This is a genomic window from Klebsiella sp. R390 (assembly GCF_051131745.1).
In the GTDB taxonomy this organism is placed as follows: domain Bacteria; phylum Pseudomonadota; class Gammaproteobacteria; order Enterobacterales; family Enterobacteriaceae; genus Klebsiella.
Genome location: NZ_CP180445.1, coordinates 3,777,606 through 3,889,947, shown reverse-complemented (window position 1 = coordinate 3,889,947; position 112,342 = coordinate 3,777,606). Strand labels below are relative to the sequence as shown.

Below are 112,342 nucleotides of genomic sequence, written 5' to 3'. Positions count from 1 at the left end.
TGCCTTGAAAAGGAACTGCCGCTTCTGAGCGCTGGCGAGATTATTTATCTCTTCCCAATAAATGCCGTCATACGGATGATCAAATTGTCGAGAGAAGATATTCCATGCTTCGGTATCGGCCTGCGGTCCCGTCTCGGAGCACACACTTTCGATCTCCTCTAAGACCACCGTTCTGTAGTTTTCTTCTTCGGTTTCTAATCCACCTAAACCCTTCAGTGCATCAAAAATCATGGAATTCATAAACACGCCCAATTTGTCCATGGAGTCCTCAAGCGCCGCGATCATCTTTGCTTTTACGGCATCATCCACATTTCTCAAGTGTACACAAAAGTCCAGCGTGTCTAGCTGAAGGTGGTAGGGCAAGCTCTGCAGTCTCTCAAGAAGATTCAGCACACATGGCGCTGCCCACGGAGCGTACTTCGTGAACTTGGTGATTCCGAGAAGGACGTAGAATTCGCTATGTGTGCTCGCTTCCTTCCATGATTTTTTCAGAGCTTCACCAAATTCGCTCCCTGGACTATGGCGAAAACTTAGGCCACCACTATGGACGAAGGACACAAGCTGCGAAAGCGCGATCTTACGATTGAACACATAGGCTTGGCTAAATGTCTCGTGCAGAAGTGGGACCTTTTTGGCCCTTGCTTCCTTATAAAGCTCCCGATTGGCTTCGGCAATTTTTCCTTCCATGACGCGACATGCCGTCATGATTTGTTCTAAATGGACCCCCTGCATTAGAAGCCAGCCAATAGCAGGAAGAAAAACTTCAAACTTCGAGAGGGTTGGCCGATGATAGGCAGTTTCAATCGAACAGCTATGCCATCCCTCGCCATTGATCAGGAAGCGCAGTTCAGAAGTCTCTGCGACCATTTCGGCGAATAGCACGTCAAACTTTGCTTTGACGGTACGTCTTGCGGCTTCTCCACACTCTCCTCGGACGCAAGACTCCAGGATGCCCTTATCAGTGGTTTTTTCCAAAATATCCTTTAGTGTCGAATCGTCCTCCACCGCACCGAGAATAAGAGCCTTAGAGCCATGAAACCGTGGAGATCGCAGAATAGCTTGTATTCGCTCAGAATCTTTACGCGCTACCCGGATTACAGATTCCGCCATGAAGAAATAGAAAAACATTTCATGAGAGAAGCTAAGTCTGTCACCACGCTGTGACACAAGCCGCGACTCAAGGATCGCGTACCGTGCCGCGTCAGTCACACTTGCCGCATCGCAAAATCTGTCAAACTCTCGAATGGACACACTAAATGCAGTTTGAGAGATCAGTTCTTCTGCAAACCCGGAAAGAGCGCGAATTCCCGCCGTTGCGAAGTTGCCGAGGCGCATGCGAGTAACCGTGTCGAATAGAACGAACGTACTTGCCCCAGCGGGCAGTGAAGCTGCTGCCTGCCCAATGAGTTCAGCTTCAAGCCCAGAGAGTGCTATTTCAAGGAGAGACTGGCAGTTTGTGAAGTTTTCATCTTCTTTGCTAAGTTTTGCGAGCTGTGACTTCAATGCGGATTGCGGCGGGCTGACAAGAGCCTCTTTTACTGACAGAAGCTCTTGCCTGGCCATGATGCCTTGTGAGGTAATCACAAGGCCTGCACCATAGCGTAGTGAAAATACTTGAAGGCTTCGCGTTAAAGTAATTCGCAAATGCTCTGGGCATTCGTTATAGCCGTCGAGAAACAGTACAATATGCCTTAAAAGGAGACGACTTGCTCTTAATATATCGCGCACGGAAGCACCGAGTAGTCTAAGCTCGGCATCAATTATTTTCTGAAGCTTACCCTCGAAGTCTTTGCCTTGGATGTGGATAGGCAGCACACCAGCCTGCATACATTCTGTGGCGATACGCGCACTTAGCAAGGACTTTCCACATCCTGACGGTCCCCTGATCAGAAGTGCAGATTGCGACGACAGAGCCATCTCAAGAATCTTAGATGCCGAGATCAGTTTGTCATCAAGGAGGTATTGGTCCTCTACCAGTCGTGCACCAGTTGGCCCATGATACTCCAAGAAAGCGGATTTATAACTCGACACTGTTTGCTCCGATATGAGCACAGTTTCATGAATTGCTGCATCTCTTTCCGATATGCGTTCAAGGCTCAAATGGGCTGCGAGCGCTTGGCATTGCACTTCATTTAGTAAGGCTCCTGACCTTGAACTGAGAGAAATCTTGATCGCATCCAGTCCGCCAGTGACTACCTTGAAATCACTCGGTGGCAATGAGGAGCCTGACGGAATCACAGGTGTAATGGCCAGCAAAGCATTGGGATAGCCGGTAAGATCGCTGAATAGCGCGGCCATCGCGTCACGCAACGCATTCTTGGCGCCTAGGGCTTGAGTGTACCCGTTGCGTAGCTGTCGACTGCCATACGCTCCGGCCTGGGTCCAACGGCCGTTGACACTGCCTTTGATGGGTTGTGTATATCCCTTGGCTTCAATAACAAGCGTAGTTGTGGCGGAAAAGACCGCAACATCAACCTGACGGCCGTTAACGTTGAAATTGGCGAATATGTAGGCCCACTCGGAGCCCTTTTCTAAAGCATCGCAAACGGTGACCAAAACATCGCGATCCGAGGCGTGTTCTATACGCTCTCCGATAAATAGCCGAACTCTGTTCCCATTGCGACGTGCTGTGCTCATCAGGTTGAATTATCCTTACGACGCGCCAAATATCAACACAGCACCCCACTCACCCCGACCATTAATTCCGCTTCTTTAAATTCAGGTGGCATTCTTTCCATTAGAAGCCTGCCGAAGTTGGAGAGGGGCGCATACCTTAGCGTTCCAAGCTACCATATTCCCTCTCAAATTTCTCAGTTGCTGAATCTGGCCGCCATTAAGTTAACTGATAATCATCCTTTTCACAGAACTACCACGTTCTAGACAGCTTGTGCCTCGGCCTGATTTTCGCGAGGCGCTGTTCGGTACAGAATCCTGGTGCCCGGGCAACAAAGTGGCCAAACTGCTGCCATGGAACGTGGTTCTCATCGATAAATGACCGCCAATACGGTGCTCACGTTACGCTTACTTTTGATAATTACTCCAAATAATTTCAGATAGATATCATCACTGTGAATCCTCCCGCATCCTTACCGGATTGCGGGGCTTTATGTTTTTTTACAGAGATCACCGTATGAATGAATCTGAAGGTCTTCAGGCCATCGAAAAGCCGCTTGTACCTCTACACTACCTTACGCTTTCCGTAGCCACGTTTTTGAACACCGACTTAAATCCAACACATTATGAACCAATGCTGGCCATTATGAAAACTCACAGGCGAGATAAGAACTTTTAACTTAACCCACTGTTTCAAAAGTATTTTAAACGATGAACAATGTCAGGTTCTGAATCTTAGCCGAGGGGAAAAGTTTCTAAATGTAACAATTTATGTACTCTATCGAAGGTATGAATTTTTTTCTTCACCTGATAAAATCACTTAAAATGAAGTTTAGGAATTTCTATGACTAGCAAAACCATGAAAAAACAAGTATTTGAAAACATTATTGATACGTTGGGTCAACCATTTTATAGGGATGATCGAACAGCACTTTATCACGGTGACTGTATTGATATTATGTCTCAAATTCCCCATAACTCAGTGGATTTGACCATTACTTCACCCCCTTACAATATCGGCAAGGCGTATGAAGAAATACAAGATGTTCATAAATACGTTGAATGGTGCATTACATGGTTGAAAAATATTTATGATATTACTGCCTCTAACGGTGCTCTTGCATTAAATGTGGGTTATCTAGAGGTGCCAAACAAAGGCTACGCTGTACCAATACCATATTTATTATGGGATAAAACGCCATTTTATTTACATCAAGAAATTGTATGGAATTATGGTGCTGGCGTTGCTTCTCGCAAACGTCTGTCGCCAAGGAACGAAAAAGTTCTTTGGTTTTTGAAAGATCCTAAGAACTATACATTTAATTTAGATCCAATCAGAGACCCAAATGTAAAGTATCCAAATCAAAAGAAAAATGGAAAGCTTAAGTGTAATCCCTTAGGAAAAAATCCGTCTGATGTCTGGCAGATCGCCAAAGTTACGTCTGGGAAAAATAGGTCATCTCAGGAAAGGGCCCCTCATCCAGCACAGTTTCCTCTGGAGTTAATTAACAGACTGATGAATGGTTTTTCGAACGAAGAGGAAATTGTTCTCGATCCGTTTTTAGGATCAGGAACAACAGCAGAAAGTTCAATGATAAATGGTCGCTATGTTATTGGCATAGAAATAAATAAAGAATATTTACTCTATGCCAAAAATAGACTACAGCGTAAAAAAGAAGATATTTCTCTAACATTGGCTCAACAACCATTGTTAGTTTAGCCATAGAGAGTAATAAACTTATTCTGGTAAGTATGAGAGGCTAAACGAGCCTGCTGACCGGTGCTTGATGACTGCGCAATCCAGTCCGTATGTGCAAGCCACCCAAATCGAATTTTTAAAATTTGTGGGGTGGCACTTGCTTGAGAAAATGGTTGAAAATTAACTGCAAGATAAAACCCATCTTTAATTTTACCTTCTCCATTTTGAGGCTGTGCATAACTCCTATTGCCAAAAATTTGACCGGGATTAGACGAAGTTTTCAGTTCAATAGAAAGAGAGTTGTCATACTTACAAACAATATCCTTATCATTCTTAGTTTCTTCTTTTCTCCATTGCTGAGGAAACTGAGCCTCAATAGCCGCTGGAATTAATTCATGCAGTATAGCACCCGTAATTTGAGGTTTAGGAAAAATATCCACACCAATTTTTAGCCCATGCGTACCAAAAGAGGTATTAAATAAGCCTCTCCATGAGTCCATAACCAAATCAACCAAATGCGGAGTCAGAGGATGATTATTAACTAATCGTGAGGTGAGTTCTTGCCATTGAGATTCTGGGACATTTAAGTAGGGATTAACATTCATTTTTCTTTCCTTGATATAAGATAAACCTGACTGTTTTAACATATTTCTGATGGAAAATCAATTGGTTATGACAAATTCTAATTTTAACAATTATTTAAATACACTTGCTGCATTATTCTCTAATCAAACATAATTATATTCACTTATCACAATCTAAATGCTGAATCCACTATACCATACTACCCATTGACCAATATGTATTAGTCAAGTGATGACAGGACACATATGACAAAGTGTAACGTAGCAAAACAGAGAAAACACTCCAGTCCTTTTTTCAACAGGTTTTCCCGAAGCAAAATACTATTTAGCACAGTTATCTATGTTAGAAGCATACTTATATGCTAAAGAATTTCAAACACATATTATCTCCGTGAATCGCCCCCGCAATCTACATGGATTGCGGGGCTTTATCTTTTTTCACAGAGATCACCTTATGAATCAATCTGAAGGCCTTCAGGCCATCGAAAAACCACTGGCGTCACTCCCCCACGCCATTGGCAAACATATTTTTGACCATATTCAAAAGCTCACTCACTACGAACCGATCATCGGCATTTTGGGAAAAACAGGTTCTGGCAAGTCTAGTCTGTGCAATGCCCTGTTCCAGGGAGAAGTCACGTCGGTCAGCGATGTGGAGGCTTGTACCCGCGATGTACTTCGCTTCCGGCTCAGCAATGGCTCCCACAGTCTGATGATGGTTGATTTACCGGGCGTGGGTGAAAGCGAGCAACGCGATAATGAATACACCGCATTGTACCGCCGTATCTTACCCGAACTCGATTTGGTACTGTGGGTCATTAAAGCCGATGACCGTGCTCTGTCAGTGGATGAGCACTTTTATCAAAAGGTCATGCAGGCATATCAGCAAAGGGTACTGTTCGTGGTGAATCAGGCAGACAAGGTCGAACCCTGCCACGAATGGAAAATCGTAGATAACATACCTTCTCCGGACCAGCAGTTAACGATTGAAGCTAAGCGTAGTGCTGTCCAGCAGTTATTTTTGCCACATCATCCTGTCTGCGTAGTGTCGGCCAGAACCGGATGGGGAATGGAAGCGATGGTGGAAACCATGATGTATAGCCTGCCTGTCCGGGCCACCAGCCCGGTGGCGACACAACTGCACGGGAGGCTCTGCACAGAACCGGTAAAGTCGCAAGCCCGTGACGGCTTCGGTGAGGCGGTAGGCCATGTGTTCGATATGGCTGAATCATCGTCGTTCCTGCCTGCGCCGCTAAAAACGGTGATTCGAACCGTGCGGGAAGCCGTGGTGTCAGTCGCCCGCACCGTCTGGGACTGGATTTTCTTCTGAATGAATAAAACATCCTTAAAACAGTAGTGGATTATTTCGTTTATTCGTTACTGAACCGATGATTTCCATATAGCAGACACAACCTGTCTGCGCCAACAGAAGATACTACCAGCCATACCTGTGTCATTGCTGCCTGCAATGCATCCACACTGCCTTTCCGCGTCTGGCATTTCGCCACATGTCATGGACACAACCTGTCAACCTAGTCCATTACCATAATACCTTCTTTATTAATCACTTACCCAATACGGAGATAACGCATGTCTCAGGCTGGGCGTCGTTATGACCGGCTGTCTGTCCGGCTGTCGCTAATCATCAGCCGTCTGATCGCAGGTGAAACGCTGAATGTACGCAAGCTGGCGGCGGAGTTTGGTGTCTCAGAGCGCACCCTGCACCGTGATTTTCGGGAGCGGCTGATTTACCTCGATCTCGAATACCGGGGCGGCTACTGTCGCCTGCTGACCGGAGGCCGTCATGAGCTCAGGGAAGAGGCGGCAATGCAGTTTGCACGTCAGTCCGGGATTGGCGCACTGTTTCCCGATATGGATATCCATCTGGTCAGTTCACTTCTGAGCGGTCAGGGGGTATCACCGTGCTTTATCTGGCATCAGGATCTGCCAGTGCCACCTTCCCGTCCGGGGATCTTCACGCGACTGGTCAGGGCAGTATCAGAACAGCGGAGGGTAACTCTGCTGGCCGACGGGTGCCGCTGTGGCAGCCTTGCCCCCTACCGGTTGATTTTCAGCGCCGGTGAGTGGTTTCTGGCAGGTGAACATATCGGGCAGATAACTGTTTTTGCACTGAGCACCGTTCACTCCGTTACGTTTCACCCGGAAACGTTCAAACCAGACGGATATTTCACCAGCATGCTGTCCCGCCCGAATTTTCTTCAGGCGTTGCCTCATTTCCGGTTCATCGGAGAAGTGATATCCACTTTTCGGACTGAACCACATCAACCAGCAACAGGAGGATAACATTATGAAAATCAGGAGTATCACACCCCGTAACCCCACTTCCGGTAAACGCTGCCCGGATTGTGGCTCGCACGACACCATCCCCTGGTCCGATGGCTGGATGTGTCGCGATTGCGGGTGTGAGTGGGGCAAGGATAACGGCTATCTGTAGAGGAGAAGCACATGGGATTCTGGAATGCAGCCGGGAAACTGGCTAAAGAGGTTGCAAAAGACGCTCTCGACAGTGCGCGGGAGGTAAGAGTGGTTCATGACCGACTGGAAACAAAGAGTAGCGCGGAGTTGAAAAGAATTGTCACTGAAAACGGCATTTTCAGCAGCGCAACCGAGACGGAAAGACGTATGGCGCGAAAACTCCTGCGTGACCGGGGCGAGCTTTAATCCCCGTCTGGCTTGTTGCAGGTCCCTCGTAGAGTCCATGAATAAGGTAACGGAAAATCGCCTCTCTCAATGAGAAAGAGGTTGCGGGCCGGAACGCGATTTCCACCCTGTAAGCATTTTTACTTTAACAATAAATAAGGATAAACAGATGAAAGCATTCATATTGCCTTTCATTATTTCAGGTCTTTTATTGAGCTTACCCGTCAATGCAGCAGTTAAATTACCCCAAAAAGTGATTGATGTTGAAGATGGCAGTGAACAAGTTTGCGGAAGCGATGATGTTAAAAACGGGACCTGTAACCTCATTGGCGTATCTGATGATGGTCACTATGCGTTGTTAAGCAGCCCGGGTGGCATGGCCTGTTATGACCCCTATCTGATCGTAGTTAATCTTACCACCAGCAAGGGAAAGATGATGGACTATAACCGCCATGCAACGTGTAGCGGAGAGGCCACAGCTAAGTTTGTTCGCTCACCGGCGAAAGGGCAACTTACCGTTGTTATCTACGATCCCATCATCAAAAAGAATGTTGGACTTAATACTATCGACTTTTAAGTCTCTTACAGGGCTCTTCACGGAGCCCGTTTATTTTGCATAAACAGAATGGAGCCGGGCTGATAATGTCTGTGACTTTACGTAAATTAAAACACGCAATATTAATCTCCACGCTTTGCCTTATTACCACTCAGGTCTGCGCAGCAGGCATTGCCAGAACCGCAGCAGACGCAATGACCTGCCAGCCTGATGCGGGGGGTAATGAAAACGGATACGGGACATGCCCTTTTCTGGGCAACGTTTACGATGCTGACCCGGCTTTCAAAAAAGACATTGATGACGCCCTGAACTCAGCAGGAATTAAGGGGTTACTGGGACAAGATGGCTTAATGAACGGCCCGGACAGGGGGTTGGTCCCGGTGGATATTGGTGGCGAGAAATGGTTACAGGGCTCGGTCTGTGAGCGGGGTAACTGTGGTGACCATTATCTGAAGATTCTGTATATCCCCTCAGAACATGTTGTTGCGGGTTTTTATTACAACGGAGGCGAGGAAAAAATGTTTGGCGACGTCGGGAGCGCAGAACAAAAAGTCCTGCGCAGTGACTTACAGGAAGAGGCCCCACAACAACAGACTCCGGCGGTGGCAGCAGCGGCATCCCCTGATGGTGCACCGGCTAACACTATCTGGACCTTCACTGGCGATGACGGAAAGTCACTATGGCATGTCTGTGGCGGCCAGAACAGCAGTTGTACCATTATCGCCAACACCAAATATTACGTTGCCATTCTGAACAGAAAATCCGTGCACAGCTGCGTCTTTGGTGATTTTTACGTGGCTGACAGGGACGCAGCGTCATGGCACCAGTATGACACTGGCACCTGCAGCCCGGATGCATGGATACGCAAAGGCTCAATCAATAACGGACAATATCTGTCGGTTGATATCGGCGTAAACAACCAGCTTGTACAGCAGTATCCCATTGGCTACTGGTCAATGCGAAAAGAGTTCTCCGGCAAGCGACGCCCTTCCTGGGATAAAGTAAAAGCCAAAAATCAGCAGCACTGATAAACCACGCAGAAAATCCAGCGCAACTGTACTACCAGCGCACCATCAGTATCACCGTTATAAACAGAATCAGGCCACACCTCCTTCGGGAAGTGTGGCCTTTTGTATTTTTATCGACTGCATAAGGAGTTACCCATGCGATTAGCCAGCCGCTTTGGCCGTATTAACCAGATACGCCGTGACCGGCCTCTGACCCATGAAGAACTGATGAGTCATGTCCCCAGCGTGTTCGGGAGTGACAAGCATGAATCACGCTCAGAACGTTACACCTACATACCCACTATCAGCATCCTCGAAAGCCTCCAGCGTGAAGGCTTTGAGCCGTTCTTTGCCTGCCAGACGAAGGTTCGGGACCAAAGTAAGCGAGAGCACACCAAACACATGCTGCGCCTGCGTCGTACCGGACAACTGACCGGACATCAGGTCCCGGAAATCATTCTGCTCAACAGTCATGATGGTTCATCAAGTTACCAGATGCTGCCGGGGCTGTTTCGTGGTGTTTGTACCAACGGCCTGGTCTGCGGTCAGTCATTCGGAGAAGTGCGGGTGCCCCATAAAGGTAATGTCGTCGAGAAGGTGATTGAAGGGGCTTACGAAGTGCTCGGCGTGTTTGACCGGGTGGAAGAGAAACGCGATGCGATGCAGTCGCTGATACTACCGCCACCAGCGCGTCACGCGCTGGCGAATGCCGCACTGGATTATCGTTTCGGTGAGGAGCATCAGCCGATTACGGCATCGCAATTACTAGCTCCGCGTCGCCGGGAGGATTACAGCGATGACCTGTGGACCGTCTACCAGCGTGTGCAGGAAAACCTGATGAAAGGGGGATTATCGGGACGTACCGCGCAGGGGAAAAACAGCCGCACCCGTGCAGTTACCGGTATCGATGGTGATGTGAAACTCAATCGTGCCCTCTGGGTTATGGCAGAAAATATGCTCGATTTTTTCGGGCCTTCAACAACACCTTCAGCTTAAGGAGATAGTTTAATGGATGCACAACACCTTCAGGTCGCTGAGCAGACAGCAATCACTGCCTCAGTGGTACCTGACGAATTACGCATTAGCTTCTGGCCGAAGCACTTTGGCACCATCCCGCAATGGATAACCCTTGAACCTCGCATTTTCGCCTGGATGGATCGGCTGTGTGTCGATTACCACGGCGGTATCTGGCGCTTTTCGACGCTCAGCAACGGCGGTGCTTTTATGGCTCCTGAGTCAGAGAGCGATGAGACGTGGACATTGCTCAACAGCATGAACGGCAACGTTGCAGAGCTTACCAGTGAAGCGGCAGGGATTGTCGTCTGCCTGATGGCATACAGCCACCAGGCGTGCCACACCGAATGCGATGCCATGACGGAACACTATTATCGCTTACGTGATTTCGCGCTGAGCCATCCTGAATGTAGCGCCATTATGCACATTATTGACTGAGGTATGTCGCTATGGAGTCACAGTTACCGCTGTTTGTTACCACATTGCCAGCGTCAGCACAGCAAACCATCAGTAAAGCCTTAACCCTGCTGGAACGCCAGTTACGCGAACCCGGCGCATCATTCACCTCCAGCCATACCGTCCGGAACTGGCTGCGCCTGCAACTCGCCACGCTGGATCGGGAAGCCTTCATCGTGTTTTTCCTCGACAACCAGCATTGTCTGATCGCCCACGACACGCTGTTTCTAGGAACAATCAACAGTATCACCGAGCATCCGCGTGAGGTCGTTAAGGCCGGTCTGAAACACAATGCCGCTGCGGCGGTTCTGGCTCATAACCACCCGTCAACCCATGCCGAACCCAGCAAGGCCGACAGACTGATTACAGAACGCCTGAAACAGACACTGGAGCTGGTTGATATCCGCCTGCTGGATCACCTAGTGATCGGCGGCATGGATATTGTCTCGTTTGCTGAACGTGGCTGGTTATAGAGAGAAAACAGCAATGAAAATAATCAGTAAACGCCAGACGATGGCGATATACCGCAAGTATCCGGGGTCATGTCTGCTTCGCTTCTGTTCCGGGAAATACAGGTGGTCCGGCAGCATCTGCCACTACGCTGGTCGGGAGGTACACAACATCAACGGTGTTCTGGCCGTCTTCGCTGAACGTCGTCAGGACCGCAATGGTCCCTATGTGATTCTTCGTAGCGTCACTCTCAATTAATCCTTCCCTTTTATCAGGAACAATAATGAACAATCACTCCGAATCCGGTACTAAGCCGGAGAGTCCCGCCTGCCAGCTGTGGGGACTTAAACGTGCTATTACCCCCTGTTTTGGGGCTCGTCTGGTACAGGAAGGCAATCGGGTACATTTTCTCGCTGACCGCGCCGGGTTTAACGGTGCTTTCAGTGACAACGATGCATTGCGCCTCGACCAGGCCTTTCCGTTGATGCTCAAACAACTGGAGTTGATGCTGATTAGCAGCGAGCTCAATCCCCGCTATCAGCACTGCGTCACGCTTTACCACAACGGACTCACCTGCGAAGCCGACACACTCGGCTCCTGTGGCTATGTCTACATTGCTATCTATCCTGAGCAGACTGAGCCGCATTAACTCACCACTTATTCCCTAAACATCATAGAGTAAACATCATGCAAACCTTATCATCACACCCGACGCAGGCGGCTCAGCCCTGCCTGTCACCCATTGAAATCTGGCAGTGCCTGCTAACTCATCTATTGTCGCAGCACTATGGCCTGACGCTGAATGACACACCGTTCAGTAATGAAACCACCATACGAGAACATATTGATGCTGGAGTATCGCTCAGCGATGCGGTGAACTTTCTGGTAGAAAGATACGGGCTTGTCCGTATCGACCGGAAGGGATTTTCGTGGCAAGAACAAACCCCGTATATTTCCGTAGTGGATATTCTGCGAGCAAGGCGCTCTACCGGCTTGCTAAAAACTAACGTGAAATAAACGCTTAAATACAGAGCAGACTAAAGGAAAGCAAAATGCTAATCTCACAGACGAAGAGACTCCTGCTGTAACCTCCCCTGCAAAAAACCTGACATTTTCTTTTAGGACCAACAATGGGACCAAAATGAAAATTGAATTGATTATTAGCACATATAAAACAAATAGTTATAAAACCAATTCAGACTCCGCCAGCCCACCAAAATTCTCCATCGGTGATTACCAGAGTCATCCGATGAAGTCCTGAGAGCCCGCACGGCGCAAGCCCTGTGGGCTTTTTTGTGCCCGCAGTTTGTCCCCGCAACCTGATGTTTAGCCCCATGACGGCCCGCGGGAAATATCTGTTACCTGCGTGAGCCCTAAGAATATCACTTTCGCTTTTCTTAACCCTGCGCCCTTCCCCACCCGGCACCGGAAATCATTTCGTCGATGTATGAATAAAAACATGGCGTATCACAACAGCGCAGAAGTACGAAATTAATATGACAACGATAAAGAAAAAAACCGCACTAAAAAACAAAAAGTACGATTAGCGTCACAACTACAACGCCATAGCGTTCCCCTCAGTACTTCTCAGGCAACTCTTTGAGAATCGATTCCAGTTTTCCGTTACGCACGTCAATATAGCCACCATCTTTCAGGTCAGCGAGAATCTGAAATAAATAGCTACGGGATATTTTTGTGCGTTTCAAAATAAAACCCGCCAGGCTATCGTCATGTAAAATGCCTTCATCCTGCTGGACTTTATAGCGGTAGATCATTGAGCGAATCACATTATAACGATTACCAAAATTACGCTCATTATAAGAATCAAGAAGCATCGCCAGCGTAAATGCAGTCATTTTAATCAGGTACTTGAACTGCTCTTTTTGGGTAAATATCTCGACAAAATCATCATAGCGCAGGGTCGCAATTTTGCTGTCCTGCTTCGCGACGTACTGCAGGGAGATTGAGGAACCAAACGACTCGACCAGGCCAAAAACCATGCCCCGAACACCTTTACCAACGCGAAAAGGCTCTTCATGAGCAACCGTGATGCTCTCATGTTCCGGGAACGTAGACTGTTGCATATTAATCGCCAGCACCCCGCTCAGCACTAAAATAATCTCGCCGTCCTCAATTCTGAAAATTTCGCCGCTTTTAATTATGCGGGTGTTGTCAGGCATCGCCACGGATTTAATGATCGATTCATCCTGAGTAATGATTTTTTTATACTCAGATATAATCGTAGAGTACTTTATTTTCATTGTGCGACGCCTCTTATATACACTCTCCGCAGGTTAACATCACTTTTCTTCGATTGAAAGCGCAGCGCTGGCGCGTTCGCTGTGGTCCAAAATAAATACTGAATCCGTAAACGGACTGCCGTCTGGTTAACATCCGCCCTTCACATTAGAGTCAGCGTCACACTTTCATGTTCTGATCCCATTTATATAACGTGGAAAACTACACCATCACCACTAAAACGCAGAATGCGCATCACTTTGTAAAAAAGCAGGGTCAGTACGTGGTGAGTAACCCATTGATGACCTATATGTAATGTAGCTAAATAATTACATTTGCAACATTAAATGCAACAAGTCGTTTCAATACTTCACTGGCTTTACCGTCGAAGGAACCTTGCCAATGCCCAAAAATGTCCCGTTTAAACGCACGATGCTGGCCAGCATGCTCACGCTGGCTTCAGGTGCCGTCACGTCTGCCTATGCAGCACCGGAAGCCGCCCCCCAGAAACAAGATAACACCAAGCCCAACATCGTCGTGATTTTTGGCGATGATATTGGTTATTGGAACATCAGTACCTATAACGGCGGCACGATGGGGTATCAAACCCCGAATATCGATAAACTGGCCTCTGAAGGGGCAAAATTCACCTCTTACTACGCTGAGCAGAGTTCTACTGCTGGCCGTTCTTCCTTCATTACCGGGCAGATGCCGTTCCGTACCGGGATGAGTAAAGTCGGCATGCCTGGCGCACCACAGGGCCTGCAGAAAGAAGACCCAACTATCGCCAACATCCTCAAACAACTGGGTTATGCAACCGGACAGTTTGGTAAAAACCACCTCGGCGACCGCGATGAATTCCTGCCAACCGCCCACGGTTTTGATGAGTTCCTCGGCAACCTGTATCACCTGAATGCGGAAGAAGAACCAGAAAACCCAGATTACCCGAAAGATCCGGCCTTCCGTAAACAGTTTGGTCCACGCGGCGTGATTAAGAGCACCGCGGACGGCAAGATTGAAGATACCGGTCCACTGACTATTAAGCGTATGGGCACCGTCGACGAAGAGACCCTGGCGGCCAACAACGACTTTATGGAACGTCAGGTGAAAGCGGGTAAACCGTTCTTTACCTGGTTCAACACCACCCGTATGCACAACAAAACCCACCTGAAAGACGCCAGCATCGGCGTGACCGGTCTGGGGACATACGCTGACGGCATGGTTGAGCACGATAAGATGGTTGGCGAAGTGCTGCAGAAGATTAAAGATCTGGGCATCGAAGACAACACCATCGTGCTCTACACCACCGATAACGGCCCGATGACCGCCACCTGGCCTGATGCCGGTGAAACACCATTCCGCGGCGAGAAGAACACCGGCTGGGAAGGCGGCTTCCGCGTACCGGCAATGGTTCGCTGGCCGGGCCACATCAAGCCGGGCACCGTGATTAACGGCATGTTCGGTTCCAATGACTGGTTCCCAACGTTGATTGCTGCAGCGGGCGAGCCGAACATCAAGCAGGAACTGCTGAAAGGCTACAAAACACCGTCCATCACCTACAAGGTTCATCTGGATGGTTACAACCAGCTCGATTACCTGATGGGTAAAGCCAAAGATCAGCGTAACGAATTCTTCTACTGGAGTGATGACGGCGATCTGCTGGCGATGCGTATGGGTCGCTGGAAAATCCACTTCATGATCCAGGAACATGAAGGTCTGGATCTGTGGCGTTATCCGTTCACCAAACTGCGTGCGCCGTTGATTTTCGATCTGGATGTTGATCCACTCGAGAAAGCCGACAAAGGGATGGGCTACCAGTCCTGGTTCTACGATCGTATGTTCCTGATGGGCGGCGCAGCTGCTGAAGCGAAGAAAATGCTGGAAACCTTCAAAGAGTTCCCACCGCGCCAGAAACCAGGTTCATTCACCGTGTCTGACGCTTCAGCCATGCTGGAGAACAGTGCAAGCGGCAACAAATAATTTGTCGTTAACATGAGGCGCTGACCTCAACAACAGAGCGGGTTGCATCAGCAATCCGCTCTGCATTACAAAAAATATAATTAATGTGCGCTTTGTCAGCCATTTAGCCTAGAGGTTTGCTATGAAGTACAGCACCACATTGCCCGCAAAAGCATTACCGTCTGCTGAAAAATATGACGGCAAAGGGCCAGAATATAAACGCCGCTTCCACGTGATGGCCAAGCCATCCGGCTCCACCTGTAACCTCGACTGCACCTACTGTTTCTACCTGTCAAAAGAGCAATTACTCCATCAGGACCGACACACCGGGATGAGCGACGAGGTTCTCGAACAGTTTATTCGTCAGTACATCGACGGCCAGGATGGTGAGCAGGTGGTCTTCTCCTGGCAGGGCGGCGAACCGACCCTGATGGGGCTCGAATTTTTCCAGAAAGTCGTGAAATTCCAGCAGCAATATAAAAAGCCGGATCAGCGCATCGAAAACGATCTGCAGACCAACGGCGTATTGCTCAACGACAAATGGGCGGAATTTCTTAAAAAGCACAAGTTTCTGGTGGGTATCTCTATTGACGGCCCACGAGAACTGCACGACCGCTATCGTGTTACCCGCAGCGGCAAGCCCACCTTCGATAAAGTGATGGAAGGTGTCGCGGCCCTCAAACGCCACGGCGTACCGTTTAACGCGCTGGTGACCGTCAACCGCACCAACGCCCGCTTCCCGCTGGAAGTCTATCGCTTTATGACCCGCGAACTGGGTGCCACCTATATCCAGTACAACCCTTGTGTTGAAGCCGTGGATTTTAAAAGCACCGCGCCGCAATTCTGGCAGGATGATTCGATCCCGGTGACAGGCAGTCGCCGCGCGCGTCCGGGGGATCTTGACTCTATCGTTACCGACTGGTCCGTCGACCCGGAAGACTGGGGCAAATTCCTGATTGCCACTTTTGAAGAGTGGGTTAACAACGATTTAGGCCGCGTACAGGTCAATCTGTTCGAGACCGCCGTTGCCCAGACCATGGGGATGCCGGCGCAAATCTGCACCGCCTCCGAGTTCTGCGGCAAGGGGCTGGCGATTGAGAAGAATGGCGACATCTTCTCCTGTGACCACTACGTCTACCCGGAATACCAGATTGGCAATATCGAAAACAGCAAGCTGGCGCACCTGGCGTTTTCAGAGCGTCAACAAGCCTTCGGTATGGGGAAAAAAGACACCTTGCCGCAATACTGCAAAGCGTGCCCTTATCTCAAGCTGTGCTGGGGAGAATGCCCGAAAAACCGCCTGGTCCGCACCCCGGACGGCGAGCTGGGACTGAACTATCTCTGCCCAGGCATCAAAGCCTTCTTTAACTACGCAGAGCCGATTCTGGTCGGCATCGCCACCCTGCTGAAACGTGATTTTACGGGAGTGAAAAAATGACCAGCAGAGAGAAACTGCTTCAGCTTGAACAGCGCATGAACACGCAGGTCCTGGGCCAGGAAGAGCTGGTACGCATGCTGCTGATCGCCCTGCTCTGTGACGGACATGTCCTGCTGGAAGGGTTGCCCGGCCTCGCAAAAACCCGAGCAGTACGTGAGCTGGCCCGCCACGTAGAAGGTGAGTTTCGCCGCATTCAGTTCACCCCGGACCTGCTGCCGTCGGACATCACCGGCAGTGAGATCTACCAGCAAAATGCCACCCGCGAAGAAGACCAGTTCCGCTTCCGCCCCGGCCCGGTGTTTGGCAACATCATCCTCGCTGATGAGATCAACCGCGCCTCCGCCCGCGTCCAGTCAGCCCTGCTGGAGGCCATGGAGGAGCGTCACGTCACCGTCGCCGGTAAAAGCTGGGATCTTCCCGGCGTGTTTATGGTGCTCGCGACACAAAACCCGGTGGATCAGGAAGGTACCTGGCCACTGCCAGAGGCCCAGCTTGACCGCTTCCTGATGAAAATCCTGGTCGGCTACCCTTCCAAAGCCCAGGAACAACAGGTGATGCAGCTGGTGCGGGCTGAACAGCAGGCCAAATATCAGGCCCTGACTCACCAGGACAGCGTCAGCCCTGAAGAAACCCTGACCCTGTCGCAGCAGGAAATCGCCACCAGCTGGCAGGAAATTTCCGCCGTGTACGTGGCGCCCACCGTGGAGGAGTACATCGTCAATCTGATTGACGCCACCCGCCATCCGCAAAACATCAGCGAAACCCTGGCCAGCTACATCAATATTGGCGTCAGCCCGCGCGGGACGCTGGCGCTGGAGCGTTGTGGCCGGGCGCAAGCCTGGCTTGAAGGCCGTGATGCAGTACAGCCGGAAGATATCCGCCGGATTGCCCCGGCGGTGATCCGCCATCGTCTGATGCTGAGCTATCAGGCGAACGCCGATAACCGCAGCGCCGACGACGTGGTAACGATGCTGCTTGATGCAGTGGTGGCATGATGAACACGCCTCTCAGCGTCGACCGGCAGACGCTGCTCGCGCTGATCAACGACGCACGGCTGATCGCTAACCCGCCAGGGCAGATCCCGCCCGGCGCGCTGGCGGGCGAGCGCACCTCAAAACAACAGGGTCGCGGGCTCAATTTCGACAGTCTGCGACGCTATCAGCCGGGCGACGACGTGCGGCTGATTGACTGGCAGGCCACGGCCCGTCTGCGTTCCCCGTGGATACGCCTGTACAACGAAGAGCGCGAGCGCCCGGTCTTTTTGCTGGTCGATCAGCGGCTCGATATGTATTTCGCCACCCGCGGGCAGACCAAATCTGTCGTCGCGGCTAAAACGGCGGCGCTGCTCGCCTGGCGCAGCTTTCATGATGGCGATCGCATCGGCTGCCTGACCTTCAACGATACCGCGATGGCATTACAGAAATGCCGCTCACCGCGTACCACGCTGAACGCGATCCTCGACGATCTCCTGCATTACAACCAGCTTCTGCCAGCGCAGTATCCCGTTGAGCCCGTCGCGACGGTGACCCTCACCGATGTCCTACAACGCGCCAGCACGGCGATCCCCAACGGGGCGTGGGTGGCGGTACTGAGCGATTTTCACGATCTAAATAAAAACTGCGATGCGCTGCTGGCGGGACTACGTCGCCGCTGCGAAGTCAGCGCCTTTGTGATCCTCGACGATCTGCACCTGCATCTGCCCGCATCTGGCTCGCTGGCCGCAAGCTACCAGGGAAATGAGGCGGCCTTTACGCTCTCCTCCAGCATGAAAGCAGACATTGAACAGAGCATCACCGCCCGCCTGGCCCGTCAGCAAAGCCGCCTGACGCGTCTGGGCATCAAGGTGAATCATCTGGTGGTGACGCAGGACCTGATAAAGCAGTTACAAAAGGGTATCTAGATGCTCGAGAAAGGTTTTACCGTCCCCGCGCTGTTGCATCCGGCGCTGCCCCCGTCGGTCTCCTGGTTTCCACTACCGCCGGGCTGGCTGGTGCTGGGCGCATTGCTGCTGGCGGCGCTGGCTATTTATCTCTTTTTTCGCCTCGCGCGCTGGCGTCGTAATCGCTGGCGCCGTGAAGCACTGGCCGCGTTTGCCCTCCCCCACTCCGTTGATGGCTGGATGGCGTTGATCAAACAGATCCAGCTGGTACATCAGCCGCGTAACGTGGTGAGCCACAGCCTGACCCCGGAGTCACTCCTGGATCGGCTGCCGCTCGAGGCAGATCTGCAACAGACCCTGTGCCAGAAGTACTGCCAGCGCGATAACCGTCTCGAGAACGAACAGACGTTGCGCTTACGCCAGCAGCTGACCCGCTGGCTGAAGGAGTTACCCGATGTCTGAGTTACTGTCACGGATTGATTTTGCCTGGCCCTGGGCGTGGCTGCTGTTATTGCTTCCGTTGCTGGGCCGTTATCTTCTGCCGCAGGAAAAGCCGCAGAAGGAACACGTGCGGGTGCCGTTTTTACCGGAGCTTATCGATCAACTGAAGCCTGACAGCCAGCCGGTCCGCGATGGCTGGCTGCGCACCACCTTGTTCTGGTTGGTGTGGGGGTTGCTGGTCTGTGCGCTGGCGCGCCCGGAATACCTGACCCCCCCGCAGCATATTCAAAAACCGATGCGCGATATGGTGCTGATCCTCGACGTCTCCGGCTCGATGGAAAAGAACGACGTGGCGGGCGGAATTACCCGTTTGCAGGCGGTGCAGGCATCGGTGCGCAAGTTTATCGCCGCGCGTCAGTCCGACCGTATCGGGATGGTTATTTTCGCCAGTGACGCCTGGCCGTTTGCGCCGGTGAGTGAAGACAAACAGGCGCTGAATATGCGCATCAACCAACTGGCACCGGGCATGATCGGTCAGCAGACCGCTATCGGCGACGCGCTGGGCGTCGCCGTTAAGATGCTCGATCAAAGCCAGAATAAAGAGGCCAGCAAGCTGGCTATCCTGCTGACCGATGGCAACGACACCGCCTCGCAGCTCTCCCCGGCCCTCGCCGCCCAACTGGCGGCGGCACACCATGTGCAGGTGCACACCATCGCCTTCGGCGATCTGCAAAGCCAGGGCGACGACAAAGTCGATCTGCCGCTGCTGCAAACCATCGCCAGCACCACGGGAGGCAAATCCTGGACCGCCGCTCACTCCGGCGACGCCCTCGACAACGTCTGGTCGGAAATTGACGCCATCACGCCGGTACAGGTGAAAAGCATCGGCTGGTCCTGGCATCTGCCGCTGTTTGCCTGGCCGATGGGGCTGGCGATGTTGATTCTGCTGGGGCTGGCAATAGGCCGACTGATTGCGGAGAAACGCCGATGAGCGACTTTCATTTCATCTATCCCTGGCGGCTCCTTGGGCTGATCCTCGCGGCCGGACTGTGGTTTATTCCGTGGGGGCAAACCAGCGCATGGCAGCGGATTATGGCAAAACCCTTCGCCCAGGCGCTGATCGTCGGGCGTCAGAAACGCCTGACGCAGGTGCTGCCATGGCTGTTTGCGCTGGGCGTTATCGCACTGGCCGGTCCCACCTGGCAGCGCGAATACCCGGCGGCATTGACCCCGGAAAGCAACGTGATGGTGATCCTGCAGCAGGACCTGGCGATGTATGCCCAGGACCTGGCCCCCAGCCGCAATGCGCGGATGCAGAGCAAAATCAGCCAGCTGATGGAGAACTCGCCCGGCGCGCGCTACGGCATGGTGGTCTACAGCAATCAGGCGTTTGTTACCACCCCCCTGACCCAGGATCCACCGTTCTTCTCGCTGTTTTTACATGCGCAGGAACCCTCACTGATGCCCGAAGGGCAAGGCTCAGGGTTGCAGCAGGCCGTCGCCCTGGCGCAAAAAAATATGCCGGCCTCGCCGCGTAGCCTGATTCTGGTCGCCGATACCCTCTCCGCCGCCGACGCCGAATGGCTGAAGAAAAGCCCTGCGCCACTGCAAATCTGGGTACCCGGCACCGCCGCCGGCGGCCCACTGCCGGAGCGCTACGCCAGCCGCGGCATCGATACCCGCCTGAACGTCGCGCGTTTCAGCGATCTTCGCGATGCCGGTATTCCGGTGACCCTGGTCAGCAACGATGACCACGATTTGCAGGTGGTGCAGAGCCATATCCAGCAATCAATAACCCAGCAGAATAATACCCGCCACGATCTGCACTGGAAAAACAGCGGCTGGTGGCTGGCGGTGCCGATGCTGGTGCTGCTGTTTTTCTGGCGACGCCAGCTTATCTGCGTGCTGTTTACCCTGCCGATGCTGTTCTGGTCCCCGCAAGGAGAGGCCGCATGGCTCGACGCCTGGGTCAGCCCGGATGTTCAAGGGCAGCATGCCTTCGAAAAGGGCGAGTACCAGAAAGCGGCGGAACATTTCAGTGACCCGCTGTGGCAGGGCATTGCCTGGTATCAGGCCGGAAATTACCCTGCCGCGACAGGCGCATTTCGCCGCGCGCCGCAAACCCCAGAGACGCTGCTGTGGACCGGCAACGCGCTGGCGCAGCAGAAGCAGTGGCAGGCGGCGCTGGATACCTACGACCAGGCGCTGAGCCTGCGCCCGGACTGGAAGATGGCGCACGAAAACCGCGAGAAAATCGCGCAGATCGTCATGCAGCTACGCCAGAAAGAGCGCGAGAGAGCGCAGGAACAAGGCGATGATATGGACGACGGGCCGGATAAAGTGGTGAAAGACCTGAAAAAAGGCGAAGGCGTGAAGCAGAAAGATATCGGCGCCGTCGACAGTGCGGCACCACAGCTCAATCAGTGGTTCGAGAATCTTCAGGTCTCCCCTTCCGGCCTGCTGGAAAGTCTGTACCGCAACGGCGCACAGGAGGCGACACCATGAGATCCCTGTCAGCCCTGCTGCTCCCGGCACTGATACTGCTGGCGACATCGCCCGCCCGGGCGGTGATGGATATCAGCCGTGAAATTGTCGCCCCCAGCCATGTTGCTCCCGGCCAGCCCATCACGGTCGCCGTGACCTTCTGGACCGACAGCTGGTTCAATCCCCCGCCGCAATGGCCAGATTTTGCGGTGCAGAACGGCGTGCTGCTCAATACTCCGCTCCCCAATCAGCTGCTTACCCGCCAGAAAAACGGCATCAGCTGGAGCGGCATTCGTATTGAACGCCAGGTGATGACGTGGGATCAGAGTACGCTGCGGTTGCCCGCAGTGGACCTGACGCTCACTTCCGCCAGTCAGCCGCCGGTAACCGTCCATCTCGATGCGCTGGAGCAACCTGTCGTCTGGCCGCCGGGCGTTGAACAGCCTGACCGCTTTTTGCCCGCGCGTCATCTGACCCTCAGCCAGAACATCACCCAGTTCCATGCGGGCAACGATAAAACCCTACGGGCCGGTGATGCCGTCGAACGCGTGGTGACGCTCCAGGCCGAGGACGTACTCCCGGCGCAAATCCCGCAGATCCTGTACGCCATCCCCGGAGACGGCAGCCAGCGGCTGGCGCCGGAGAACCGCTTTGATAAAGACGGACGGGGCGGAATTAACGGCGCGATACGTGTCGAACGACTGCGCTATCTGCCAACCGATGCCGGCACCCTGACGCTACCGCCGGTGAAGCTGCGCTGGTGGGACACCGAGCATCAGCAGTGGCAGCTGGCGACCCTGCCGGGCCAGACCCTGAAAGTCGATAGCGCCCGCGCCGCCGGGAAAGAGTCGGTGCTCGCAGGGCGTCGCGACGACGATAAATGGCAGATAGCCCTGATTGTGCTCACACTGATAGTGATAGCCGCCGCAGGCTGGTTTGCCCGTCGACCGCTGCGCCAGAGCCTGGTCTGGTTATGGCACCGCTGGCAACGCTTCTGGTCCCCGGTGTCGCTCCCTGAATTAGCCCCTATGAACAGGAGAAAACAATGAAAAAAAACCTACTGGCCTGTGCCTTGCTGCTGGGATGCGCGACCGCCGCCCATGCCGACCCTCTTTCCGCCTGGAATGACACCGCGGCAAAACAGTCGATAGAGCAGTGGGTGCAGAATGCCACGCAACAGGGTAGCCCTGATTTTATCCCGGCGGATAAACGCTACGTGGTATTTGATAACGACGGCACGCTGTGGCCAGAGGCGCCGCTGACCTTCCAGATCCAGTTCATCCTCGATGAAATTGTCCGTCAGGCCCCCGAGCACCCGGAGTGGAAAAAGGACCCGCTGATCAACGCCGTGCTGACCAACGATCTCAAAACCGTGGTGAAAGCCGGCGATAAAGGGCTGATGAAGCTGCTGGCGTTAACCCATAGCGGGATCACCACCGATGAATTCGATCGCCGGGTCGCGACCTGGCTGGAGACGCATAAAGATAAGCGTTTTGGTTGCCGCTACGATCGGATGGGCTATCAGCCAATGCGCCAGCTGCTTGATTATCTGCGCGAGAACGGCTTTAAAACCTGGATTATTTCCGGCGGCGGCATCGATTTTATGCGTGTGATGTCGCAGAAGATGTACGGGATCCCGCCTGAGCAGGTGGTCGGTTCATTTGCGCTGGGCGAATTTTCCCTGAGCGCTGACGGCACGCAAATCCGCAAGACCATGCAGGGCGCCTTTAATGACGATAAGGCCAACAAGCCGGTGGCGATCCATCTGTTTATGGGGCATCGCCCGGTCGGCGCCTTCGGTAACAGCGATGGCGACCTGCAGATGCTGCAGTACGCCGCCGCCAATCCGGATTACAAAGCCTTCGGTCTGCTGGTCCACCACACCGATGCGGCACGCGAGTACGCCTACGACAGCCATCCGCCCGCCAGCGGCAAGCTGGTGGAGGCCCTGCCGGAAGCCAAAGCCAAAGGCTGGACGGTGGTCGACATGAAACAGGACTGGAAAACGGTCTTCGACCCGGCACTGTGCCCGACGAAATAAGCCTCCCGCATAGCCTGCATGCCAGCCCCTGCGGCTGGCACTCTCCCCCGCTCGTCCAGAGCCGCGCCTGCTAGTAGTTCCACTTCGGCCTGGCCACCGTATTTTTCTTCAGCAAATTACGAAACTCTTTCAGATATGGCTCGTTGCTGCGCCCACGCTTGCAGATCGCCGAGAACGGCGACTGGAAGCCAAACTCGTTAGGCAACAGCACCCGCAGCCGGTTCTCTTTGATCCACGGCCAGGCGTAGTGCTCGGGGAGATAGCCGATATATTTCCCCGACAGGATCAGCAGCAGCTGGGCATCCACGGTTTCGACGGTGGCGCTGCCTTTACTAAAGCCACGGCGGCGCAGGTCGCTGGTATTCCAGTAGCTGCGGGTCACCAACGGGCACTGGCTGATCTGATCTTTATCGAGCTGGCGACTGAAGAACATCGGGTGCAGGTCGCTGCAGTAGAGCCAGTGCTGTTCGCGGTACAGCGGCTCGCTGATGATGTTATGCACCTGGGAGTTATAGCTGCCGATCGCCAAATCAATATGGTTATTCAGCACGCCGTTCAGCTGCTCCGCCGGGGTACGGATAATCAGCTTGATATGCACATGAGGAAACTTATCGCTGAAGCTGCGCAGCACCACCGGCAGCGACAGCGCCGTTTCGGTTTCGATCGAGTCCAGCGTCGAGATACAAATCGTGCCGCTGTGTTCGCCCTTCAGCAGCGACGACTGGCGCTCCAGCTCGTTCAGCTCGCTAAGCACCCGAATCGCCTGCTGTAAAAACTGCTGACCTTTCTCGGTCAACGCAAAGCCCCCGCGCCCGCGCTGGCACAGGCTGAACCCGAGCTGCGTCTCCAGCTGAGACATGGCGTTGCTGATCGCTGATACCGAAATCCCCAGCTCCTGCTGGGCCCGGCTGTAGCTCTCAAGGCGGGCCACCGCCTCAAAAACCTGCAGCTGTCGAATGTTGAGACTGCCGTCGTTAAGCATATTTAGTTCACCAATAAATGAACTAAGTATTTACAGCAGACGATTTAAAGTCCAGCACATCTTTCGCACTATCTCCCTGTCGAGCATTTGTGTATCAGATTCAGGAGCTGAAATGGATAACGTCTTTCATCAACCACAGGGTGGCAACGAGATGCCACGTTTTGGCGGCCGCGCAACCATGATGCGCCTGCCATTTATTGAAGATTTACAGGGACTTGATGCGGCATTCGTGGGCATCCCGCTGGATATCGGTACCTCCCAGCGCTCCGGCACCCGCTACGGGCCGCGCTATATCCGTACCGAATCAGTGATGATTCGCCCCTACAACATGGCGACCGGCGCGGCGCCTTTTGAATCCTTATCGGTTGCCGATATCGGTGACGTGCCGATCAACACCTACAGCTTGCTGAAATCGGTGCAGATTATCGAGGATTACTACACGGGATTAAATAGTTTCCCGCTGATCCCGCTGACCCTCGGCGGCGACCACACCATCACCCTGCCGATTCTGCGCGCCCTGACTAAGAAACACGGCCCGGTCGGGTTGATTCATGTGGATGCCCATACTGATACCAACGATGAGATGTTCGGGGAAAAAATTGCCCACGGCACCACCTTCCGCCGCGCGGTGGAAGAGGGCCTGCTGGATCTCAAACGGGTGGTGCAGATTGGTCAACGCGCCCAGGGTTACGCCGCCGGCGACTTCCAGTGGGGCGTCGATCAGGGTTTCCGTCTGGTACAGGCGGAACAGTGCTGGCACAAATCTCTGGCCCCGCTGATGGCCGAAGTACGTGAGCAGATGGGCGATGGTCCGGTTTATCTGAGCTTTGATATCGACAGCCTCGATCCCATCTGGGCGCCCGGCACCGGGACGCCGGAAGTCGGCGGCCTGACCTCCATTCAGGCGCTGGAAATCGTCCGCGGCTGCCGTGGCCTGAACCTGATTGGCTGCGACCTGGTTGAAGTCTCACCGCCCTACGACGTCAGCGGCAACACCTCCCAATTGGCAGCCAACCTACTGTATGAAATGCTCTGCGTGCTGCCCGGCGTGAAATACCCATAAGGATCCAGACCATGCAACTCAAGGTTTTTCGCACGCTCTGGGGCGTCACCACCCCGTGGCAACAAACGCTCAGCGAGCTGAAAGCGGTCGGTTGCTGCGGCATCGAGGCTCGCGTCCCGCTGACCACCGACGCGCGCCAGACGCTGGCCCAACAGTTGCACGAGTCCGCGCTGGAGTACATTGCCATCGTCTTCAGCGGCGGCAGCGTGATCCCGGTGCAGGCCGAGACCCCGCAGCAGCATCTTGAGCGCTTAAAAAGCCGCTTTGATGAGGCAAAGTCGCTGAACCCGCGCTTCGTCAATCTGCTGGCCGGCAACGACCGCTGGCCGCTGGCGCAGCAGGTGGATTTTCTCGGCAAGGCCCACGAGCTGGCAGCGGCGTACGAGCTGACCTGCAGCTTTGAAACCCACCGCGCCACCTCGTTGTACAGCCCGTGGCTGACCCTCGAGATTATCGCCCAGTTGCCGCAGCTGCGATTTACCGCCGACATCAGCCACTGGATCGTGGTCAGCGAGCGCCTGCTGGATGACCCTTGCGATGATTTCAGCGCCTTTATCGACCGCGTGCACCACACCCAGGCGCGCGCCGGTTACGACCAGGGACCGCAGGTGCCTCATCCGGCGGCGCCGGAATATCGCACCGCGCTGGATTTCCAGCAGCGTATCTGGCAGCAAATCTGGCACTCGCAGCGCCAGCGCGGCTATCAGTACACCACGCTGACCCCTGAGTTTGGCCCCGATGGCTATCTGCATCATCTGCCGTTCACCAACGTCCCGATTGCCGACCTGTGGTCGCTGAATGCGTGGATGGCGACCCGGCAACAGCAGCAGTTTGCCGACTTTTTATCCCTCACCGACAAGGAGCTTTAGAGATGAGCGTTGCAAAAAGTTCTTTCACTGAATTACCGACCATTAATATCAGCGCTCTTCTCAGCAACGATCTTGCCGAGCGCCAGGGCGTGGCCGATGCGATCGGCCAGGCGGCGCGTGAAGTCGGCTTTTTCTATATTACCGGCCACGGCATTGCCCCTGAACTGATCGCCGGAGTCCGCAGCGCGGCCAAAGAGCTGTTCGCCCTGCCGATGGATCAAAAAATGCAGTACTACATCGGCCGTTCAGCCAGCCACAAAGGCTATGTGCCTGAAGGGGAAGAGATTTACGGTTCCGGTAAACCGGACCATAAAGAGGCCTTTGATATTGGTTTCCAGGCAGCCGCCGACCATCCGTTTGTGCTGGCCGGTACGCCGCTGATTGGCGCCAACGAGTGGCCGGAACTGGCGGAGTTTCAATCCCGGGTACTGGCCTACTACGAGGCGGTGTTCGCCCTTGGCCATCGCCTGTTTGACGCCTTTGCCCTCGCGCTGGGCCTGCCGGAAGGCTACTTCAAGGAGATGGTCACCTGCCCGCCGGCAAAGCTGCGCCTGATCCACTATCCCTTTGATGCCAGTGCCGAAGATGTTCCCGGTATTGGTGCACACACCGATTACGAGTGCTTCACCCTGCTGCTCGCTGACCAGCCGGGCCTTGAAGTGCTGAATGAAGATAGCGTCTGGATCGATGCGCCGCCGCAGAAGAACGCCGCAGAAGAGGAGGCGTTCGTGATCAATATCGGCGACATGCTGGAAGTGCTGAGCGCTGGCACATTTGTTGCTACAGCACACCGGGTTCGCAAGGTGCCGCAGGAACGCTACTCCTTCCCGCTGTTTTTCGCCTGTGATTACCACACGCTCATCCGCCCGCTGCCGACCTTTTTGGCCGCCGGTGAAGCGGGCGAATACCAGGAATTAAGCATCGGCGAACATATGTGGAGCCAGGCGCTGCAGACCTATCGCTACCTGCGCGAGAAAGTCACTAAAGGCGAGCTGCAATTGCCGGAGCGCGCCCGCGGCACCAACACCTTTGGCCACCTGAAAAAACAAGCACAGCAAAAAACCGTTAATAACCCGTGAGGATAAATGATGAAAAAAACGCTTAAGAAGTTCTCGCGCCGTGTGGCTTTAGCTATCGCCGTCACCGCCTGCTTTTCCCCGCTGACCCACGCCGCAGAGCTGCTGACCAATGGCGTCTTTAAAGTGGGCATGGAGGTCACCTATCCGCCGTTTGAATCTTACGACAGCAACAACAACATCGTTGGCCTCGATCCGGATTTTGCCGCGCTGATTGCCGAGCAGCTGAAAGCCAAACCGCAGCTGATCGATACCAAATTCACCAGCCTGATTTTAGGCATTGGTAAGAAGTACGACGCGGTGATCTCCGGGATGTATATCACCCCGGAACGCCTGAAACAGGCCGATGCGATCCCGTATGCCCTGTCCGGCGCAGCGATCGTTGCCCTCAAAGGCGGCGATGTACAGCCGAAGACGGAAGATGAGTTGTGCGGCGTGAAGGTGGGCCTGCAGCAGGGAACCTCGTGGGTGACCAGCCTGAAAACCCACTCTGATGAGTACTGCCTGAAAAACGGCAAACCGGCGATCGCTATTTCGGAGTTCCCGACTTCACCGGAAGTCTCCCAGGCCCTGCTGTCGAAAAATATCAGCGCGCAAGTCGAAATCGCCCCGGCGGCGCAGATCATCGTCGATAAAAGCCGTGGCCGCCTGGCCATCAGCTCTACGCGACTGGTGTATCCATTACCGCTGGGGATTTATGTCGCCAAAGGCAATAGCGAACTGGTGACCGCGATTAAAACGGCGCTGGCCACCTTAAAAGCCAACGGCAAATATGACGCCATCATCAAGAAATACAATTTAGAACGCATCGATTAATACAATAAAACCATAAGAAACAGGAGTCGGTATGGAGTTCGATTGGGGATACTTTTTCTCATTATTTAGCGTTGGGGCATTCTGGCAGGCGTGTGTCACGGTGGTGGTCGTCAGTTCATTGTCCTGGTTTATTGGCCTGATACTGGGTTTTCTTTTAGCCTGCGCCAAGCTCTCCGGCCCGCGCTGGCTGAAGGTTCCCGTCGAACTCTATATTTGGTTTTTCCGCAGCGTGCCGTTAATGGTGCTGCTGGTATTTGTCTATAACCTGCCGCAGCTCTTCCCGGTGACCCAGCCGTTGCTCGGTATTCCGTTTATTGCCGGATTGGTGTCAATGACCGTCACCGAAGCGGCCTATATGGCGGAGATCCATCGCGGCGGTTTACTGTCGGTGGCCAAAGGGCAAGGCGAAGCCGGTCACGCATTAAGCTTCAGCTTTATCGGGATCCAACGCTTAATTATTATTCCGCAGGCGTTTCGGATTTCGTTACCCACGCTGATTAACGAATACATCACCATTATTAAGCTCAGCTCGATTCTGTCGGTCATTTCATTACCGGAACTGCTGCTCACCGGCCAACGGCTGTATGCGCAGAACTTCCTCGTGATGGAGACGCTGCTGGCGGTCGCGGTTTACTACGTGATGGTGGTGACTCTCTTTACCTGGCTGTTCCGGGCGCTGGAAAACATGCTGGATATTCAGCAAAAGCGTCCGCAAACCTACAACGACGCCGAGTGTGATGCCCTGCGCAGTACCCTGAAGGCACCACAGCAAACCGTCAAAGCCGAATCCACCAGCGGCACGCCGCCGGCGCTCGACCTGCGGGCTATCGAAAAATCCTGGGGCCAGCATCAGGTGCTGAAAGGCATCGACCTGAAAGTCGAAAACGGCCAGGTCATCAGCATCATCGGGCCATCCGGCTCCGGTAAAACCACCCTTATCCGCACCATCAACGCCCTTGAAAGCATTGATGCCGGGGAGATCGTGCTGTACGGCGAAGACTACCTCAAAGGGGCGGCAATCGTCGATAAACCGCAGATGCGCGCCGGCGTGCGCCGTATCGGCATGGTGTTCCAGAGCTTTAACCTGTTCCCCCATCGCACGGTGCTCGACAACGTAATGCTCGCCCCGCTGTACCACAAGCTGGTTGACCACGACGTCGCCAAAGCGCAGGCCCTTTATTTGCTGGACCGCGTCGGGCTGCTGGCCCATGCCGAGAAATACCCGTGGCAGCTCTCCGGCGGCCAGCAACAACGCGTCGCCATCGCCAGGGCGCTGGCCTTAAAACCGGACATCATGCTGTTTGACGAGCCCACCTCGGCGCTGGATCCGGAACTGGTTGGCGAAGTGCTGAAGGTTATCCAGTCCCTCGCCCGCGAAGGGATGACGATGCTCATCGTCACCCATGAGATGGACTTCGCATTATCGATTTCTGACCGGGTGGTGATGATGGAAAACGGCGTCGTAGTCAGCGATGTCCACCCGCAGCGCATTCGTGATAACGCGGATGGCCCGGCGCTCGGCCGCATACGTGAATTTATGGGAGTGCAATAAATGACGACTGAACGTGAACTACGCCAGGATCTGGCAGCCGCCTACCGCCTTGCGGCGCTGTTTGGCTGGGAAGATACGCTCTACACCCACTTTTCTGTACGCCTGCCCGGCGACGGCGAACCGCGCTTTCTGATTAACCCGTTCGGCATGATGTTCGATGAGGTGACCGCCAGCAATCTGATCGTCGTCGATATGCTGGGGAAAGTGGTGGCAGGCCACGCCCCGGCAAACTCCGCCGGGTTTACCATCCACAGCGCGGTGCATATGGCACGGGAAGATGCGCATTGCGTCATCCACACCCATACGCTGCCGGGAATGGCGGTCGCCGCCTGTCAGGATGGCTTACTGCAGCTCAACCAGATCAGCACTGAGTTTTATCAGCGTGTCGGCTATCACCCCTATGAAGGTGTTGCCTTTGACCTCGACGAGCGTGCGCGCATTCAGCGCTCGCTGGGGGATAACATCGCCATGATCTTACAGAGCCACGGGCTACTGTCGGTAGGGCGCACCGTTGCCGATGCGTTTTACATCATGTACTACCTCAACCGCGCCTGCGAAATTCAGATGGCAACCGCGCAGCTGGCCCCGCTCAGCCCGATCCACACCATCCCGCCCCACCTGAGCCAGCACGCCTGCGAGCAGCTGATGGGCGTGGAGCATGAGCGCCAACAGGTGTGGCAGGCATGGTTGCGCCGCCTCGACCGTCTCGACACTTCTTATAAAGACTAACGCCTATGCCAAACCTGACTATCGTCGTCGATTGCAACGACCAGAACTATGCCCGCGAGATTTGCGACGCGTTGCAGCGTTTCCCCGAAGTGACTGCGGTGCTGCCCGATCATCCGGCCGCCAGCGACGCGCAGTATGCCAGCTGCTGGTTCCCCGACCCGAACCTGCTGACCCGTTCGCCGGCCCTGCAATTAATCCAGGCCGCATCGGCAGGCGTGGATCATCTCCCGGAGGCGGTTTTCGCCAGCGACGTTCCATTATGCCGGGTCGTCGATGAAGATTTTCGCCACGGGATGTTCGAGTATGCGCTGTGGGGCGTGTTGTGGTTCCAGCGCCATTTTGACCGCGCCCTGGCGCATCAACGCCAGCGGGTCTGGAAAATCGATCCTCAGCGCGCCGCCGCCGATTTTCACGTCGGGGTGATGGGACTGGGGGAGATCGGCGGATACATCGCCAGCCATCTCGCCGAACTCGGCTATCGCGTTTCCGGCTGGGCGCGCAGCGAGAAGCAGCTCGCCGGCGTCCAGTGCTATCACGGCGAGGCCCAGGCCGGGGCCTTTTTGGGCAAGCTGGACGCGTTAATCAATATTTTACCGCTCACCGAGCAGACCCGCGGGATCCTTGCGCAGCCGTTGTTCGACCAGCTTCCGCCAGGCGCGGTGCTGATCAACTGCGGACGCGGCGAGCATATGGTCAATAACGATGTGGTGCAGGCGCTGGATAGCGGTCAACTGGCGGGGGCGGTGCTGGATGTCTTCCCGGTCGAGCCGCTGCCCCAGGATGACCCGCTCTGGAGCCATCCGCAGGTGGTGGTCACGCCGCATATGGCCTCCATCGCCCCGGTTGAGGTGATTGCCCGCCAGCTGCTGGACAATATTCAGCGCCAGCAGCACGCTCTGCCGCTGAAAAATCTGGTCAATAAACAGAGCGGGTATTAACACATTTTTGTAGAGCAATCCCCGGTGTGCATGATAAGCAACTGCTACGCTTAAGGGTCTGTTTCATCCACCATAAGGCCAACATTATGCACATTGATCTAGCGGGGAAAGTGGCGCTGGTGACCGCCTCAACGGCCGGCATTGGCTTCGCGATTGCCAAAGGACTGGCCGCCAGCGGCGCGGAGGTTATCGTTAACGGGCGTAGCGAGCGCAGCGTCAGCGAAGCTATCGCCCGTCTGCAAAATGACGTCCCTGGCGCCCGGCCGCGTGCCGCGGTGGCCGACCTTAGCGGCGCCGACGGAGTCGCGCAGCTGCTACAGGCCGTCACCGGCGTGGATATTCTGGTCAATAACGCCGGAATTTACGGACCGCAGGATTTTTACGCCACCGATGACGCCACCTGGGAAAACTACTGGCAGACCAACGTCATGTCCGGCGTGCGGCTGTCGCGCGCCCTTCTGCCGGCGATGGTCCAGAAAGGCTGGGGCCGGGTGGTCTTTATCTCCTCCGAATCGGCACGCAATATCCCGGCGGACATGATCCATTACGGCGTCACCAAAACCGCCCAGCTCTCGCTGGCGCGCGGGCTGGCGAAATTCGTTGCCGGTAGCGGCGTCACGGTTAACAGCGTGCTGCCCGGCCCGACGATCTCCGACGGTTTCGCCGAGATGTTAAAAGAAGAGGTCGCGAGAACCGGCCAGCCGCTGGATCAGCTCGCCAAAGATTTTGTGATGACCCATCGCCCCAGCTCGGTGATCCAACGAGCGGCCTCGGTTGAAGAGGTGGCAAACATGGTGGTCTACGTCTGTTCAACCCAGGCTTCCGCCACTTCCGGTGCAGCGCTGCGCGTTGACGGCGGCGTGGTGGACGATATTATCTGACGGCGTTACGCCCGCCCGCACCATCGCGGTCGGGCGGGTTATTCCTCTATTACTTCGCCTTGTCATCCGTAATGCCGTAGGCGGCATACTTCTGCAACAACGCCTGGTACTCCCCATTGTCGCGCAGCGTTTGCAACGCCGTCGCGAACTGCTGCGCCAGCGCCTGGTTGCCCTTGCCAACATAAATCCCCAGCGTTTGCGGATAGATGGTCTGCGGAGAGCTGACCTTCAGACGCCCTTTGCTACGCTGGGTAAACAGACTGACCACCCCGGCGATATCCACCTGAGCCTGAATATTGCCGGACAGCAGCGCCTGCAGGGTTTCCGGCGAAGTCGGGAACTCTTTGATCTCGATAGCCCCTTTACCCTGCTGCTGGCAATACCCGGCCGACAGCTCCTGCAGCTTTTTCACCCATGAGGTTCCCTGCTGAAGACCGACGCTTAAGCCACACAGATCGTTTTCCGTTTTCGGCGTCACGTGGCTGTCGCTGCGCACCATGATATAGGCCCCGGTATTGGCATAGGGGATCGCATCCGCCTGGCGAGTACGCTCCGGGGTGATATAGAGTGCGGAGATCACCGCATCCTGACGTCCGCCGTTCAGGCCGAGGATCAGACTGCTGAACTTAGTGTCCACCAGCTGCAACGTCAGGCCCATTTTCTCGCTGAGCAGCGCCGCCAGCTCGGCATCAAAACCGACGATCTTGTCATCCTGCCAGGACTCAAAAGGCGGATAGGCCACCTCCATGGCGACTTTCATTTTTCCCGGCGCAAGCAACGTCTGCGCGGCCTGAGCCGACGATGCCAGCCCCAACGCCAGCAGCACGCTGGCGAGAGTACGTAATACAAAAGGTCTTTTCATCTGTCGGACTCCGTTCAGGAAGCGATACGCCGATGGTGGGCATCGGCAAGCTGGCACAGCAGTTCAAACATCAGGGTCGCGCCGGTCAGGCTGGTGAGATTGCCCTGGTCAAACGGCGGCGACACCTCGACAAGATCCGCGCCGATCAGGTTCAGTCCGGCAAGCTGGCGAATGCAGCGCTGTCCCTGGATCGTGGTCATACCGCCAATTTCCGGAGTCCCGGTGCCGGGAGCATAAACCGGATCCAGCACGTCAATATCGAAGCTAATGTAGGTCGGCCGATCGCCAACGATCTCACGCGCCCGTTGCATGACTGCGTCGATACCCAGCTCGTTCACCTGTTCCATACGGAAAATAGTGATGCCGTTTTCCTCCGCCCAGCAGTGTTCGTCTTCAGAGAACAGCGCGCCGCGAATGCCGATTTGCACCGTCCGCCGGGGGTCGAGCACACCCTCTTCTACGGCGCGACGGAACGGGGTGCCGTGGGTAAAACGCTCGCCACCAAAGTAGCTATCGTTGGTATCCGAGTGAGCATCAAAATGGATCATCCCCAGCGGCTTATCCCGCCCCAGCGCCCGCAATACGGGCAAGGTGGTGAGATGGTCGCCTCCCGCCGTTAACGGCATAACACCCTGCTGGGCGAGGTCGCGATACCTGGCTTCAATGCGCGCCATGCTGTCCTGCACATCCATGGGGTTAATGCGCACGTCGCCCAGATCGCCCACCCGCGCAAAATCATAAGGGGAACGGCGGGAGACCGGATGAACCCGGCGCACCAGGCTCGACGCATTACGTAGCTCGCGCGGCCCATGGCGGGTACCCGCGCGGTTGGTCGTCCCCCCATCCCACGGCACGCCCACAACAGCGATATCCAGATCGGCAGCCTGTGGCGCAAAGGGAAGACGGAAAAAAGTCGGTAGTCCGCTGAAACGCGGGATGTCGCCATCCTGCGGTTGCGGATAGGCCTGTTCAGGGACGAATGTCATTGCGGTATCTCCATGGCTTTTCGGGTCGATGCAGAGATACTGCGCAACGGGATGCTGAGAAAAAATAGTCAAAGCTAAAAAATTAGTTTAGAAAAATAAAAACAATTCCCGGGGCTTACAGCGGAGCATCCTCTTATGTCAGTTGGTAAATTTCCGAATCTGCGCCTGCTGCAGGTTTTTATTACGGTGGCAAAATATCAGGGCTACGCCAATGCGCAGCAGGAGCTTAACCTGACGGTCTCCGCCATCAGCAACTATATGAGCGAGCTTGAAGAGAAGCTTGGTATCACCCTGTGCCGCCGGGGAAGAGGTGGTTTTTCGCTGACCGAAAAAGGCGAAACCGTACTGCAGCAAAGCATTGAGCTGATCGATTCGATGGAGCATTTCGAGCGCAGCACCGCCATGCTGCGCGGCGACCAGAGCGGGATTTTTAATCTTGGGGTGATTGATTCAACGATCACCGACCCGATGCTGCCGATGAGCAAGATTATCGCCAGCTTCAGCGAACGCTACCCGCTGGTGCATATCAACCTGCAGGTCAGAAGCCCGAACGCCCTGCTGCAAGGGGTATTGAATAACGAGCTGGATCTGGCGATCGGTACCTTCTCGATTCAGGCTAACAGCGTGGTCTCTCACCCGCTCTATCGCGAGCAAAACTGGCTCTACTGCGCCGACAACCACCCGCTATTTACGGTGAAACATCCAACTGAAGCGTTAATTTCACAGATGCGGATGGTGACCCGTAGCTACTGGAGCAGCAGCGATTTGGGGCGTAAAGGCTTTAAACAGAGCGTTGCGAGTGCGGAAAGCATGGAAGCCCAACTGATGCTGATTCTGTCCGGGAAATACGTCGGCTATTTACCGGAGCACTACGCCTTGCCGTGGGTGCAATCGCAACGTCTGCGCGCCCTGCTGCCAACGGAGTACGGCTACCAGGCGCCCTTTTCGCTGATTTTTCGCCGCGGCCGCAGCAAAGAGACGTTAATCCGCGCGATACGGGACAACGTCCGCGCCGAGATCAAGGCGCGGAAACGTTAGCGCCAGGCCCTCAGGCAAGGCGCGCAGCGCTGAGCGCTACTCGTGGATCTTCCATTTTTGCTTGAGGATATTTTTATCCTGGCGGTCCAGCCACTGATTGACCTTTTCCAGCAGCGGCTGATTATCTTTATTCATCATATAGACTTTAAAGCTGGCGGTACCCGGGAACGGCTTATCGGTGGCAACACAAAAGACGCCGGGCTCTTTACTCTGGTAATAAAACCCTTCAATCAGGTCGGTGACCATCATATCGGCGGTTTTCTGGCGCAGCGCCTCCAGGTTATCGACGTTATTTTTGACTCTGATGATCTGCGCGTGTTTGATATGCGCATCGACATAGCTCTGGTTGGTGCCGCCCGGATTCACAATCACTTTGACCGTCGGCTGGTCTATCTTCTCCAGGCTGCCGAGCGCCGGAGCCGCGATACAGTTTGCCAGGGCAATTTTGCCGTTCGCCACCACCGGATGACTAAGCGCAAAATCCTTCGCCCGCTCCGGGGTCTCGGTCACGCCGCCCATCGCAATATCAAATTTATCGGCTTTCAGGTCACTGGAGAGCGTTGGCCAGCTGGTCAGCACAAAGGTGACCTTTAGCCCCAGTTTCTGACCGAGATCCTTCGCCATATCGACGTCGTATCCGCGAAGTTCACCCGCCTCGTTGTGAAATGCCAACGGAGCGTAATCTCCCGGTACGCCGACTTTCAGCTCACCGCTGTGTTGGATCGTCGACATATCGCGCGCCTGACTGCTACCGGCAACACTCACCAGTACACAGGCAAGACAGACCTTAAGGTTCATACCATCATCCTTATCAATGTGTTAGTTAGGGTACTTTTCCGCGTTATTAGACCGCGTTTTATGAGGTGATTGCCGGGGGGCAACCCTGATGATTTGTTAATGGTATGTTTTATTTTTATGCTGCACAACCGGAAGCGCCGTCCCTGCACGGCGCGTCAGATTAGTTATATTCGATGGCGAAAGTGACCTGGCCGTTCGCCCGTCCGGGAGTCACCACAGTGCTGGTTTGCACGTACTGGGCGGTGTAATTGATGTTCTCCGCGCTGGCGGCATTGCTGGCAGGCATATGTTTTAGCACCGGCAGGTTGCTGGCTTCATTGATTTTTACCGCGGTCCCGGCAGAGGGTGCCGGTGCCGGATTATTGCCGTAGCTCAGTTTGATGCCGACGCCGCTGGCGGCCCCGTCAACTTTTGCCAGCGCCAGGGTATCGCTAAGACTGGGGTCGGCGGTGATGCCAAAAAAGCCAATCCGGATATCGGTCGGGGTGGTGCAATAGACCGGAATACTGAAGGTCTGCGCCGTCCCGGCGGTTGTCGTCTGGCCTTTGAACGCCGCTTTATTGACGGTCCCCAGATTTACGTTGATGGTCGGGCGGGTCACCTGACAGCTGCCGCTGGCACCAATGTCAACGTTGAGCGCCCCGAGGTCGATACTCACCGGCGCGCTGGCGGTGTGGGCCCCACCGCTGACGTCCTGCTTCTCGATCGTTAAATTACCGACCTGCGGCTGCGCCGGAACGCTGGCATGGTTGCCGCTCACCAGCGCCACGTCGCCGGTTTTGTAAAAGGTAATATAGGCTTTGACCACGGTTTCTCGCTGGCTCAGCAACGCCGACAATTGCGAACTATCGCATACCGTCATGGACTCGCTGCCGGCAGGCGCATGACTGCCATCAATGTAGCGTACCGGGCCGCCGCTGCACTGAAATCCCAGCGAATAACCGATACCACTAAGGGCCGAGGGATAAACATGCTGGCCGTTAATCACCAGCGGCGTTCCGGTGCTGTTTTGCCGGTAGACAATCTGTTTCCAGACCGCGGTGGGCAGTTGCAGATCGCAGACAAAATGAATACCGCTACCGTTATCGGCCATGGCGTTGGTCATCTGCGTGTTGACGGGCAGCGTAGGCAGATAGCGAATATTCGGCACGTTAATCGTCATCTGTCCGACGCTGCCGCTGCAGCTTTCACTCCAGCCATAGTGGCTGTAAATCCCTGCCATCAGCAGGAACACCAACTGCATTATTCTAAAGCCGCGACGCATGGCTGCTACTCCTCTACTCACTGGCAAAAACCGCTGAAGGTTTTGACGTTGTTCTGCTGTTGCTGACTGGAAAGATGGAAATGCACAGCGCATCTCCGCGAGAGGTTATTCTGGGTCCAGCGCACGTCAAGCGTGCCTTCATCCGGGATACCACTGAGATACACCTGACCGCTATCGGCGACCATCCCCTGCGGCGCTGATCCCGTCTCGTCCTCTTCCTGACGCAGCTGAGCGCTGGCGCCAAACGGAATCGCCCCCTCATGATTGCGCAGGGTGAACAGCACGCGATTGCCAATGTGGGTCTGGTAGTTCGCCATCACCACCGCGCCACCGCCGGGGATCACCGTCTGTCCCTGCAGATCGACATCGGTATCGTTGGTCATCGATTCGGTATCCAGGGTGATGGTGTTTTTGCGATAGACCGTTAACGTCGGCACGACTGCGTAACCCCGTGCGTCGGTGTGAACATTACTGCCGTTCTGAATCGCCACATCCGCCGCCCCAGGTGCCCGCACAATGGCAAAGCTGTCGCCGACGGGTTGCCCCAACGTGACGCCATGGGGGTGCGCCACGATGGAACCGGAAGCACCCCATGTCAGCTGATTGCTCTCACTGTCATGGCGGTAGCCCAACTGGGCGCTGCCGTAGCCGCCGTGGTAATCCAACGCGGCGCTGCTGTTACTCCCCTGCCCGGCGTTGGCGTAGCCTTGCTGCACCGAGTAATAGAGGTTCGAACTGTGCGGCATTACGCCGTACATCGAGACCTGCTGTGAGGAGTGGCCATTGTTGTCGGAAGTGGTGCTGTAGCTCACCGAGCTTTCCGCCAGCCAGCCGCTGAGCGGAATATTGAGATTCAATGACCAGGAGCGGTCCGCGCGCTCCCGGTCGGAGGATTGGGTGTAGTAGTAGCCGACGCCCCAGGAGATACCTTTCCAGGCGCTATAGAAACCGAGATGTATCGTTTCATCGCGGCTGTTGCTGTGCCAGTAATCTTGCGAGTAGGCAGACACCGCCAGGCTGCTGGCCGCGCCAAAGGACTGAGCAATTGAGAGCTCTTCCCGGCTGCGTTTGTTATCGACCATCTGGCTCTGGCTTTCGAGCGCATTCGCTTCACTGAAGTCGTAATAGCCGCTCGAAGAGTAACGATAGCTGGCGAGGCTGAATGAGGTTCCGGTCCGGGCAAAATCCTTCTGATACTGCACGCGGAACGAATGGCCGGTAAAATGTTTATCCGACGGGGTGGCGGTGTTGGCCCAGGTCAGGTCACCGCCGAGCGATCCCAGCTCGCCAAAGCCGCGCCCGATACCCATCGCCCAGGCCTGATAATCCTGCGCCAACTGCGTGCCGCCGTACAGGGTGACCGATGCGGGCAGCCCATAGAATAACGTGCCCTGAATAAACTCCGGTGACCGGACGTCGTTCTGGTCGGAGTGATAGCGCCCGCCGCTGAGGCTGAATTTAGCCCGACCTTCACGCAGCATAAACGGCACCGCGGAATAGGGTTGGGTGAACGAGCGCACCGAACCGTCGCTCTCCTTCACCTGCACTTCAAGGTCGCCGCTTTGTGCCGTCGGATAGAGGTCTTTAATCGCAAAGGCCCCCGGCGAGACGAAGGTTTCGTAGATCACGTAACCATGCTGCAGCACCGTCACTTTGGCATTACTGTGGGCCATGCCGCGGATCACCGGCGCAAAGCCGCGCTGGCTGTCCGGTAGCATTTCGTCATCGGACATCAACTGCACGCCACGAAACGGCACGCTATCGAAAACTTCGCCGGTCGTGAAGGTATCGCCAATGCGCAGCAGGCTCTTAAGGGGGGCCACATCGCGTTGAACATAGGTACTTTGCGAATGCCAACGGTAATGCTGGTCATACTGCATCGAGGAGATATTGCGCAGCCGCCAGGCGCCAAAATTAGCCCCGCTGCGTAAATTCAGGTAGCTGGAACGGCTCTGTTCTTCGGACTGCCGGGTCTGCGCTCCGGTCAGGTTATAGTTAACAAACGCGGCCGGTACGCCTTCATCCCAACGTGACGGGTCGACATAGCCACGGCTCTGGGTATTCATCGCCGCCTGTGGAATGCTTAAATTCAGTCGCTGGGTGGCGAAATCAAACTGGCTGCTGGCATTCGGAATGTAGTGTTCAATCCGGGTGAAGGTCTCACCGTCATGCAAGGCGTTAAAGGATGAGAACGCGCTGACGTTCACCCCAAAATCGACCAGCTGCGCCGGGGTCAATACCGGTTGTAATGCCCCGTGGTCTTCGACAAAAATGACCGACCCCTGGCCGATTTCCTGATTGTTGACCCAGATGCTCACCGGATAAGTGCCGGGCTGCTGCCCGCCGGATTTGGCGAAATAGTGTAAGTCCGCCATTTTTTGCTGCGGATTGGCAAACTCAAGGGCCGCGGGGTCGAAATAATCATCGGCCCATACCGCGGCGCTGTGGCACAACAAACACAACAGGGGTGGCATACTGGCGAGCAGCCGGGCATCCCCATAAGGGGACGCTTTCACAGCATTGCTGTGAACGATAACTGGGGATCTTTTTTTCACAATAGCTGACCTGGCGATGCTAAGCGCAAAAATTACTGCTGGGCATAATCCGTAATCCCGCCAAAATCATTTATGGCGCGCCATTTCACTACTCCGGAACCGCTTACCGGCCACGTTTTGCTGGCTAACGGAGCGATCATTCCCGGTTCTTCGACCGTTTTTCCGCCCACCGAAATCGTAAAAAAGGAGACAAAATATGGCGTCGGGTTCTGCGCAACCAGTCGGTTACCGATCACCTTAAAAATCAATGACTGCCAGGCTTTGCTCGGATCGCCCGCCAGACCATTCGGCCGATAGAAAATCTTAAATTTCGACTTAATATTGACCTGTAATTTATTGGTGTCCCCTTGCTGCGTCGGGGAAATACTTTTCACATTTAACCAAAACACGGATTCGCGATCGCGGGGCAGCGCTTTGCCAATGAAATTAATTCGCAATACGTTTTCTTGTTCAGGGTCGAGACGAAACAACGGCGGTGTAACAATAAAAGGCACCGGGCTGGTATCTTTTTCCGTATAGTTCTCCACCCACGACTGCACCAGATAAGGTGAATGAGTATCGGCATTCGTCACGGACAGAGAGGCTTCGCGCTTTCCTTCAGGATAAATAACCCGCGTCCCCCCCATCACAATACCGGCCTGAGCCGTGGTAGCGACCAACAGAATAAAAGCAGCAGTGATGCCAGCCAGAGTATATTTCATCATCACAATCATCAAATAACGGTTTAAATACAACCGTAAAACACAAGACACATCCAAAATACAAAAAGAAAATGAGCAGGTATTCCTGCTCATTGATTTCTTAGTTGTACACCATATTGAAGTTAGCAGTTCCGTTTGCCGCACCGGCGCTCACCGCACTGGTGGAGATATAATCGGCGAAGAATTCCAGATCGGCCGTACCGGTGCTGGCGCCGCTGGTCCCGGCAACCACGTTCTGGTCGCGAGAGACGGTGCCAAGGTTAATCGGCGTGGATTTATCATCTTCGTACAGTTTGATCGCCACACCCTGTGCGCCGCCGTTCACCGCCAACAGGTCGCTGTTGTTGGTATCCCGGGTACCATCGAACAGCACCGATACTTTGGTGACCGAGCTCGGGCAATCTTTGACTTTAATATGGAAGGCGGTTTTGGTGGTTTCAGAGCCTGCGCCAGCAAAGAAGCTGCTCGCCCATTTGCCCAGGTCAACAACCTGATTGGCGCTGGTGCTCTCGATGTTACAGGAGGTGTCGGTAATGGATCCGGTGAACTCGACCTGACCACCCGTACCTTGCGTACCGCTGCCAGAACCCGGATTAACGGTCACGCCGGAAGGTGCAGATTGTGCGGGACTTGCCATTACAACGCCGGATACCAGAGCACCAACCATCGTTGCCATAATACAAAACTTGGTTTTCATTTTTTATCTCATTGCTAACAGATCTTTATGACAGATAAAGCTCAGAAACAGTATGTTTGAGCACCTCTGCTTTCCGTTTCTCCATGTTAAGAATATGCGCGTTCCATCAGCAGGATATTAAATGGTCGACAATATACCCTGTTCGATTTATTGCATCAGCATCGACAAATAAACCGTAAAAACAGGAAAGGAAAAACACATTTAATATTAAACGAAATGTTATTCCTGCAAGAAATAAAACGCAATATCTTGTTATGTTAATGAAATGATGTTTTATTTTACCAATGAAATAAAATTAATATAGCTCGTCAAAATTGTTAATTTTAGAACCCAAAAAACCCAACAGCATAACAGGGCCACGCAACAAATTACCGCACCAGTTAACAACCTCAACAAAAACCGCCCCTGTTTTGCCGTTTTATTTCTGTGACGTGGCAAGAGACAACTCAGGATTTAAGAATATTCTTAGTTACAGTCACCCCCTTTTATTTGTCACATTAGAAACCATAATTGCACTAATAAATACCACTTATAACTATCCTGACATTTCATATTTCAAATGAAAGTTTTAATTGAATGAATTTCACGCACGGCTGCTAATGTTATTTCATTGTAATTAATCCTAAGCCGGGATCTGAATGACAAATAATGGTACATGCGCACCATAAAAAAACCCGCCACGGCAAACGCCAGTGACGGGTTGTCTCGAACATTTCACAGTGAAATGCGCGGTAAAATATGCAATTAAAACAGCCCTAACGGCGCGGTGCCGTAGCTCACCAGCAGGTTTTTGGTCTGCTGATAGGCATCAAGCGCCATTTTGTGAGTTTCGCGGCCCACTCCTGACTGCTTGTACCCGCCAAACGCCGCATGTGCCGGATAGACGTGATAGCAGTTAGTCCAGACGCGACCGGCCTTGATCCCACGGCCCATTCGGTAGGCCAGATTGGTATCCCGGGTCCAGACGCCGGCGCCAAGACCAAACTGGGTCTGGTTAGCGATGGCCAGCGCTTCCGCTTCATCTTTAAAGGTGGTCACGCCAATCACCGGGCCAAAAATTTCTTCCTGGAAACTGCGCATTTCATTGCGCCCCTTGATCAGGGTTGGCTGAATGTAATAGCCATTGTCCAGCTCGGCGGCAATACTGGCGCGTTCGCCACCGGTCAGGATCTGGCCGCCTTCTTCACGGGCAATCTTGATGTAAGACAGGATCTTATCGAACTGCTGACGTGACGCCTGTGCGCCGATCATCGTATCGGTGTCAAAGGGGTCGCCGCGACGGATCTGCGCCACTTTGGCCATCACCCGCTCCATAAACGGTTCATAGATCGATTCATGGATCAGCGCCCGCGACGGACAGGTACAGACTTCGCCCTGGTTAAAGAAGCCGAGAACCAGCCCTTCCACCGCCTTCTCAATAAACTCTTCTTCGCCATCCATCACGTCGGCGAAGTAGATATTCGGCGACTTACCGCCCAGCTCAACGGTGCAAGGAATAATATTCTCCGCCGCGCAGGCCAGAATATGCCGCCCGACCGGGGTGGAGCCGGTAAAGGCAATTTTGGCAATGCGCTTGCTGGTCGCCAGCGCTTCACCGGCTTCTTTACCGAAGCCCTGCACCACGTTCAACACGCCCGCCGGGAAGATATCGCCAATCAGCTCCATCAACAGAGTGATGCTCAGCGGCGTTTGCTCTGCCGGCTTGAGTACCACGCAGTTACCGGCCGCCAGCGCCGGCGCCAGCTTCCATGCCGCCATCAGCAACGGGAAGTTCCACGGAATAATTTGCCCGACCACCCCCAGTGGCTCATGGAAATGGTAGGCCACGGTCGTTTCATCGATCTCCGCGGTGCTCCCCTCCTGCGCGCGCAGGCAGCCAGCAAAATAGCGGAAATGGTCGACCGCCAGCGGTAAATCGGCATTGAGCGTTTCACGCACCGGTTTACCGTTGTCCCAGCTCTCGGCAATCGCCAGATACTCGAGGTTTTCCTGGATGCGGTCAGCTACCTGCAGCAGCAGATTTGAACGCTGCTGGACCGATGTTTTACCCCAGGCTTCTGCGGCGCGGTGCGCGGCATCGAGCGCAAAGTCGATATCTTTGGCATCCGAGCGGGGGAATTGTGCAATGTCGCTCCCGTCCACCGGCGAGGTATTCATAAAGAATTCACCACCGATCGGCTCGACAAATTTGCCGTCTATATAGTTACCGTAAGCGGACTTTAATGACACTAAGGCGCCCGGCTTGCCAGGATGTGCATAACGCATTGCAATCTCCTTCTGTAGGGTTGAGGCGCAGCGGCGTATTGGTTTTGTGCTGTTGCCTGCTGCATAAGGAGTAATGCAGGGGTTATGCCAGAGTTTTATGACGATAAAATCATTAATTTATTCATTGCGTTACATAAATATCTTCCGCGGGTGTCGCACTGATGTTTGCTTCTGTGTCGCAAATCGCAACACACAAGAAACCATAAAGCTACAATATTGCAACATCACTTAAGCGGCCATGAGGTGCTCCGTGCAAGGCAATTCGTTTACCCTCGACCCCGAGGCGAAAACCAACCCGTTGCTCAGCGATTCCTGGTATCGTAGCCAGCAGTATGGTCTGGAACCGACGACGGATGATTTTCCGCGCCTGCGCTCCAACGAACTGGCGGATGTGCTGGCCAGCCATACCCGGCTACAGCAGCTCACACAGCCGGTGGTTAACACGCTGTCGCGTAAAGTGGCTGACCTGCAGTCGGTGGTGATCCTCTCTGATGCCAGCGGCCTGGTGCTGCAAACCTTCGGCAACCTGCACGCCATGGAGAAAGCGCAGAGCTTCGCCCTCGCGCCGGGAAACCTGTGGAGTGAAAGCGGTCGCGGGACCAATGCTATCGGCACCGCGCTGGCCATCGACGACAGTTGTGAAATCGAGGGTCGCCAGCACTTTCTCACCAGCAACCAGGACCTCTATTGCGCCGCCATGCCGGTGCAGAGCCCTGACGGAAAAATAGCCGGAGTGCTGGATATTTCCGGCCCGGCGCAGGTGCCGCATCCGCATACCCTCGCGTGGGTGAAAGCGGCGGCCAAACAGATTGAGTACCTGTGGGTTAAGCAGAGCCTGCACCCTCAGCAGTGGCTGATGAGCCTGCATGCAGATCCCCATAAGCTCGACAGTGTCGAAGAGCTGTTGCTGGTCTTTTCCGATAACGTGCTGACCGCCGGCAACCGCCTGGCGATGCGCGATCTGGGTCTCGATCCTGAGCAGTTCGGCCAGGTCACCTTCCAGCAGCTGTTCCCGCAGCTGACGCAAACCGCCGTGAGTATCCCGTTGCCGGTCACCCTACAGCAGCACACCTGCTATTACCGTTTACGCGCCCCGGCTCGCAGTAGCGTGGCGGTGGTGGCCCCGACTCCGGCACCTGAGCCCGAGCCCCTCCGTCTGCCCTTCACCAGTCCGCAGGAAGGGGAAAAACTGTTACGTCTGCTGAATGCCGGCATTGCGCTCTGCATTGAAGGAGAAACAGGATGCGGGAAAGAGTTCGTCAGCCGGGCGCTGCACCAGCACAGCCGCTGGCGAAACGGCAAATTCGTCGCCATCAACTGCGCTGCCATTCCCGAATCGCTGATTGAATCCGAGCTGTTTGGCTACCAGCCGGGAGCTTTTACCGGGGCCAGTAAAAACGGCTATATCGGTAAAATCCGCGAGGCCGACGGCGGGGTGCTGTTCCTTGATGAAATTGGCGATATGCCGATGCTGCTCCAGACGCGCCTGCTGCGGGTGTTGCAAGAAAAAGAGGTGACTCCGCTCGGTGCCAGCCGTAGCGCGGCGGTCAGCTTTGCGGTGATTTGCGCCACCCACCGCAACCTGGCGCAACACGTAACCGAGGGGACCTTCCGCGAGGACCTGCTGTATCGCCTGCGCGAATTTGCCCTCACCATTCCCCCTTTGCGCGAATGGACGACGCTGCCGGCCTTTATTCAGCAGCTCTGGCACGACCTCGGCGCCACCTCGCGCCATGTTCAGCTCTCGCCTGGGCTACTGACACATCTGGCAAGCCTCCCATGGCCGGGTAACGTCCGCCAGTTGCAGAGCCTGATGAAGGTGCTGCTGGCGCTGGCTGACGAGGGGGATGAACTGACGGTGGACGATCTGCCCACCGAATACCAGACGCCACCGACGCAGCCATCACGTGGGTTACAGCAGCACGATGCCCAGTTGATTGCTCAGACGCTGAACACCTTCAACGGTAACGTCAGTAAAGCAGCGCAGGCGCTGGGGGTTGCCCGCAGCACGCTCTATCGCCGCGCGGCACGGCGCGGACAAACTTAACCTGCGAAGGCAACGTATCGCGTCGCGCGATTACGGAGTAAAACATGCTGGAAGCCAGGAAAAGATCCGCTTACTGACGGCTTCGCATATCCTCACCATGGCGGGCCCACACGCCTGCCAGACTCTTTTTGTCACCACGATAGCCATGCCGGAAACCAACGCGGCACCCACCATATCCAGAGGGAAATGGACTCCGAGGAAGATACGGGCCCAGGCTACGGACAGTGAAGCGATCAAGACACACACGCCCATCCGGCGCTGCCCCAAGGAGAGCAGCGCAAAAGCCATGCTGAACATCACCAGACCATGATCGCTCGGGAAGCCATTATCCGCCGGATGGCTTATCCAGGTATGACCCAAAGGGATCATAAATGGCCGAGGGTGGAACCACAGTGAACCACAAAGAGAGCCCAGCACCAGCGCTATCAGGATACTCAAGGTACAAAACAAGGCTTGCCGGTGGCCCTGGCGCCCCCCTAAAAACCAGAGGCCAAGCAGAATAACCGGAACGCTAACGATGACGCCGCTGGCACACAGACTTGCCAGCTTCAGCAGCGTTTCCGATGTCCCTGGCTGCGCATTCAATGCCAGAAAAACGCTTTGATTAACAGTTTCCAGTAGGTTCATTGTGAGAGTCCATAACGGTCATATTACTGTCATTATCGCCACTCTCTCTTAAGTTACGCTTAACTCCATCAGCGAGCTTTTTAGCGCAATAGTCTCGTGACCACACACGCTCACTGGCATAGTGCGCGACTTTATTTTAGAATTACCTAAATTTAGAAAAAGCTAAAATAAATGACGACACCCGATCAGTTACAGTCAGCCGCCGGAGAGGCAGCCGCTCTGCTCAAAGCCATGAGCCACCCCAAGCGGCTGTTGATCCTCTGCATGCTATGCGAAACGACGCGGGCCAGCGCCGGCGAACTGGCCCGCATCACCGGCCTGAGTCCTTCAGCCACTTCTCAACATCTGGCACGTATGCGTGAAGAGGGTCTCATCGGCTGCGAACGCGAGGCACAGCGTATCCATTACTTCATCACTCATCCTGCGGTTCAGCAAATTATCTCCACGCTGAAGACCCTCTATTGCCCTTAAGGAGCTGCCATGACTATCGCCACCCTTTCCCCCGAAGACGTCCGGGCACAGATTGCACAAGGCGCCAGATTAATCGATATTCGCGATGCCGATGAATATGCCCGCGAGCATATTCCTGATGCCGAACTGGTGCCGCTGGCCACGCTCAACAATGGCGCCACGCTGCGTACCACGGCAGACGACACGGTGATCTTCCATTGTCAGGCGGGCTCGCGGACACAAAATAACGCCATTCGTCTGGCCGCCGCCGCGGCTCCCGCCCAGGTGAAGCTGATGAGCGGCGGTATTCAGGCGTGGAAAGCGGCAGGTCTGCCGGTCAAAGAAGACAAAACGCAGCCTCTGCCGCTGATGCGCCAGGTGCAAATCGCCGCTGGCGGACTCATTTTGTTGGGGGTAGTGCTAGGATATAGCGTGAGTAGCGGATTTTTCCTGCTCAGCGCATTCGTCGGGGCCGGGCTGACTCTGGCCGGCCTCACCGGTTTTTGCGGGATGGCGCGTCTGCTGGCAGTGATGCCATGGAACCGGCGTGCGCAGTGAACCTGAGCAACAATAACAATATTGATCGACAGATGAGGAGAAAGCGATGTATTCAGTAGGTGATCTGGTACAGCCACGCATGGGCGGGCCAAAACTGAAAATTGTAGCCGTCAGCGAAGAGCATATCGTTGCCGTACAGGCCAGTAACGAGCAGGGCGAACAATATACGCTGAAGCCTGCTGACGTTTCGCCTTATACCGAAGACGGTGATTTTGGCGTTTGTTAATAATAACGGTGGGTCATCCCACCGTTATTTCTGTTTGATCCGATCTCATTCCACCCGCGTTTATCGCCGATCGAACGTCGTAAGCCATAACGATTAGATCAGAAAACTTTCCAGGGTTTCACCTGCGGCGATGGCGTTGGCAATCGGCTTCGGCATGCGGCCCTGGCCTGTCCATGTTTTCTGTTCGCCATTGACGTCGGTAAAACGATATTTCTCTGGACGCGGCTGACGTTTTTTACTGCTTTGCTGGGGAGCGCTATCCAGTGTGACCAGCTCGTCAGGAGTAATACCGTCGGCGATCATCAGCTCCAGCCAGGTCTGTACTTTTTCCTGGTATTCAGCGTGTTGCTCGCTGGCAGCCTGCTGCTCTGCCCGTTTTTCTTCAGTGACGACCCTGAGTTTTTCCAGCATTTCTTCAAGCACGTCAATGGAGAATTCACGCGACATTGCCCGCAGCGAACGGATATTATTCAATTTCTGTAACATTAAAGACATAAATTACCAAACAATCCTAAATTTTAAATAAGACAATACTACCGCGACACTTTAATATATCAGGCTATTTATTACCACCTTTAATCCCTTCCATTAAATATATTCCAAAGACTCTCTCTCAATTCAATTTTAAACGGCAGGAATTATTGGTAAATTAAAAATAAGCTGATGCTGGCGCCTGGCTGAATAGAATAAAAAAGACACACTGATAGCACCAGTAGATATATTATCTGGAGGCTCAGCAGGTTATCAGCATCACGACGACAACCGGGAGATAGCGCGCCAGGCCAATAGTGCATAAGTATGCTTTTAATTGGAATGAAAACCACAATTAACAAACAGAACACCATGCCATTAATGTCGGCATTAATGAGAGAATTACTCCAAAAGTGACAGTCATCACACTGAAACGAGACATCAAGCACAATCCGGGCTGTTCACCTCCTCGCATCTGCCGTCCCTCTTCCACCAGCATAAAATCAACCATTTGATATTAATACAGAAAATACAAAACCAGGACAAAAGTAGCGCAACGCTCACAAAAGGAACTCATACAGAGTATTTTATCGACAAAACGCCATGAAATAAAAATTTATAGCTAGTTGCCAGTTTTAAGGCAGAGAGATAATCTACGCACACAAAACTACACAACCCAAAACGCTGCAAATGAGCACGTTTTGTGGCGTAACAGACTTCATTTTCGAGGAGCACCCCGATGTTCTCTGCGCAGTCCCGCTTGCGTCATGCGGTAGCAGACACCTTTGCGATGGTGGTGTACTGCACCGTTGTAAACATGATGATCGAGATTTTCCTCTCTGGAATGACTTTTGAACAGTCGCTTTCCTCACGACTGGTCGCCATTCCGGTGAACATTATTATTGCGGTGCCCTATGGCTTTTATCGTGACCGCGCAATGCGCCTGGCACGTCATATCAGCCCTTCTGGCTGGATGAAGAATATTGCCGATGTCGTGGCGTATGTGACCTTTCAGTCGCCGGTATATGTCGCGATTTTATTTGCGGTCGGTGCGGACTGGCATCAGATTGCGGCAGCAGTGAGTTCAAACATTGCGGTATCGATGATGATGGGGGCGGTTTACGGCTACTTTCTCGATTACTGCCGCCGCCTGTTTCGCGTCAGCGCTTACCAACAGATTAAGGCCTGATCTTTTCTGTTCAACGTCTCAGCGACTGACCTCTGTCAGTCGCTTCCCGGATACATCCCACGCCCTTGCTGCTCTGCGGTTAGCTATGAGACAGGCTCGGCGTCACTTCGCCAAATAATCCACTTAAAAAGCGCTCAAGCGCCATTCGCGAACTGAACCCGTGTGGAATACCATAATGCTGCTGCACCTCCCCGGCCAAATACAACGGGAACTGCTCATAATGATCGCAGGTTTTGATATCCGACGCGGGCTCCGCCAGCGAATTACTGCGTTCTTTTAACGCTGGGTGAATAATTAAAGCAGTACGTCCCATGCGCGCTTCGCGGTTCACATAGACATAATTATCACCGCGGCGATAGCCATACGCTTTTTGGGTTACCGCATCCATGGTGAAGCCGGCTTTTTCAAGAACGCGCGCCACCTCATCGGGTCTTAAATACATACTCATTCCTCATTATCTTTTACCGCACATTGAACCTTACCTTATTCAGCATTGATAACGCTTTCGGAAAATTCCAGAAACCGAACACTAACAGCATAATTCAAAATCTTGTTCTACACTTAATCACTCAACGGAATTAAGGGAGAACGCAATGGCGAACCGAGCAAACCGCAACAATATCGATGAAAGCGCTGAGGATATTCATAGCGATGTCAGCCAATTAGCGGATACGCTGGAAGAAGTGCTGAAATCATGGGGCAGCGATGCCAAAGATGAAGCAGACGCTGCGCGGAAAAAAGCACAGGCATTGCTGAAAGAGACACGCGCCCGCCTGAACGGTAATAATCGCGTGCAACAGGCAGCCCGCGATGCCGCCGGCTGTGCCGATACTTACGTGCGGGATAAACCCTGGCAGAGTGTGGGTGCTGCCGCCGCCGTTGGGTTATTTATTGGCGTATTATTGAATTTGCGTCGATAATATATACGATAAATGAAGATAACAAATACGCGTCTGCCCCTGCGAGCCTCTGGTCCGCAGGGGCTTTTTGTTGTCCGATCGCATGTGGGCATGATTGTCTTTATAGGGTGGTTTGCATGAAAGAGGTTTTTAGCCGCCCCAACCTTCTTACAGCATGTCGCGATATCCATGCCTGCATTTTTGTTGCTGAAAAAACCTTCAGCCATGATATCGCGACGGGACAACCTCGGGATGGCAGCGAGGGGGTTAAGGCGCATCAAGAAAACGGGCGGGAACGCAGGTGCACATCCAGGACTGACGGCCTGGATGGCCGTCAGAGGGCAGGTCGAGACAGGGATGTCGAGTCCGGCCCGGTCCTCCAGATGAAGCCGGAGTGGAGCATACCGCGTAGCGGCCGTTTTCAGCGCAATGCCGGGGGTCATGGGGGGCGAGCGAAACGCCCCCCATGCCGTTCACCCGCTGCGGGTCTGAGATAAGTACCGGATTCACCGTGAACGGAACATTCCACGAAAGCGAACAGAATTGTCCACGGAGCTCACGCAATAACCCCTTTCGTGCAAACCACCGTTTCCCCGAATCCTCCTGAACCTCAATGACCAGCGTTCCCCCTAAGAAGAAGACAGCGCCTGCCTGAGCCGCCGCACCACCTCCGTCGCCATCTCCATCGACGTCACATTCGTAAAACTCACCAACAGCCCTCCCGCACCAAGGCTTTGCATCCGCCAGTCGCTTAACGCCTGGGCGGCCAGCCCGGCCTGCTGCGCTTTGCGTGCCAGCGCCCTATCGTCACCGCTTACCGTTATCACCAGTTGAATCCCTCCCAGCTGCGGCACCACACCAAACCCTTGCTGTTGCAGCGCCAACTCCAGCCACTGCCGACGCTGGGCGTAGCTGGCGCGCATCTTCTTCAGGTGCCGCCAGAAATGGCCTTCAAGGATAAAATCAGCCAGCGTCTGCTGCCACAACGTTGGTACGCTACAGCTCAACATCTGCGCCTGCTGGCGGAAAGCCGCCACCTGAGGCAGCGGCACCACCAGCCAGGCGGCATGCAGCGCCGGGAACAGCGATTTGCTGAAGGTACCGGCGTAAATCACCCGCTGCGGCGCATCGAGGCTTTTCAGGGGCGGCAACGGCTTCCCCTGGTAGCGAAATTCACTATCGTAATCATCTTCGATAATCCAGGCATCGCGCTGCGCCGCCCAGGCCAGCAGCTGCCGGCGTCGGCTCAGCGACAACGCCACGCCCAGCGGGCTTTGATGTGCCGGCGTCAGCAGCGCGAAATGGGCCTCCGGGTAGTCGCGCTGCGCCTGCGTCACATCCATCCCTTCGTCATCGACCGCCACCGGGTCGATAACCACTCCGTTGCGGGTAATCACCGGTCGAATCAATGGAAAACCGGGGTCTTCCATCCACATATGCTGGCCGGGTTGCGCCAGAGTGCGGAGGATCAGCAACATCGAGGCGGCATAGCTGCCGGTCACCAGCACCTGTTCAGGCAGGCATTCAATACTGCGGGAAAGCCGCAAATAATCGGCGATCGCGCGGCGGAGGATCGCCTCCCCGCACGGATCGCCCGGTGCCAAATCAAACCGCGTTTGGGTACGCAGCCGTCGTCCCATGACCCGCGCCCACAGGCCGCGAGGAAAAAGATCCAGCGCCGGCAGCCCCATCTGAAACGGCTGCGGCGCCGTCGGTTCACTGCTGAGCGGCACACGAGTCGGGGCTTGCTGCTGCGGACTTAGCCTGTCGCTGACGAACGTCCCGGCCTGCCCGCGTCGCTCGAGCCAGCCCTGAGCCACCAGCTCGCCCCAGGCATTCTCCACGGTGGCCCGGGAGACCCCCAACGCCTGGGCATACACCCGGCTGGCGGGCAGGCGGCTGCCGGGCGCAAGCTCGCCACGTTCTATCGCCGATTTGAGCTGGCGGGCAATACGCTGATAGTGCGGTACTTTTTTGACGTCCATTATGGTCTGCTTTTTTGATTACAATATGGCTATCTTTTGCAGTCCATTATAGTGCTATTTTGCAGCGGTTCTTAATAGAGGAAAACACCATGAGCCAACTACGTCAGCCCTACAATCAACTGAGTCCGGAAGTCTACAACGGTCTGCTACAAGCCAAGATGGCGCTGGATAAAAGCGAACTGGACAGCACCCTGGTGGAGCTGGTGTACCTGCGGGTGTCACAGATAAACGGCTGTGCCTTCTGCCTGGAAATGCACAGCAAGGCGCTGCGTCACTCCGGCGTGGCGCAGAATAAGCTGGATGCGCTGGCAGGCTGGCGAGTCAGCGCGCATTTCAGCCCCGCGGAACAGGCGGCGCTGGCGTGGGCGGAATCCGTGACCGATATCGCCACCAGCCATGCGGAAGATGACGTTTACCTGCCGCTGCAGGACCATTTCAGCCCGCGCCAGATCAGCGATTTGACTTTCGCCATCAGCCTGATGAACGCCTTCAACCGCCTGGCCGTCAGCATGCGTCAGTAATTTCAGCGCAAACGCCCCCACCCTCGCGGGATCCACACGCGAGGGCACACCCTTATCGAAAAACGCTATATATTGCGTGGTTGAACTTTCTGACAACTACATCTAGTATTTCCTGAACAGTTAACCGATACCGAACGTCACGCCTTTTTGCGCCGTTCTGTTATCATAAATGGAAATACGAATCATGCGCATTACTATTTACACTAAAGATGACTGCGTTCAGTGCCACGCCACCAAACGCGCCATGGAAAGCCGTGGCGTGACCTTCGAGATGGTGAATGTCGAGCATCACCCGGATGCCGCCGATATGCTGCGCGAGCAGGGTTTTCGCCAGCTGCCGGTGGTGATGGCTGGCGACACCCAGTGGTCCGGCTTCCGCCCGGATATGATCAACCGTCTGCGTCCTCAACCGGTAGCCAGCGCATGAGCCTGATCGTCTACTTCTCCAGCAGTTCCGAAAATACGCACCGGTTCGTCCAGCGTCTGGGGCTGCCCGCGGTGCGCATTCCGCTGAACGAGCGCCAGCGCATCCAGGTAGACAAGCCCTACATTCTTATTGTCCCCAGCTACGGCGGCGGCGGCACGGCGGGCGCGGTACCCCGCCAGGCGATCCGCTTTCTCAACGATCCCCATAACCGCCAGCAGATACGCGGCGTGATCGCCGCTGGCAACCGTAACTTCGGCGATGCCTACGGCCGGGCCGGCGACGTCATCGCTAAAAAGTGTGGCGTCCCGTACCTGTATCGCTTTGAGCTGATGGGCACCCCAACCGATGTCGATAACGTGCGTAAAGGAGTGAGCGAATTTTGGCAACGACAACCGTAGAAGCGAAAACGACCGGGGCATCCGATTTCCATGCCCTCAATGCGATGCTGAATTTATACGACAGCAACGGCCGCATTCCATTTGAAAAAGACCACCAGGCGGTGGACGCCTTTATGGCGACCCACGTGCAGCCCAATACGGTCAGCTTCGCTTCGCAAAACGATAAGCTGGACTGGCTTATCGCCGAAGGCTATTACGATGCCAGCGTGCTGGCCCGCTACGATCGCCGGTTTGTGCTGGCGCTGTTTGCCGATGCCCAGGGTTATGGCTTCCGCTTTCAGACCTTCCTCGGCGCGTGGAAGTTTTATACCAGCTATACGCTGAAGACCTTTGACGGCAAACGCTACCTCGAACATTTCGCCGATCGGACCTGCATGGTCGCCCTGAGCCTGGCGCAAGGCGATGAACACCTCGCCCGTCAGTTGACCGAGGAGATCCTAAGCGGGCGCTTCCAGCCGGCGACGCCCACCTTCCTCAACGCCGGAAAACAGCAGCGCGGCGAGCTGGTTTCCTGCTTCCTGTTGCGCATTGAGGACAACATGGAGTCGATTGGCCGGGCGGTCAATTCAGCCCTGCAGCTCTCCAAACGCGGCGGCGGAGTGGCGTTTTTACTCTCCAGCCTGCGTGAAGCTGGCGCGCCAATTAAGCGCATTGAAAACCAGTCCTCCGGCGTGGTGCCGGTGATGAAAATGCTGGAAGATGCTTTCTCGTACGCCAACCAGCTCGGCGCTCGCCAGGGAGCCGGGGCGGTCTATCTGCATGCCCATCACCCGGATATTATGCGTTTCCTGGATACCAAGCGGGAAAACGCCGACGAAAAAATCCGCATCAAAACCTTGTCGCTTGGCGTGGTGATCGCCGATATCACCTTCCAGCTGGCGAAAGAGGATGCGCAGATGGCGCTGTTCTCGCCCTATGACGTTGAGCGTCTGTACGGCAAGCCGTTTGGCGATATCGCCATCAGCGAGATGTACGCCGAGCTGGTCGCCGACGAGCGGGTCAACAAGCGCTGGATCCGCGCCCGGGATCTGTTCCAGCGGCTGGCGGAGATCCAGTTTGAGTCCGGCTACCCATATATCATGTTTGAAGATACCGTGAACCGGGCGAACCCGATTGCCGGGCGCATTAACATGAGCAACCTGTGCTCGGAAATTTTGCAGGTCAACACCCCATCAACCTTTGATGAGAACCTTGATTACGCTCACGTGGGCCAGGATATCTCCTGCAATCTGGGCTCGCTTAACATCGCCCACACCATGGATTCACCGGATTTTGCCCGGACCATCGCCGTCGCGGTTCGTGGCCTGACGGCGGTGTCAGATATGAGCGATATCCGTTCGGTGCCATCGGTAGCGGCGGGCAATGCCGCTTCCCATGCCATCGGTCTTGGGCAGATGAACCTCCATGGCTACCTGGCCCGGGAAGGTATCGCCTACGGCAGTCCGGAAGGGCTGGACTTTACCAACTTCTATTTCTATACCGTCACCTGGCACGCGCTGCACACCTCAATGCAGCTGGCCCGCGAGCGCGGTCAGCATTTTGCCGGGTTTGCCCAATCGCGTTACGCCAGCGGCGAGTACTTTGAGCAGTATCTCCAGGGCGACTGGCAGCCGAAAACCGCCACCGTCCGCAACCTGTTCGCCCGCGCCGGCGTCCGGCTGCCCGACCGCGCCATGTGGCAGCAGCTGCGCGACGATGTGATGCGTTATGGCATCTACAACCGCAATTTGCAGGCGGTACCGCCGACCGGGTCGATCTCCTATATCAACCATGCGACCTCGAGCATCCACCCGATCGTCTCAAAGATTGAGATCCGCAAAGAGGGGAAAACCGGCCGGGTTTACTACCCTGCGCCGTTTATGACCAATGAAAATCTGGCGCTCTATCAGGACGCCTGGGAAATTGGCCCGCAGAAGATTATCGACACCTATGCCGAAGCAACCCGGCACGTTGACCAGGGGCTGTCGCTGACGCTCTTTTTCCCCGATACCGCCACCACCCGCGATATCAACAAAGCGCAAATCTACGCGTGGAAAAAAGGCATCAAGACACTGTATTACATCCGCCTGCGCCAGCTGGCGCTGGAAGGCACTGAAATCGAAGGCTGCGTATCCTGCGCGCTATAAGGAGAACAGGATGACCCATTTATCGCGTATTCGCGCCATTAACTGGAACAACATTGAGGACGATAAGGACCTGGAGGTGTGGAACCGCCTGACCAGCAACTTCTGGCTGCCGGAGAAGGTGCCCTTGTCCAACGATATTCCCGCCTGGCAGACGCTCACGGCGGTGGAGCAGCAGCTGACCATTCGCGTGTTCACCGGGCTGACGCTGCTCGATACGATTCAGAACACCACCGGCGCGCCGGCGCTGATGGCGGATGCACTCACTCCGCATGAAGAGGCTGTGCTTTCCAACATCAGCTTTATGGAAGCGGTACATGCCCGTTCCTATAGCTCGATTTTCTCGACCTTATGCCAGACCAAAGATGTCGACGCCGCCTATGCCTGGAGCGAAGAAAGCGTCTCGCTTCAGCATAAAGCCCGCCTGATGCTGGAGTACTATCAGGCGGATAACCCGCTGAAGAAAAAAATCGCCAGCGTGTTTCTCGAATCGTTCCTCTTCTATTCCGGTTTCTGGCTGCCGATGTACTTTTCCAGCCGCGGTAAGATGACCAATACCGCCGACCTGATTCGCTTAATTATTCGCGATGAGGCCGTGCACGGGTATTACATCGGCTATAAGTACCAAAAAGGGCTGGAGAGCGTCGATGCGCAAACCCGCGAGCAACTGAAGCAGTTCGCCCTCGACCTGCTGATGGATTTGTATGAAAACGAGCTGGCCTATACCCAGGAACTGTACGCCGACAGCGGCTGGGGCGAGGAGGTGAATGCCTTCCTGTGCTACAACGCCAATAAGGCGCTAATGAACCTCGGCTATGAGGCATTATTCCCGGCGGAGATGGCCGCCGTTAACCCGGCGATTCTGGCGGCCCTTTCGCCAAACGCCGATGAAAACCACGACTTTTTCTCCGGTTCCGGCTCCTCTTATGTGATGGGAAAAACCGAAGAAACTGCCGACGACGATTGGGATTTTTAACCCTTATTTCACCAGGGAATTAGCGTTTATTCCCTGGTGATCTATTTCACATAATTACCTTTCATCACACAAAATAATCTACGTGATATTTGCCTGAAACATTGCCGCAATATTCGCAGGAATCGACTGGTTCACCAATTATTATCCAGCCATCATCAAAAAATATTACCTTTTGTGAATCAACGCTCAGCCCTTATGTCACGGGGAATTCGCGGAACTTCTCCTGCCCAATTTCAGTCTCTGCGGGACATTGAGGGTTGTCACAGAATCTGAGTATGTTAGGGTGTAAAAAGGTCATTATCTCCATCAGGTACTATATTGATATAATACAAATAACAGGAAACTCTTTATTGCATGGCAATTAAATTAGAAATTAAGAATCTCTATAAGATATTTGGCGAGCACCCACAGCGAGCGTTCAAATATATTGAAAAAGGATTTACCAAAGAGCAACTACTGGAAAAAACGGGACTTTCGCTTGGCGTAAAAGACGCCAGTCTGACCATTGAAGAAGGCGAGATATTCGTCATCATGGGGCTTTCCGGCTCAGGAAAATCCACCATGGTTCGCCTTCTCAATCGCCTGATTGAACCTACCCGTGGACAGGTGCTGATTGACGGTGTCGATATCGCCAAAATCTCAGAATCTGAACTCCGCGAGGTGCGCAGAAAAAAGATCGCTATGGTATTTCAGTCATTTGCGCTGATGCCGCACATGACGGTTCTGGACAATGCCGCCTTTGGCATGGAGCTGGCCGGGGTTCCAACCCAGCAACGCCAGCAGAATGCCCTGGAGGCGCTGCGCCAGGTCGGTCTGGAAAACTATGCTCACGCCTATCCGGATGAACTGTCCGGCGGGATGCGCCAGCGCGTTGGTCTCGCCCGCGCCCTGGCTATCAACCCCGATATATTATTAATGGATGAAGCCTTCTCGGCCCTCGACCCATTAATTCGTACCGAAATGCAGGATGAGCTGACAAAATTACAGGCGAAACATCAGCGTACCGTGGTCTTTATTTCCCACGATCTTGATGAGGCTATGCGCATTGGCGATCGTATTGCCATCATGCAAAATGGTGAAGTGATTCAGGTCGGAACCCCGGATGAAATTCTCAATAATCCTGCCAATGATTATGTGAAAACCTTCTTCCGTGGCGTCGATATTAGCCAGGTATTTAGCGCCAAAGATATTGCACGTCGTAGCCCCGTTGGCTTAATTCGTAAAACGCCCGGCATTGGTCCCCGCTCCGCAATGAAATTATTGCAGGACCAGGACCGTGAATATGGTTATGTGATTGAACGCGGTAATAAGTTTGTCGGCATTGTCTCTATCGATTCACTGAAATCCGCATTGAGCGAAGGCCAGGGAATTGAGGCGGCGTTACTCGAATCCCCGCTGGCGGTGGATGCACAAACGTCGCTGAGCGACCTGCTCTCCCACGTCGGCCAGGCACCGTGCGCGGTCCCGGTGGTGGATGAAGGGCAACAGTACATCGGCATTATTTCGAAAGGAATGTTGCTGAAAGCTTTAGATCGCGAGGGGGCAAACAATGGCTGATCAATCGAATCCGTGGGACACCACACCGGCGGCGGACAGCGCCGCACAATCTGCCGATGCCTGGGGCACGCCGGCAGCCGCACCGACCGATGGTGGCGGTGCAGACTGGCTGAATAGCGCACCCGCGCCGCAGCCGGAACATTTTAATATAATGGACCCGTTCCACCACACCCTGATCCCACTCGACAGCTGGGTAACTCACGGGATTGACTGGATCGTGGTCCACTTCCGCCCGGTATTCCAGGGCATCCGCGTACCGGTGGACTATATCCTCAGCGCCTTCCAGCAGCTGCTGTTAGGGATGCCGGCACCGGTGGCCATCGTGCTGTTCGCCCTGATCGCCTGGCAAATCTCCAGCGTCGGCATGGGCGTGGCAACGCTGATTTCCTTGGTGGCGATTGGCGCTATCGGCGCCTGGTCGCAGGCGATGGTGACGCTGGCGCTGGTCCTGACCGCCCTGCTGTTCTGTATGCTGATAGGACTCCCCCTGGGGATCTGGCTGGCGCGCAGCCCACGGGCGGCCAAAATTATCCGCCCCATGCTGGATGCCATGCAGACCACGCCGGCATTCGTCTACCTGGTGCCGATTGTCATGCTGTTCGGTATCGGCAACGTGCCTGGGGTGGTGGTGACCATTATCTTCGCCCTGCCGCCAATCGTGCGTTTGACGATCCTCGGGATTAACCAGGTGCCTGCCGACCTGATTGAAGCATCACGCTCCTTTGGTGCCAGCCCGCGCCAGCTGTTGTTCAAGGTCCAGCTGCCGCTGGCGATGCCAACCATTATGGCTGGGGTAAACCAGACGCTGATGCTGGCGCTGTCGATGGTGGTTATCGCCTCGATGATCGCCGTGGGCGGTCTGGGCCAAATGGTACTGCGCGGTATCGGTCGTCTTGATATGGGGCTGGCGAGCGTCGGCGGCGTCGGGATCGTTATTCTGGCGATTATTCTCGACCGCCTGACCCAGGCCGTAGGCCGCGATTCCCGTAGCCGGGGCAACCGCCGCTGGTACGCGACCGGTCCTTTGGGGCTCATTACCCGTCCTTTCCGTCAGTAACTTCTCTTGCCCGGTCGTATTACGCCGGCCGGGCCTGCAGTTTTCCTCTCTTTAAATAAGGAATAACGATGCGACATAACACGATTATTACTACCGCACTTGCCACTCTGCTTGCCACCAGCGCCGCCTGGGCCGCCGACCTGCCGGGGAAAGGCATCACCGTTAAACCGATCCAGAGCACCATTTCGGAAGAGACCTTCCAGACGCTGTTAGTCAGCCGTGCGCTGGAAAAACTGGGCTACACCGTCGATAAGCCGAGCGAAGTTGACTATAACGTCGGCTACACCTCACTTGCCTCCGGGGACGCGACCTTTACCGCCGTCAACTGGCAGCCGCTGCATGACGACATGTACGCCGCCGCCGGCGGTGACAAAAGCTTCTACCGCGAAGGCGTATATGTTAACGGCGCAGCACAGGGCTACCTGATCGATAAAAAGACCGCCGAGCAGTACCACATCAAATCTATCGATCAGCTCAAAGACCCGAAAATCGCCAAACTGTTTGATACTAACGGCGACGGTAAGGCCGACCTCACCGGCTGTACTCCAGGCTGGGGCTGCGAAGCGGTTATCAACCACCAGATTGATGCCTATGGCCTGAGCAAGACGGTGGTACACAATCAGGGTAACTACGCGGCGATGATGGCCGACACCATCGCCCGTTATAAAGAAGGGAAACCGGTCATCTACTACACCTGGACACCGTACTGGGTCAGCGACGTGCTGAAACCGGGTAAAGATGTGGTATGGCTGCAGGTGCCGTTCTCTTCCCTGCCGGGCGTGCAGAAAAATATCGACACCAAGCTGGCGAACGGTGCCAACTACGGCTTCCCGGTCAGCACCATGCATATTGTGGCCAACAAAGCCTGGGCTGAGAAAAACCCAGCGGCGGCGAAACTGTTCAGCATCATGAAGCTGCCAATTGCCGACATTAACGCCGAAAACGCAATGATGCATGAAGGCCACTCGTCAGAAGCCGATATCCAGGGTCACGTTGACGGTTGGATCAAAGCCCACCAGCAGCAGTTTGACGGCTGGGTGAACGAAGCGCTGGCGGCGCAGAAGTAATCACGATACAGACCCGGAGCGCCGCAGGCGCTTCGGGTCTGCCGTCACTCCACGCTATTGCCCCGGCTCATCAAGGTATAACCCAAAATAATTCGAGTGGCTTGTAGGCGGCAAAGCCGTCATAAATCGGTATTAGCCGATTTGAACAGCGCTTGCGCTGGCCCGAAGGCTAAGCCTCATGGATGAACCGAATACCGGTGCCGCCAACCCCCAGGCAACTTGAAGGATGAAGGGTATAAATGCATCCCGCTCTCTGCTAAGGTAGTCCGACCTGTTCAATCATGTGACATTCACGTGAGTTATCAATAAATAACGCTAAATGGAAAAACCCGCCGCAGTGTCGCCCGCCTCCACGGCCAGCGAAGCCACGCTCTCTGAAGGGATTAAAGACAGCCTGCCGATTGTGATCAGCTATATTCCTGTCGCCTTTGCCTTTGGTTTGAACGCCACCCGACTCGGCTTTACGCCACTGGAAAGCCTGTTCTTTTCCTGCATTATCTATGCTGGCGCCAGCCAGTTTGTGATCACCGCAATGATTGCCGCCGGCAGTTCACTCTGGGTCGCCGCCCTCACCGTGATGGCGATGGATGTGCGCCATGTCCTGTACGGCCCCTCGCTGCGCAGCCGCATTCACCGTGCACTAAATAAGCGAAAAACCGCGCTCTGGGCCTTTGGTCTGACTGATGAGGTCTTCGCCGCCGCCACGGCGAAACTGGTACGCGACAACCGCCGCTGGAGCGAAAACTGGATGCTGGGTATCGCCTTCACCTCCTGGATATCCTGGGTGTTCGGCACGCTGCTCGGGGCTTACTCCGGTAGCGGCCTGCTGGCCGGTTATCCGGCGGTAGAAGCGGCGCTCGGCTTTATGCTCCCGGCGCTATTTTTGAGCTTCCTGCTGGCCTCCTTCCAGCGCAAACAGTCCCTCAGCGTAGTGGCGGCGCTGGTGGGGGCAATGGGCGGCATTATTCTGTTTTCTATTCCGGCGGCAATTCTCGCCGGGATCGTCTGCGGCTGTCTGGTCGCGCTGATTCAGGCCAGTATTCAGGGGATGCCCGATGAACAGTAACGTCCTGATTATCGGTATCGTGGTCGGCTGTGTGAACTATCTGTTTCGCTATCTGCCCTTACGCCTGCGAGCGAATAACGCGCGACCTACGCGTCGTGGCCCGGTCAGCGTCCTGCTCGATACCATCGGTATCGCCTCTATCTGCGCCCTACTGGTCGTCTCCAGCGTTCCGGAAATCCTCAGCGACGCCCGGCGACTGTTGCCGACCCTGGTGGGATTTGCGGTACTGGGGCTGGCGTTCTGGAAGACGCGAAGCATCATTTTCCCAACGCTGCTCAGCGCGTTAGCCTACGGAATAGCATGGAAAATCACGACTTTTATCTGAGTTTAACGTATCAATTTTAGTCAATAATTCATTTGATTTATTTGTCACAATAGTTATTATATCGGCTGTAATTAATGAGGTCATACCCTAATGGATAGTTCGTTTACTCCCATTGAGCAAATGCTCAAGTTCCGCGCCAGCCGCCACGAAGATTTCCCCTTCCAGGAGATTTTACTCACTCGCCTCTGCATGCACATGCAAGGTAAGCTGCTGGAAAATCGTAATAAGATGCTGAAAGCGCAGGGAATTAACGAGACATTATTTATGGCGTTGATAACCCTTGAGTCTCAGGAAAACCACAGCATTCAGCCTTCCGAGCTGAGCTGTGCTCTGGGTTCTTCACGTACCAACGCCACGCGTATTGCCGATGAACTGGAAAAACGCGGCTGGATTGAACGCCGCGAAAGCGATAACGATCGCCGCTGCCTGCATCTGCAACTGACCGATAAAGGCCACCAGTTTTTACGCGAAGTCTTACCGCCGCAGCACAACTGCCTGCATCAGCTCTGGTCTTCTTTAAGCACCAGCGAGAAAGATCAGCTCGAACACATCACCCGCAAACTGTTAGGTCGCCTTGACCAGATGGAAGAGGATGGCGTGCTTGCGGAGTCACTGCGCTAAGCGCGGGAACCGCTCAAAAATTTTTCTGGATTGACAAGGAAAAACAGACAGGCCAGCAGATTATCTGCTGGCCTTTCTGATAAACAGGTCGGCTCAGCCGATGTGAAATAATAAGATCGTGGAGAATAACATGAGCGCAAATGCGGAGAGCCCAATCCCGCAGCAACCGAACAGCAAGAAAGGCAAGCGCAAAGGTGCCCTTTTATTGCTGACATTGCTCTTTATTATTGTTGCCGTGGCATACGGGATTTATTGGTTTTTAGTACTGCGTCATTATGAAGAAACCGATGACGCATACGTGGCAGGGAACCAGGTTCAAATCATGGCGCAGGTGTCCGGCAGCGTGACCAAAGTCTGGGCCGATAACACCGATTTCGTGCAAAAAGGCGATACCCTGGTCACCCTTGACCAGACCGACGCCCAACAAGCCTTTGAAAAAGCGCAAACTCAGCTGGCCGCCAGCGTGCGTCAGACTCGCCAACAGATGATCAACAGCAAGCAGCTACAGGCCAGTATCGACGTTAAGAAAACCGCGCTGTCTCAGGCACAGGCTGACCTTAACCGTCGAATCCCACTGGGCGCCGCCAACCTGATTGGCCGTGAAGAGCTGCAGCACTCCCGCGATACCGTCGCCAGCGCACAAGCTGAACTGGACGTCGCTATCCAGCAATTCAATGCCAACCAGGCCATCGTACTGGGCACCCGCCTGGAACAGCAGCCTGCGGTTCTCCAGGCAGCAACTGACGTCCGTAACGCCTGGCTTGCGCTGCAACGTACACAGATCGTCAGCCCGATCAGCGGCTATGTTTCTCGTCGCTCCGTACAGCCAGGGGCGCAAATCAGCCCGACCACGCCGCTGATGGCCGTGGTACCTGCGACCAATCTGTGGATCGACGCTAACTTTAAAGAGACCCAGCTGGCGCACATGCGCATCGGCCAGGAAGCTACCGTCATCAGCGACATCTATGGTGACGACGTGAAATACACCGGTAAGGTTGTAGGGCTGGATATGGGGACCGGTAGCGCGTTCTCACTGCTGCCAGCACAGAACGCCACCGGGAACTGGATCAAAGTCGTCCAGCGTCTGCCGGTACGTATCGAGCTGGATGCCAAACAGCTGGCGGAACACCCGCTGCGCATTGGTCTCTCCACGCTGGTTGAAGTGAACACCACCGACCGTGGCGGCGAAATGTTATCGAACCAGACCCGTAAATCCCCGGTTTATGAAAGTAACGCCCGTGAAATCGGTCTGGCGCCGGTGAACAAACTGATCGACGGTATCATCCAGGCGAACGCGGGATAATTCGGGGTGAGCGTAATGCAACAGCAAAAACCGCTGGAAGGCGCGCAACTGGTCATCATGACCATTGCGCTGTCGCTTGCGACTTTCATGCAGGTGCTGGACTCCACCATCGCCAACGTGGCTATTCCAACCATTGCCGGCAACCTTGGTTCATCGTTGAGTCAGGGAACCTGGGTGATTACCTCGTTCGGGGTGGCGAACGCTATCTCCATTCCGATCACCGGCTGGCTGGCAAAGCGCGTCGGGGAAGTGAAGCTGTTCATGTGGTCTACGGTGGCATTTGCCATCGCCTCCTGGGCCTGCGGGATGTCCAACAGCCTGTCGATGCTGATTTTCTTCCGCGTCATTCAGGGGATCGTCGCCGGTCCGTTGATTCCGCTTTCGCAAAGTCTGCTGCTCAGCAACTACCCACCAGCAAAACGCTCTATTGCGCTGGCGCTGTGGTCGATGACGGTGATCGTCGCACCAATCTGCGGGCCGATTCTCGGTGGCTACATCAGCGATAACTACCACTGGGGCTGGATATTCTTTATCAACGTCCCGATTGGCGTCGCGGTGGTCATCATGACGCTACAGACGCTGCGTAGCCGCGAAACCCGAACCGAACAGCGGCGGATTGACGGCGTAGGCCTGGCGCTGCTGGTGATCGGTATCGGTAGCCTGCAGGTGATGCTCGACCGCGGCAAGGAGCTGGACTGGTTCGCCTCAAACGAGATTATTATTCTGACGATTGTGGCGGTGGTCGCCATCAGCTTCCTGATTGTCTGGGAGCTGACCGACGACAACCCGATAGTGGATCTTTCGCTCTTTAAATCGCGGAACTTCACCATCGGCTGCCTGTGTATCAGTCTCGCCTACATGCTTTACTTCGGCGCCATCGTGCTGCTGCCGCAGCTGCTGCAGGAGGTCTACGGTTATACCGCCACCTGGGCAGGGCTGGCCTCCGCGCCGGTGGGGATTATCCCGGTGATCCTGTCGCCGATTATCGGCCGTTTCGCCCATAAGCTTGATATGCGCCGACTGGTAACCTTCAGCTTTATCATGTATGCGGTCTGCTTCTACTGGCGCGCGTGGACCTTCGAGCCCGGTATGGACTTCGGCGCATCGGCCTGGCCGCAGTTTATCCAGGGCTTTGCGGTGGCCTGCTTCTTTATGCCACTGACCACCATCACGTTGTCCGGCCTGCCGCCGGAGCGACTGGCGGCGGCATCGAGTCTGTCGAACTTCACCCGTACGCTGGCGGGGTCAATCGGGACGTCGATCACCACCACCATGTGGACCAACCGCGAGGCGCTGCACCATGCGCAGCTCACTGAATCGGTGACGCCATATAACCCCAACGCCCAGCAGATGTACGATCAGCTGCAGGGACTCGGGCTGACCCAACAGCAGGCATCCGGCTGGATAGCCCAGCAGATCACCAACCAGGGGCTGATTATTTCCGCCAACGAAATTTTCTGGTTCTCGGCGGCGATCTTTATCCTCCTGCTCGGTCTGGTGTGGTTTGCGAAACCACCGTTTAGCGCCGGCGGCGGCGGCGGTGGCGCGCACTAGCGACCAACATCAGTTATCAAAAGGGATCTGCGGATCCCTTTTTTTATGGCGTGCCATAAGGTCACATTGTCCAGTTCTCGCTAGTTTCTGTCCGCTTTGATAAAGCGCCCCGCTTTACGTTTCTGCAGGATGAAGATCCAACACAAGGAGAGCATCATGCTGACAAACCCTGGCGAAAAATATCGTCCCTGGCCGCCAATTTCCTTGCCCGACCGCCGCTGGCCGGACAACACGATTACCCGCGCGCCGCGCTGGCTGTCCACCGATCTGCGCGATGGCAACCAGGCGCTGGCCGAACCGATGGACGGCGCCCGCAAGCTGCAGTTCTGGAACCTGCTGCTGGAGTGCGGATTTAAAGAGATTGAAGTGGCATTTCCGTCGGCCTCACAGACCGATTTCAACTTTGTCCGCCAGCTGATCGACGAACAGCGTATTCCGCAGGATGTCACCATTCAGGTCCTGACCCAGGCGCGGGAAGATCTGATCCTGCGAACCTTTGAATCACTGCGCGGCGCCCATCGCGCTACCGTCCATCTGTATAACGCCACCGCGCCGCTGTTTCGCAAGCTGGTATTTGGCATGGATAAAGCGCAGGTGGTGGCCCTCGCCACCCGCGCCACCCGCCTGATTCGTGAGCAGTGCGAAGCGCAGCCGGACACCCGCTGGCAATATGAGTATTCGCCGGAAACCTTCTGCTTTACCGAAGCGGAGTTTGCGCTGGAGATCTGCGAAGCGGTGGCGGACATCTGGCAGCCCTGCGCGGAACGGCCGATGATCATCAACCTGCCCGCCACCGTCGAGGTCAATACCCCGAACGTTTACGCCGACCAGATCGAGTATTTCTGCCGCCACTTCTCCCGTCGCGCCGAGGTTTGTATCAGCGTTCATCCTCATAACGATCGCGGAACCGGCGTTGCCAGCGCCGAGCTGGCGGTGATGGCCGGCGCCGACCGCGTTGAAGGTTGTCTGTTCGGTAACGGCGAGCGCACCGGCAACGTCTGCCTGGTCACCCTGGCGATGAATCTCTACAGCCAGGGTATTGCCCCGCAGCTGACTTTCCCGGAGATGAACCGGGTGGTGGAAGTGGTGGAACATTGTAATCAGCTGCCGGTGCATCCGCGCCATCCCTGGGCCGGCAGTCTCGCCTACACCGCCTTCTCCGGTTCACATCAGGACGCTATTAAGAAAGGATTTGATGCCCGTAAACCCGGCGAGCACTGGGAAATGCCCTACCTGCCCGTCGATCCGCAGGACATCGGCTGCAGCTATGAAGCGGTCATCCGCGTCAACAGCCAGTCCGGCAAGAGCGGCAGCGCCTGGCTAATCGAACAAAATCACGGGCTGAAGCTGCCCCGGGCGTTACAGCAAGATTTCAGCCTCCACGTACAGCAGGAAACCGATAGCCACGGTAAAGAGATGACCCAGAATGCGTTGTGGCAGCTGTTCCGCTCCCGCTATGGGCTGCTCGAGGGATCGCCGTTGATGCTGCTGGACTATCAAAGCGACAGCCAGCAGGACGGCCAGCTTTCCTTACAGGCTACGCTGCGGGTCAATGGCGAGACGCGACGGCTTCAGGGACGCGGCAACGGCCTGCTCTCTGCCGCCGCCAGCGGCCTCAGCGCGTTGCTGAAGCAACCGTTTGTGATCAAGGATTACCATGAGCATACCCTCGGCGAACGCAGCGACAGCCGTTCGGTGGCCTATATCCGCTGCATCTTCCCCAACGGCGTCAGTTGCTGGGGCGTGGGCATCGATAATGATGTAGCGCGCGCCTCACTACAGGCGTTGTGCAATGCGCTCAGCGCAGGCGATCACGCTGGCGGGCGGAAATAGTCGCTGGGGGCGACGCCCATCACCCGACGAAACATGGCGCTGAAGGCGCTGTGGCTGCCATAGCCCAGATCCAGCGCCACGCGTAACACCGACTGCCCCTGCGCCAGGCGAACCAGCGCTTCCATCAGCTTCGCCCGGCGCACCCATTCACTCCAGGTCAGCGTGGTCTGCTGCTGAAAGTGGCGGTTCAGCGTCCGTTCGCTCATATTGCTCTCTTTCGCCGCCTGCTGGCTGCTCCAGGCCTCCCCCGGCATCTCACGGACCTTCTGGCATAAACGGCGCAGGGCCTCGCTCTGAGGCTCCACGAGGCCAAACGGCAGTATCGTCATGCCGCGGATCTCATCGAGAATTAATTCATAGATGCGTTCGTCACGGCTACCGGGATCGTAACGTTCGCCCAGCGCCAGCGAACTGACGATCAGTTCGCGCAGCAGCGGAGTGATCTGCACGATCTGACAGGTGGACGGGAGATCGGCTCGCGCCAGGGGATCGATAAACAGCGTACGGGCCGCAACTTTACCGGTGATCCGCAGCGCGTGGGGCGTCCCCGCCGGCAGCCAGACGCCGCGTCCGGGTGGTACAACCCAGTAGCCCACCGGCGTATCGACCCGCACCACGCCGCAGAGTATATGCAGCAGTTGCGCGCAGTCATGCTGATGCCACGGTTCGCTATCGCCGTGGGCATAATCATGGGCAAATGGCACCAGGGCGCGGTGCTGAAAAGAGAAGGTTGAGGTCGTCGACATGGCGGCGCAGGAATAGCGGCCCGACGAAGAACGCCGGACCGACACAGAAGCACTAGATATGCAGTTCTTGCAGTGTTTCTTTTGGCAGAGCCAGCTCATCGTTGCTGTTGATGCGCACGTCGCGCTCGATGATATGACGTGCAATCTCCTGAGCTTCTTCCAGCGAGTGCATGGTATAGGTGCCGCACTGGTAAACGTTCAGTTCAGGAATTTGCTTCTGCTCTTTAACTTTCAGCACGTCGGCCATCGCTGCTTTCCAGGCATCCGCTACGCGCTGCTCGTCTGGCGTACCGATCAGGCTCATATAAAAGCCGGTGCGGCAGCCCATCGGAGAGATATCGATAATTTCCACACCATTGCCGTTCAGGTGATCGCGCATGAAGCCTGCAAACAGGTGCTCAAGCGTATGGATCCCTCTTTCCGGCATAACTTCCTGGTTTGGCACGCAGAAACGCAGGTCGAAAACGGTAATTTCATCGCCGTGTGGCGTGTTCATTTTCTTCGCAACGCGCACCGCCGGTGCTTCCATGCGGGTATGGTCGACTGTGAAACTATCTAACAACGGCATTCTTCACCTCCGATAGTGATTTTTTTAAAAATAAAATGAACTCTTTGTACACCCGCAAGTCTGAGTATATGAAAGACGCGCATTTATTATCATCATCATCCCTGAATCAGAGATGAAAGTTTGGCCACATTGATGTGGCCTTTTTCTTTTGTACTGCTTTTTGCTACGCGTGTCGTGCTAACAGCGCTGAAAACGGCTCACTCTCTTCCGCTTCCATCTTCTGCTGACGTACCACCGAAGCTTCACGTTCAGTGATAAAATCCTCTTCACGTAAAATTTCCAGCGGCTCTTCACGCAGCATCGTCCGGTATTGATCGGCCAGCGCCCGACCGGTGCCGCCAATCCCTTCTTCAAGCATAGAACGCAGGACGCGTGCTGAGAAAGTTAATTCCGGATCGTCGAAGCTGGCAACCAGCTCATCGCACACCTGCTGATAGGCTTCACCACCGTGAATGCTATCTAAGGTCTGCGCGACGCGACGCAAATCGCGGAACAGGTCTTTACCCACTTTAGCCAGCGGGAACTGTGCGCTTTCACAGCCGATGCCTAACGTCAGACCCGGTTTACGCCCTTCCAGAATCACGCGATTCCAGTTAGTACGCGTGCACAGCAGCTCATCGCTGCTCATTTCTGGCGCATCGGCCAGTACGCACCAGACCATAAACAGATCGAGGAAACGTACCTGCTGCTCATCGACGCCAATCGGTGAGAACGGGTTAATATCGAGCGAACGCACTTCGATATATTCAATGCCACCGCGCAGCAGGGCATCAGATGGCGTTTCGCCGCTGCGGGTGACCCGCTTCGGACGAATTGGCGCGTACAGCTCGTTCTCAATCTGCAGAATATTACTGTTGATTTGCAGGTGTTTACCGTCTTTCTCGAGGCCAATCCGGGCATACTCTTCCGACGGCGTTTTAATCGCCCGCTTCAATCCTGCCACATACTCATGTAGATCGTTAAACGTAATACCGAGATTGCTTTGCGACTTATTGGTATAACCCAGGTCACTCAGACGCAGCGAGGTGGCGTACGGCAAGTAGTACATACCGTTCTTCGCTTCCTCAAACGGCAGCGTCGTCGGTTTGCCCTGCAGGAATGAAGAGCAGATAGCCGGCGATGCGCCGAACAGATACGGAATCACCCAGCCGAAGCGGTAGTAGTTACGGATAGAACGGAAATAGCCCGCAGAGATTGCCTCTTTGCCACTTTCCGCATCCTCAACGCCGCACTTCGCCTGCCAGAATGCCATCGGCAGCGAGAAGTTATAATGGACGCCGGAGATGGTTTGCATCAGCGCCCCATAGCGGTTTTTCAGCCCTTCGCGATACAGCGTTTTCAGACGGCCAATATTCGAAGTACCGTACTGCGCCAGTTCGATATCCTGCCCTGGGGCAATATAGCAAGGCATGCTCAGCGGCCACATCCGCTCATCGCCGATGTGGCGTGCGGTGTAGCGATGCACATCGCGCATAAAGGTAAGCATGTGCTGAATGTCGCCATCAACTGGCGTAATAAATTCCAGCAACGCTTCGGCAAAATCGGTGGTAATCCATTTATGGGTCAGCGCCGAGCCCAGTGCCTGAGGGTGACCGGTGGTTGCCAGTGAACCATCGGCATTGACGCGCAGCGTTTCGCGCTCAAGACCACGTTGAATACCCTGCAGGGCCTGTGGATTTTTTTCCAGCCAGGCCAGCGCCTGTGATACGTCCGGGATCAATTTGACCTCCCGCCTGTCGAAATCGTTTGAATAAGCATAATTGTAATGGTGACCATACAGGCTATCCCAGAAGATATTATTGTTACCGCCAGTTCGCATGCGAATGCCGAAGTCTGGTGGTGTCGGGCTTAGCAGCGCGACAACATAGCCAGTAAAATGGCCTGCCGGGATAGTCTTAGTTCCACAATTAGTGCCACCACGTCATACCCTGAAGCGTTACCACCGCAATGACGATGTAGCGTAACGCTTTACCAAGGCATAAGAAAAAAAGTACCGGTCCCCACGAGATGCGCATCCATCCCGCCAGCAGACACAGTAAATCACCGATAACCGGTGCCCAGCTTAATAATAATGTGACCGCGCCGTAGCGCTTTAGCCAGCCGGTCGCTTTTTCCTGCCAGCGCGATGTTTTGCGCAGCGGAAACAGGCGCCCCAGAATAACGTTAGTTACCCCTCCAAGGCTATTGCCGATTGTTGCTATTAAAACCAGAGCCCACGGTTGACTTGCTCCCGTAAGTAGCATAGCAATCAGCACCACTTCTGAGTTGCCGGGGAGTAATGTCGCGCTCAAAAAGCTACTGGCAAACAACGAGGCTAGCGACAGCACGTCGCTCACAGCAAACGCACGTCCACAACATCCATCCCCGCGCGCTTCGCCGCCTGCAGACCAAAGTCCGCATCTTCAAACACAACGCATTTTTCCGGCGCCACGCCCATGCGTTCAGCGCACAGCAGGAAGGTATCAGGGGCGGGTTTATGATGTTCGACATGGTCGGCGGCAACAACCGCCGAAAAATAGTGACGCAGGCCGAGATGCGCCAGCAGTGCCTCTGCGACAGCGCTTTCGCTGCCGGTGCCCACCGACATTGGGCGACGCCCGTGCCACGCCTTGACCACCTCGATCAGCGGTAAGGGACGCACGCAGTCCAGCAGCATGCTCTTCACGGCGTCGGTTTTTTCCCGCGCCAGCTCATGAGGGTCTAAATCCGCGCGGTTCAACTCGATAATCGCCTGCGCAATACGCCAGGTTGGAGAACCGTTGAGTGCGACCATCGCTTGCTCGTCGAAACGCATGCCATATCGGCCCAACACCTCGTGCCACGCTTTACGATGCGTTGGTTCGGTATCGAGGATGGTGCCATCCATATCAAAGATCAGTCCTGCGTAACGTTCGTACATCGTGTTCTCACAAACCGGATAAGAAAACGTTACTTTATCGCAAAAGGCGCAGGTTGTCGCGGCCGGCACTTTAAGCCATAAAGGCGCCACCAGGCACCTTTATCGTATCAATGTCGTGGCTTATTTGACTTTTAAATCATTCTCAACCAGACGAACGCCCTGCACCCGACGGGTCACTTCCACCGCACGACTGGCATCTTTCGCTGACGAGACAAAGCCGCTCAGCTGAACGCGTCCCTTAAAGGTCTGCACGCTGATTTCAGAGGACTTAATGTCCTTTTCGTTAAACAATGCGGTTTTGACTTTCGTTGTCACAACGGTATCGTCGATATAGCCACCGGTACTTTCCTTTGTGGACGATCCCGCACAGCCGGCTAACGATACGGCTACCAGAAGCGTCGCGCAAAACGCAGGTATTGCTTTGAACCATTTCATGGATTTCTCTCCTTGCACTTATCTCACCTAAATCAGGTCGATATATTCAGGTAAATTATAGAGGAAAGAGTCACTTGCCAATGAAAAAAATTTAAAACGGAGTTTGAAGGATAATCAGTGCTGATGATAGCCAGAAAAGGCAAACAGAGAACGGATGAATGATTTGGGGTTGGGCGGTGCTGGCGATGATTTCGCAGACCATGAAGCGACAGTACAGGTGTAAATCGGGAGAAGATGGTGCATCCGGGAGGATGACTCACTGTGTTCGCCCTACGGGCCGTTGCTAAAGCAACGTTATCCTCCCTGGTGCTGGCGATAATTTTGCAGACCATGAAGAGACAGTACAGGTGTAAATCGGGAGAAGATGGTGCATCCGGGAGGATTCGAACCTCCGACCGCTCGGTTCGTAGCCGAGTACTCTATCCAGCTGAGCTACGGATGCATCAGGGGAAACTTCTTTACTACATTAACTTCTCTGGTGCTGGCGATAATCTCGCAGACCATGAAACAACAACAAGCTGTTATTTCGAAGAAGATGGTGCATCCGGGAGGATGACTCACTGCGTTCGCCCTACGGGCCGTTGCTAAAGCAACGTTATCCTCCCTGGTGCAGACGGTTATTACCGCTACCCCAGCCACTTCTTCATCGCTGAAGACGTAGGAGAATATGGTGCATCCGGGAGGATTCGAACCTCCGACCGCTCGGTTCGTAGCCGAGTACTCTATCCAGCTGAGCTACGGATGCATCAGGGAGAACTTCTTTACTACATTAACTTCTCTGGTGCTGGCGATAATTTCGCAGACCATGAAACAACAAACAAGCTGTTATTTCGAAGAAGATGGTGCATCCGGGAGGATTCGAACCTCCGACCGCTCGGTTCGTAGCCGAGTACTCTATCCAGCTGAGCTACGGATGCAAAATGGCGGTGAGGCGGGGATTCGAACCCCGGATGCAGCTTTTGACCGCATACTCCCTTAGCAGGGGAGCGCCTTCAGCCTCTCGGCCACCTCACCACAACGCCTCTTGCGAGTGCTTCGAAGAACTTGTTTCCGCTCTTCGTCGCTGCGTTGGCGCACATATTACTTTCTGGTACTTATAAGTCAAACAATTTTTCGAACGCTTTTTCCGTTTGCACACTTACCGCGCAATTAGACTGCAAAAACGGCGAAAAGAGTATTTTATCAACAGGAATTCAGAGGGTTCGCCTTGCTGATGCTAAAAGATAACTGTTGAGAATAATGGGCAGTGAACGAAAAAAGTGACGACAGAAAAGAGAACAGAGAAGAAAAACAGAAGAAAAGAGAGCGAAAGCCTAATGGGGATGCGCCTCACGGAACCGCGAGGCGCGAAAACCTTAGTAACTGGACTGCTGGGATTTTTCAGCCTGGATACGCTGGTAGATCTCTTCACGATGCACAGAGACTTCTTTAGGGGCATTAACGCCAATACGTACCTGGTTACCCTTAACCCCTAAAACTGTCACAGTGACCTCATCTCCAATCATGAGGGTCTCACCAACTCGACGAGTCAGAATCAGCATTCTTTGCTCCTTGAAAGATTAAAAGAGTCGGGTCTCTCGTATCCCGGCATTATCCATCATATAACGCCAAAAAGTAAGCGATGACAAACACCATACGGTGTAAGCAGTCACGGCATCACATTCTGTTAAACCTAAGTTTAGCCGATATACACAACTTCAACCCGACTTTATCGTTATCAGTGCTTCTCTCGCAAGATACCGTAATCCAAGGAAAACGGCATCTATACCCTTTATACTTCAAGCTACTTGGGTGCTGGCTGTCCTCGTTCACCCCAGTCACTTACCAGTGTAAGCTCCTGGGGATTCACTGCGTTGCCGCCTACAAGCAACCCGAATTATTTAGGGCTATGCATTTATAGTTATTACAGTTTTGCGCTGACCCAGCCTTTCACACTGGCTAACGCTGCAGGGAGAGCAGACGCATCGGTACCACCGGCCTGAGCCATATCCGGACGACCGCCTCCTTTGCCACCCACCTGCTGGGCGACCATACCAACCAGTTCCCCTGCCTTCACACGATCTGTCACATCCTTAGACACACCGGCAATCAGAGAAACCTTACCATCCGCTACCGTGGCTAACACGACAACCGTTGAACCCAGTTGGTTCTTCAGATCGTCAACCATAGTACGCAGCATTTTCGGCTCAACGCCAGCCAGCTCGCTGACCAGCAGTTTAACGCCATTAATCTCTTCCGCTTTACTGGAGAGGTTTGCGCTCTCCTGCGCCGCAGCCTGCTCTTTCAGCTGCTGCAGCTCTTTTTCCAGCAGGCGAGTACGTTCCAGCGCGGCACGCACTTTATCGCCAAGGTTGTGGCTATCGCCTTTCAGCAACTGTGCAATATCACCCAGCAGATCGCTCTGCGTGTGCAGGTTAGCAATTGCACCTTCACCGGTTACGGCTTCAATGCGGCGGACGCCTGCTGCAGTACCAGACTCGGACGTAATACGGAACAGGCCGATGTCACCGGTACGCGAGGCGTGAGTACCGCCACACAGCTCAGTGGAGAAGTCACCCATGCTCAGCACGCGAACGCGGTCATCATACTTCTCGCCGAACAACGCCATTGCGCCAGATTCACGAGCCGCATCGATATCCATGATGTTGGTTTCAATCGGCAGGTTACGACGGATCTGCGCATTGACCAGATCTTCCACCGCACGGATCTCTTCCGGTTTCATGGCTTCGAAGTGAGAGAAGTCAAAGCGCAGCGCTTTGTCATTCACCAGAGAGCCTTTCTGAGCCACATGCGTACCCAGTACCTGGCGCAGTGCCGCGTGCATCAGGTGCGTCGCGGAGTGGTTCAGACGAATTCGTTGACGACGAGCCTGATCGACATCAGCCTGCACCGCGTCGCCCACTTTCAGCGCGCCGCTGGTCAGTTTACCGATATGACCAATAGCCTGGCCGTATTTCTGTGCATCGCTGACCACGAAGGAGAAACCAGCGCCTTTCAGTTCGCCTTTATCGCCTACCTGGCCGCCGGATTCCGCGTAGAACGGCGTTTGATCCAGAATCACAACCGCGTCCTGACCTGCCGCCACGCTATCAACAGCTTTACCGTCGATAAACAGCGCGGTGACCTTCGCGTTCAGTTCCAGATGATCGTAGCCTTTAAATTCAGAAGCACCATCAACGCGAATCATCGCGTTGTAGTCTGCGCCGAAACCGCTGGACTCACGCGCACGACGGCGCTGCTCTTCCATCGCGGCTTCAAAGCCAGCTTCGTCGACTTTGATGTTGCGCTCGCGGCAAACGTCAGCCGTCAGGTCAACCGGGAAACCGTAGGTATCGTACAGGCGGAAAGCGGTTTCGCCATCCAGCGTGTCGCCCTTCAGCTTAGCCAACTCTTCATCCAGCAGCGCCAGACCGCGCTCCAGAGTACGAGCAAACTGCTCTTCTTCGGTTTTCAGTACCTGCTCAACCTGCGCCTGCTGCTGCTTGAGCTCTTCACCCGCAGCGCCCATCACGTCGATCAGCGGAGCGACCAGCTTCCAGAAGAAGGTATCTTTCGCCCCTACCATATTGCCATGACGGACCGCACGACGAATGATACGACGCAGTACATAGCCACGGTTTTCATTCGACGGGATCACGCCATCAGCCACCAGGAAGGCACAGGAACGAATGTGGTCAGCAATAACACGCAGCGATTTGTTGGTCAGATCGGTGGCACCGGTCACTTTAGCGACGCTTTCAATCAGCTTGCTGAACAGGTCAATATCGTAGTTGGAGTTCACGTGCTGCAGCACGGCAGCGATACGCTCCAGACCCATACCGGTATCGACGGACGGCTTCGGCAGCGGCTCCATGGTACCGTCAGCCTGACGGTTAAACTGCATGAAGACGATGTTCCAGATCTCAATGTAGCGATCGCCGTCTTCTTCCGGGCTTCCCGGAGGGCCACCCCAGATGTGGTCGCCGTGGTCAAAGAAGATTTCGGTGCACGGACCGCACGGACCGGTATCGCCCATCTGCCAGAAGTTGTCAGAAGCGAAGGCCGCGCCTTTATTGTCGCCAATACGGATGATACGTTCGCGAGGAACACCGACTTCATTTGCCCAGATGTCGAAGGCTTCGTCATCGGTTTCGTAGACGGTTACCCACAGTTTATCTTTCGGCAGCGCGAACCAGTTTTCACCGGTCAGCAGTTCCCATGCGTATTGAATGGCATCATGCTTGAAGTAATCGCCGAAGCTGAAGTTACCCAGCATTTCAAAGAAAGTGTGGTGACGCGCGGTGTAACCGACGTTTTCCAGATCGTTGTGTTTACCGCCCGCACGAACGCAACGCTGCGAGGTTGTCGCGCGAGAATAATTACGTTTGTCGAGACCCAGGAAAACATCCTTGAACTGGTTCATCCCGGCGTTGGTAAACAGCAGGGTCGGGTCGTTGTGCGGCACCAGGGAGCTGCTCGCAACTACCTGATGTCCCTTGCTATGGAAAAAATCGAGAAACGCCTGACGGATCTCAGCAGTGCTCTTGCTCATAATTATCCTGAAATCAAGCTATACACATCACCCTTCACGTCACCTCTTTGTTGGCTACGCTCGCTCCAGCAGGTGCGTACCAATGCACGCTCCAGAGGACTCACTCTCTTGCCACCTTGATGCAGCGTGAATGATTTTGTGTATAAGGAATAATCGTCGTGGACGCTGGCTGCCTTTCCAGCACTCAGCGACCGGACGGAATAAAGTGGGAATAAGATAAGTTTTCTTTACGGGGAAGTAAAATACCCGATGGGTCAATCTGCAAAATTTCGCCAGATTTCCTGAATATCTTCCATCAAATAGCCACGGTACAGTAAAAAACGCTGGATTTTAACTTTGTCAGCAAATGCCACCGGCAGCGGCTCGCCATACTTTCGTTGCGCCTGCTCTTTCGCCAGCGCGGCCCAGTCGATATCACACTCCCGCATTGCGCTCTCGCTAACATCACGCGGGATCCCTTTTTGGTTGAGTTCCTGACGGATACGCGCCGGGCCATACCCTTTCCGGCTGCGGCTGCCAATGAACTGGCGGACAAAGCGGCCATCGTCGAGGTAGCGGTTCTCGATGCACCAGGCAATTACGGTATCGACCTCTTCTGGCGTGACGTCCAGCGATTCGGGGCCATTTTTCCCCAACACCGGAGCGGCAAGCTTGCGCCGCAGCTCTTGTTCACTATGGTCACGCATGGCCAGAATACGAATCGCACGATCCAACAGCCGGGCGTAGCCGGAGCGGCGGGATGAAGGTTCAGTCACAGGCACCTCGACAATTCTCAGCAAGACAATACAAAGTAAGGCAATCCAAAATAAGACAAGCCAAAAGCAAAAGGGCTGCATGCGCAGCCCTTTGGGGTATTCAGAAGATTATCAGAAATCTTCGTGGGTTTCTTCGGCACCCGGACCGCTAGCGTCCACCACGAAATCCGGTTTGGAATCCTGGTTGTTCAGCAACAGTTCACGAACCTTTTTCTCAATCTCTTTTGCCGCACCCGGGTTATCTTTCAGCCAGGAAATCGCATTCGCTTTACCCTGACCAATCTTATCGCCGTTGTAGCTGTACCACGCGCCCGCTTTCTCAATCAGCTTCTCTTTCACGCCCAGGTCAACCAGCTCGCCGAAGAAGTTGATCCCTTCGCCGTAGAGAATCTGGAATTCAGCCTGTTTGAACGGCGCGGCAATTTTGTTTTTCACAACTTTCACGCGGGTTTCGCTGCCGACAACGTTGTCGCCATCTTTTACCGCACCGATACGACGGATATCCAGACGCACAGAGGCGTAGAACTTCAGCGCGTTACCGCCGGTAGTGGTTTCCGGGTTACCGAACATCACACCAATTTTCATACGAATCTGGTTGATGAAGATCAGCAGCGTATTGGACTGTTTCAGGTTACCGGCCAGCTTACGCATTGCCTGGCTCATCATACGAGCCGCCAGGCCCATGTGAGAGTCGCCGATTTCGCCTTCGATTTCCGCTTTCGGCGTCAGGGCCGCAACGGAGTCAACCACAATAACGTCGACCGCACCAGAACGTGCCAGCGCGTCACAGATTTCCAGCGCCTGCTCGCCGGTGTCCGGCTGGGAACACAGCAGGTTGTCGATATCAACGCCCAGCTTACGTGCATACACAGGGTCCAGCGCGTGTTCCGCATCGATAAACGCACAGGTTTTGCCTTCGCGTTGTGCAGCGGCGATGACCTGCAGAGTCAGTGTGGTTTTACCGGACGATTCTGGCCCGTAGATTTCGACGATACGGCCCATCGGCAAACCGCCGGCGCCGAGCGCGATATCCAGTGAAAGCGAACCGGTGGAGATCGTTTCAACATCCATGGAACGGTCTTCACCCAGGCGCATGATGGAGCCTTTACCAAATTGCTTTTCAATCTGGCCCAGTGCTGCCGCCAACGCTTTCTGTTTGTTTTCGTCGATAGCCATTTTTACTCCTGTCATGCCGGGTGTAACCGGGTGATAAATTTTGTTCTGTTGAGGCAATTATACTGTATGGTCATACAGTATCAAGTGTTTTGTAGAAATTGTTGCCAGAGGAGATTCAGCGCATAAGCCGTTGCCTGACGGCGTACCGCTTCACGGTCTCCGGCGAAGCATTCACGCTGGGTAACGCCCTGTCCGTTTGCGCTGGCGACGCCAAACCACACCGTGCCGACCGGCTTTTCGGCGCTGCCGCCATCCGGCCCGGCAATCCCGCTCACCGAGATAGCATAGGAGGCGCGTGCCGCACGCAGCGCGCCCACAGCCATTTCAACCACCACCGGTTCGCTCACCGCACCGTGCTCCAGCAGGGTCACCTCGCTGACGCCGATCATCTGCGATTTGGCTTCGTTACTGTAGGTAACGAAACCCCGCTCAAACCATGCCGAACTACCGGCGACATCCGTCAGCGTTTTCGCGACCCAACCACCAGTACAGGACTCCGCCGTGGTGACCGTCGCACCGCGCGCTTTCAGCGCCAGCCCGACCTGCTCGCTCAGCTGCATTAATTCTGAATCAGTCATTATCGCCCCGTTTAAGCCAGATAAAGAGGCCATCAAAGATAGCACTTTCAACACAGATATGGGGATGAGGTGATGAATTTACGAGGAGGCATCTAAAAATGAGCGGTCCCGGCGATGCCGGGACCGTTAACCATGGTGCTATTTCATGCTGGCTGCGATCAGTTCCACATTGTGGCGCAGCATTTTCACGTAGCTGTCCGCCACGCCGCCCGGCTTAGAGAGCGCCTCCGGATAGAGTTCGCCGCCCGCCTGTGCCCCGGTCGCGCTGGCAATCTGTTTCACCAAACGCGGGTCAAGTTGGTTTTCCATAAACCAGGTGTGCACACCATCGGCCTTAATCTGGGTAATCAACGCCCCCACCTGCGCAGCGCTGGCCTCACTTTCCGACGACAGCCCCTGCGGCGCCAGGAAGGTGACGCCATACGCCCGGCCAAAATAGCCAAACGCGTCATGGCTGGTCAGCACTTTGCGTTTTTCCTGCGGTATCGTGCTGAACTGACTTTTGGCCCAGCTATCCAACTCTTTGAGCTGGCCGATATAGCGCTGACCAGAGACCTCCAGCGCGGCTTTATCCTGAGGCGAGGCGGCAACCAGGCCATTAAGGATATTTTGCGCGTACAGCGCACCGTTCGCAGCGCTGTTCCACGCGTGCGGGTCGGTCACCGTTTTGCCATCTTCATCCAGGGTGTGGGTTTTCACGCCGTTTGACGCCACCACCAGTTCACCTTTAAAACCCGAGGCTTTAATCAGCCTGTCGACCCAGCCCTCCAGCCCAAGGCCGTTAACCACCACCACGTCGGCTTTACTGAGCAACGCGCTATCCTGCGGCGAAGGTTCAAACGTATGCGGATCGCCGTCTGGCCCCACCAGCGTCTGGACGTTGACATGCTCGCCGCCAACCTGCTGCACCATATCCCCCAGCACCGAAAAACTGCTCACCACGTTGAGCGTTTTCGCCATCGCCCCCTGCATCAGGCCAAAGGCCAGCGTCAGGATTACTGCCGTTCGTTTCTTCATTTTGTCCTTACCCCATTAATTTACGCCAGCTGACGACCAGTCGGCTGCGTGTGCCAAAAAAGAGTGAAATAAAAAAGATCCCGCTGGCGGTCAGCACGATGGAGGGACCGGCGGGCAAATTCGCCGCCCACGACAGGCTCAACCCCATCCACGCACAGAGGGCCCCGCTCAGGGCCGCCAGCAGTAATATCCCGGGTAACGTGCGTGCCCAGCAGCAGGCGGCAACCGCAGGCAGCATCATCACGCCAACGGCCATCAGGGTCCCCAGAACCTGAAAACCCGCCACCAGATTGAGCACCAGCAGCGCCAGAAACAGGCCGTGTAATAGCGCCGGCAGCCTCGGATGGTTCACCTGCAGCCAGGCGCTGTCGAAGGCCTCATTCACCAGCCCGCGATAGAGCAGCGCTATGCAGATCAGCGTCAGGCTGGCGACACCGGCAACAAACAGCGCGGCGTCGTTATCCACAGCCAGAATCGAGCCGAACAGCAAATGCAACAGGTCGACGCTGGATCCGCGCAGTGAAATCAGCGTCACCCCTAACGCCAGCGATCCGAGGTAAAACCCGGCGAAGCTGGCATCTTCTTTTAACGGCGTACGTCGACTGACCCATCCCGCCACCAGCGCCACCGTGATACCGGCAATAAAGCCGCCAATCGTCATTGCCAGCAGCGACATGCCGCTCAGCAGGTAACCCACCGCAACGCCGGGTAGGATCGCGTGCGACAGCGCATCACCCATCAGGCTCATGCGTCGCAGCAGCAAGAAGACGCCGAGCATGGTGGTGCTCAGTGAGAGCGCCAGGCACACCACCAGCGCACGGCGCATAAAGCCGAATTCGATAAACGGTTGGAAGAAGGTATGCCAGATCATGCCAGCCTCGCCGAGTCAAAAGCCGGAAGAACTGCATCCGTCGTGCCCCAGCGGGCACGCTGTGATTCGAGCAGCAGCGTTTCCGGAAAATAGTCGGCGACGCGCTGGTTATCGTGCAGCACCGCCAGCACCGTTTGCCCCTGCTGGTGCATCTCGAGGATCAGCGCCATGAGCTCGCGGCTGGTGGACTCATCGATTCCGGTAAACGGCTCATCCAGCATCACCAACGGCGCCTGCTGCACGATGACCCGGGCAAACAGCATGCGCTGAAACTGCCCGCCGGAGAGCGCTTCTATTGGCGTTTTCGCCATTGCATCCAGCCCGACGCGCTCCAGCGCAGCACCGATACGCCGACGGAATTCTCCGCGTATGCCGCGCAGCAAAGAGAGGTGCGGCCAGGTGCCCTGGCTCACCACATCCTGCACCGTCAGCGGAAACTGCGATTCGAGAGCATGCCGCTGCGCCAGCCAGCCAATCACCGGGCGTGATGTCGTCCAGCTTAGTCTGCCGCTCACCGGCGGAATAAAGCCGGCCAGGGTCTTCAGCAACGTGGATTTACCGCAGCCGTTCAGCCCGACAATAGCCGTCAAACTGCCCGCCGCGATCGTGCCGCTCAGGGCAGGCGTAATCGCCAGATCGTCATAACCTGCCACCAGGTGATCCAGTTCAATCATGGCAGCGTGACCGCCCACCAGGTCGCCAGCCACAGTAGCGCCAGCAGCGCGCAGGCCACGGCGACACGCCGTACCGCAGAGGCCATAAAAAGAGACGTCATCATTTCACCAAATTAATATGTTATAACGTAACAATATTGCATCGGCAGAAAAATGTAAATCAACGTCAACGAAGGGAAATGCTGCGAAATGTAACAGAGTCCCCTCAGGACGAGGGGAGCATCAGAGAAAGGCTTACTGCCCGCGGGCCTGAGAAACGGCCAGCCCCAACTGCCAGACGGCCATGGCGTAGTGGGTGCTGTGGTTATAGCGGGTAATGGTGTAGAAGTTCGGCAGGCCGTACCAGTATTGATAACCAGTGCCGACATCAAGGCGCAGCAGGCTGGCCTGCTGATGGTTACCCAGAGGCTGCGTTGGCGTCAGCCCTGCCGCCGTCAGTTGCGAAATGCTGTAGTTGGTTTTGAACCCGTTCTCCAGACCTGGTGCCTGGCCCAGCGCCTGGACCGCAACCTGGTCACCGCTCACCCAGCCGTGCTGTTTGAAGTAGTTGGCCACGCTACCGATGGCATCCACCGGATCCCACAGGTTGATATGCCCGTCACCGTTGAAGTCGACCGCATATTGCCTATAAGAAGACGGCATAAACTGGCCGTAGCCCATCGCCCCGGCGAACGAGCCTTTGAGATCCAGCGGGTCATCCTTTTCACTGCGAGCCATCAGCAGGAAGGTTTCCAGTTCACCGGAGAAATACTCGGCACGACGCGGGTAATTAAACGACAGCGTCGCCAGCGCGTCGAGGATGCGGGTTTTCCCCATCACGCGGCCCCAGCGGGTTTCCACACCGATAATCCCGACGATGATTTCCGGCGGCACGCCGTAAACCTGCCAGGCACGGTTCAGCGCATCCTGATACTGGTTCCAGAATACGACGCCGTTTTGCACGTTATCAGGAGTAATAAACTGTTTCTTGTAGCGCAGCCAGGCACCGTTAGGCCCTGACGGCGGCAGGCCGCTTGGCGCCTGACGGTCCATCAGGCGCAGGACGTAATCCAGACGTTTTGCCTGGGAGAGGATCTCATGCAGTTGCTGTCTGTCGAAGCCATGCTTGCTCACCATTTTGTCGATGAACTGCTCCGCCGCCGGGTTGTTGGCGAAATCACCGCCCATCGCCATCACGTTATGCTGCGGCTCCAGCAAAAAACCGCCCCCTCCTCCCGTCGTCTCCGCTTCTGGGGTGGCTTTGGGTTTGCTGCTACAGGCAGCAAGGAGAACACACAGGGGAAGTAGAGCCAGATAGCGACGCTTCAACATGGGACATCCATTTAACAAGTTTGGCAAAGGGTAATTATGGTAAAGCATGTGGCCGCCAACAAGAAAGCGGCAATGTATTTGCGGATAAAATAGTCCTGTTCATGCAAGCCATTTTTCTCTTACCGCTGGTCTGTTCTTCCCCTTTTTGTGTGCTCAAAACGTCGTTTGTGGCGCAATAACTTTCACAATAAAATATTTATCTTTCATTTTGAGATCAAACTAACACTTTTTAACCTTTCAAAGTGATTAAAATCAGATGCCAGTTAGCAAGAAAAATAACACTCTGAAGGAGAACACAATGATTGAAGTCATTACCCACGGTGCCGAATGGTTTATCGGCCTGTTTCAGAAGGGAGGCGAGGTATTTACCGGGATGGTGACCGGGATCCTGCCGCTTCTGATCAGTCTGCTGGTGATCATGAACGCGCTGATCAACTTTATCGGGCAGCGGCGGATCGAAAAGCTGGCGCAACGTTGCGCAGGCAACCCGATCTCGCGCTATCTGCTGCTGCCTTGTATCGGCACCTTTGTTTTCTGTAACCCGATGACCCTGAGCCTTGGGCGCTTTATGCCTGAGAAGTACAAACCCAGCTACTACGCGGCGGCCTCTTACAGCTGTCACTCCATGAACGGTCTGTTTCCCCATATCAACCCCGGCGAGCTGTTCGTCTACCTCGGGATTGCCAGCGGACTGACCACCCTTGGCCTGCCGTTAGGGCCGCTGGCGGTGAGCTATCTGCTGGTAGGTCTGGTCACCAACTTCTTCCGTGGCTGGGTCACCGACCTGACCACCTCAATCTTTGAGAAAAAAATGGGCATCCAGCTTGAACAGAAAGTCCATCTCTCCGGAGCAACCTCATGACCCGTATTCGTATTGAAAAAGGCGCCAGCGGCTGGGGCGGCCCCCTTGAGCTGGACGCCGTTGCCGGCAAAAAAATCGTCTACATTACCGCCGGCACCCGCCCGACGATCGTCGACAAAATCGCAAGCATCACCGGCTGGCAGGCCGTCGATGGTTTTAAAGAAGGGGAACCACCGGAGGAGGAGATCGGCGTCGCTATAATTGATTGCGGCGGAACGTTACGCTGCGGCCTCTATCCGAAACGGCGCATCCCGACCGTCAATATCCACGCGACCGGCAAATCCGGCCCGCTGGCGCAGTATATCGTCGAGGATATTTACGTCTCCGGCGTAAAAGAAGAGAACATCCATTTGCTGAGCGATACCAGCCCGGCAGCAGCAGAGCAGAAAACCAGCCAGCCCGCTCCACGGGATTACGACACCAGCAAAAAAATTACCGAGCAGAGCGATGGCCTGCTGGCGAAGGTCGGCATGGGCATGGGCTCCGTGGTAGCGGTGCTGTTCCAGTCCGGGCGCGACACCATCGACACGGTGCTGAAAACGATCCTGCCGTTTATGGCGTTCGTATCGGCGCTGATCGGCATCATTATGGCCTCCGGCATCGGCGACTGGATTGCCCATGGCCTGGCCCCGCTTGCCAGCCATCCGCTCGGGCTGGTAACCCTGGCGCTGATCTGCTCCTTCCCGCTGCTGTCGCCGTTCCTCGGCCCAGGCGCGGTTATCGCTCAGGTCATCGGCGTGCTGATCGGCGTGCAGATTGGCCTCGGCAATATTCCCCCTCACCTTGCGCTTCCCGCCCTGTTTGCCATTAACGCTCAGGCCGCCTGCGACTTTATCCCGGTAGGGCTGTCGCTGGCCGAAGCGCGTCAGGACACGGTTCGTGTCGGGGTCCCGTCGGTGCTGGTGGGACGTTTTCTGACCGGCGCGCCGACGGTGTTGATCGCCTGGTTTGTTTCCGGATTTATTTATCAATAAGAGGTGCCTGACGATGACCGTGATTTACCAGACCACCATTACACGTATCGGCGCCAGCGCGACGATGGCGCTCGAAGAGCAGATGTTAATTACCTTCCGCGAAGGGGCGCCGGCGGATATCGAAGAGTATTGCTTTATTCACAACCACGGCGAGTTATCCGGCGCACTGGCGGCGGGTGCCGAGCTCCAGTTGGGCGAACAGCGCTATCCGGTGACCGCCGTTGGCGAGGTCGCCGAACAGAATCTGCGCGAACTGGGCCATATCACGCTGCGCTTTGATGGCCATCGCGAGGCGGAGTTTCCGGGGACGGTGCACGTTGCCGGCCCCGTACCGGAAGCGCTCGCTCCCGGTTGCATACTGAAATTTGTTGCTTAAGTTGGAAGGAGAACACTATGAATCAGGTTGCTGTTGTCATCGGCGGTGGACAAACCTTAGGTGAGTTTTTGTGTCGGGGCCTTGCCGCTCAGGGCTACCGTGTCGCGGTTGTGGATATCCAAAGCGATAAAGCCACGCGCGTCGCCCAGGCTATCAACGACGAATATGGTGAAGGGAAGGCGTACGGCTTTGGCGCCGACGCCACCAGCGAGGCCAGCGTAATGGCACTCGCCCGTGGGGTGGACGAAATTTTCGCCCGTGTGGATCTGCTGGTATACAGCGCCGGGATCGCCAAAGCGGCCTTTATCAGCGATTTTGCCCTCGGTGATTTTGACCGTTCACTGCAGGTGAATCTGGTGGGCTACTTCCTCTGCGCTCGCGAGTTTTCACGACTGATGATTCGCGATGGTATCAAGGGGCGAATTATTCAGATCAACTCCAAATCCGGCAAAGTGGGCAGCAAGCACAATTCTGGCTACAGCGCAGCGAAGTTTGGCGGCGTCGGGCTGACCCAGTCGCTGGCGCTGGATCTGGCGGAATACGGTATTACCGTCCACGCCTTGATGCTGGGGAACCTGCTGAAGTCACCGATGTTCCAGTCACTGCTGCCGCAGTACGCCAGCAAGCTGGGCATTGCCGAAGACGAGGTCGAGCAATATTACATCGACAAGGTCCCGCTCAAGCGCGGCTGTGATTATCAGGATGTCCTGAACGTGCTGATGTTCTACGCCAGCCCACAGGCTTCCTACTGCACCGGGCAGTCGATCAACGTCACCGGCGGTCAGGTCATGTTTTAAACAAAAACCCCGGATTGCGTTGTGCTTATCCGGGCTACGGATCTGGTTTTGTAGCCCGGACAGGCGCAACGCGCCGCCTCCGGGGGTATTTTCGCACACACCTTCAGGAGATTTTATGGTTAGCGCATTAATCACCGTCGCGGCGATCGCCTGGATAACCCAGCTCGCCTTTGGCGGCTGGCAGATTCGACAGTTCAACCGCGCCTTTGACCAGCTCTGCCAGCAGGGGCGAGTCGGCGTCGGCCGCTCATCGGGCCGCTTCAAACCACGGGCAATCGTGGCTATCGCCTTTGACGAACACGACCGCGTGCGTGACACGTTGCTGATGAAAGGGCTAACGGTGTTCGCCCGCCCGACCAAAATACCAGCAATTAACGGGCAATATCGCGAGGAATTGCGGCCAGATATGATCTTCCCCCAGGATTCACTCTGTCGGAATGCACTATCATTAGCGCTTAAACCGAAACATGTATAATTTCGTTGTAAAAGTAAATATCTTGCGAAATTATCACTTCGAAACTTTACGCAGGATAGGATACTACCGCTATGAAACCACGTCAGCGCCAGGCAGCCATTCTTGAGCACCTGCAATCTCAGGGGAAATGCTCGGTTGAAGAGCTGGCGCAGCACTTCGATACCACCGGCACCACCATTCGCAAAGACCTGGTGATCCTCGAAAATGCCGGGACCGTGATTCGCACCTACGGCGGCGTGGTCCTCAACAAGGACGAACCCGATCCCCCTATCGATCACAAGACGCTGATTAACACCAATAAAAAAGCACGAATCGCCGAAATGGCGGTGCGCTATATCCATGACGGCGACTCGATCATCCTCGATGCTGGCAGCACGGTGCTGCAAATGGTGCCGCTGCTCAGCTGCTTCAACAACATCACGGTGATGACCAACAGCCTGCACATCGTCAATGCCCTCTCCGAGCTGGATAATGAACAAACGATCCTGATGCCCGGCGGCACGTTCCGCAAAAAGTCGGCTTCCTTTCACGGCCAGCTGGCGGAAAATGCGTTCGAACAGTTCAGCTTCGACAAGCTGTTTATGGGCACCGACGGCATCGACCTGAACGCGGGCGTCACCACCTTCAACGAGGTGTATACCGTCAGCAAAGCGATGTGCAATGCCGCCAGAGAAGTGATCCTGATGGCCGACTCATCAAAGTTTGGCCGTAAAAGCCCGAATATCGTCTGCGGCCTTGAGCGCGTGGATAAGCTGATTACCGATGCGGGCATCGACCCGGCCTTCCAGCGGGCGCTGGAAGCGCAAGGCATAGACGTGATTATTACTGGAGAAGAACATGAGTAACTTTCTGTTAGAAGCCGGACGCCAGACCCTGTTACTGGAGTTACAGGAGGCCAGCCGCCTGCCTGAGCGCCTGGGCGACGACTTCATCCGCGCGGCGGAAACCATCCTCCACTGCGAAGGAAAGCTGGTGGTCTCCGGTATCGGTAAATCAGGCCACATCGGCAAAAAGCTGGCCGCCACCTTCGCCAGTACCGGCACCCCGGCCTTTTTTGTTCATCCGGCGGAAGCGTTACACGGCGACCTCGGGATGCTCGACGGCCGCGACGTGATGCTGTTTATCTCCTACTCCGGCGGCGCCAAAGAGCTGGACCTCATCGTCCCGCGTCTGGAAGAAAAAGCCATCCCGCTGCTGGCGATGACCGGAAAATCCACCTCGCCGCTGGCGCTGGCGGCAAAAGCGGTGCTGGATATCACCGTGGAACGTGAAGCCTGCCCGATGCACCTGGCCCCGACCTCCAGTACCGTCAACACCCTGATGCTCGGCGATGCGCTGGCGATGGCGGTGATGCAGGCACGCGGTTTCAATGAAGAAGATTTTGCCCGCTCGCACCCGGCCGGCGCGCTCGGCGCACGACTGCTGAACAAGGTTCACCACCTGATGCGTCGCGATGGCGATGTGCCGCGGGTTGAACTGGATACCCGGGTAATGGACGCGATGCTGGAACTCAGCCGTACCGGGCTGGGTCTGGTTGCCGTCTGCGATGAACAAAACCGCGTCCAGGGCGTCTTCACCGACGGCGACCTGCGCCGCTGGCTGGTAGGCGGCGGTACGCTGGACGATACCGTCAGCCAGGCAATGACCCGTAACGGCGTCACCCTTCAGGCCGAAAGCCGCGCGGTAGAAGCCAAAGAACGGCTGATGAAGCACAAAATCAGCGCCGCGCCGGTGGTTGATGAAAACGGTCTTCTGGTGGGTGCCATTAACCTGCAGAACTTTTATCAGGCCGGGATCCTTTAAGCCCCAGACGCTTCGCCAGCCGATGCAGGTTGGCGACGTCCAGCTCCAGCGCCCGCGCCGCCGCTGCCCAGTTACGCTGGTTATCCGCTAAGGCGCGGGAAATCGCCTCGCGCTGGAACACCTCGGTTGCCTCGCGCAGATTGATCGTCTGCTGCAGCGCGACCGGCGCTGCGGCAGGCGGCAGTGACGCTCCGACGGCAAACTGGAAATGGTGCGGCTCCAGCCGTACCTCATCCGCCGTCTGAGTCGCCCGCGCCAGCACCACCGCACGATGAATGGCATGTTCCAGCTCGCGAACGTTGCCCGGCCACGGTGCCTTGCGCAGCCCCAAACGCGCCGCATCGCTGAGCACCACCTGCCCTAACCCCATGCGTAACCGACACTGCTCGCAGAAATAGCCCGCCAGCAGCACCACGTCATCTTCCCGCTCGCGCAGCGCCGGCACCGACAGCGGGAAGACGCTCAGGCGGTGATAGAGATCGGCACGAAACCGGCCTTCAATCACCTCCTGGCGCAGGTCACGGTTGGTGGCCGCCAGCACCCGCACGTTAACCCGCAGGCTGCGGTCATCTCCCACCCGCTGGATATCGCCATATTGCAGTACCCGCAGCAGCTTGGCCTGCAGCGCCAGCGACAGTTCGCCAATCTCATCGAGGAACAGCGTGCCATTGTCGGCCATTTCAAACTTGCCGCTACGGTTGCTGATCGCTCCGGTAAAGGCCCCTTTCACATGCCCGAACAGCTCGCTTTCCGCTACGCTCTCCGGCAGCGCCGCGCAGTTCAAATAGATCAGTGGATTGGCCGCCCGGGACGATCCCTGATGGAGCGCTTTCGCCACCAGCTCTTTGCCGGTGCCGGTTTCACCGCTGATCAGGACGTTCAAATCCGATGCAGCGACGATATCGATCTCTTTTTTCAGCTGCACCATCGGCGCCGACAGCCCGATAATCTCCTGATGGTCCGGGGGCGTATAGCAAACACTCGCCTCTGGCAGCACGTTCTGATTCTCAAGCCGCGCAATAAGCAGCGCGTTATTCAACGCCCCCGCCACCAGCGCGGCTATCAGGCGCAGCGCTTCGTCACTGAAACTATCGAAGCGGTCGGCCTCCATACCATCGAGGGTCAGCGCGCCAATCAGGGTCTGCCCGGCAAACAGCGGCAGCCCCACGCAGGCATGCACCTTCAGGCTTTCATGGCCGGGGATCAGGCCGTCATAGGGGTCCGGCAGGTCGCTGTCCGCCGGGAAACGCACCACGTCCCCGGCGCGGGCAATCGCCTCCAGCCGCGGATGGCCCGCCAGCGCAAAGCGCCGCCCCAGCACATCCTCAGCCAGCCCGTCGATCGCCAGCGGGACAAACTGATGTGCCTCATAACGCAGCAGCGCCGAGGCATCACAGCCCAGCACCTGGCGCAGCGTTGCGATCAGGCGAGAGAAGCGGTCGGCATGGCCGATATCGCTTTGTAAATCAATGGCGATCTTCGCCAGCATGTCCACGGAAAAGCGCATCGCCGCCTCATTGTCATTTTGACAATCAAAATAGTCATAACGACTATTTTAACCATTGTCACTTTGACATCAATGTTTTTAATAAAAAATAACAAATCAATTAAAATCAATACTTTAAAAAGTTGGCACGCAACTTGATATAAGCAAACCATCTTATTTTGAACAATGCTGAATTAATTGAGGTTGCTATGTCTATTCTGGTTAAAAATAACATTCATTGGGTTGGCCAACGCGACTGGGAAGTGCGTGATTTCCACGGTACCGAATACAAAACGTTGCGCGGCAGCAGCTACAACAGCTACCTGATCCGCGAAGAGAAAAATGTGCTGATTGATACCGTAGATCATAAATTCAGTCGCGAGTTCGTGCAGAACCTGCGCAGCGAAATCGACCTCGCCGATATCGACTACATCGTCATTAACCATGCGGAAGAAGACCATGCCGGCGCGCTGACCGAGCTGATGAACAGCATCCCGGACACCCCGATTTACTGCACCGCCAACGCCATCGACTCCATTACCGGCCATCATCATCACCCGGAATGGAATTTCCACGTCGTGAAAACCGGCGACAGCCTCGATCTCGGCAACGGTAAACAGCTGATCTTCGTGGAAACCCCGATGCTGCACTGGCCGGACAGCATGATGACCTACATGACCGGCGACGCAGTGCTGTTCAGCAACGATGCCTTCGGCCAGCACTACTGCGACGAGCACCTGTTTAATGATGAAGTGGACCAGACCGAGCTGTTCGAACAGTGCCAGCGTTACTACGCTAACATCCTGACGCCGTTCAGCCGCCTGGTGACGCCGAAAATTACCGAAATCCTTGGGTTCAATCTGCCCGTCGATATGATTGCCACCTCCCACGGCGTGGTCTGGCGCGATAACCCGACGCAAATCGTCGAAATGTACCTGAAATGGGCGGCGGATTATCAGGAAGATCGCATCACCATCTTCTACGACACTATGTCCAACAACACCCGCATGATGGCGGACGCTATCGCCCAGGGCATCACCGACATCGACCCCCGCGTGGCGGTAAAAATCTTTAACGTCGCCCGCAGCGATAAGAACGAGATCCTGACCAACGTGTTCCGCTCAAAAGGGGTGCTGGTGGGCACCTCCACCATGAACAACGTCATGATGCCGAAAATCGCTGGCCTGGTGGAAGAGATGACCGGCCTGCGTTTTCGTAATAAACGTGCCAGCGCTTTTGGCTCTCACGGCTGGAGCGGCGGCGCGGTGGACAGGCTTTCCACCCGCTTACAAGATGCCGGTTTTGAGATGTCCCTGAGCCTGAAGGCCAAATGGCGCCCGGACATGGATGCGCTGGAAGTTTGCCGCGAGCACGGCCGTGAAATCGCCCGCCAGTGGGCCCTCTCCCCGCTGCCGGTCAGCGCTGATAAAAAAAGCCCGGCTGAGCAGAGTGACTGCGCCTGCGCAGCGGCGGCCGCGGCCGACCTCGGTCCGTCAATGCAGTGCAGCGTCTGCCAGTGGATTTACGATCCGGCGCAAGGAGAACCGAACCAGGACGTTGAGCCGGGCACCCCATGGAGCGAGGTGCCGGATAGCTTCCTGTGCCCTGAGTGCTCTCTCGGCAAAGAGGTCTTTGACGTTCTGGCAACGGAGGCAAAATGAGTGATGGCATCGTCATCATCGGCTCGGGCTTCGCGGCCCGTCAGCTGGTGAAAAATATCCGTAAGCAGGATGCTCAGGTTCCGCTGACGCTGATCGCCGCCGACAGCATGGATGAGTACAACAAACCGGATCTCAGCCACGTCATCAGCCGCGGTCAAAGCGCCGACGACCTGACCTTGCAAACGGCGGGTGAGTTTGCCGAACAGTATAATCTGCGCCTGTTTCCCCATACCTGGGTCAGCGATATCGACGCCGGGAATCAACGGGTGAAGAGCCAGGACCGCGAGTGGCACTATGACAAGCTGGTGCTGGCGACCGGTGCCGCGCCGTTTATCCCGCCGGTAGCGGGGCGCGAGCTGATGCTGACGCTGAACAGCCAGCGGGAGTATGGCGCGGCGCACAGCCAGCTGCGCGACGCCCGGCGGGTGCTGATCGTCGGCGGCGGGCTGATCGGCTGCGAGCTGGCGATGGATTTCTGCCGCGCCGGCAAGGCGGTGACGGTGGTCGACAATTCCGCCAGCGTGCTGTCGGCGCTGATGCCACCGGAGGCCAGCAGCCGCCTGCAGCATCGGTTAGCCGATATGGGCGTGCACCTGATGCTGAAAACCCAGCTCGAAGGGCTGGAGAAAACCGCTGACGGCATCCGCGTGACCGTCGATCGCCAGCGCAGCGTAACCGTGGATGCGGTGGTTGCCGCCGCCGGGCTGCGCCCGGAAACCGCGCTGGCGCGCCGGGCAGGCCTTGAGGTTAATCGCGGCGTGATGGTCGATAGCCACCTGCGCAGCAGCCATCCGGCAATTTTTGCCCTCGGCGACTGCGCCGAAATTAACGGCAAAGTGCTGCCATTTTTACAGCCGATTCTGCTCAGCGCTATGTGCCTGAGTAAAAATCTGCTGGGACAGTCGGGAGCGTTGACGTTGCCGCCGATGCTGGTGAAGGTCAAAACCCCGGATTTACCACTGCACCTGGCAGGCGAAACCCAGCGTGATGATTTAACCTGGAATATCGTCGCCGCCAAAGACGGTCTGGTCGCGCAAGGCGTTGACGCCGACCACCAGCTGCGCGCGTTTGTGGTTAGCGAGGACCGTATGAAAGACGCCTTTGCCCTACTCAAACAGCTGGTCAGTTAACCTGGAGCAACTGAGGTTATTCCCGGAGGCGGCGTACAGCACCGCCTCCGGGCAAATATCAACGCGCCAGGTTGTCGTATCCGCGCCAGCGATAGTTGAGCACCGACAGCACCCAGCAGGCGACAAACAGCCCGACCACCACAAACCCGGCATCGCCGAGATTATCGTTCAGCGCGCCAACCCAGCGCCACAAACCACCGCTAAGCGAAAACTTATCCATCAGCAGCCCCAAAGCCTCCAGCCCGCCAATAAACAGCGCCACCACCACCGAGGTTCCGGTAATGGTCATATTGTAATAGAGCTTGCGCTGCGGCTTGCTGAATGCCCAACCGTACGCCCCCACCATCAGCACGTTGTCGAGGGTATCCACCAGCGCCATCCCGCTGGCAAACAGCGCCGGGAAGACCATGATAGACCAGATGGACATCCCGCTTGAGGCGCTGGCGGCAGAAATGCCCAACACGCCGATTTCGGTAGCGGTATCGAACCCCAGCCCGAACAGGAAACCCACCAGATACATCTGCCAGCTCCGGCTAATCAGACGGAAGGTTTTGCCGAACAGCCAGCTCATCATGCCGCCGCCGGTTGCCACCTCATCGCTGACGCTATCACCCTTCTTCCACGCCTGAAAGCTGCGCCAGACGCTGCGCAAAATCACCAGGTTCACAAACGCCATCAGCAATAAAAACAGCGCCGATACCGCGGTGCCGATCACGCTGCCGGTATCATGAAACCAGCTCATCTGTTGCCCGAACGCGGTGGCCGTCGCGGCAATCGCCGCCGAGGCCAGCACCACAATCGACGAATGACCTAATGAAAACCACGCCCCGACGCCGAAAGGCCGCCGTCCCTGCTGCATCATTTTGCGGGTGACGCTATCAATGGCCGCGATATGATCGGCATCCACCGCATGACGCAGGCCATATCCCCACGCCAGCAGGCTGGCCGCCATCAGCGCACCGCTGTCGCCAAACGCCTGCCAGGCCCAGATCCAGGCCAATACATTCGCCAGAATCAGCCCCCCAACCAGCACCGCGGCGCGCGGCTGCTGGCGTAAAATCGTCACTATCATGGTGATGTCCTGTGAGCCTGCCAGCGCGCGGCGGCAACGACCGCCTGACCATAGGCGATCGCCCCATCTCCGGCAGGTAACTGTTGCGGAAACAGCAGAGTAAAATCCGCCAGATAAAACGTCAATCGCGAGACCAGTAAGCGGTTATGTAGCACTCCTCCGCTAAAGGCCAGCGTCGTCACGCCGCGCGATGTCGCGCAATCCCGGGCCATCGTCGCCAGCCCGCAGGCCAGCGCATCATGAAATGCCCAAGCTTTCTGTTCCCGCGTGGCCTGCCACCCCAGCCACTGCTTCCAGAACGTCGCCAGATCCAGCGTACCGTCACGCCAGGGGATGCTGACCGGATGGGCAACGCCTTCGCACACCGTCGCCAGCGCTTCCAGCTGACAGGCCGCCTCACCTTCATAGCTCAGGCTTTCCGGGGCGCAGCTCAGGGCACAGGCCACTGCATCAAACAATCGTCCGCAGGACGAAGCCAACGGCGTATTGATTCCCCGCGCAATGGCCTGCGCCAACAGCGGCCAGTTGTGCTGATGCAGCGCGGCGGTTTCATCATACTCCTGCCACTGCGGCACAAACGCCAGGCACTGGGCCAGCAGATTGCGCCATGGCTGGCGAGCCGCCAGATCGCCCCCGGGCAGCGCCACCGCCGGCAATCCGCCGAGGCGTTCACACTCGCGGTAGTTAACCCGCAGACACTCCCCGCCCCACAGCGCACCATTTTCCCCCATGCCGATACCGTCGAGCACCAGGGCGATAACATCGCCACCGTCCAGCGGCCAGCCGTGTTCCGCCAGGCAGGCGGCAGCATGGGCATGGTGATGGAGTACGTTGTCGACCGGCAGGCGAAGCGATGCTGCCCACTGCGAGGCGCGATAGCCGGGATGGGCGTCGGTCACCACCCGCTGTGAGGTAAAGGCGTAAATATCCTGCATCAGGTGCAGCGCCTCGCGCCACTGCGCTTCAACGCCTTCATCGCCGAGATCGCCAAAGTGCTGGCTCAGCACCGCCCGATCGCCACGCGCCAGGCAAAAGGTATTTTTCATGTCGCCGCCGAGACACAGCAGCGGCGGTACGTCATGAAACCCCGGTGGTAACGGCATCGCGTCCGGCACGTAGCCCCGCGAACGGCGCAGCATCTCGCCGCTTTGGCGTATCACCGAGTCATCCATACGCTGGACAATGTCACGGTTGTGCAGCAGAAAACCGTCGGCAATCCCCGCCAGGTCGCGCAACGCGTCGGCGTTGCTTAACGCCGGTGGCCGCCCGCTGAGGTTGCCGGAGGTCATTACAACAGGGTGCGCCAGCGCCTGTAAAACCAGATGCTGCAGCGGATTAGACGGCAGCATCACCCCCACTTCCTTCAGCGCTGGCGCAATCTCATCACACAGGCCGACGACCAGTGATTTATTTATCAGGACGATGGGTGCCGCGGGCGTGGTCAGCAAAGCCAACGCCGCGGGCGGGATCCCTTCGGCCACTGGCAGCATCACCGCCAGCGGCTTCGCCGGGCGATGTTTACGAAGACGTAACGTGGTCACCGCCTGGGAATCACCGGCATCACAGACCAGATGAAAGCCGCCGATCCCTTTCATAGCCACAATCTGGCCGCACTTCAGGCGCTGGATCGCCGCCTGGAGTGCCGCCTCGCCGTACAGCACCTCGTCCTCAGCGCGCCATTCCAGACGCGGGCCGCAGTCGGCGCAGGCGACCGGCTGGGCATGAAAACGGCGATCAGCAGGATTGCGGTATTCCGCCTCGCAGGCAGGACAGAGCGGAAACGGCGCCATTGAGGTTGACGGCCGGTCATAGGGCATCGCGCGAATAATGGTAAAGCGTGGACCGCAGTGGGTGCAGTTAATAAACGGGTAGCGATAACGGCGCTCTTGCGGGTCATTCATCTCCGCAAGGCAGGCCGGACAGGTGGCGGCATCCGGGACGATTTGGGTGCGCATGCTCCCGCCCTCGCTGTGGCGGATCGCAAAATCCTGAGGCAGCCTCTGCCAGTGGAATGGCGAAGTCTGCACGCTATCAATGCGCGCCAGCGGCGGACACTGCCGGGCCTGTGCCGCAACAAACGCCGTTTCATCGCCGACGAGGCGGACCAGCACCCCGTCGCCGTCATTGCAGACATCGCCGCGCAGCCCGAGCTGCCGGGCCAGCTGCCAGACAAAGGGGCGGAACCCCACCCCCTGGACTTTACCGCGAATGCGAATTTGCACCCCGTTCATGATGCTGACGCCTTACCAGGCCAGCGCCGTGCGGCGACGTTTTTCGATATTCATCTGCTCAAGCTTATTACGGTCAACGCAGATCAGCGCGTGGGTCGGGCAGGCGTCCATACAGGCCGGGCCGGCTTCACGGTGATGGCAGAGATCGCATTTATTGGCTTCGGCTTTTTCCGCCATGACGTTCAGCCCGGCGCCGCTATGACGAATAACCGGGCGCACCACGACTTCCATCGCGCCATACGGGCAGGCCACAACGCAGGTTTTACAGCCGATGCAGCGCTCCTGCATCACGTGAATAAACCCTTTATCCCGGCTGATCGCGCCGTTTGGACACACGTTCGCGCAGGGTGCGTCTTCGCATTGACGGCAGGCGGTCGCGGTAGAGACGTTTACGCCTTTGATCACGTGGATACGCGGTAAGAAGGATTTGGGCGTCAGCGCCGCGCAGTCCTGATTTTCCTGATGAGAGACCACGCAGGCCACTTCACAGGTGCGGCAGCCAATGCATTTGCTCGCGTCGGCAATAATGAAACGGTTCATCCATTTCTCCAGCAGTAAGAAGGTTACGCGGCGGAGTATGCATAATACGTTCCAACTTTTATCATTATGATAATAAAGGGAATTAATAACAGGCGTACCGGAGGGAGATTCTGTCATCGTCACATCTGACGATGACAGATGTCGACGTCAGGCGTCGGGACCGGCGGCTATCGAGTCGCGCTCAATCAGCTCACCGGGGAAGGTCTGCTGATATTTTAAATCGCCGCCGTCGAGCATAAAGATCAGCCGGTTAATGGTCTCTTTGATCATTTCCGTCACTGGGACTTTAACGCTCGAGAGCGCCGGGACCATATACGGTGCCAGCACGATGTCATCGAAACCAATCACCGACACCTCTTCCGGCACCTTGATACCCTGCAGATGCAGCTGTTTCATGGCGCCAATTGCCATATCATCGTTGCTCGCCACCAGCGCGCTGTAACGGACATCACGCTGGCGCAGTGTTTCCACGCCTGCGGCGCCGGTTTCCGGGGTCCACTTCCCTTCGACAATCAGATCGTTATTCAGCGCAATCCCGTGCTGCGCTAGCGCGTCTTTGTAGCCGGAAAGACGCTCAATACCGGTCGGCGAGTCCAGCGAACCGGTAATAAATGCGATATCGCGGTGGCCGCGGGTAATCAGTTTTTCCACCGCCACCAGGGCCGAGGCTTTTTGATCGGACCAGACGCAATGGCTGGCGTTGCGCCGCAGGCGGCGATTGAGCACCATAATCGGCTGGGTGTGGTTCTCAACGATGTCATCCATCTGATCGACGCTGAGAAAGCGGGGATAGATAATAATCGCATCGCAGCGCAGGTCGAGCAGATACTGGATCGCCTCGCGCTCCTCTTCGGCACTGTGCTTGCCGTCGGCCAGAATCAGCTGCCGCCCCTTGTCTTCCGCCATTCGCGCGACGTGAAACAGCAGCTCGCTGAAATAGACCCCATGATAGAGGGTATTGGTCACCACCAGCCCCAGCGTCTGGCTCTTTTTGGTGGCCAGGTTGCGCGCCAGCAGATTGGGCCGGTAGCCGCTTTCCGCCACCGCCTGGAATACGCGATCTTTCGTGTCCTGACTGACATAGCCGTTGCCCGATAACACCCGGGACACGGTCGCTTTCGACACCCCCGCGCGTTTCGCTACCTCCAGCATCGTTGCCATGTTGTTCTTCCTGTTGCAAAAGATGCCCGCAGTGTACTGCACGTCTCGCTTTTTTACAGCGTTGACCCTCGCCACGGTGGACTCTTTTTCACTTCACAAAGCGATCAAAATCACAAAACGAGAATCTGATTTTTTTAGATCTTGTATGAATCAATGAAACTCATCATGATTTTGTGGAACCGGTTTCCTATATATCGACCACGTCCCCCGTTTTTATGGGGCGATAACAAGCCAGTACCCTATTGATTAAACAGGATAAAATCCGATGTCGAAAAATTATGCAGCCCTGGCGCAGCAAATACTGACGGCAACAGGCGGGATTGAAAACATCGCCGCCGTCACCCACTGCATGACCCGCCTGCGTTTTGTCGTCAAAGATAATGCGCGGGTTGATAGCGCTGCGCTGAAGAGCCTGAAAGGGGTGCTCGGCGTGGTACAGAGCGATAACCAGTGTCAGGTGATCATCGGCAATACCGTCTCTCAGGCGTATCGCGAAGTGGTCAACCTGCTGCCAGGCGACATGCGCCCCGCAGAACCGCAGGGCAAAGCGCCACTGACCTTCAGACGCATCGGCGCCGGGATCCTCGACGCGCTGATCGGCACCATGTCTCCACTGATCCCGGCGATTATCGGCGGATCGATGGTGAAACTGCTGGCGATGATCCTTGAGATGAGCGGTGTACTGCCAAAAGGGGCGCCAACCCTGACGATCCTGACGGTGATCGGCGATGGCGCGTTCTTCTTCCTGCCGCTGATGGTGGCCGCCTCTGCCGCGGTCAAATTCAAAACCAATATGTCGCTGGCCATCGCCATTGCCGGGGTTCTGGTGCACCCGAGCTTTATCGAACTGATGGCCAAAGCCGCCCAGGGCGAGCATGTTGAATTCGCCTTTATCCCGGTGACGGCGGTGAAATATACCTACACCGTGATCCCGGCGCTGGTGATGACCTGGTGTCTGTCCTATATCGAACACTGGGTCGATCGCATCACCCCGGCGGTCACCAAAAACTTCCTCAAACCAATGCTGATCGTGTTGATTGCCGCCCCGCTGTCGATTCTGCTGATTGGCCCGATCGGTATCTGGATCGGTACCGCTATCTCGGCGCTGGTGTATACCGTGCACAGCTATCTGGGCTGGCTGTCGGTGGCCATCATGGGGGCGCTCTGGCCGCTGCTGGTGATGACCGGGATGCACCGGGTCTTTACCCCGACCATTATTCAGACCATTGCCGAAACCGGCAAAGAGGGCATGGTTATGCCGTCGGAAATCGGCGCTAACCTGTCGCTGGGCGGTTCGTCGCTGGCGGTGGCCTGGAAAACCAAAAACCCGGAACTGCGTCAGACGGCGCTGGCAGCAGCGGCCTCTGCGATTCTGGCCGGGATTTCCGAACCGGCGCTCTATGGCGTGGCGATCCGTCTGAAACGCCCGCTCATCGCCAGCCTGATCAGCGGCTTTATCTGCGGCGCGGTGGCCGGCATCGCCGGACTTGCCAGCCACTCAATGGCGGCACCGGGCCTGTTTACCAGCGTGCAGTTCTTCGACCCGGCCAATCCGATGACCATCGTGTGGGTCTTTGGAGTGATGGCGCTGGCGGTGGTACTGTCGTTTATCCTGACCCTGGTACTCGGCTTCGAAGATATTCCGGTTGAAGAGGCTGCCGCCGACGCCAGACAGCGTCAGGCCAGCATTCAAGCAACACACGCCTGAACACAATATTGACAACGAGGTAACGCATGGCGACTTTCCCACAGGGATTTTTATGGGGCGGCGCACTGGCCGCCAACCAGTCTGAAGGGGCGTATCTGGAAGGCGGTAAAGGGCTGACCACGGTTGATACCATCCCACATGGCGCGAACCGCCTGCCGGTAAAACTGGGGCTGGAGAAGCGCTTTACGTTGCGCGACGATGAGTTCTACCCGAGCCACGAGGCCATCGATTTTTATCATCGTTATAAAGAAGATATTGCCCTGATGGCGGAGATGGGGTTCAGCGTGTTCCGCACCTCAATTGCCTGGAGCCGCCTGTTCCCGAGAGGCGATGAGCAGGAGCCGAACGCCGAAGGGATCGCCTTCTACCGTTCGCTGTTCGAAGAGTGCAAAAAGCATAATATCGAACCGCTGGTGACGCTGTGCCATTTCGATGTGCCGATGCATCTGGTGACTGAATATGGCTCCTGGCGCAACCGTCAGATGGTGACGTTTTTCAGCCACTACGCCCGTACCTGTTTTGAAGCCTTTGACGGGTTAGTGAAATACTGGCTGACCTTCAACGAAATCAACATCATGCTGCACAGCCCCTACTCCGGCGCCGGGCTGGTGTTCGAAGAGGGAGAAAACCAGGAGCAGGTGAAGTACCAGGCGGCGCACCATGAGCTGATCGCCAGCGCCATGGTGACCAAAATCGCCCATGAGGTAAACCCGCGCAATCAGGTCGGCTGTATGCTGGCGGGCGGCAATTTTTATCCTTATTCCTGTAAGCCGGAAGACGTGTGGATGGCGCTGGAAAAGGATCGCGAAAACCTGTTCTTCATTGATGTGCAGGCGCGCGGGGCCTACCCGGTGTGGGCGGCGCGGGTGTTTCGTGAGAAAGGGGTGGTCATTGCCAAGGCACCGGGTGACGACGAGATCCTCAAGCACACCGTCGATTTTGTCTCGTTCAGCTATTATGCCTCGCGTTGTGCGTCGGCAGATATGAACGCCAACAATACCAACGCCGCCAATATCGTGAAATCGCTGAAGAACCCGCATATTCAGGCCAGCGAATGGGGCTGGGGAATTGACCCGCTCGGTCTGCGAATCACCATGAATATGATGTATGACCGTTATCAGAAACCGCTGTTCCTGGTGGAAAACGGCCTCGGCGCGCGGGATGAGATTGACGCCAACGGCGAGATCAACGACGACTACCGCATCAGCTATCTGCGCGAGCATATTAAAGCCATGGGCGATGCTATCGAAGACGGCATTCCGGTGATGGGCTACACCAGCTGGGGCTGTATTGACCTGGTGGCCGCCTCTACCGGCGAGATGAGCAAGCGATACGGTTTTATCTACGTTGACCGCGACGATGCCGGTAACGGTACCCTTGAGCGCAAGCGGAAGAAATCGTTCTGGTGGTACAAAAAGGTCATTGCCAGCAACGGCGAAGACCTGGCGTAACATCGCCTGCCTCACCGGCCCCGGATTGCGCCACAAGTGGCTTATCCAGACGACGAGATAAAGCCCCCCGGTAACCGGGGGGCTATCCCGAATAGGTTATCCCTGAAGGGGCTCGTCTTCCGGCGCTTCCAGCGCGGCAAAGCCGCCCTGCCCCTGCCAGCCGTTCAGCTGGTGATACACCACGTCGACCGCATCTTTAATCGGCTGAGTCATCGGGTAGTAAAACCCGACGATATCCGGCTGAATGCCTAAGAAGATCACTTCACCCACATCCTCTTTCAGCTGATCGATCAGGTAGTTCAGCGGCATATTATGGGTGGTCATCATGAACATCTCGGCGATATCGTCAGGGTCGACGATACGGATCTCGCCAGGGTTCAGCCCCATATCGGTGGCATCAACAATCAGCAGCCGCGTGGGATGCAGTTCGCGAATGGCCACGATGTCATTTTCCGGCGCGCTGCCGCCATCAATCACCACCCAGCCGCCCTGCGGATTCGCCGCGCACATTTCCGCCAGCAGCGGACCGGCGCCGTCGTCACCCATCATGCTGTTGCCGACACAGAGTAAAACGTCAGTCACGGAGTCTCCTCACCATCAGGTAGATGGCGCTTTCCTGGTGAATATCATGCAGCATGCTGAGCATCGTTTTGCTCCATGCCTGCTGCTGTGAAGTCTGCCCGGCCTGGGCTTTATCGAAAGCATGCGCAAGCATCACGACGTGGTTACTGTCGATGACAATCTCACCATACTTCGGCACCCCTTCCATTTTGCGCCGCGCGGTACTTCCTGCTTCGAGCGTGCCAATCCACGCCAGATATTCATCCCACGGGCAGCTCAGCGCCGTCTCCAGACAGTCGATCACGCCGAGGTGGTGGCCAATCGCCAGGCTGTAATAGACCACCTGCTGCGCCTGATCCGGCGTGGCGTCGTTCTCATCAATAAATTTACGGCTCAGCTGACTGAACACCACCGTCTCGCTCATCGGATACGCGTCTCCTCAACCACCTGATTCAGATGGGTAATAATCTCGGTCAGACGCGGATCTTTTTCCGCCTCCAGCCACCGCAGTACCTGGTTATCGCCCTGCCCCAGCAGCCGCATATAGTCGTCGGCAATCTGGCGCCCGTAGCGATAGCCCGCCAGACGGCGTGCTTCGCGGTCGATGCGAACGCGCAGCGGCTGCACCATATTCGGGTGCAGGATTTCCGCCGCTTTGTCGTCTTCTTCACCCGGCAGACGCGCGTGAATTTTCTGCTCCAGCAGGCCCAGCGCCATCGCAAAGCCATACAGCGTGGCGGCAGGCGTCGGCGGGCAGCCGGGAATATAGACATCCACCGGCACGATTTTGTCGGTGCCGCCCCAGACGCAGTAAAGGTCGTGGAAAATACCGCCGCTATTGCCGCAGGCGCCGTAGGAGATACAGATTTTCGGGTCCGGTGCCGACTGCCACGCCCGCAGCGCCGGAGAGCGCATGGCACGCGTTACCGCACCGGTAAACAGCAGAATATCAGCATGACGCGGCGACGGGACCACCTTGATCCCGAAGCGTTCGGCGTCAAACAGCGGCGAAAGCGTGGCGAAAATTTCGATTTCACAGCCGTTGCAGCCACCGCAGTCCACACGGTAGACGTAGGCGGAACGCTTAATTTTCTTCAGCAGCGATGCCTTCATGCTGGCGATGGACTCATCCACCGTCATCGGCACCGGAATGCCATTTTCATCGCGCGGGCCTAATAAATTGCTCATCAGCTGGCCTCTCTCATATGGCGAGTCAGTTCAATACGGTCGGATGGCACCAGGCATTTCTGGCGCTTGCACTCCGGGCAGGTCTCAAAGCTTTCACGATGCAGTTCGGCGCGGGAATCGCCGTTATGCTTGAGCAGCGCAATGGCGTAATCGATCTCTTTCTGCACCGCAAATGGCCGTTCGCAGACCCGACAATGGCAAATGTCGAAACGCGACTGCTGGAGGAAATCCTCTTTCTTCCACACCGCCAGCTCATACTCCTGCGAAAGCTTAATCGCCGTCGTCGGGCAGACCTCTTCGCAGCGTCCGCAGAAGATGCAGCGCCCGAGGTTGAACTGCCACGCCAGCTCATTGGTGGCCAGGTCGGTCTCCACCGTCAGGGCGTTGGACGGGCAGGCGTTGACGCAGGCCGAGCAGCCAATGCACTGCTGCGGGCTGTGCTCCGGCTTGCCGCGGAAGTTTTTATCTACCGGCATCGGCTCCAGCGGATAGGAGTGAGTCGCATTCCCGGTCTTAATGACTTTTTTGATAAAGGTAAACATGGCGATTCCTTATTTCAGCGGCGAGTTTTTACGCTCGATGCTGTAGCGCTCCAGCTCTTTGTACGGCACCACTTTGCTTTTCTTCTTCCGCACGTCGACCACGGTCATGCGGTCGGTGCAGGAGTAGCAAGGATCGAGGCTACCGATAATCAGCGGCGCATCGGAGACGGTGTTGCCGCGCAGCATGTAGCGCAGGGTCGGCCAGTTGGCATAGGTAGCGGCACGGCAGCGCCAGCGATACAGTTTCTGGTTGTCGCCGGTCATGCTCCAGTGGATATCATCCCCGCGCGGCGCTTCCGAGAAGCCGAGCGCAAAGCGATGAGGAATGTAGGTGAATCCTTCAACCGCCAGCGGGCCGCCCGGCAGGTTGTCGAGGCCGAAGTCGATCATATTCAGCGCGGTGTACACCTCGTTGATGCGCACCTTCAGGCGTGAAATAACGTCGCAGCCCTGTTCGCTGTGGACCTCCATCGGCAGCAGACCATAGCCGACAAACGGGTGGTCGGCGCGGGTGTCACGGGCGTGGCCGCTGGCGCGGACCATCGGACCCACGTTGCTGAAGTCACGGGCGATTTGCGGATCGAGACGACCGATACCGACGGTACGTTGTTCCATATTCGGGGTGCTGAGCAGCATATCCACCAGATCCTGCACGTCGCGACGCATCTGCTGCGCCAGCTGACGAGTCTGGATCATGTCATCTTTCAGCAGATCGCGACGAATCCCGCCGATCAGATTCAGACCGTAGGTTTTACGCGCCCCGGTGAGGATCTCGGCCATCTTCATTGAGGTTTCGCGCACCCGGAAGAACTGCATAAACCCGGAGTCGAAACCGGTGAAGTGGCAGGCCAGACCGAGGTTCAGCAGATGCGAGTGCAGACGCTCTACCTCCAGCAGAATCGCGCGGATCATCTGCGCCCGTTCCGGCACCACGATGCCCATCGCATTCTCAACGGAGGTGGTATAGGCGGTGCTGTGGGCAAAACCGCAGATGCCGCACACGCGGTCGGAAAGGAAGGTCACTTCGTTGTAACCCATGCGGGTTTCTGCCAGTTTCTCCATGCCACGGTGGACGTAGAACAGACGGTAATCGGCGTCGATAATATTCTCGCCGTCAACAAACAGGCGGAAGTGGCCCGGTTCATCAGAAGTCACGTGCAGCGGGCCAATCGGCACCACGTTGTTTTTCTTGCTGCCCAGTTCGTTGATGAACTCGTAGGTTTCCGCATCGGTGGTCGGCGCCGGGCGCTGACGGTAATCCATGCTGTCTTTGCGCAGCGGATAGAGTTCATCCGGCCAGTCATCCGGCAGCACCAGACGACGTTCGTCCGGCAGCCCCACCGGCACCAGGCCGTACATATCGCGTACTTCGCGTTCGCCCCATACCGCAGCAGGTACGCGCGGCGTCACCGACGGGTATTCCGGCTTATCAGCATCGACTTCCACGCGCACGGTGATCCAGCATTTGGTGCCCTGCTCCATCGACAGTACGTAATACACCGCGTAGTGGCCGTTCAGCTTACGTTCGTCATTGCCGAACAGCACCGACAGCCAGCCGCCCTGCTGGTAGTAAAGGAACTCGACCACTTCCGGCAGGTAGTTGACCTTCACCGTAACCGTCAGTTGGTCTTTGGTCTGCCAGGCTTCATCCAGCACCACGCCCGGGAAGGCCTGGTGCAGGGCGGCGAGATAGTGTTGACCGATTTTTTCTTCAGACATGCTCAAACTCTCTTAAATCACGCCACCAGCAAGGAGACGAAGGCTAAAAAGGCGAAACCAAACCCGGCCCAGGTGACGCGGGAGGTGGCACAGAAACGCAGACGCGCCATGCTGTTTTCGAATAAGGCGATCGCCAGCACGCCAGCCACCAGCTTGACGACGGCAATCACCAGCGCCAGCAGCAGTCCGCCGACGCTGAAGTGGGTCATTTGTCCCCACGGGATAAACACGCCGACAAACATCTGTAGCACCACCAGCTGTTTGAGGCTGATCCCCCACTTCAGGACCGCAAAACCGCTACCGCTGTATTCCGTGAGTGGCCCTTCCTGCAGCTCCTGCTCCGCTTCCGCCAGGTCGAACGGCAGCTTGCCCATTTCGATAAAGGTGGCGAAGGCACAGGCGCACAGCGCCAGGATCAACGGAATGCTGCGCGCGGCAGGCCAGTGATAAAGGGTATCGGTGATGTTGCTGATATGGGTGGAACCCGCGACCTGCGCCGCGACCCACAGGCCGAGCAGCAGAATCGGCTCAACCAGCACGCCGAGCATCGCTTCTCGGCTGCTGCCAAGCGCCGTAAACGGGCTTCCGGTGTCGAGGCCAGAAATGGCGAAGAAGAAGCGGGCGATGGCGAACAGGTAGATCAAGGTGATCAGGTCGCCCAGCCCCGGCATCGGGGAGGCGACGGTGATCACCGGCAGCGCGGTGGCGATGGTCAGCATCACTCCAACCATCACGTACGGCGTCAGGCGGAATACCCAGCCGGAGTCGTCCGGGCCAACGCTCTGGCGCCCCAGCAGTTTCAAAATATCCCGGTACTCCTGTAACACGCCCGGACCGCGACGGTTATGCAGACGCGCGCGGGCAACGCGGGTTATCCCGGACAACAGCGGCGCGGCGGCGAACAGCACCAGCGCCTGCAACAATGCAATTAATACGCTCATTCTCAGGCTCCTCGCGAAATCACAATCACCACCAGCACCGCCAGCTCAACCAACGCGACGCCGCGGAACAGCGCAGGCGCCGCAGCGCTCTGCCAGCCGGGAACCAGACGGACCGGGTTCAGCCAGTGACGCAGTTTCAGCACCGGAGCAAAGGCTTCCTTCACCGGCATGGCGAAACCGTGGGCGGTAATCACCATCGATTTTTCATGATCGTAGCCACACACCCAGGCCGCACCGCGCGAGCGGGCCGGCAGACGATCGCCTTTAAAGAAGATCATCAGCAGCAACGGCAGCAGCGGGCAGGCAATCAGCAGCAGCGCGATCAGCGGCTGCGACACCACGCTTGAGACTTCCGCCTGTACCGGGAAAGCGCCGCCAACCAGCGGCAGCAGCCACGGGGCGGCGACCCCGCCTACCACGCAGCAGGCGGCAGCCAGCACCACGCTAAAGGTCATCAGCCACGGCGCGCAGGTGGAGTTTTCCGCCTCTTTGCTACGCGGCGCCCCCAGGAAAGTCACGCCGTAGACTTTGGCCATGCACATCACCGCCAGTGCGCCGGTGATCGCCAGCCCTACCGCCAGCATCGGCCCCAGCAGACGACCAACAAAAGCATCGCCGGTGCTCAGGGTGAAGAAGGATTGATAGATAACCCACTCGCCAGCAAAACCGTTCAACGGCGGCAACGCGGCCATCGCCATCAGGCCCACCAGCATGGAAAGTGAAATCAGCGGCATCTTTTTGCCAATCCCGCCGAGTTTTTCGATGTCACGATGACCGGTGCGGAACCAGACCGCACCCGCGCCGAGGAACAGCGTGGTTTTAAACAGGCTGTGGTTGATCAGGTGATACATGCCGCCAATAAAGCCCAGCAGCATCAGGGTGGCGTTGTGGGTCGCGACGCCGGTGACGAAGGCCCCAAGGCCGAGCAGAATAATGCCGATATTTTCGAGGGTATGGTACGCCAGCAGACGCTGAATATTGTGCTCCATCAGCGCATACAGCCCGCCAACAAAGGCGGTGATCATCCCCAGAACCAGCAGCATCACGCCCCACCACAGCGGCGGTACGCTCCCGGCCAGTGAGACCGTCAATATGCCGTACAGACCGACTTTCATCACCACGGTGGAGAACAGCGCGGCAGCCGGAGCGCTGGCACCAGCATGCGCCTGCGGCGCCCAGCCGTGCAGCGGGATCACCCCGGCCAGCAGAGCGAAGCCTATCAGCCCCGGTAGCCACAGCAGCATATCCGGCGCGACGCCCAGCGACAGGCGGTGGATCTGCGCCACTTCGAGCGTGCCGTAGGTCGACCAGACCAGCCAGCAGGTCCAGGCCAGTAGCAGGGTTCCGAGGCGTCCCAGCACAAACCACAGCTTGCCGGACTGCGCGCAGCCGGTGAGGAAGGCGGCGCAAAGGGCCATGATTTCCGCCATCACCACCAGCGCACCGAAGTTTGTCACCACTACCGCACTGGTGGCCGCCGCCAGCAGCAGGTTCACCAGCAGGCCGTTGGCTTTGACCTGCGGGTGGCGATGCCAGGCGATATTGAACAGCGAAATCGGTAAGGCAGACAGCCCAATGGCCAGCAGCCACAGCGCGTTAACCCCACCAACCCGCATGGTCAGATTCAGTAACTGCAGGACGCCACCGTTCATCCGCTCCGGCATCAGCAGCGCCGCGCCGCCCGCCAGCACCAGCATGACGCTGGCCACCGCGCCGCCAATCCCGGCAATTGCGCCGCTCAGCGATTTGCGCATGGTAAAGAGAAAGGCCAGCACGCCGCTGATGGCATACCAGGCCACAGCCTGATTGACTAAAGAAATCACACTCATTTCACGCCCCCTTGTTGCGCCTGAAACAGCGACAGATCGCCGAGGTCGGTATTAAAGGTCAGCTCGCGCTTGCGCTTGCTGGCCTGGGCGATATCACGAATATCCACCAGCAGCAGCGCTTTGGTCGGGCAGGTCCGGACACAGGCCGGGCCCTGTTCATCGAAATGGCACAGGTCGCATTTCACGGCGATAGCACGTACGCCAGGAACCCAGTCGAGCAGCGAACTGACGCGGGCAGGAGCCGGTGGCGCGGCGGGTGCCAGAGGCGTATTGGCATTGGCTGGAATATCCAGCGGACGACTGCCGGAAAATTCGATCGCCCCAAACGGGCAGGCAATCCCGCACAGCTTGCAGCTTACGCACAGGCTTTCATTCAGTTGGATCGCGCCATCAACGCGGTTAATCGCATTAACCGGGCACACGGCGGCGCAGGGTGCGTCTTCGCAGTGGTGGCACATCTGCGGCGCGGATTCTTTTTCATTACGCATGACCTGCAGTCGCGGCATGGCCTGCAGGCCGTGCTGGCGGTGTGTCTCTGCGCAGGCGGCTTCGCAGGTGCGGCAGCCAATACAGACGGTGGAGTCAGCAATTACAAAACGGTTCACCGGATCATCCTCGGGTGACAGTCATTTTTGACGAAATCAGGGTGTTCAGCTGTCATTTTCGACACCTGTCGACACCTACGGTTAATGAGCCAACGCCAGATGGCTTAAATCCACCGGTTGGTCGCGTTCCATGGCGTCATACAGACGGTCATACACGCTGGCGATAATCGCCAGATAATGCTCCAGAACCTGTTCGCGCGAACGGTTGCTGATACGGCCATCAATGGTGCCGTCGGAAGCCAGTGTTGCTTTAGCAATCAGACGCTTATCATCGCTGTTGCGTGTTTCAACGTAGTACTCGATGGTGTGGTTGTTGAACCCTTCCGCCAGTGCGACATACACCTGAAAATGTTCAAATAAAACAAAGCACAGCTCTTTGTCCGGCGCACAGCTCATTGCATGATGCAAACGCGCCTTGGACAGCGTGATGCCCTGAACCAACGAGTTGCAGTAATGCCGCCACTGATCCTGATAGCGACGGTGACGATCGGCGATGTAGTCCGCCTTTTCACTTATTTCCCAAATAGTCATCTCGGATTCCCCGTTTTCATGAGATGCACCGTACTAGCATTTTCCATGCCAAATTTTAACTATTTGATATTTAATGAAATTAATAAAATCAACGTCCTGAACTGACATGTCGATGACAGCCATTCGCTGTCGTCATCGACAGCCACGCCGACAATAACGGTGAGCTGGCATCGTTATTGCATATAAGGCCCGTAGCAATACGGAGGCAACCATGCACGAAATCACGCTCAGCCAGCGGGCGCTGGAAATTATTGAACAACAAGCACAGCAGGCCGGGGCACAACGGGTCACCGGTGTATGGCTGAAAGTCGGTGCTTTTTCCTGCGTGGAAGCCAGCGCGCTGACCTTCTGCTTTGAACTGGTGTGCCGCGGGACGCTGGCGGAAGGCTGTGAGCTGCATATCGACGAACAGCAGGCGGAATGCTGGTGCGAATCCTGCCAGCAGTATGTGCATCTCATCTCGCAGCATGTGCGTCGGTGCCCGCAGTGTCAGAGCGACACCTTACAAATCGTCGCCGACGACGGCTTACAGATCCAACGAATAGAAGTGAGCCCCGACTGATTCGGGTTGTTTCCGGCGAGACCAAACAACGTGAACAATGACGGGACAGATCAGGAGTAAAATATGTGTACGACTTGCGGCTGTGGGGAAGGTAACCTTTATATCGAAGGTGATGAACATAACCCTCACTCGGCGTTTCGCAGCGCCCCCTTCGCGCCGGCCCCGCGCCAGACCATGACGATTACCGGCGTCAAATCCGAGAACTTCACCCCTACTCGCTCTGAAAGCGGCGACCTGCACTACGGCCACGGCGCGGCAGGAACCCACGCGCCGGGCCAGAGCCAGCGCCGGATGCTCGAGGTGGAAATCGACGTACTGGATAAAAATAACCGACTGGCCGCCCGCAACCGCGCACGCTTTGCCGCACGCCGCCAGGTGGTGCTGAACCTGGTCTCCAGCCCCGGCTCCGGTAAAACCACGCTGCTGAGCGAAACCTTACTGCGCCTGAAAGGCAAAACGCCGTGCGCGGTTATCGAAGGCGACCAGCAGACCATCAACGATGCGGCACGCATTCGTGCCACCGGCACGCCGGCCATTCAGGTCAACACCGGTAAAGGCTGTCATCTTGATGCGCAGATGATTGCCGATGCTGCCCCGCGCCTGCCGCTGGCGGATAACGGAATTCTGTTTATTGAAAACGTCGGCAACCTGGTGTGCCCGGCCAGCTTCGATCTTGGTGAACGCCATAAAGTGGCGGTGCTGTCGGTGACCGAAGGGGAAGACAAGCCGCTGAAATACCCGCACATGTTCGCTGCCGCCAGCCTGATGCTGCTGAACAAAATCGATCTGCTGCCGTACCTCAACTTTGATGTGGATAAGTGCCTCGCCAGTGCCAGAGAGGTGAACCCTAATATTGAGATAATCATGCTCTCCGCCACCAGCGGTGAAGGCATGGACAGGTGGCTCAACTGGCTGGAGGCGCAGCAATGTGCATAGGCATTCCGGGACAAATCTGCGCCATTGACGGCAACCAGGCGAAGGTCGAAGTGTGCGGCATTCAGCGCGAGGTCGACCTGACCCTTGTTGGCGCGGTCGACGAGCACGGCCAGCCGCGCCTCGGACAGTGGGTGCTGGTTCACGTCGGTTTCGCGATGAGCATCATTAATGAAGCCGAAGCCCGCGATACCCTTGAGGCGCTGCAAAATATGTTTGAGGTTGAGCCGGATGTTGGCGCCCTGCTGTACGGCGAGGAGCAATAATGCGTTTCGTTGATGAATACCGCGCCCCGGAACAGGTGATGCAACTGGTTGAGCTCCTTCAAGCGCGGGCGCAACTGCTGCCCCATAGCGCCGAGCGCCCGCTGCGGATTATGGAAGTCTGCGGCGGCCACACCCACGCCATTTTTAAATTCGGCCTCGACCAGCTGCTTCCCGACAATATTGAATTTATTCATGGTCCTGGCTGTCCGGTCTGCGTGCTGCCGATGGGACGTATCGACACCTGTATCGACATCGCCAGCCGTCCGGGCGTGATTTTCTGTACCTTCGGCGATGCGATGCGCGTGCCCGGCAAAAACGGTTCATTACTACAGGCAAAAGCCCGCGGCGCCGATGTGCGCATCGTCTATTCACCGATGGACGCCCTGAAGCTGGCGCAACAGAACCCGGAACGTGAAGTGGTCTTCTTCGGCCTCGGTTTTGAAACTACCATGCCCGCCACCGCCCTGACGCTACGCCAGGCCCGCGAGCGCGGCGTCGACAATTTCTACTTCTTCTGCCAGCACATCACGCTGCTCCCGACCCTGCGCAGCCTGCTCGACCAGCCGGACAACGGCATCGATGCCTTTCTGGCCCCCGGTCATGTCAGCATGGTCATTGGTACCGACGCCTACGGTTTTATCGCCAGCGACTATCATCGTCCTTTAGTGGTCGCTGGATTCGAACCGCTTGATCTACTGCAAGGCGCGGTGATGCTGGTTGAGCAGACAATAGCGAAGCACAGTCAGGTGGAAAATCAGTATCGCCGCGTGGTGCCTGATGAAGGCAATCCGCTGGCGCAATCGGCGATAGCCGAGGTTTTCTGCCTCAGCGGCGACAGCGAATGGCGCGGCCTGGGGGTGATTAGCGATTCCGGCGTATGCCTGACGCCCGCCTACCAGCGTTTTGATGCCGAGGCCCATTTCCGCCCGGCGCCGCAGCGCGTCTGTGACGATCCGCGCGCCCGCTGCGGCGACGTGCTGACCGGTCGCTGCAAGCCGCACCAGTGCTCACTGTTCGGCAAAGTCTGTAATCCCCAGAGCGCTTTCGGCGCGCTGATGGTCTCATCAGAAGGCGCATGCGCCGCCTGGTATCAATATCGCAGTCAGGAAAACGAAGCATGAAAAGCGTCCAGTTAGCCCACGGTAGCGGCGGTCAGGCGATGCAGCAGCTGATCGCCTCCCTGTTTATGCAGGCATTTGCCAACCCGTGGCTGGCGGAGCAGGAAGATCAGGCGCGTCTTGATCTGGCGCAGTTAGCCGCCCTCGGTGACCGCCTCGCCTTCTCCACCGACAGCTACGTCATTGACCCACTGTTTTTCCCCGGCGGGGATATCGGCAAGCTGGCGGTATGCGGTACCGCTAACGATGTGGCGGTCAGCGGTGCCCTGCCGCGCTATCTCTCCTGCGGGTTTATTCTCGAAGAGGGGCTGGAGATGAGCATCCTCGAGCGAGTGGTCACCAGCATGGCCCATACCGCGCAGGCTGCCGGGATTGCCATCGTGACCGGCGATACCAAAGTCGTGCCACGCGGCGCGGCGGATAAACTGTTTATCAACACCGCCGGGATCGGCGCGATCCCGGCGGACATTCACTGGGGGGCGCAGCAGATTACCCCCGGCGATGTCCTGCTGGTCAGCGGCACCCTCGGCGATCATGGCGCCACCATCCTCAACCTGCGCGAGCAGATGGGGCTGGACGGCGCGCTCTCCAGCGACTGCGCGGTGCTCACGCCGCTGATTCAGACGCTACGCGATGTTCCCGGCGTCAAAGCCCTGCGCGATGCCACTCGCGGCGGAGTCAACGCGGTGGCCCATGAGTTTGCCGCCACCAGCGGCTGCGGCATCGAGCTGCATGAACAGACGCTGCCGGTTAACGATACCGTGCGCGGAGTGTGTGAGTTATTAGGGCTGGACGCGCTTAACTTCGCCAACGAGGGCAAGCTGGTGATCGCCGTTGCCCGGGAAGCGGCGGAAGCGGCGCTGGTGCAGTTGCGCAGCCATCCGCTGGGCCGCGATGCCGCGATGATTGGCGAAGTAGTTGAACGCCGCGGCGTACGTTCCGTCGGTTTATACGGCGTCAAGCGCACCCTGGATCTGCCTCACGCCGAGCCTTTACCACGAATTTGTTAACCGTAGCCCGGACAGATGCGCAGCATCGCCTCCGGGAAAAACATCAACATCTCAGCATGATTACCCAGCCCAAATCATCGGGCCACCACGGATGGGTTACCGCGGCAACGACTGCTTTTTAACATACTATTATTTGTGTCATCACTTTCTTATGCGCCGCCTTAATGGCGCTTTTTGGACTTAAGCAATGTCGTATACACCACTGGGCGATTTTGGGCAGCAAGGGCTGTTCGATATCACCCGTATTCTGTTACAGCAGCCAGACCTGGCCGCGCTGAGTGAAACGCTGACCCGCCTGGTTCAGCAATCTGCGTTGGCAGATCGCGCGGCCATTATCTTGTGGAATGCCGGAAACCACCGCGCGACCCGCTACGCCT

113 protein-coding genes and 4 tRNA genes (2 of these 117 only partly in view) are annotated in these 112,342 nt (G+C 56.1%); 68 read left to right on the top strand and 49 right to left on the bottom strand.

Translation table 11 applies throughout. From position 1 onward, the window contains the following. On the bottom strand, positions 1-2,637 hold the 5' portion of the coding sequence (locus ACMYSP_RS18275) for an NERD domain-containing protein (protein ID WP_372478000.1). 678 nt of this gene lie to the left of the window's left edge; only the first 2,637 of its 3,315 coding nucleotides appear in the window; its start codon is at positions 2,635-2,637; its stop codon lies beyond the left edge, outside the window. An 820-nt stretch (positions 2,638-3,457) separates the two neighbouring features. On the opposite strand from ACMYSP_RS18275, the gene ACMYSP_RS18270 reads away from it, so the two are divergent. Continuing rightward, positions 3,458-4,333 (top strand): DNA-methyltransferase, encoded by an 876-nt coding sequence (locus ACMYSP_RS18270; RefSeq protein WP_216664054.1) that lies wholly within the window; start codon positions 3,458-3,460, stop codon positions 4,331-4,333. Here the strand turns inward: ACMYSP_RS18270 and ACMYSP_RS18265 are convergent. Then, positions 4,330-4,917 (bottom strand): ScaI family restriction endonuclease, encoded by a 588-nt coding sequence (locus tag ACMYSP_RS18265; RefSeq protein WP_171825045.1) that lies wholly within the window; start codon positions 4,915-4,917, stop codon positions 4,330-4,332. The two genes, ACMYSP_RS18270 and ACMYSP_RS18265, sit on opposite strands and share 4 nt — an antisense overlap. Before the next feature lie 433 nt (positions 4,918-5,350). On the opposite strand from ACMYSP_RS18265, the gene ACMYSP_RS18260 reads away from it, so the two are divergent. The 12 genes from ACMYSP_RS18260 (at position 5,351) to ACMYSP_RS18205 (ending at position 12,057) form a co-directional block, all read left to right on the top strand. Then, positions 5,351-6,226 carry a GTPase family protein gene (locus tag ACMYSP_RS18260; RefSeq protein WP_372478001.1) on the top strand — a complete coding sequence of 292 codons (876 nt, stop codon included), beginning with the start codon at positions 5,351-5,353 and terminating at the stop codon, positions 6,224-6,226. Between the two features lie 260 nt (positions 6,227-6,486). Next, complete coding sequence (locus ACMYSP_RS18255; RefSeq protein ID WP_434583465.1) at positions 6,487-7,200, top strand: helix-turn-helix transcriptional regulator; 714 nt, start codon at positions 6,487-6,489, stop codon at positions 7,198-7,200. Between the two features lie 4 nt (positions 7,201-7,204). Continuing rightward, positions 7,205-7,351 carry a hypothetical protein gene (locus tag ACMYSP_RS18250; RefSeq protein WP_171825048.1) on the top strand — a complete coding sequence of 49 codons (147 nt, stop codon included), beginning with the start codon at positions 7,205-7,207 and terminating at the stop codon, positions 7,349-7,351. 11 nt (positions 7,352-7,362) lie between these two features. Then, on the top strand, positions 7,363-7,578 hold the full coding sequence (locus ACMYSP_RS18245; protein WP_171825049.1) for a transposase: 216 nt from the start codon (positions 7,363-7,365) through the stop codon (positions 7,576-7,578). Positions 7,579-7,726: 148 nt separating this feature from the next. Further along, positions 7,727-8,134, top strand: coding sequence for a hypothetical protein (locus ACMYSP_RS18240; RefSeq protein WP_434583463.1), 408 nt, complete (start codon positions 7,727-7,729; stop codon positions 8,132-8,134). Positions 8,135-8,199: 65 nt separating this feature from the next. Then, complete coding sequence (locus ACMYSP_RS18235; RefSeq protein WP_372478003.1) at positions 8,200-9,141, top strand: hypothetical protein; 942 nt, start codon at positions 8,200-8,202, stop codon at positions 9,139-9,141. 135 nt (positions 9,142-9,276) lie between these two features. Next, on the top strand, positions 9,277-10,116 hold the full coding sequence (locus ACMYSP_RS18230) for a DUF932 domain-containing protein (protein WP_171825052.1): 840 nt from the start codon (positions 9,277-9,279) through the stop codon (positions 10,114-10,116). A 12-nt stretch (positions 10,117-10,128) separates the two neighbouring features. Further along, positions 10,129-10,572 (top strand): antirestriction protein, encoded by a 444-nt coding sequence (locus tag ACMYSP_RS18225; protein ID WP_171825053.1) that lies wholly within the window; start codon positions 10,129-10,131, stop codon positions 10,570-10,572. An 11-nt stretch (positions 10,573-10,583) separates the two neighbouring features. After that, positions 10,584-11,063: a RadC family protein gene (radC, locus tag ACMYSP_RS18220; protein WP_372478004.1), complete on the top strand. Its 480-nt coding sequence runs from the start codon at positions 10,584-10,586 to the stop codon at positions 11,061-11,063. Positions 11,064-11,076: 13 nt separating this feature from the next. Next, entirely contained in the window at positions 11,077-11,298 is a 222-nt protein-coding gene (locus tag ACMYSP_RS18215) for a DUF987 family protein (RefSeq protein ID WP_372478005.1), read from the top strand. 25 nt (positions 11,299-11,323) lie between these two features. Further along, positions 11,324-11,689 carry a type IV toxin-antitoxin system YeeU family antitoxin gene (locus tag ACMYSP_RS18210; protein ID WP_181627784.1) on the top strand — a complete coding sequence of 122 codons (366 nt, stop codon included), beginning with the start codon at positions 11,324-11,326 and terminating at the stop codon, positions 11,687-11,689. A 38-nt stretch (positions 11,690-11,727) separates the two neighbouring features. Then, positions 11,728-12,057 (top strand): TA system toxin CbtA family protein, encoded by a 330-nt coding sequence (locus ACMYSP_RS18205; RefSeq protein ID WP_023480671.1) that lies wholly within the window; start codon positions 11,728-11,730, stop codon positions 12,055-12,057. A gap of 560 nt (positions 12,058-12,617) precedes the next feature. Here ACMYSP_RS18205 and ACMYSP_RS18200 read toward each other — a convergent pair. Further along, positions 12,618-13,301, bottom strand: a complete 684-nt coding sequence (locus ACMYSP_RS18200; protein ID WP_434583458.1) for a helix-turn-helix domain-containing protein — start codon at positions 13,299-13,301, stop codon at positions 12,618-12,620. A 379-nt stretch (positions 13,302-13,680) separates the two neighbouring features. On the opposite strand from ACMYSP_RS18200, the gene ACMYSP_RS18195 reads away from it, so the two are divergent. The 9 genes from ACMYSP_RS18195 (at position 13,681) to ACMYSP_RS18155 (ending at position 23,520) form a co-directional block, all read left to right on the top strand. Next, positions 13,681-15,258: an arylsulfatase gene (locus ACMYSP_RS18195; protein WP_434583456.1), complete on the top strand. Its 1,578-nt coding sequence runs from the start codon at positions 13,681-13,683 to the stop codon at positions 15,256-15,258. Between the two features lie 121 nt (positions 15,259-15,379). After that, complete coding sequence (locus ACMYSP_RS18190; RefSeq protein ID WP_434583455.1) at positions 15,380-16,675, top strand: anaerobic sulfatase maturase; 1,296 nt, start codon at positions 15,380-15,382, stop codon at positions 16,673-16,675. Continuing rightward, positions 16,672-17,670: an AAA family ATPase gene (locus ACMYSP_RS18185; protein ID WP_434583453.1), complete on the top strand. Its 999-nt coding sequence runs from the start codon at positions 16,672-16,674 to the stop codon at positions 17,668-17,670. Before ACMYSP_RS18190 ends, ACMYSP_RS18185 begins: the two co-directional genes overlap by 4 nt. Then, a complete protein-coding gene (locus ACMYSP_RS18180; protein WP_434587163.1) occupies positions 17,670-18,575 on the top strand; it encodes a DUF58 domain-containing protein in 906 nt (301 codons plus the stop codon). Before ACMYSP_RS18185 ends, ACMYSP_RS18180 begins: the two co-directional genes overlap by 1 nt. Then, on the top strand, positions 18,576-19,016 hold the full coding sequence (locus ACMYSP_RS18175; protein WP_434583452.1) for a DUF4381 family protein: 441 nt from the start codon (positions 18,576-18,578) through the stop codon (positions 19,014-19,016). Next, positions 19,009-19,986 carry a VWA domain-containing protein gene (locus ACMYSP_RS18170; RefSeq protein ID WP_434583451.1) on the top strand — a complete coding sequence of 326 codons (978 nt, stop codon included), beginning with the start codon at positions 19,009-19,011 and terminating at the stop codon, positions 19,984-19,986. Before ACMYSP_RS18175 ends, ACMYSP_RS18170 begins: the two co-directional genes overlap by 8 nt. After that, positions 19,983-21,500 (top strand): vWA domain-containing protein, encoded by a 1,518-nt coding sequence (locus tag ACMYSP_RS18165; RefSeq protein ID WP_434583449.1) that lies wholly within the window; start codon positions 19,983-19,985, stop codon positions 21,498-21,500. Before ACMYSP_RS18170 ends, ACMYSP_RS18165 begins: the two co-directional genes overlap by 4 nt. Next, positions 21,497-22,528 carry an oxygen tolerance domain protein gene (locus ACMYSP_RS18160; RefSeq protein WP_434583447.1) on the top strand — a complete coding sequence of 344 codons (1,032 nt, stop codon included), beginning with the start codon at positions 21,497-21,499 and terminating at the stop codon, positions 22,526-22,528. The genes ACMYSP_RS18165 and ACMYSP_RS18160 overlap by 4 nt, the downstream gene beginning before the upstream one ends. After that, on the top strand, positions 22,525-23,520 hold the full coding sequence (locus ACMYSP_RS18155) for an HAD family hydrolase (protein ID WP_434583445.1): 996 nt from the start codon (positions 22,525-22,527) through the stop codon (positions 23,518-23,520). Before ACMYSP_RS18160 ends, ACMYSP_RS18155 begins: the two co-directional genes overlap by 4 nt. Before the next feature lie 70 nt (positions 23,521-23,590). Here ACMYSP_RS18155 and ACMYSP_RS18150 read toward each other — a convergent pair whose 3' ends face one another. After that, entirely contained in the window at positions 23,591-24,502 is a 912-nt protein-coding gene (locus ACMYSP_RS18150) for a LysR family transcriptional regulator (protein WP_123756852.1), read from the bottom strand. Between the two features lie 112 nt (positions 24,503-24,614). Between ACMYSP_RS18150 and speB (ACMYSP_RS18145) the strand changes: the two genes are divergently transcribed. The 8 genes from speB (ACMYSP_RS18145) to ACMYSP_RS18110 all read left to right on the top strand — a co-directional run bounded on the left by speB (ACMYSP_RS18145) (position 24,615) and on the right by ACMYSP_RS18110 (position 32,426). After that, positions 24,615-25,565, top strand: a complete 951-nt coding sequence (gene speB, locus ACMYSP_RS18145; protein ID WP_174510397.1) for an agmatinase — start codon at positions 24,615-24,617, stop codon at positions 25,563-25,565. An 11-nt stretch (positions 25,566-25,576) separates the two neighbouring features. Beyond that, positions 25,577-26,434: a sugar phosphate isomerase/epimerase family protein gene (locus tag ACMYSP_RS18140; protein ID WP_434583444.1), complete on the top strand. Its 858-nt coding sequence runs from the start codon at positions 25,577-25,579 to the stop codon at positions 26,432-26,434. Positions 26,435-26,436: 2 nt separating this feature from the next. Beyond that, positions 26,437-27,513: an isopenicillin N synthase family dioxygenase gene (locus ACMYSP_RS18135; RefSeq protein ID WP_434583443.1), complete on the top strand. Its 1,077-nt coding sequence runs from the start codon at positions 26,437-26,439 to the stop codon at positions 27,511-27,513. 9 nt (positions 27,514-27,522) lie between these two features. Then, positions 27,523-28,326: an ABC transporter substrate-binding protein gene (locus ACMYSP_RS18130; RefSeq protein WP_434587161.1), complete on the top strand. Its 804-nt coding sequence runs from the start codon at positions 27,523-27,525 to the stop codon at positions 28,324-28,326. 31 nt (positions 28,327-28,357) lie between these two features. Next, positions 28,358-29,878 (top strand): amino acid ABC transporter permease/ATP-binding protein, encoded by a 1,521-nt coding sequence (locus tag ACMYSP_RS18125; RefSeq protein WP_434583442.1) that lies wholly within the window; start codon positions 28,358-28,360, stop codon positions 29,876-29,878. Further along, positions 29,879-30,607 (top strand): class II aldolase/adducin family protein, encoded by a 729-nt coding sequence (locus ACMYSP_RS18120; protein ID WP_434583441.1) that lies wholly within the window; start codon positions 29,879-29,881, stop codon positions 30,605-30,607. Positions 30,608-30,612: 5 nt separating this feature from the next. Next, positions 30,613-31,545, top strand: a complete 933-nt coding sequence (locus ACMYSP_RS18115) for a 2-hydroxyacid dehydrogenase (protein ID WP_434583440.1) — start codon at positions 30,613-30,615, stop codon at positions 31,543-31,545. Positions 31,546-31,631: 86 nt separating this feature from the next. Beyond that, positions 31,632-32,426 (top strand): SDR family NAD(P)-dependent oxidoreductase, encoded by a 795-nt coding sequence (locus tag ACMYSP_RS18110; RefSeq protein ID WP_434583438.1) that lies wholly within the window; start codon positions 31,632-31,634, stop codon positions 32,424-32,426. 49 nt (positions 32,427-32,475) lie between these two features. On the opposite strand, the gene ACMYSP_RS18105 is transcribed toward ACMYSP_RS18110, so the two are convergent. Together ACMYSP_RS18105 and speB (ACMYSP_RS18100) are read right to left on the bottom strand one after the other, a co-directional pair. Beyond that, a complete protein-coding gene (locus ACMYSP_RS18105) occupies positions 32,476-33,288 on the bottom strand; it encodes an ABC transporter substrate-binding protein (protein ID WP_434583437.1) in 813 nt (270 codons plus the stop codon). Positions 33,289-33,302: 14 nt separating this feature from the next. Further along, a complete protein-coding gene (gene speB / locus ACMYSP_RS18100; RefSeq protein WP_434583435.1) occupies positions 33,303-34,274 on the bottom strand; it encodes an agmatinase in 972 nt (323 codons plus the stop codon). A gap of 135 nt (positions 34,275-34,409) precedes the next feature. Between speB (ACMYSP_RS18100) and ACMYSP_RS18095 the strand changes: the two genes are divergently transcribed. Beyond that, complete coding sequence (locus tag ACMYSP_RS18095) at positions 34,410-35,312, top strand: LysR family transcriptional regulator (protein WP_434583434.1); 903 nt, start codon at positions 34,410-34,412, stop codon at positions 35,310-35,312. A 36-nt stretch (positions 35,313-35,348) separates the two neighbouring features. Here ACMYSP_RS18095 and ACMYSP_RS18090 read toward each other — a convergent pair whose 3' ends face one another. The 6 genes from ACMYSP_RS18090 to exaC all read right to left on the bottom strand — a co-directional run bounded on the left by ACMYSP_RS18090 (position 35,349) and on the right by exaC (position 43,592). Continuing rightward, on the bottom strand, positions 35,349-36,110 hold the full coding sequence (locus ACMYSP_RS18090; RefSeq protein WP_434583432.1) for a transporter substrate-binding domain-containing protein: 762 nt from the start codon (positions 36,108-36,110) through the stop codon (positions 35,349-35,351). 160 nt (positions 36,111-36,270) lie between these two features. Then, positions 36,271-37,374 (bottom strand): fimbrial protein, encoded by a 1,104-nt coding sequence (locus tag ACMYSP_RS18085; protein WP_434583430.1) that lies wholly within the window; start codon positions 37,372-37,374, stop codon positions 36,271-36,273. Positions 37,375-37,391: 17 nt separating this feature from the next. Then, a complete protein-coding gene (locus tag ACMYSP_RS18080) occupies positions 37,392-39,848 on the bottom strand; it encodes a fimbria/pilus outer membrane usher protein (protein WP_434587159.1) in 2,457 nt (818 codons plus the stop codon). A gap of 113 nt (positions 39,849-39,961) precedes the next feature. Continuing rightward, positions 39,962-40,633, bottom strand: coding sequence for a fimbrial biogenesis chaperone (locus ACMYSP_RS18075; protein WP_434587157.1), 672 nt, complete (start codon positions 40,631-40,633; stop codon positions 39,962-39,964). A gap of 97 nt (positions 40,634-40,730) precedes the next feature. Continuing rightward, on the bottom strand, positions 40,731-41,327 hold the full coding sequence (locus tag ACMYSP_RS18070) for a fimbrial protein (protein WP_434583428.1): 597 nt from the start codon (positions 41,325-41,327) through the stop codon (positions 40,731-40,733). Positions 41,328-42,071: 744 nt separating this feature from the next. Beyond that, positions 42,072-43,592 carry an acetaldehyde dehydrogenase ExaC gene (gene exaC / locus ACMYSP_RS18065; RefSeq protein ID WP_434583426.1) on the bottom strand — a complete coding sequence of 507 codons (1,521 nt, stop codon included), beginning with the start codon at positions 43,590-43,592 and terminating at the stop codon, positions 42,072-42,074. Between the two features lie 250 nt (positions 43,593-43,842). Here exaC and ACMYSP_RS18060 point away from each other — a divergent pair, with 250 nt between their 5' ends. After that, entirely contained in the window at positions 43,843-45,639 is a 1,797-nt protein-coding gene (locus tag ACMYSP_RS18060; protein ID WP_434583424.1) for a sigma-54-dependent Fis family transcriptional regulator, read from the top strand. A 30-nt stretch (positions 45,640-45,669) separates the two neighbouring features. On the opposite strand, the gene ACMYSP_RS18055 is transcribed toward ACMYSP_RS18060, so the two are convergent. Beyond that, positions 45,670-46,266: an undecaprenyl-diphosphatase gene (locus ACMYSP_RS18055; protein ID WP_434583422.1), complete on the bottom strand. Its 597-nt coding sequence runs from the start codon at positions 46,264-46,266 to the stop codon at positions 45,670-45,672. A 171-nt stretch (positions 46,267-46,437) separates the two neighbouring features. Here ACMYSP_RS18055 and ACMYSP_RS18050 point away from each other — a divergent pair, with 171 nt between their 5' ends. From ACMYSP_RS18050 to ACMYSP_RS18040, 3 genes are read left to right on the top strand one after another with little or no spacing between them, the layout of a single operon-like run. Beyond that, entirely contained in the window at positions 46,438-46,737 is a 300-nt protein-coding gene (locus ACMYSP_RS18050; RefSeq protein ID WP_434583420.1) for an ArsR/SmtB family transcription factor, read from the top strand. Positions 46,738-46,746: 9 nt separating this feature from the next. Then, positions 46,747-47,274 carry a rhodanese family protein gene (locus ACMYSP_RS18045; RefSeq protein WP_434583418.1) on the top strand — a complete coding sequence of 176 codons (528 nt, stop codon included), beginning with the start codon at positions 46,747-46,749 and terminating at the stop codon, positions 47,272-47,274. Between the two features lie 46 nt (positions 47,275-47,320). Further along, on the top strand, positions 47,321-47,500 hold the full coding sequence (locus ACMYSP_RS18040) for a hypothetical protein (protein ID WP_434583416.1): 180 nt from the start codon (positions 47,321-47,323) through the stop codon (positions 47,498-47,500). Between the two features lie 93 nt (positions 47,501-47,593). On the opposite strand, the gene stpA is transcribed toward ACMYSP_RS18040, so the two are convergent. Further along, on the bottom strand, positions 47,594-47,995 hold the full coding sequence (gene stpA, locus ACMYSP_RS18035) for a DNA-binding protein StpA (RefSeq protein WP_434583414.1): 402 nt from the start codon (positions 47,993-47,995) through the stop codon (positions 47,594-47,596). A gap of 715 nt (positions 47,996-48,710) precedes the next feature. Here stpA and alaE point away from each other — a divergent pair. Continuing rightward, positions 48,711-49,160 carry an L-alanine exporter AlaE gene (gene alaE / locus ACMYSP_RS18030; protein WP_123756828.1) on the top strand — a complete coding sequence of 150 codons (450 nt, stop codon included), beginning with the start codon at positions 48,711-48,713 and terminating at the stop codon, positions 49,158-49,160. A gap of 79 nt (positions 49,161-49,239) precedes the next feature. Here alaE and ACMYSP_RS18025 read toward each other — a convergent pair whose 3' ends face one another. Beyond that, positions 49,240-49,602 carry a DUF2002 family protein gene (locus ACMYSP_RS18025; RefSeq protein WP_434583412.1) on the bottom strand — a complete coding sequence of 121 codons (363 nt, stop codon included), beginning with the start codon at positions 49,600-49,602 and terminating at the stop codon, positions 49,240-49,242. A gap of 151 nt (positions 49,603-49,753) precedes the next feature. On the opposite strand from ACMYSP_RS18025, the gene ACMYSP_RS18020 reads away from it, so the two are divergent. Continuing rightward, positions 49,754-50,080: a DUF883 family protein gene (locus ACMYSP_RS18020; RefSeq protein WP_123756826.1), complete on the top strand. Its 327-nt coding sequence runs from the start codon at positions 49,754-49,756 to the stop codon at positions 50,078-50,080. Between the two features lie 608 nt (positions 50,081-50,688). Here ACMYSP_RS18020 and ACMYSP_RS18015 read toward each other — a convergent pair. Then, positions 50,689-52,044, bottom strand: coding sequence for a PLP-dependent aminotransferase family protein (locus ACMYSP_RS18015; protein WP_434583410.1), 1,356 nt, complete (start codon positions 52,042-52,044; stop codon positions 50,689-50,691). A gap of 89 nt (positions 52,045-52,133) precedes the next feature. On the opposite strand from ACMYSP_RS18015, the gene ACMYSP_RS18010 reads away from it, so the two are divergent. From ACMYSP_RS18010 to leuA, 14 genes are all read left to right on the top strand, one after another. Further along, entirely contained in the window at positions 52,134-52,565 is a 432-nt protein-coding gene (locus tag ACMYSP_RS18010; RefSeq protein WP_434583409.1) for a carboxymuconolactone decarboxylase family protein, read from the top strand. Positions 52,566-52,749: 184 nt separating this feature from the next. After that, positions 52,750-52,992 carry a glutaredoxin-like protein NrdH gene (gene nrdH, locus ACMYSP_RS18005; protein WP_434583407.1) on the top strand — a complete coding sequence of 81 codons (243 nt, stop codon included), beginning with the start codon at positions 52,750-52,752 and terminating at the stop codon, positions 52,990-52,992. After that, a complete protein-coding gene (nrdI, locus tag ACMYSP_RS18000; protein WP_434583405.1) occupies positions 52,989-53,390 on the top strand; it encodes a class Ib ribonucleoside-diphosphate reductase assembly flavoprotein NrdI in 402 nt (133 codons plus the stop codon). Before nrdH ends, nrdI begins: the two co-directional genes overlap by 4 nt. After that, the gene (gene nrdE, locus ACMYSP_RS17995; protein WP_434583403.1) at positions 53,372-55,516 is read left to right on the top strand and encodes a class 1b ribonucleoside-diphosphate reductase subunit alpha; all 2,145 of its coding nucleotides are present in this window, start codon (positions 53,372-53,374) and stop codon (positions 55,514-55,516) included. Before nrdI ends, nrdE begins: the two co-directional genes overlap by 19 nt. 10 nt (positions 55,517-55,526) lie before the next feature. Continuing rightward, the gene (gene nrdF, locus ACMYSP_RS17990; RefSeq protein WP_434583401.1) at positions 55,527-56,489 is read left to right on the top strand and encodes a class 1b ribonucleoside-diphosphate reductase subunit beta; all 963 of its coding nucleotides are present in this window, start codon (positions 55,527-55,529) and stop codon (positions 56,487-56,489) included. Positions 56,490-56,843: 354 nt separating this feature from the next. Next, a complete protein-coding gene (gene proV / locus ACMYSP_RS17985; protein WP_434583399.1) occupies positions 56,844-58,046 on the top strand; it encodes a glycine betaine/L-proline ABC transporter ATP-binding protein ProV in 1,203 nt (400 codons plus the stop codon). Next, complete coding sequence (gene proW, locus ACMYSP_RS17980; protein ID WP_123756817.1) at positions 58,039-59,103, top strand: glycine betaine/L-proline ABC transporter permease ProW; 1,065 nt, start codon at positions 58,039-58,041, stop codon at positions 59,101-59,103. Before proV ends, proW begins: the two co-directional genes overlap by 8 nt. Before the next feature lie 68 nt (positions 59,104-59,171). Continuing rightward, positions 59,172-60,170 (top strand): glycine betaine/L-proline ABC transporter substrate-binding protein ProX, encoded by a 999-nt coding sequence (gene proX / locus ACMYSP_RS17975; RefSeq protein ID WP_434583397.1) that lies wholly within the window; start codon positions 59,172-59,174, stop codon positions 60,168-60,170. Between the two features lie 319 nt (positions 60,171-60,489). Continuing rightward, positions 60,490-61,236 carry an AzlC family ABC transporter permease gene (locus ACMYSP_RS17970; RefSeq protein WP_434583395.1) on the top strand — a complete coding sequence of 249 codons (747 nt, stop codon included), beginning with the start codon at positions 60,490-60,492 and terminating at the stop codon, positions 61,234-61,236. Continuing rightward, entirely contained in the window at positions 61,226-61,561 is a 336-nt protein-coding gene (gene ygaH, locus ACMYSP_RS17965; RefSeq protein WP_434583393.1) for an L-valine transporter subunit YgaH, read from the top strand. Before ACMYSP_RS17970 ends, ygaH begins: the two co-directional genes overlap by 11 nt. Positions 61,562-61,651: 90 nt before the next feature. Continuing rightward, positions 61,652-62,182, top strand: coding sequence for a transcriptional repressor MprA (gene mprA / locus ACMYSP_RS17960; RefSeq protein ID WP_041146855.1), 531 nt, complete (start codon positions 61,652-61,654; stop codon positions 62,180-62,182). A 130-nt stretch (positions 62,183-62,312) separates the two neighbouring features. Continuing rightward, positions 62,313-63,485, top strand: a complete 1,173-nt coding sequence (emrA, locus tag ACMYSP_RS17955; RefSeq protein WP_434583392.1) for a multidrug efflux MFS transporter periplasmic adaptor subunit EmrA — start codon at positions 62,313-62,315, stop codon at positions 63,483-63,485. A gap of 15 nt (positions 63,486-63,500) precedes the next feature. Next, positions 63,501-65,039 (top strand): multidrug efflux MFS transporter permease subunit EmrB, encoded by a 1,539-nt coding sequence (gene emrB / locus ACMYSP_RS17950; protein WP_434583391.1) that lies wholly within the window; start codon positions 63,501-63,503, stop codon positions 65,037-65,039. Between the two features lie 156 nt (positions 65,040-65,195). After that, on the top strand, positions 65,196-66,872 hold the full coding sequence (gene leuA / locus ACMYSP_RS17945) for a 2-isopropylmalate synthase (protein ID WP_434583390.1): 1,677 nt from the start codon (positions 65,196-65,198) through the stop codon (positions 66,870-66,872). Here the strand turns inward: leuA and ACMYSP_RS17940 are convergent. From ACMYSP_RS17940 to mltB, 19 genes are all read right to left on the bottom strand, one after another. After that, a complete protein-coding gene (locus tag ACMYSP_RS17940) occupies positions 66,851-67,618 on the bottom strand; it encodes an AraC family transcriptional regulator (protein ID WP_434583389.1) in 768 nt (255 codons plus the stop codon). The genes leuA and ACMYSP_RS17940 overlap by 22 nt on opposite strands. A 52-nt stretch (positions 67,619-67,670) precedes the next feature. Next, complete coding sequence (gene luxS / locus ACMYSP_RS17935) at positions 67,671-68,186, bottom strand: S-ribosylhomocysteine lyase (RefSeq protein ID WP_434583388.1); 516 nt, start codon at positions 68,184-68,186, stop codon at positions 67,671-67,673. Positions 68,187-68,349: 163 nt separating this feature from the next. Continuing rightward, on the bottom strand, positions 68,350-69,906 hold the full coding sequence (gene gshA / locus ACMYSP_RS17930; RefSeq protein WP_434583387.1) for a glutamate--cysteine ligase: 1,557 nt from the start codon (positions 69,904-69,906) through the stop codon (positions 68,350-68,352). Positions 69,907-70,093: 187 nt separating this feature from the next. Further along, positions 70,094-70,522, bottom strand: a complete 429-nt coding sequence (locus ACMYSP_RS17925) for a YqaA family protein (RefSeq protein WP_434583386.1) — start codon at positions 70,520-70,522, stop codon at positions 70,094-70,096. Continuing rightward, entirely contained in the window at positions 70,519-71,085 is a 567-nt protein-coding gene (gene yqaB / locus ACMYSP_RS17920; protein WP_434583385.1) for a fructose-1-phosphate/6-phosphogluconate phosphatase, read from the bottom strand. The genes ACMYSP_RS17925 and yqaB overlap by 4 nt, the downstream gene beginning before the upstream one ends. Positions 71,086-71,205: 120 nt before the next feature. Further along, complete coding sequence (locus ACMYSP_RS17915) at positions 71,206-71,520, bottom strand: BON domain-containing protein (RefSeq protein WP_434583384.1); 315 nt, start codon at positions 71,518-71,520, stop codon at positions 71,206-71,208. Between the two features lie 365 nt (positions 71,521-71,885). Beyond that, positions 71,886-71,962: transfer RNA gene (locus ACMYSP_RS17910), tRNA-Arg, on the bottom strand. 226 nt (positions 71,963-72,188) lie between these two features. Beyond that, a tRNA-Arg gene (locus ACMYSP_RS17905) sits at positions 72,189-72,265 on the bottom strand. Between the two features lie 95 nt (positions 72,266-72,360). Then, positions 72,361-72,437, bottom strand: a tRNA-Arg gene (locus tag ACMYSP_RS17900). Positions 72,438-72,441: 4 nt separating this feature from the next. Next, positions 72,442-72,534, bottom strand: a tRNA-Ser gene (locus ACMYSP_RS17895). Positions 72,535-72,875: 341 nt separating this feature from the next. Beyond that, positions 72,876-73,061, bottom strand: coding sequence for a carbon storage regulator CsrA (gene csrA, locus ACMYSP_RS17890; protein WP_000906486.1), 186 nt, complete (start codon positions 73,059-73,061; stop codon positions 72,876-72,878). A 362-nt stretch (positions 73,062-73,423) separates the two neighbouring features. Then, entirely contained in the window at positions 73,424-76,051 is a 2,628-nt protein-coding gene (gene alaS / locus ACMYSP_RS17885) for an alanine--tRNA ligase (RefSeq protein WP_434583373.1), read from the bottom strand. 254 nt (positions 76,052-76,305) lie between these two features. Continuing rightward, positions 76,306-76,806, bottom strand: coding sequence for a recombination regulator RecX (gene recX, locus ACMYSP_RS17880; protein WP_434583371.1), 501 nt, complete (start codon positions 76,804-76,806; stop codon positions 76,306-76,308). A gap of 111 nt (positions 76,807-76,917) precedes the next feature. Further along, positions 76,918-77,982, bottom strand: a complete 1,065-nt coding sequence (gene recA / locus ACMYSP_RS17875) for a recombinase RecA (protein WP_434583370.1) — start codon at positions 77,980-77,982, stop codon at positions 76,918-76,920. 80 nt (positions 77,983-78,062) lie between these two features. Next, complete coding sequence (pncC, locus tag ACMYSP_RS17870) at positions 78,063-78,560, bottom strand: nicotinamide-nucleotide amidase (protein WP_434583369.1); 498 nt, start codon at positions 78,558-78,560, stop codon at positions 78,063-78,065. Between the two features lie 138 nt (positions 78,561-78,698). Next, positions 78,699-79,577, bottom strand: coding sequence for a metal ABC transporter substrate-binding protein (locus ACMYSP_RS17865; RefSeq protein WP_434583368.1), 879 nt, complete (start codon positions 79,575-79,577; stop codon positions 78,699-78,701). Positions 79,578-79,584: 7 nt separating this feature from the next. After that, positions 79,585-80,448: a metal ABC transporter permease gene (locus ACMYSP_RS17860; protein ID WP_434583367.1), complete on the bottom strand. Its 864-nt coding sequence runs from the start codon at positions 80,446-80,448 to the stop codon at positions 79,585-79,587. Further along, on the bottom strand, positions 80,445-81,155 hold the full coding sequence (locus ACMYSP_RS17855) for a metal ABC transporter ATP-binding protein (protein ID WP_434583365.1): 711 nt from the start codon (positions 81,153-81,155) through the stop codon (positions 80,445-80,447). Before ACMYSP_RS17855 ends, ACMYSP_RS17860 begins: the two co-directional genes overlap by 4 nt. A gap of 201 nt (positions 81,156-81,356) precedes the next feature. Next, entirely contained in the window at positions 81,357-82,433 is a 1,077-nt protein-coding gene (mltB, locus tag ACMYSP_RS17850; RefSeq protein WP_434583364.1) for a lytic murein transglycosylase B, read from the bottom strand. A 298-nt stretch (positions 82,434-82,731) separates the two neighbouring features. On the opposite strand from mltB, the gene srlA reads away from it, so the two are divergent. The 7 genes from srlA (at position 82,732) to gutQ (ending at position 87,720) form a co-directional block, all read left to right on the top strand. Further along, on the top strand, positions 82,732-83,295 hold the full coding sequence (gene srlA, locus ACMYSP_RS17845; RefSeq protein WP_154143960.1) for a PTS glucitol/sorbitol transporter subunit IIC: 564 nt from the start codon (positions 82,732-82,734) through the stop codon (positions 83,293-83,295). Then, entirely contained in the window at positions 83,292-84,269 is a 978-nt protein-coding gene (gene srlE / locus ACMYSP_RS17840; protein WP_434583363.1) for a PTS glucitol/sorbitol transporter subunit IIB, read from the top strand. Before srlA ends, srlE begins: the two co-directional genes overlap by 4 nt. Positions 84,270-84,282: 13 nt before the next feature. Then, on the top strand, positions 84,283-84,645 hold the full coding sequence (srlB, locus tag ACMYSP_RS17835; RefSeq protein ID WP_434583362.1) for a PTS glucitol/sorbitol transporter subunit IIA: 363 nt from the start codon (positions 84,283-84,285) through the stop codon (positions 84,643-84,645). Between the two features lie 17 nt (positions 84,646-84,662). Then, positions 84,663-85,442: a sorbitol-6-phosphate dehydrogenase gene (srlD, locus tag ACMYSP_RS17830; RefSeq protein ID WP_434583361.1), complete on the top strand. Its 780-nt coding sequence runs from the start codon at positions 84,663-84,665 to the stop codon at positions 85,440-85,442. A gap of 115 nt (positions 85,443-85,557) precedes the next feature. Continuing rightward, positions 85,558-85,917, top strand: a complete 360-nt coding sequence (gene gutM, locus ACMYSP_RS17825; RefSeq protein WP_434583360.1) for a transcriptional regulator GutM — start codon at positions 85,558-85,560, stop codon at positions 85,915-85,917. A 71-nt stretch (positions 85,918-85,988) separates the two neighbouring features. Beyond that, positions 85,989-86,762, top strand: a complete 774-nt coding sequence (gene srlR / locus ACMYSP_RS17820; protein WP_434583359.1) for a glucitol operon DNA-binding transcriptional repressor SrlR — start codon at positions 85,989-85,991, stop codon at positions 86,760-86,762. Continuing rightward, positions 86,755-87,720 carry an arabinose-5-phosphate isomerase GutQ gene (gutQ, locus tag ACMYSP_RS17815; RefSeq protein WP_434583358.1) on the top strand — a complete coding sequence of 322 codons (966 nt, stop codon included), beginning with the start codon at positions 86,755-86,757 and terminating at the stop codon, positions 87,718-87,720. The genes srlR and gutQ overlap by 8 nt, the downstream gene beginning before the upstream one ends. Here gutQ and norR read toward each other — a convergent pair. Further along, positions 87,683-89,227, bottom strand: a complete 1,545-nt coding sequence (gene norR / locus ACMYSP_RS17810) for a nitric oxide reductase transcriptional regulator NorR (RefSeq protein ID WP_434583357.1) — start codon at positions 89,225-89,227, stop codon at positions 87,683-87,685. The two genes, gutQ and norR, sit on opposite strands and share 38 nt — an antisense overlap. A 188-nt stretch (positions 89,228-89,415) precedes the next feature. On the opposite strand from norR, the gene norV reads away from it, so the two are divergent. Then, positions 89,416-90,867 carry an anaerobic nitric oxide reductase flavorubredoxin gene (gene norV / locus ACMYSP_RS17805; protein WP_434583356.1) on the top strand — a complete coding sequence of 484 codons (1,452 nt, stop codon included), beginning with the start codon at positions 89,416-89,418 and terminating at the stop codon, positions 90,865-90,867. Continuing rightward, complete coding sequence (norW, locus tag ACMYSP_RS17800; RefSeq protein WP_434583355.1) at positions 90,864-91,997, top strand: NADH:flavorubredoxin reductase NorW; 1,134 nt, start codon at positions 90,864-90,866, stop codon at positions 91,995-91,997. Before norV ends, norW begins: the two co-directional genes overlap by 4 nt. Positions 91,998-92,055: 58 nt before the next feature. On the opposite strand, the gene ACMYSP_RS17795 is transcribed toward norW, so the two are convergent. The 4 genes from ACMYSP_RS17795 to ACMYSP_RS17780 all read right to left on the bottom strand — a co-directional run bounded on the left by ACMYSP_RS17795 (position 92,056) and on the right by ACMYSP_RS17780 (position 97,001). Further along, complete coding sequence (locus ACMYSP_RS17795) at positions 92,056-93,069, bottom strand: HoxN/HupN/NixA family nickel/cobalt transporter (RefSeq protein WP_434583354.1); 1,014 nt, start codon at positions 93,067-93,069, stop codon at positions 92,056-92,058. Next, positions 93,066-95,300 carry a carbamoyltransferase HypF gene (hypF, locus tag ACMYSP_RS17790; RefSeq protein WP_434583353.1) on the bottom strand — a complete coding sequence of 745 codons (2,235 nt, stop codon included), beginning with the start codon at positions 95,298-95,300 and terminating at the stop codon, positions 93,066-93,068. Before hypF ends, ACMYSP_RS17795 begins: the two co-directional genes overlap by 4 nt. Before the next feature lie 12 nt (positions 95,301-95,312). Next, positions 95,313-95,840, bottom strand: coding sequence for an electron transport protein HydN (gene hydN / locus ACMYSP_RS17785; protein ID WP_123756786.1), 528 nt, complete (start codon positions 95,838-95,840; stop codon positions 95,313-95,315). Between the two features lie 147 nt (positions 95,841-95,987). Further along, complete coding sequence (locus ACMYSP_RS17780) at positions 95,988-97,001, bottom strand: LacI family DNA-binding transcriptional regulator (protein ID WP_434583352.1); 1,014 nt, start codon at positions 96,999-97,001, stop codon at positions 95,988-95,990. A gap of 265 nt (positions 97,002-97,266) precedes the next feature. Here ACMYSP_RS17780 and ascF point away from each other — a divergent pair, with 265 nt between their 5' ends. Further along, a complete protein-coding gene (gene ascF / locus ACMYSP_RS17775) occupies positions 97,267-98,709 on the top strand; it encodes a PTS cellobiose/arbutin/salicin transporter subunit IIBC (protein WP_434583351.1) in 1,443 nt (480 codons plus the stop codon). 26 nt (positions 98,710-98,735) lie between these two features. Further along, positions 98,736-100,160 carry a 6-phospho-beta-glucosidase gene (locus ACMYSP_RS17770; protein ID WP_434583350.1) on the top strand — a complete coding sequence of 475 codons (1,425 nt, stop codon included), beginning with the start codon at positions 98,736-98,738 and terminating at the stop codon, positions 100,158-100,160. A 96-nt stretch (positions 100,161-100,256) separates the two neighbouring features. Here ACMYSP_RS17770 and hycI read toward each other — a convergent pair whose 3' ends face one another. The 9 genes from hycI to hycA all read right to left on the bottom strand — a co-directional run bounded on the left by hycI (position 100,257) and on the right by hycA (position 108,076). Further along, positions 100,257-100,742: a hydrogenase maturation peptidase HycI gene (hycI, locus tag ACMYSP_RS17765; RefSeq protein WP_434583349.1), complete on the bottom strand. Its 486-nt coding sequence runs from the start codon at positions 100,740-100,742 to the stop codon at positions 100,257-100,259. Continuing rightward, the gene (locus ACMYSP_RS17760; protein ID WP_434583348.1) at positions 100,735-101,145 is read right to left on the bottom strand and encodes a formate hydrogenlyase maturation HycH family protein; all 411 of its coding nucleotides are present in this window, start codon (positions 101,143-101,145) and stop codon (positions 100,735-100,737) included. Before ACMYSP_RS17760 ends, hycI begins: the two co-directional genes overlap by 8 nt. Next, positions 101,142-101,909, bottom strand: coding sequence for an NADH-quinone oxidoreductase subunit B family protein (locus tag ACMYSP_RS17755; RefSeq protein ID WP_434583346.1), 768 nt, complete (start codon positions 101,907-101,909; stop codon positions 101,142-101,144). The genes ACMYSP_RS17760 and ACMYSP_RS17755 overlap by 4 nt, the downstream gene beginning before the upstream one ends. Then, complete coding sequence (locus tag ACMYSP_RS17750; RefSeq protein WP_434583344.1) at positions 101,909-102,451, bottom strand: formate hydrogenlyase complex iron-sulfur subunit; 543 nt, start codon at positions 102,449-102,451, stop codon at positions 101,909-101,911. The genes ACMYSP_RS17755 and ACMYSP_RS17750 overlap by 1 nt, the downstream gene beginning before the upstream one ends. Positions 102,452-102,460: 9 nt before the next feature. Then, positions 102,461-104,170, bottom strand: coding sequence for a formate hydrogenlyase subunit HycE (hycE, locus tag ACMYSP_RS17745; RefSeq protein ID WP_123756776.1), 1,710 nt, complete (start codon positions 104,168-104,170; stop codon positions 102,461-102,463). Positions 104,171-104,187: 17 nt separating this feature from the next. After that, positions 104,188-105,111: a respiratory chain complex I subunit 1 family protein gene (locus ACMYSP_RS17740; RefSeq protein WP_434583343.1), complete on the bottom strand. Its 924-nt coding sequence runs from the start codon at positions 105,109-105,111 to the stop codon at positions 104,188-104,190. A gap of 2 nt (positions 105,112-105,113) precedes the next feature. Next, positions 105,114-106,940 (bottom strand): formate hydrogenlyase subunit 3, encoded by a 1,827-nt coding sequence (gene hycC / locus ACMYSP_RS17735; protein WP_434583342.1) that lies wholly within the window; start codon positions 106,938-106,940, stop codon positions 105,114-105,116. Continuing rightward, positions 106,937-107,545, bottom strand: a complete 609-nt coding sequence (locus tag ACMYSP_RS17730) for a 4Fe-4S dicluster domain-containing protein (RefSeq protein WP_123756773.1) — start codon at positions 107,543-107,545, stop codon at positions 106,937-106,939. Before ACMYSP_RS17730 ends, hycC begins: the two co-directional genes overlap by 4 nt. Before the next feature lie 81 nt (positions 107,546-107,626). After that, the gene (gene hycA, locus ACMYSP_RS17725) at positions 107,627-108,076 is read right to left on the bottom strand and encodes a formate hydrogenlyase regulator HycA (protein ID WP_154143969.1); all 450 of its coding nucleotides are present in this window, start codon (positions 108,074-108,076) and stop codon (positions 107,627-107,629) included. 211 nt (positions 108,077-108,287) lie between these two features. On the opposite strand from hycA, the gene hypA reads away from it, so the two are divergent. From hypA to flhA, 6 genes are all read left to right on the top strand, one after another. Continuing rightward, positions 108,288-108,638 (top strand): hydrogenase maturation nickel metallochaperone HypA, encoded by a 351-nt coding sequence (gene hypA / locus ACMYSP_RS17720; RefSeq protein ID WP_123756771.1) that lies wholly within the window; start codon positions 108,288-108,290, stop codon positions 108,636-108,638. Positions 108,639-108,701: 63 nt separating this feature from the next. Then, positions 108,702-109,574, top strand: a complete 873-nt coding sequence (gene hypB / locus ACMYSP_RS17715) for a hydrogenase nickel incorporation protein HypB (RefSeq protein ID WP_434583341.1) — start codon at positions 108,702-108,704, stop codon at positions 109,572-109,574. Further along, positions 109,565-109,837 carry a HypC/HybG/HupF family hydrogenase formation chaperone gene (locus ACMYSP_RS17710; protein ID WP_434583340.1) on the top strand — a complete coding sequence of 91 codons (273 nt, stop codon included), beginning with the start codon at positions 109,565-109,567 and terminating at the stop codon, positions 109,835-109,837. Before hypB ends, ACMYSP_RS17710 begins: the two co-directional genes overlap by 10 nt. Further along, positions 109,837-110,958 (top strand): hydrogenase formation protein HypD, encoded by a 1,122-nt coding sequence (hypD, locus tag ACMYSP_RS17705; RefSeq protein WP_434583339.1) that lies wholly within the window; start codon positions 109,837-109,839, stop codon positions 110,956-110,958. Before ACMYSP_RS17710 ends, hypD begins: the two co-directional genes overlap by 1 nt. After that, on the top strand, positions 110,955-111,965 hold the full coding sequence (gene hypE / locus ACMYSP_RS17700) for a hydrogenase expression/formation protein HypE (RefSeq protein WP_434583338.1): 1,011 nt from the start codon (positions 110,955-110,957) through the stop codon (positions 111,963-111,965). Before hypD ends, hypE begins: the two co-directional genes overlap by 4 nt. Positions 111,966-112,152: 187 nt before the next feature. Next, positions 112,153-112,342, top strand: partial view of a formate hydrogenlyase transcriptional activator FlhA gene (gene flhA / locus ACMYSP_RS17695; protein WP_434583337.1) — the start only. It continues 1,883 nt past the right edge of the window; the window shows 190 of its 2,073 coding nt (coding positions 1-190); its start codon is at positions 112,153-112,155; its stop codon lies off the right edge, out of view.

What these genes read in the sequence shown, in the direction of transcription:
- ACMYSP_RS18020 (WP_123756826.1), top strand. Translation starts at nt 49,754, where the DNA reads ATGGCGAACCGAGCAAACCGCAACAATATCGATGAAAGCGCTGAGGAT.
- ACMYSP_RS18215 (WP_372478005.1), top strand. Translation starts at nt 11,077, where the DNA reads ATGAAAATAATCAGTAAACGCCAGACGATGGCGATATACCGCAAGTAT.
- ACMYSP_RS18180 (WP_434587163.1), top strand. Translation starts at nt 17,670, where the DNA reads ATGAACACGCCTCTCAGCGTCGACCGGCAGACGCTGCTCGCGCTGATC.
- gutM (WP_434583360.1), top strand. Translation starts at nt 85,558, where the DNA reads ATGGTTAGCGCATTAATCACCGTCGCGGCGATCGCCTGGATAACCCAG.
- ACMYSP_RS18265 (WP_171825045.1), bottom strand. Translation starts at nt 4,917, where the DNA reads ATGAATGTTAATCCCTACTTAAATGTCCCAGAATCTCAATGGCAAGAA.
- ACMYSP_RS17760 (WP_434583348.1), bottom strand. Translation starts at nt 101,145, where the DNA reads ATGAGCGAGACGGTGGTGTTCAGTCAGCTGAGCCGTAAATTTATTGAT.
- hypF (WP_434583353.1), bottom strand. Translation starts at nt 95,300, where the DNA reads ATGAACGGGGTGCAAATTCGCATTCGCGGTAAAGTCCAGGGGGTGGGG.
- ACMYSP_RS18175 (WP_434583452.1), top strand. Translation starts at nt 18,576, where the DNA reads ATGCTCGAGAAAGGTTTTACCGTCCCCGCGCTGTTGCATCCGGCGCTG.
- ACMYSP_RS17795 (WP_434583354.1), bottom strand. Translation starts at nt 93,069, where the DNA reads ATGATAGTGACGATTTTACGCCAGCAGCCGCGCGCCGCGGTGCTGGTT.
- luxS (WP_434583388.1), bottom strand. Translation starts at nt 68,186, where the DNA reads ATGCCGTTGTTAGATAGTTTCACAGTCGACCATACCCGCATGGAAGCA.
- ACMYSP_RS18170 (WP_434583451.1), top strand. Translation starts at nt 19,009, where the DNA reads ATGTCTGAGTTACTGTCACGGATTGATTTTGCCTGGCCCTGGGCGTGG.
- csrA (WP_000906486.1), bottom strand. Translation starts at nt 73,061, where the DNA reads ATGCTGATTCTGACTCGTCGAGTTGGTGAGACCCTCATGATTGGAGAT.
- ACMYSP_RS18200 (WP_434583458.1), bottom strand. Translation starts at nt 13,301, where the DNA reads ATGAAAATAAAGTACTCTACGATTATATCTGAGTATAAAAAAATCATT.
- ACMYSP_RS17915 (WP_434583384.1), bottom strand. Translation starts at nt 71,520, where the DNA reads ATGAAATGGTTCAAAGCAATACCTGCGTTTTGCGCGACGCTTCTGGTA.
- ACMYSP_RS18240 (WP_434583463.1), top strand. Translation starts at nt 7,727, where the DNA reads ATGAAAGCATTCATATTGCCTTTCATTATTTCAGGTCTTTTATTGAGC.
- ACMYSP_RS18085 (WP_434583430.1), bottom strand. Translation starts at nt 37,374, where the DNA reads ATGCGTCGCGGCTTTAGAATAATGCAGTTGGTGTTCCTGCTGATGGCA.
- ACMYSP_RS18055 (WP_434583422.1), bottom strand. Translation starts at nt 46,266, where the DNA reads ATGAACCTACTGGAAACTGTTAATCAAAGCGTTTTTCTGGCATTGAAT.
- ACMYSP_RS18015 (WP_434583410.1), bottom strand. Translation starts at nt 52,044, where the DNA reads ATGGACGTCAAAAAAGTACCGCACTATCAGCGTATTGCCCGCCAGCTC.
- ACMYSP_RS18010 (WP_434583409.1), top strand. Translation starts at nt 52,134, where the DNA reads ATGAGCCAACTACGTCAGCCCTACAATCAACTGAGTCCGGAAGTCTAC.
- emrA (WP_434583392.1), top strand. Translation starts at nt 62,313, where the DNA reads ATGAGCGCAAATGCGGAGAGCCCAATCCCGCAGCAACCGAACAGCAAG.
- alaS (WP_434583373.1), bottom strand. Translation starts at nt 76,051, where the DNA reads ATGAGCAAGAGCACTGCTGAGATCCGTCAGGCGTTTCTCGATTTTTTC.
- proX (WP_434583397.1), top strand. Translation starts at nt 59,172, where the DNA reads ATGCGACATAACACGATTATTACTACCGCACTTGCCACTCTGCTTGCC.
- ACMYSP_RS18165 (WP_434583449.1), top strand. Translation starts at nt 19,983, where the DNA reads ATGAGCGACTTTCATTTCATCTATCCCTGGCGGCTCCTTGGGCTGATC.
- ACMYSP_RS18140 (WP_434583444.1), top strand. Translation starts at nt 25,577, where the DNA reads ATGCAACTCAAGGTTTTTCGCACGCTCTGGGGCGTCACCACCCCGTGG.
- ACMYSP_RS17860 (WP_434583367.1), bottom strand. Translation starts at nt 80,448, where the DNA reads ATGATCTGGCATACCTTCTTCCAACCGTTTATCGAATTCGGCTTTATG.
- ACMYSP_RS18210 (WP_181627784.1), top strand. Translation starts at nt 11,324, where the DNA reads ATGAACAATCACTCCGAATCCGGTACTAAGCCGGAGAGTCCCGCCTGC.
- hydN (WP_123756786.1), bottom strand. Translation starts at nt 95,840, where the DNA reads ATGAACCGTTTCATTATTGCCGACGCGAGCAAATGCATTGGCTGCCGC.
- ACMYSP_RS18195 (WP_434583456.1), top strand. Translation starts at nt 13,681, where the DNA reads ATGCCCAAAAATGTCCCGTTTAAACGCACGATGCTGGCCAGCATGCTC.
- nrdH (WP_434583407.1), top strand. Translation starts at nt 52,750, where the DNA reads ATGCGCATTACTATTTACACTAAAGATGACTGCGTTCAGTGCCACGCC.
- ACMYSP_RS18185 (WP_434583453.1), top strand. Translation starts at nt 16,672, where the DNA reads ATGACCAGCAGAGAGAAACTGCTTCAGCTTGAACAGCGCATGAACACG.
- ACMYSP_RS18245 (WP_171825049.1), top strand. Translation starts at nt 7,363, where the DNA reads ATGGGATTCTGGAATGCAGCCGGGAAACTGGCTAAAGAGGTTGCAAAA.
- hypA (WP_123756771.1), top strand. Translation starts at nt 108,288, where the DNA reads ATGCACGAAATCACGCTCAGCCAGCGGGCGCTGGAAATTATTGAACAA.
- srlB (WP_434583362.1), top strand. Translation starts at nt 84,283, where the DNA reads ATGACCGTGATTTACCAGACCACCATTACACGTATCGGCGCCAGCGCG.
- ACMYSP_RS17755 (WP_434583346.1), bottom strand. Translation starts at nt 101,909, where the DNA reads ATGAGCAATTTATTAGGCCCGCGCGATGAAAATGGCATTCCGGTGCCG.
- hycC (WP_434583342.1), bottom strand. Translation starts at nt 106,940, where the DNA reads ATGAGTGTGATTTCTTTAGTCAATCAGGCTGTGGCCTGGTATGCCATC.
- norW (WP_434583355.1), top strand. Translation starts at nt 90,864, where the DNA reads ATGAGTGATGGCATCGTCATCATCGGCTCGGGCTTCGCGGCCCGTCAG.
- speB (WP_434583435.1), bottom strand. Translation starts at nt 34,274, where the DNA reads ATGACATTCGTCCCTGAACAGGCCTATCCGCAACCGCAGGATGGCGAC.
- speB (WP_174510397.1), top strand. Translation starts at nt 24,615, where the DNA reads ATGGATAACGTCTTTCATCAACCACAGGGTGGCAACGAGATGCCACGT.
- ACMYSP_RS17770 (WP_434583350.1), top strand. Translation starts at nt 98,736, where the DNA reads ATGGCGACTTTCCCACAGGGATTTTTATGGGGCGGCGCACTGGCCGCC.
- mprA (WP_041146855.1), top strand. Translation starts at nt 61,652, where the DNA reads ATGGATAGTTCGTTTACTCCCATTGAGCAAATGCTCAAGTTCCGCGCC.
- pncC (WP_434583369.1), bottom strand. Translation starts at nt 78,560, where the DNA reads ATGACTGATTCAGAATTAATGCAGCTGAGCGAGCAGGTCGGGCTGGCG.
- srlD (WP_434583361.1), top strand. Translation starts at nt 84,663, where the DNA reads ATGAATCAGGTTGCTGTTGTCATCGGCGGTGGACAAACCTTAGGTGAG.
- ACMYSP_RS18110 (WP_434583438.1), top strand. Translation starts at nt 31,632, where the DNA reads ATGCACATTGATCTAGCGGGGAAAGTGGCGCTGGTGACCGCCTCAACG.
- ACMYSP_RS17865 (WP_434583368.1), bottom strand. Translation starts at nt 79,577, where the DNA reads ATGAAGAAACGAACGGCAGTAATCCTGACGCTGGCCTTTGGCCTGATG.
- leuA (WP_434583390.1), top strand. Translation starts at nt 65,196, where the DNA reads ATGCTGACAAACCCTGGCGAAAAATATCGTCCCTGGCCGCCAATTTCC.
- ascF (WP_434583351.1), top strand. Translation starts at nt 97,267, where the DNA reads ATGTCGAAAAATTATGCAGCCCTGGCGCAGCAAATACTGACGGCAACA.
- ACMYSP_RS18095 (WP_434583434.1), top strand. Translation starts at nt 34,410, where the DNA reads ATGTCAGTTGGTAAATTTCCGAATCTGCGCCTGCTGCAGGTTTTTATT.
- ACMYSP_RS18205 (WP_023480671.1), top strand. Translation starts at nt 11,728, where the DNA reads ATGCAAACCTTATCATCACACCCGACGCAGGCGGCTCAGCCCTGCCTG.
- ACMYSP_RS17750 (WP_434583344.1), bottom strand. Translation starts at nt 102,451, where the DNA reads ATGTTTACCTTTATCAAAAAAGTCATTAAGACCGGGAATGCGACTCAC.
- gutQ (WP_434583358.1), top strand. Translation starts at nt 86,755, where the DNA reads ATGAGTAACTTTCTGTTAGAAGCCGGACGCCAGACCCTGTTACTGGAG.
- ACMYSP_RS18125 (WP_434583442.1), top strand. Translation starts at nt 28,358, where the DNA reads ATGGAGTTCGATTGGGGATACTTTTTCTCATTATTTAGCGTTGGGGCA.
- ACMYSP_RS18225 (WP_171825053.1), top strand. Translation starts at nt 10,129, where the DNA reads ATGGATGCACAACACCTTCAGGTCGCTGAGCAGACAGCAATCACTGCC.
- exaC (WP_434583426.1), bottom strand. Translation starts at nt 43,592, where the DNA reads ATGCGTTATGCACATCCTGGCAAGCCGGGCGCCTTAGTGTCATTAAAG.
- radC (WP_372478004.1), top strand. Translation starts at nt 10,584, where the DNA reads ATGGAGTCACAGTTACCGCTGTTTGTTACCACATTGCCAGCGTCAGCA.
- hypB (WP_434583341.1), top strand. Translation starts at nt 108,702, where the DNA reads ATGTGTACGACTTGCGGCTGTGGGGAAGGTAACCTTTATATCGAAGGT.
- yqaB (WP_434583385.1), bottom strand. Translation starts at nt 71,085, where the DNA reads ATGTACGAACGTTACGCAGGACTGATCTTTGATATGGATGGCACCATC.
- ACMYSP_RS18230 (WP_171825052.1), top strand. Translation starts at nt 9,277, where the DNA reads ATGCGATTAGCCAGCCGCTTTGGCCGTATTAACCAGATACGCCGTGAC.
- ACMYSP_RS18105 (WP_434583437.1), bottom strand. Translation starts at nt 33,288, where the DNA reads ATGAAAAGACCTTTTGTATTACGTACTCTCGCCAGCGTGCTGCTGGCG.
- ACMYSP_RS17710 (WP_434583340.1), top strand. Translation starts at nt 109,565, where the DNA reads ATGTGCATAGGCATTCCGGGACAAATCTGCGCCATTGACGGCAACCAG.
- stpA (WP_434583414.1), bottom strand. Translation starts at nt 47,995, where the DNA reads ATGTCTTTAATGTTACAGAAATTGAATAATATCCGTTCGCTGCGGGCA.
- proV (WP_434583399.1), top strand. Translation starts at nt 56,844, where the DNA reads ATGGCAATTAAATTAGAAATTAAGAATCTCTATAAGATATTTGGCGAG.
- ACMYSP_RS17740 (WP_434583343.1), bottom strand. Translation starts at nt 105,111, where the DNA reads ATGAGCGTATTAATTGCATTGTTGCAGGCGCTGGTGCTGTTCGCCGCC.
- ACMYSP_RS18250 (WP_171825048.1), top strand. Translation starts at nt 7,205, where the DNA reads ATGAAAATCAGGAGTATCACACCCCGTAACCCCACTTCCGGTAAACGC.
- ACMYSP_RS18025 (WP_434583412.1), bottom strand. Translation starts at nt 49,602, where the DNA reads ATGTATTTAAGACCCGATGAGGTGGCGCGCGTTCTTGAAAAAGCCGGC.
- ACMYSP_RS18040 (WP_434583416.1), top strand. Translation starts at nt 47,321, where the DNA reads ATGTATTCAGTAGGTGATCTGGTACAGCCACGCATGGGCGGGCCAAAA.
- ACMYSP_RS18090 (WP_434583432.1), bottom strand. Translation starts at nt 36,110, where the DNA reads ATGAACCTTAAGGTCTGTCTTGCCTGTGTACTGGTGAGTGTTGCCGGT.
- proW (WP_123756817.1), top strand. Translation starts at nt 58,039, where the DNA reads ATGGCTGATCAATCGAATCCGTGGGACACCACACCGGCGGCGGACAGC.
- ACMYSP_RS18115 (WP_434583440.1), top strand. Translation starts at nt 30,613, where the DNA reads ATGCCAAACCTGACTATCGTCGTCGATTGCAACGACCAGAACTATGCC.
- ACMYSP_RS18155 (WP_434583445.1), top strand. Translation starts at nt 22,525, where the DNA reads ATGAAAAAAAACCTACTGGCCTGTGCCTTGCTGCTGGGATGCGCGACC.
- ACMYSP_RS18130 (WP_434587161.1), top strand. Translation starts at nt 27,523, where the DNA reads ATGAAAAAAACGCTTAAGAAGTTCTCGCGCCGTGTGGCTTTAGCTATC.
- ACMYSP_RS18150 (WP_123756852.1), bottom strand. Translation starts at nt 24,502, where the DNA reads ATGCTTAACGACGGCAGTCTCAACATTCGACAGCTGCAGGTTTTTGAG.
- emrB (WP_434583391.1), top strand. Translation starts at nt 63,501, where the DNA reads ATGCAACAGCAAAAACCGCTGGAAGGCGCGCAACTGGTCATCATGACC.
- ACMYSP_RS18190 (WP_434583455.1), top strand. Translation starts at nt 15,380, where the DNA reads ATGAAGTACAGCACCACATTGCCCGCAAAAGCATTACCGTCTGCTGAA.
- hycE (WP_123756776.1), bottom strand. Translation starts at nt 104,170, where the DNA reads ATGTCTGAAGAAAAAATCGGTCAACACTATCTCGCCGCCCTGCACCAG.
- ACMYSP_RS18160 (WP_434583447.1), top strand. Translation starts at nt 21,497, where the DNA reads ATGAGATCCCTGTCAGCCCTGCTGCTCCCGGCACTGATACTGCTGGCG.
- ACMYSP_RS18120 (WP_434583441.1), top strand. Translation starts at nt 29,879, where the DNA reads ATGACGACTGAACGTGAACTACGCCAGGATCTGGCAGCCGCCTACCGC.
- ACMYSP_RS17780 (WP_434583352.1), bottom strand. Translation starts at nt 97,001, where the DNA reads ATGGCAACGATGCTGGAGGTAGCGAAACGCGCGGGGGTGTCGAAAGCG.
- srlE (WP_434583363.1), top strand. Translation starts at nt 83,292, where the DNA reads ATGACCCGTATTCGTATTGAAAAAGGCGCCAGCGGCTGGGGCGGCCCC.
- ACMYSP_RS17970 (WP_434583395.1), top strand. Translation starts at nt 60,490, where the DNA reads ATGGAAAAACCCGCCGCAGTGTCGCCCGCCTCCACGGCCAGCGAAGCC.
- ACMYSP_RS18255 (WP_434583465.1), top strand. Translation starts at nt 6,487, where the DNA reads ATGTCTCAGGCTGGGCGTCGTTATGACCGGCTGTCTGTCCGGCTGTCG.
- alaE (WP_123756828.1), top strand. Translation starts at nt 48,711, where the DNA reads ATGTTCTCTGCGCAGTCCCGCTTGCGTCATGCGGTAGCAGACACCTTT.
- ACMYSP_RS18075 (WP_434587157.1), bottom strand. Translation starts at nt 40,633, where the DNA reads ATGATGAAATATACTCTGGCTGGCATCACTGCTGCTTTTATTCTGTTG.
- norV (WP_434583356.1), top strand. Translation starts at nt 89,416, where the DNA reads ATGTCTATTCTGGTTAAAAATAACATTCATTGGGTTGGCCAACGCGAC.
- ACMYSP_RS18235 (WP_372478003.1), top strand. Translation starts at nt 8,200, where the DNA reads ATGTCTGTGACTTTACGTAAATTAAAACACGCAATATTAATCTCCACG.
- srlR (WP_434583359.1), top strand. Translation starts at nt 85,989, where the DNA reads ATGAAACCACGTCAGCGCCAGGCAGCCATTCTTGAGCACCTGCAATCT.
- nrdF (WP_434583401.1), top strand. Translation starts at nt 55,527, where the DNA reads ATGACCCATTTATCGCGTATTCGCGCCATTAACTGGAACAACATTGAG.
- norR (WP_434583357.1), bottom strand. Translation starts at nt 89,227, where the DNA reads ATGCGCTTTTCCGTGGACATGCTGGCGAAGATCGCCATTGATTTACAA.
- ACMYSP_RS18135 (WP_434583443.1), top strand. Translation starts at nt 26,437, where the DNA reads ATGAGCGTTGCAAAAAGTTCTTTCACTGAATTACCGACCATTAATATC.
- hypE (WP_434583338.1), top strand. Translation starts at nt 110,955, where the DNA reads ATGAAAAGCGTCCAGTTAGCCCACGGTAGCGGCGGTCAGGCGATGCAG.
- ACMYSP_RS18080 (WP_434587159.1), bottom strand. Translation starts at nt 39,848, where the DNA reads ATGCCACCCCTGTTGTGTTTGTTGTGCCACAGCGCCGCGGTATGGGCC.
- mltB (WP_434583364.1), bottom strand. Translation starts at nt 82,433, where the DNA reads ATGTTGAAGCGTCGCTATCTGGCTCTACTTCCCCTGTGTGTTCTCCTT.
- ACMYSP_RS18045 (WP_434583418.1), top strand. Translation starts at nt 46,747, where the DNA reads ATGACTATCGCCACCCTTTCCCCCGAAGACGTCCGGGCACAGATTGCA.
- ACMYSP_RS18260 (WP_372478001.1), top strand. Translation starts at nt 5,351, where the DNA reads ATGAATCAATCTGAAGGCCTTCAGGCCATCGAAAAACCACTGGCGTCA.
- nrdI (WP_434583405.1), top strand. Translation starts at nt 52,989, where the DNA reads ATGAGCCTGATCGTCTACTTCTCCAGCAGTTCCGAAAATACGCACCGG.
- ACMYSP_RS18070 (WP_434583428.1), bottom strand. Translation starts at nt 41,327, where the DNA reads ATGAAAACCAAGTTTTGTATTATGGCAACGATGGTTGGTGCTCTGGTA.
- recA (WP_434583370.1), bottom strand. Translation starts at nt 77,982, where the DNA reads ATGGCTATCGACGAAAACAAACAGAAAGCGTTGGCGGCAGCACTGGGC.
- ACMYSP_RS18050 (WP_434583420.1), top strand. Translation starts at nt 46,438, where the DNA reads ATGACGACACCCGATCAGTTACAGTCAGCCGCCGGAGAGGCAGCCGCT.
- ACMYSP_RS18270 (WP_216664054.1), top strand. Translation starts at nt 3,458, where the DNA reads ATGACTAGCAAAACCATGAAAAAACAAGTATTTGAAAACATTATTGAT.
- hypD (WP_434583339.1), top strand. Translation starts at nt 109,837, where the DNA reads ATGCGTTTCGTTGATGAATACCGCGCCCCGGAACAGGTGATGCAACTG.
- ACMYSP_RS17940 (WP_434583389.1), bottom strand. Translation starts at nt 67,618, where the DNA reads ATGTCGACGACCTCAACCTTCTCTTTTCAGCACCGCGCCCTGGTGCCA.
- srlA (WP_154143960.1), top strand. Translation starts at nt 82,732, where the DNA reads ATGATTGAAGTCATTACCCACGGTGCCGAATGGTTTATCGGCCTGTTT.
- hycA (WP_154143969.1), bottom strand. Translation starts at nt 108,076, where the DNA reads ATGACTATTTGGGAAATAAGTGAAAAGGCGGACTACATCGCCGATCGT.
- ygaH (WP_434583393.1), top strand. Translation starts at nt 61,226, where the DNA reads ATGAACAGTAACGTCCTGATTATCGGTATCGTGGTCGGCTGTGTGAAC.